113 protein-coding genes and 2 pseudogenes (1 of these 115 running past the window's edge) are annotated in these 109,841 nt (G+C 70.2%); 52 read left to right on the top strand and 63 right to left on the bottom strand.

The window, feature by feature from the left end; all coding sequences use genetic code 11:
* Positions 1-102, top strand: partial view of a TSUP family transporter gene (locus tag ACFQ7F_RS05965; protein ID WP_383266728.1) — the 3' portion only. Its footprint begins 732 nt before the window's first position; 102 of the gene's 834 nt are visible here — the last part of the coding sequence; the start codon falls outside the window, past its left edge; the stop codon is at positions 100-102.
* Positions 103-231: 129 nt separating this feature from the next.
* Here ACFQ7F_RS05965 and ACFQ7F_RS05960 read toward each other — a convergent pair whose 3' ends face one another.
* Positions 232-972: an SDR family oxidoreductase gene (locus ACFQ7F_RS05960; RefSeq protein ID WP_383266724.1), complete on the bottom strand. Its 741-nt coding sequence runs from the start codon at positions 970-972 to the stop codon at positions 232-234.
* A gap of 106 nt (positions 973-1,078) precedes the next feature.
* Between ACFQ7F_RS05960 and ACFQ7F_RS05955 the strand changes: the two genes are divergently transcribed.
* The 3 genes from ACFQ7F_RS05955 to ACFQ7F_RS05945 all read left to right on the top strand — a co-directional run bounded on the left by ACFQ7F_RS05955 (position 1,079) and on the right by ACFQ7F_RS05945 (position 2,878).
* Complete coding sequence (locus ACFQ7F_RS05955; protein ID WP_383266721.1) at positions 1,079-1,570, top strand: RrF2 family transcriptional regulator; 492 nt, start codon at positions 1,079-1,081, stop codon at positions 1,568-1,570.
* A gap of 120 nt (positions 1,571-1,690) precedes the next feature.
* Positions 1,691-2,308 carry a hypothetical protein gene (locus ACFQ7F_RS05950; RefSeq protein WP_383266718.1) on the top strand — a complete coding sequence of 206 codons (618 nt, stop codon included), beginning with the start codon at positions 1,691-1,693 and terminating at the stop codon, positions 2,306-2,308.
* 18 nt (positions 2,309-2,326) lie between these two features.
* Positions 2,327-2,878 (top strand): S1 RNA-binding domain-containing protein, encoded by a 552-nt coding sequence (locus tag ACFQ7F_RS05945; protein ID WP_383266715.1) that lies wholly within the window; start codon positions 2,327-2,329, stop codon positions 2,876-2,878.
* Positions 2,879-2,926: 48 nt separating this feature from the next.
* Here ACFQ7F_RS05945 and ACFQ7F_RS05940 read toward each other — a convergent pair whose 3' ends face one another.
* The gene (locus ACFQ7F_RS05940) at positions 2,927-3,754 is read right to left on the bottom strand and encodes a phosphotransferase family protein (protein ID WP_383266712.1); all 828 of its coding nucleotides are present in this window, start codon (positions 3,752-3,754) and stop codon (positions 2,927-2,929) included.
* A gap of 652 nt (positions 3,755-4,406) precedes the next feature.
* On the opposite strand from ACFQ7F_RS05940, the gene dctA reads away from it, so the two are divergent.
* From dctA to ACFQ7F_RS05925, 3 genes are all read left to right on the top strand, one after another.
* Complete coding sequence (gene dctA, locus ACFQ7F_RS05935) at positions 4,407-5,837, top strand: C4-dicarboxylate transporter DctA (RefSeq protein WP_383266710.1); 1,431 nt, start codon at positions 4,407-4,409, stop codon at positions 5,835-5,837.
* A gap of 44 nt (positions 5,838-5,881) precedes the next feature.
* A complete protein-coding gene (locus ACFQ7F_RS05930) occupies positions 5,882-6,784 on the top strand; it encodes a LysR family transcriptional regulator (protein ID WP_383266707.1) in 903 nt (300 codons plus the stop codon).
* 211 nt (positions 6,785-6,995) lie between these two features.
* Positions 6,996-8,078, top strand: a complete 1,083-nt coding sequence (locus tag ACFQ7F_RS05925) for a tartrate dehydrogenase (protein WP_383266704.1) — start codon at positions 6,996-6,998, stop codon at positions 8,076-8,078.
* A 122-nt stretch (positions 8,079-8,200) separates the two neighbouring features.
* On the opposite strand, the gene ACFQ7F_RS05920 is transcribed toward ACFQ7F_RS05925, so the two are convergent.
* From ACFQ7F_RS05920 to ACFQ7F_RS05860, 13 genes are all read right to left on the bottom strand, one after another.
* Positions 8,201-8,737, bottom strand: a complete 537-nt coding sequence (locus ACFQ7F_RS05920; RefSeq protein ID WP_383266701.1) for a flavin reductase family protein — start codon at positions 8,735-8,737, stop codon at positions 8,201-8,203.
* Between the two features lie 121 nt (positions 8,738-8,858).
* Entirely contained in the window at positions 8,859-9,626 is a 768-nt protein-coding gene (locus tag ACFQ7F_RS05915) for an alpha/beta hydrolase (RefSeq protein WP_383266698.1), read from the bottom strand.
* The gene (locus ACFQ7F_RS05910; protein ID WP_383266696.1) at positions 9,623-10,765 is read right to left on the bottom strand and encodes an LLM class flavin-dependent oxidoreductase; all 1,143 of its coding nucleotides are present in this window, start codon (positions 10,763-10,765) and stop codon (positions 9,623-9,625) included. The genes ACFQ7F_RS05915 and ACFQ7F_RS05910 overlap by 4 nt, the downstream gene beginning before the upstream one ends.
* 2 nt (positions 10,766-10,767) lie before the next feature.
* Positions 10,768-12,012 (bottom strand): acyl-CoA dehydrogenase family protein, encoded by a 1,245-nt coding sequence (locus ACFQ7F_RS05905; protein ID WP_383266692.1) that lies wholly within the window; start codon positions 12,010-12,012, stop codon positions 10,768-10,770.
* Positions 12,009-14,684 (bottom strand): molybdopterin-dependent oxidoreductase, encoded by a 2,676-nt coding sequence (locus tag ACFQ7F_RS05900; RefSeq protein ID WP_383266690.1) that lies wholly within the window; start codon positions 14,682-14,684, stop codon positions 12,009-12,011. Before ACFQ7F_RS05900 ends, ACFQ7F_RS05905 begins: the two co-directional genes overlap by 4 nt.
* Positions 14,681-15,829, bottom strand: coding sequence for an LLM class flavin-dependent oxidoreductase (locus ACFQ7F_RS05895; protein WP_383266688.1), 1,149 nt, complete (start codon positions 15,827-15,829; stop codon positions 14,681-14,683). The genes ACFQ7F_RS05900 and ACFQ7F_RS05895 overlap by 4 nt, the downstream gene beginning before the upstream one ends.
* 124 nt (positions 15,830-15,953) lie before the next feature.
* On the bottom strand, positions 15,954-17,066 hold the full coding sequence (locus tag ACFQ7F_RS05890) for an ABC transporter ATP-binding protein (RefSeq protein WP_383266685.1): 1,113 nt from the start codon (positions 17,064-17,066) through the stop codon (positions 15,954-15,956).
* Positions 17,063-18,163, bottom strand: a complete 1,101-nt coding sequence (locus ACFQ7F_RS05885; RefSeq protein ID WP_383266682.1) for an ABC transporter ATP-binding protein — start codon at positions 18,161-18,163, stop codon at positions 17,063-17,065. Before ACFQ7F_RS05885 ends, ACFQ7F_RS05890 begins: the two co-directional genes overlap by 4 nt.
* Positions 18,147-19,133: an ABC transporter permease gene (locus ACFQ7F_RS05880; RefSeq protein ID WP_383266679.1), complete on the bottom strand. Its 987-nt coding sequence runs from the start codon at positions 19,131-19,133 to the stop codon at positions 18,147-18,149. The genes ACFQ7F_RS05885 and ACFQ7F_RS05880 overlap by 17 nt, the downstream gene beginning before the upstream one ends.
* Positions 19,130-20,218 (bottom strand): ABC transporter permease, encoded by a 1,089-nt coding sequence (locus ACFQ7F_RS05875; protein ID WP_383266677.1) that lies wholly within the window; start codon positions 20,216-20,218, stop codon positions 19,130-19,132. The genes ACFQ7F_RS05880 and ACFQ7F_RS05875 overlap by 4 nt, the downstream gene beginning before the upstream one ends.
* Entirely contained in the window at positions 20,215-21,807 is a 1,593-nt protein-coding gene (locus tag ACFQ7F_RS05870) for an ABC transporter substrate-binding protein (protein ID WP_383266674.1), read from the bottom strand. The genes ACFQ7F_RS05875 and ACFQ7F_RS05870 overlap by 4 nt, the downstream gene beginning before the upstream one ends.
* 613 nt (positions 21,808-22,420) lie before the next feature.
* The gene (locus ACFQ7F_RS05865; protein WP_383266672.1) at positions 22,421-23,377 is read right to left on the bottom strand and encodes a DsbA family protein; all 957 of its coding nucleotides are present in this window, start codon (positions 23,375-23,377) and stop codon (positions 22,421-22,423) included.
* On the bottom strand, positions 23,374-23,838 hold the full coding sequence (locus ACFQ7F_RS05860) for an RrF2 family transcriptional regulator (protein WP_383266669.1): 465 nt from the start codon (positions 23,836-23,838) through the stop codon (positions 23,374-23,376). The genes ACFQ7F_RS05865 and ACFQ7F_RS05860 overlap by 4 nt, the downstream gene beginning before the upstream one ends.
* A 256-nt stretch (positions 23,839-24,094) precedes the next feature.
* Here ACFQ7F_RS05860 and ACFQ7F_RS05855 point away from each other — a divergent pair, with 256 nt between their 5' ends.
* Together ACFQ7F_RS05855 and ACFQ7F_RS05850 are read left to right on the top strand one after the other, a co-directional pair.
* Positions 24,095-24,655, top strand: coding sequence for a cupin domain-containing protein (locus ACFQ7F_RS05855; protein ID WP_383266665.1), 561 nt, complete (start codon positions 24,095-24,097; stop codon positions 24,653-24,655).
* 94 nt (positions 24,656-24,749) lie between these two features.
* Positions 24,750-25,397: a GntR family transcriptional regulator gene (locus tag ACFQ7F_RS05850; protein ID WP_383266662.1), complete on the top strand. Its 648-nt coding sequence runs from the start codon at positions 24,750-24,752 to the stop codon at positions 25,395-25,397.
* 285 nt (positions 25,398-25,682) lie between these two features.
* Here ACFQ7F_RS05850 and ACFQ7F_RS05845 read toward each other — a convergent pair whose 3' ends face one another.
* Together ACFQ7F_RS05845 and ACFQ7F_RS05840 are read right to left on the bottom strand one after the other, a co-directional pair.
* On the bottom strand, positions 25,683-26,486 hold the full coding sequence (locus ACFQ7F_RS05845; RefSeq protein WP_383266660.1) for a carbon-nitrogen hydrolase family protein: 804 nt from the start codon (positions 26,484-26,486) through the stop codon (positions 25,683-25,685).
* Between the two features lie 77 nt (positions 26,487-26,563).
* Positions 26,564-27,928 carry an MFS transporter gene (locus ACFQ7F_RS05840; protein ID WP_383266658.1) on the bottom strand — a complete coding sequence of 455 codons (1,365 nt, stop codon included), beginning with the start codon at positions 27,926-27,928 and terminating at the stop codon, positions 26,564-26,566.
* Between the two features lie 135 nt (positions 27,929-28,063).
* Here ACFQ7F_RS05840 and ACFQ7F_RS05835 point away from each other — a divergent pair, with 135 nt between their 5' ends.
* From ACFQ7F_RS05835 to ACFQ7F_RS05825, 3 genes are all read left to right on the top strand, one after another.
* Positions 28,064-28,753, top strand: a complete 690-nt coding sequence (locus ACFQ7F_RS05835) for a DUF2848 domain-containing protein (protein ID WP_383266655.1) — start codon at positions 28,064-28,066, stop codon at positions 28,751-28,753.
* Positions 28,754-28,992: 239 nt separating this feature from the next.
* Positions 28,993-30,201, top strand: coding sequence for an FAD-dependent monooxygenase (locus tag ACFQ7F_RS05830; protein WP_383266652.1), 1,209 nt, complete (start codon positions 28,993-28,995; stop codon positions 30,199-30,201).
* A 25-nt stretch (positions 30,202-30,226) separates the two neighbouring features.
* On the top strand, positions 30,227-31,768 hold the full coding sequence (locus ACFQ7F_RS05825; RefSeq protein WP_383266649.1) for a hypothetical protein: 1,542 nt from the start codon (positions 30,227-30,229) through the stop codon (positions 31,766-31,768).
* Between the two features lie 14 nt (positions 31,769-31,782).
* Here ACFQ7F_RS05825 and ACFQ7F_RS05820 read toward each other — a convergent pair whose 3' ends face one another.
* Positions 31,783-32,127, bottom strand: a complete 345-nt coding sequence (locus tag ACFQ7F_RS05820) for a VOC family protein (RefSeq protein ID WP_383266647.1) — start codon at positions 32,125-32,127, stop codon at positions 31,783-31,785.
* A 175-nt stretch (positions 32,128-32,302) separates the two neighbouring features.
* Here ACFQ7F_RS05820 and ACFQ7F_RS05815 point away from each other — a divergent pair, with 175 nt between their 5' ends.
* Complete coding sequence (locus ACFQ7F_RS05815) at positions 32,303-33,157, top strand: alpha/beta fold hydrolase (RefSeq protein WP_383266644.1); 855 nt, start codon at positions 32,303-32,305, stop codon at positions 33,155-33,157.
* 85 nt (positions 33,158-33,242) lie between these two features.
* Here ACFQ7F_RS05815 and ppk2 read toward each other — a convergent pair whose 3' ends face one another.
* From ppk2 to ACFQ7F_RS05795, 4 genes are all read right to left on the bottom strand, one after another.
* Complete coding sequence (gene ppk2 / locus ACFQ7F_RS05810; RefSeq protein ID WP_383266750.1) at positions 33,243-34,211, bottom strand: polyphosphate kinase 2; 969 nt, start codon at positions 34,209-34,211, stop codon at positions 33,243-33,245.
* Between the two features lie 102 nt (positions 34,212-34,313).
* Positions 34,314-34,781: a hypothetical protein gene (locus tag ACFQ7F_RS05805; protein WP_383266642.1), complete on the bottom strand. Its 468-nt coding sequence runs from the start codon at positions 34,779-34,781 to the stop codon at positions 34,314-34,316.
* Positions 34,778-35,218, bottom strand: a complete 441-nt coding sequence (locus ACFQ7F_RS05800) for an RNA polymerase sigma factor (RefSeq protein ID WP_383266747.1) — start codon at positions 35,216-35,218, stop codon at positions 34,778-34,780. The genes ACFQ7F_RS05805 and ACFQ7F_RS05800 overlap by 4 nt, the downstream gene beginning before the upstream one ends.
* A gap of 49 nt (positions 35,219-35,267) precedes the next feature.
* Complete coding sequence (locus tag ACFQ7F_RS05795) at positions 35,268-35,759, bottom strand: DUF3995 domain-containing protein (RefSeq protein WP_383266639.1); 492 nt, start codon at positions 35,757-35,759, stop codon at positions 35,268-35,270.
* A 249-nt stretch (positions 35,760-36,008) separates the two neighbouring features.
* Here ACFQ7F_RS05795 and ACFQ7F_RS05790 point away from each other — a divergent pair, with 249 nt between their 5' ends.
* The 4 genes from ACFQ7F_RS05790 (at position 36,009) to ACFQ7F_RS05775 (ending at position 40,783) form a co-directional block, all read left to right on the top strand.
* Positions 36,009-37,244 carry an AAA family ATPase gene (locus ACFQ7F_RS05790; RefSeq protein ID WP_383266637.1) on the top strand — a complete coding sequence of 412 codons (1,236 nt, stop codon included), beginning with the start codon at positions 36,009-36,011 and terminating at the stop codon, positions 37,242-37,244.
* 29 nt (positions 37,245-37,273) lie between these two features.
* Positions 37,274-38,893, top strand: a complete 1,620-nt coding sequence (locus ACFQ7F_RS05785; protein ID WP_383266635.1) for a VWA domain-containing protein — start codon at positions 37,274-37,276, stop codon at positions 38,891-38,893.
* A 91-nt stretch (positions 38,894-38,984) separates the two neighbouring features.
* Positions 38,985-39,995 carry an ATP-binding cassette domain-containing protein gene (locus tag ACFQ7F_RS05780; RefSeq protein ID WP_383266632.1) on the top strand — a complete coding sequence of 337 codons (1,011 nt, stop codon included), beginning with the start codon at positions 38,985-38,987 and terminating at the stop codon, positions 39,993-39,995.
* Complete coding sequence (locus ACFQ7F_RS05775) at positions 39,992-40,783, top strand: ABC transporter permease (RefSeq protein WP_383266629.1); 792 nt, start codon at positions 39,992-39,994, stop codon at positions 40,781-40,783. Before ACFQ7F_RS05780 ends, ACFQ7F_RS05775 begins: the two co-directional genes overlap by 4 nt.
* On the opposite strand, the gene ACFQ7F_RS05770 is transcribed toward ACFQ7F_RS05775, so the two are convergent.
* From ACFQ7F_RS05770 to ACFQ7F_RS05760, 3 genes are all read right to left on the bottom strand, one after another.
* A complete protein-coding gene (locus tag ACFQ7F_RS05770) occupies positions 40,764-43,892 on the bottom strand; it encodes an ATP-binding protein (protein ID WP_383266627.1) in 3,129 nt (1,042 codons plus the stop codon). The genes ACFQ7F_RS05775 and ACFQ7F_RS05770 overlap by 20 nt on opposite strands.
* Before the next feature lie 168 nt (positions 43,893-44,060).
* The gene (locus tag ACFQ7F_RS05765) at positions 44,061-44,378 is read right to left on the bottom strand and encodes a hypothetical protein (RefSeq protein ID WP_383266625.1); all 318 of its coding nucleotides are present in this window, start codon (positions 44,376-44,378) and stop codon (positions 44,061-44,063) included.
* Between the two features lie 62 nt (positions 44,379-44,440).
* Entirely contained in the window at positions 44,441-45,349 is a 909-nt protein-coding gene (locus tag ACFQ7F_RS05760) for a LysR family transcriptional regulator (RefSeq protein WP_383266622.1), read from the bottom strand.
* Positions 45,350-45,439: 90 nt separating this feature from the next.
* On the opposite strand from ACFQ7F_RS05760, the gene ACFQ7F_RS05755 reads away from it, so the two are divergent.
* Entirely contained in the window at positions 45,440-46,771 is a 1,332-nt protein-coding gene (locus tag ACFQ7F_RS05755; protein WP_383266620.1) for an aspartate aminotransferase family protein, read from the top strand.
* A gap of 18 nt (positions 46,772-46,789) precedes the next feature.
* On the opposite strand, the gene ACFQ7F_RS05750 is transcribed toward ACFQ7F_RS05755, so the two are convergent.
* Positions 46,790-47,371 (bottom strand): DUF6518 family protein, encoded by a 582-nt coding sequence (locus ACFQ7F_RS05750; protein WP_383266618.1) that lies wholly within the window; start codon positions 47,369-47,371, stop codon positions 46,790-46,792.
* Between the two features lie 97 nt (positions 47,372-47,468).
* Entirely contained in the window at positions 47,469-48,131 is a 663-nt protein-coding gene (locus tag ACFQ7F_RS05745) for an SGNH/GDSL hydrolase family protein (protein ID WP_383266615.1), read from the bottom strand.
* A gap of 249 nt (positions 48,132-48,380) precedes the next feature.
* On the opposite strand from ACFQ7F_RS05745, the gene ACFQ7F_RS05740 reads away from it, so the two are divergent.
* The 13 genes and pseudogenes from ACFQ7F_RS05740 (at position 48,381) to ACFQ7F_RS05680 (ending at position 59,054) form a co-directional block, all read left to right on the top strand.
* Complete coding sequence (locus tag ACFQ7F_RS05740; protein WP_383266613.1) at positions 48,381-48,620, top strand: hypothetical protein; 240 nt, start codon at positions 48,381-48,383, stop codon at positions 48,618-48,620.
* The gene (locus ACFQ7F_RS05735) at positions 48,620-48,997 is read left to right on the top strand and encodes a toxin Doc (RefSeq protein WP_383266611.1); all 378 of its coding nucleotides are present in this window, start codon (positions 48,620-48,622) and stop codon (positions 48,995-48,997) included. Before ACFQ7F_RS05740 ends, ACFQ7F_RS05735 begins: the two co-directional genes overlap by 1 nt.
* Positions 48,998-49,184: 187 nt before the next feature.
* Positions 49,185-49,607, top strand: a complete 423-nt coding sequence (locus ACFQ7F_RS05730; RefSeq protein WP_383266608.1) for a DUF2243 domain-containing protein — start codon at positions 49,185-49,187, stop codon at positions 49,605-49,607.
* The gene (locus tag ACFQ7F_RS05725) at positions 49,604-50,428 is read left to right on the top strand and encodes a cytochrome c oxidase assembly protein (RefSeq protein ID WP_383266605.1); all 825 of its coding nucleotides are present in this window, start codon (positions 49,604-49,606) and stop codon (positions 50,426-50,428) included. The genes ACFQ7F_RS05730 and ACFQ7F_RS05725 overlap by 4 nt, the downstream gene beginning before the upstream one ends.
* A 66-nt stretch (positions 50,429-50,494) precedes the next feature.
* Positions 50,495-51,145: a dienelactone hydrolase family protein gene (locus ACFQ7F_RS05720; RefSeq protein WP_383266602.1), complete on the top strand. Its 651-nt coding sequence runs from the start codon at positions 50,495-50,497 to the stop codon at positions 51,143-51,145.
* A 207-nt stretch (positions 51,146-51,352) separates the two neighbouring features.
* Positions 51,353-52,297, top strand: a complete 945-nt coding sequence (gene ltnD, locus ACFQ7F_RS05715; protein WP_383266599.1) for an L-threonate dehydrogenase — start codon at positions 51,353-51,355, stop codon at positions 52,295-52,297.
* 1 nt (position 52,298) lies between these two features.
* Positions 52,299-53,579, top strand: a complete 1,281-nt coding sequence (otnK, locus tag ACFQ7F_RS05710; protein WP_383266596.1) for a 3-oxo-tetronate kinase — start codon at positions 52,299-52,301, stop codon at positions 53,577-53,579.
* Positions 53,576-54,259 (top strand): aldolase, encoded by a 684-nt coding sequence (locus ACFQ7F_RS05705; RefSeq protein ID WP_383266593.1) that lies wholly within the window; start codon positions 53,576-53,578, stop codon positions 54,257-54,259. Before otnK ends, ACFQ7F_RS05705 begins: the two co-directional genes overlap by 4 nt.
* A gap of 59 nt (positions 54,260-54,318) precedes the next feature.
* Entirely contained in the window at positions 54,319-55,623 is a 1,305-nt protein-coding gene (locus tag ACFQ7F_RS05700) for an MFS transporter (protein ID WP_383266590.1), read from the top strand.
* Between the two features lie 35 nt (positions 55,624-55,658).
* Positions 55,659-56,480 carry a 2-oxo-tetronate isomerase gene (gene otnI, locus ACFQ7F_RS05695; RefSeq protein WP_383266588.1) on the top strand — a complete coding sequence of 274 codons (822 nt, stop codon included), beginning with the start codon at positions 55,659-55,661 and terminating at the stop codon, positions 56,478-56,480.
* Positions 56,477-57,517, top strand: coding sequence for a D-erythronate dehydrogenase (gene denD / locus ACFQ7F_RS05690; protein ID WP_383266585.1), 1,041 nt, complete (start codon positions 56,477-56,479; stop codon positions 57,515-57,517). The genes otnI and denD overlap by 4 nt, the downstream gene beginning before the upstream one ends.
* A gap of 17 nt (positions 57,518-57,534) precedes the next feature.
* Positions 57,535-58,287, top strand: a complete 753-nt coding sequence (locus ACFQ7F_RS05685; protein WP_383266582.1) for a FadR/GntR family transcriptional regulator — start codon at positions 57,535-57,537, stop codon at positions 58,285-58,287.
* 76 nt (positions 58,288-58,363) lie between these two features.
* Positions 58,364-59,054: pseudogene (locus tag ACFQ7F_RS05680) on the top strand (class I SAM-dependent methyltransferase).
* On the opposite strand, the gene ACFQ7F_RS05675 reads toward ACFQ7F_RS05680, so the two are convergent.
* The 3 genes from ACFQ7F_RS05675 to ACFQ7F_RS05665 form a co-directional block, all read right to left on the bottom strand.
* Positions 59,008-59,610 carry a hypothetical protein gene (locus ACFQ7F_RS05675; protein WP_383266579.1) on the bottom strand — a complete coding sequence of 201 codons (603 nt, stop codon included), beginning with the start codon at positions 59,608-59,610 and terminating at the stop codon, positions 59,008-59,010. The pseudogene ACFQ7F_RS05680 and the gene ACFQ7F_RS05675 overlap by 47 nt on opposite strands.
* 92 nt (positions 59,611-59,702) lie before the next feature.
* The gene (locus tag ACFQ7F_RS05670) at positions 59,703-60,110 is read right to left on the bottom strand and encodes a RidA family protein (protein ID WP_383266576.1); all 408 of its coding nucleotides are present in this window, start codon (positions 60,108-60,110) and stop codon (positions 59,703-59,705) included.
* A gap of 200 nt (positions 60,111-60,310) precedes the next feature.
* Positions 60,311-61,768, bottom strand: a complete 1,458-nt coding sequence (locus ACFQ7F_RS05665; protein WP_383266574.1) for an amidase — start codon at positions 61,766-61,768, stop codon at positions 60,311-60,313.
* A gap of 126 nt (positions 61,769-61,894) precedes the next feature.
* Between ACFQ7F_RS05665 and ACFQ7F_RS05660 the strand changes: the two genes are divergently transcribed.
* Complete coding sequence (locus ACFQ7F_RS05660) at positions 61,895-62,521, top strand: TetR/AcrR family transcriptional regulator (RefSeq protein WP_383266571.1); 627 nt, start codon at positions 61,895-61,897, stop codon at positions 62,519-62,521.
* On the opposite strand, the gene ACFQ7F_RS05655 is transcribed toward ACFQ7F_RS05660, so the two are convergent.
* Both ACFQ7F_RS05655 and ACFQ7F_RS05650 read right to left on the bottom strand, forming a co-directional pair.
* Positions 62,476-62,694, bottom strand: coding sequence for a hypothetical protein (locus tag ACFQ7F_RS05655; RefSeq protein WP_383266568.1), 219 nt, complete (start codon positions 62,692-62,694; stop codon positions 62,476-62,478). The two genes, ACFQ7F_RS05660 and ACFQ7F_RS05655, sit on opposite strands and share 46 nt — an antisense overlap.
* Before the next feature lie 122 nt (positions 62,695-62,816).
* Positions 62,817-63,968, bottom strand: coding sequence for a hypothetical protein (locus ACFQ7F_RS05650; protein ID WP_383266565.1), 1,152 nt, complete (start codon positions 63,966-63,968; stop codon positions 62,817-62,819).
* Between the two features lie 246 nt (positions 63,969-64,214).
* Here ACFQ7F_RS05650 and ACFQ7F_RS05645 point away from each other — a divergent pair, with 246 nt between their 5' ends.
* On the top strand, positions 64,215-64,826 hold the full coding sequence (locus ACFQ7F_RS05645) for a dihydrofolate reductase family protein (RefSeq protein ID WP_383266564.1): 612 nt from the start codon (positions 64,215-64,217) through the stop codon (positions 64,824-64,826).
* A 22-nt stretch (positions 64,827-64,848) separates the two neighbouring features.
* Here the strand turns inward: ACFQ7F_RS05645 and ACFQ7F_RS05640 are convergent, their stop codons facing one another.
* Together ACFQ7F_RS05640 and ACFQ7F_RS05635 are read right to left on the bottom strand one after the other, a co-directional pair.
* Positions 64,849-66,069, bottom strand: a complete 1,221-nt coding sequence (locus ACFQ7F_RS05640) for a hypothetical protein (protein WP_383266560.1) — start codon at positions 66,067-66,069, stop codon at positions 64,849-64,851.
* A gap of 245 nt (positions 66,070-66,314) precedes the next feature.
* Positions 66,315-66,890, bottom strand: coding sequence for a TetR/AcrR family transcriptional regulator (locus ACFQ7F_RS05635; RefSeq protein ID WP_383266557.1), 576 nt, complete (start codon positions 66,888-66,890; stop codon positions 66,315-66,317).
* An 87-nt stretch (positions 66,891-66,977) separates the two neighbouring features.
* On the opposite strand from ACFQ7F_RS05635, the gene ACFQ7F_RS05630 reads away from it, so the two are divergent.
* Both ACFQ7F_RS05630 and ACFQ7F_RS05625 read left to right on the top strand, forming a co-directional pair.
* On the top strand, positions 66,978-67,940 hold the full coding sequence (locus ACFQ7F_RS05630; RefSeq protein WP_383266555.1) for an alpha/beta hydrolase: 963 nt from the start codon (positions 66,978-66,980) through the stop codon (positions 67,938-67,940).
* A gap of 35 nt (positions 67,941-67,975) precedes the next feature.
* Complete coding sequence (locus ACFQ7F_RS05625) at positions 67,976-68,740, top strand: NAD(P)-binding domain-containing protein (RefSeq protein WP_383266552.1); 765 nt, start codon at positions 67,976-67,978, stop codon at positions 68,738-68,740.
* A gap of 10 nt (positions 68,741-68,750) precedes the next feature.
* Here the strand turns inward: ACFQ7F_RS05625 and ACFQ7F_RS05620 are convergent, their stop codons facing one another.
* Positions 68,751-69,167 (bottom strand): molybdopterin-binding protein, encoded by a 417-nt coding sequence (locus ACFQ7F_RS05620; protein WP_383266549.1) that lies wholly within the window; start codon positions 69,165-69,167, stop codon positions 68,751-68,753.
* A gap of 394 nt (positions 69,168-69,561) precedes the next feature.
* Here ACFQ7F_RS05620 and ACFQ7F_RS05615 point away from each other — a divergent pair, with 394 nt between their 5' ends.
* Positions 69,562-69,954, top strand: coding sequence for a molybdopterin-binding protein (locus ACFQ7F_RS05615; RefSeq protein WP_383266546.1), 393 nt, complete (start codon positions 69,562-69,564; stop codon positions 69,952-69,954).
* Between the two features lie 97 nt (positions 69,955-70,051).
* Here the strand turns inward: ACFQ7F_RS05615 and ACFQ7F_RS05610 are convergent, their stop codons facing one another.
* Both ACFQ7F_RS05610 and ACFQ7F_RS05605 read right to left on the bottom strand, forming a co-directional pair.
* Positions 70,052-70,216: a hypothetical protein gene (locus ACFQ7F_RS05610; RefSeq protein ID WP_383266543.1), complete on the bottom strand. Its 165-nt coding sequence runs from the start codon at positions 70,214-70,216 to the stop codon at positions 70,052-70,054.
* A gap of 121 nt (positions 70,217-70,337) precedes the next feature.
* Entirely contained in the window at positions 70,338-71,324 is a 987-nt protein-coding gene (locus ACFQ7F_RS05605; protein WP_383266540.1) for a GlxA family transcriptional regulator, read from the bottom strand.
* 69 nt (positions 71,325-71,393) lie between these two features.
* Here ACFQ7F_RS05605 and ACFQ7F_RS05600 point away from each other — a divergent pair, with 69 nt between their 5' ends.
* Positions 71,394-72,377: an NADP-dependent oxidoreductase gene (locus ACFQ7F_RS05600; RefSeq protein ID WP_383266538.1), complete on the top strand. Its 984-nt coding sequence runs from the start codon at positions 71,394-71,396 to the stop codon at positions 72,375-72,377.
* Positions 72,378-72,434: 57 nt separating this feature from the next.
* Here the strand turns inward: ACFQ7F_RS05600 and ACFQ7F_RS05595 are convergent, their stop codons facing one another.
* Together ACFQ7F_RS05595 and ACFQ7F_RS05590 are read right to left on the bottom strand one after the other, a co-directional pair.
* The gene (locus tag ACFQ7F_RS05595; RefSeq protein ID WP_383266535.1) at positions 72,435-73,454 is read right to left on the bottom strand and encodes a Gfo/Idh/MocA family protein; all 1,020 of its coding nucleotides are present in this window, start codon (positions 73,452-73,454) and stop codon (positions 72,435-72,437) included.
* 88 nt (positions 73,455-73,542) lie between these two features.
* The gene (locus ACFQ7F_RS05590) at positions 73,543-74,919 is read right to left on the bottom strand and encodes an FAD-binding oxidoreductase (RefSeq protein WP_383266533.1); all 1,377 of its coding nucleotides are present in this window, start codon (positions 74,917-74,919) and stop codon (positions 73,543-73,545) included.
* Between the two features lie 222 nt (positions 74,920-75,141).
* On the opposite strand from ACFQ7F_RS05590, the gene ACFQ7F_RS05585 reads away from it, so the two are divergent.
* Positions 75,142-76,968 (top strand): GAF domain-containing protein, encoded by a 1,827-nt coding sequence (locus ACFQ7F_RS05585; RefSeq protein ID WP_383266530.1) that lies wholly within the window; start codon positions 75,142-75,144, stop codon positions 76,966-76,968.
* A 30-nt stretch (positions 76,969-76,998) separates the two neighbouring features.
* Positions 76,999-77,415, top strand: a complete 417-nt coding sequence (locus ACFQ7F_RS05580; RefSeq protein ID WP_383266527.1) for a VOC family protein — start codon at positions 76,999-77,001, stop codon at positions 77,413-77,415.
* A 5-nt stretch (positions 77,416-77,420) separates the two neighbouring features.
* Here ACFQ7F_RS05580 and ACFQ7F_RS05575 read toward each other — a convergent pair whose 3' ends face one another.
* Positions 77,421-77,699: a hypothetical protein gene (locus tag ACFQ7F_RS05575; RefSeq protein ID WP_383266524.1), complete on the bottom strand. Its 279-nt coding sequence runs from the start codon at positions 77,697-77,699 to the stop codon at positions 77,421-77,423.
* Positions 77,700-77,809: 110 nt separating this feature from the next.
* Here ACFQ7F_RS05575 and ACFQ7F_RS05570 point away from each other — a divergent pair, with 110 nt between their 5' ends.
* A complete protein-coding gene (locus tag ACFQ7F_RS05570) occupies positions 77,810-78,388 on the top strand; it encodes a dihydrofolate reductase family protein (protein WP_383266522.1) in 579 nt (192 codons plus the stop codon).
* A 34-nt stretch (positions 78,389-78,422) separates the two neighbouring features.
* Positions 78,423-79,148, top strand: a complete 726-nt coding sequence (locus ACFQ7F_RS05565) for an alpha/beta hydrolase (protein ID WP_383266520.1) — start codon at positions 78,423-78,425, stop codon at positions 79,146-79,148.
* Here ACFQ7F_RS05565 and ACFQ7F_RS05560 read toward each other — a convergent pair.
* From ACFQ7F_RS05560 to ACFQ7F_RS05535, 6 genes are all read right to left on the bottom strand, one after another.
* A complete protein-coding gene (locus ACFQ7F_RS05560; RefSeq protein WP_383266518.1) occupies positions 79,129-80,172 on the bottom strand; it encodes an LLM class flavin-dependent oxidoreductase in 1,044 nt (347 codons plus the stop codon). The genes ACFQ7F_RS05565 and ACFQ7F_RS05560 overlap by 20 nt on opposite strands.
* A complete protein-coding gene (locus tag ACFQ7F_RS05555; RefSeq protein ID WP_383266516.1) occupies positions 80,169-80,396 on the bottom strand; it encodes a 4-oxalocrotonate tautomerase family protein in 228 nt (75 codons plus the stop codon). Before ACFQ7F_RS05555 ends, ACFQ7F_RS05560 begins: the two co-directional genes overlap by 4 nt.
* Before the next feature lie 61 nt (positions 80,397-80,457).
* Complete coding sequence (locus tag ACFQ7F_RS05550) at positions 80,458-81,945, bottom strand: aldehyde dehydrogenase (RefSeq protein WP_383266514.1); 1,488 nt, start codon at positions 81,943-81,945, stop codon at positions 80,458-80,460.
* Positions 81,938-82,669 carry an alpha/beta fold hydrolase gene (locus tag ACFQ7F_RS05545; RefSeq protein WP_383266512.1) on the bottom strand — a complete coding sequence of 244 codons (732 nt, stop codon included), beginning with the start codon at positions 82,667-82,669 and terminating at the stop codon, positions 81,938-81,940. The genes ACFQ7F_RS05550 and ACFQ7F_RS05545 overlap by 8 nt, the downstream gene beginning before the upstream one ends.
* Before the next feature lie 6 nt (positions 82,670-82,675).
* Entirely contained in the window at positions 82,676-83,227 is a 552-nt protein-coding gene (locus ACFQ7F_RS05540) for an amino acid synthesis family protein (RefSeq protein ID WP_383266509.1), read from the bottom strand.
* Positions 83,224-83,853 (bottom strand): amino acid synthesis family protein, encoded by a 630-nt coding sequence (locus ACFQ7F_RS05535; RefSeq protein ID WP_383266506.1) that lies wholly within the window; start codon positions 83,851-83,853, stop codon positions 83,224-83,226. Before ACFQ7F_RS05535 ends, ACFQ7F_RS05540 begins: the two co-directional genes overlap by 4 nt.
* Before the next feature lie 252 nt (positions 83,854-84,105).
* Here ACFQ7F_RS05535 and ACFQ7F_RS05530 point away from each other — a divergent pair, with 252 nt between their 5' ends.
* Genes ACFQ7F_RS05530 through ACFQ7F_RS05515 form a run of 4 tightly spaced genes read left to right on the top strand, consistent with a single transcriptional unit; the run spans position 84,106 to position 87,427 of the window.
* Entirely contained in the window at positions 84,106-85,722 is a 1,617-nt protein-coding gene (locus ACFQ7F_RS05530; RefSeq protein ID WP_383266503.1) for a BCCT family transporter, read from the top strand.
* Positions 85,709-86,134: an ester cyclase gene (locus tag ACFQ7F_RS05525; RefSeq protein WP_383266500.1), complete on the top strand. Its 426-nt coding sequence runs from the start codon at positions 85,709-85,711 to the stop codon at positions 86,132-86,134. Before ACFQ7F_RS05530 ends, ACFQ7F_RS05525 begins: the two co-directional genes overlap by 14 nt.
* A 50-nt stretch (positions 86,135-86,184) precedes the next feature.
* Positions 86,185-86,688, top strand: a complete 504-nt coding sequence (locus ACFQ7F_RS05520) for a flavin reductase family protein (protein WP_383266497.1) — start codon at positions 86,185-86,187, stop codon at positions 86,686-86,688.
* Between the two features lie 34 nt (positions 86,689-86,722).
* Positions 86,723-87,427, top strand: a complete 705-nt coding sequence (locus ACFQ7F_RS05515) for a GntR family transcriptional regulator (RefSeq protein ID WP_383266494.1) — start codon at positions 86,723-86,725, stop codon at positions 87,425-87,427.
* A 38-nt stretch (positions 87,428-87,465) separates the two neighbouring features.
* Here ACFQ7F_RS05515 and ACFQ7F_RS05510 read toward each other — a convergent pair whose 3' ends face one another.
* Complete coding sequence (locus ACFQ7F_RS05510; protein ID WP_383266491.1) at positions 87,466-87,903, bottom strand: BON domain-containing protein; 438 nt, start codon at positions 87,901-87,903, stop codon at positions 87,466-87,468.
* Between the two features lie 204 nt (positions 87,904-88,107).
* On the opposite strand from ACFQ7F_RS05510, the gene ACFQ7F_RS05505 reads away from it, so the two are divergent.
* Entirely contained in the window at positions 88,108-88,983 is an 876-nt protein-coding gene (locus ACFQ7F_RS05505; RefSeq protein ID WP_383266488.1) for an ANTAR domain-containing protein, read from the top strand.
* A gap of 10 nt (positions 88,984-88,993) precedes the next feature.
* Here the strand turns inward: ACFQ7F_RS05505 and ACFQ7F_RS05500 are convergent.
* Together ACFQ7F_RS05500 and ACFQ7F_RS05495 are read right to left on the bottom strand one after the other, a co-directional pair.
* Positions 88,994-89,286 (bottom strand): annotated as a pseudogene (locus tag ACFQ7F_RS05500) (lipase family protein); the annotation flags it as partial.
* A 147-nt stretch (positions 89,287-89,433) separates the two neighbouring features.
* Complete coding sequence (locus ACFQ7F_RS05495) at positions 89,434-90,396, bottom strand: alpha/beta hydrolase family protein (protein ID WP_383266485.1); 963 nt, start codon at positions 90,394-90,396, stop codon at positions 89,434-89,436.
* A 198-nt stretch (positions 90,397-90,594) separates the two neighbouring features.
* Here ACFQ7F_RS05495 and ACFQ7F_RS05490 point away from each other — a divergent pair, with 198 nt between their 5' ends.
* Both ACFQ7F_RS05490 and ACFQ7F_RS05485 read left to right on the top strand, forming a co-directional pair.
* Positions 90,595-91,191 carry a TetR/AcrR family transcriptional regulator gene (locus tag ACFQ7F_RS05490; RefSeq protein WP_383266483.1) on the top strand — a complete coding sequence of 199 codons (597 nt, stop codon included), beginning with the start codon at positions 90,595-90,597 and terminating at the stop codon, positions 91,189-91,191.
* Positions 91,192-91,335: 144 nt separating this feature from the next.
* Positions 91,336-92,004 carry an HD domain-containing protein gene (locus ACFQ7F_RS05485; protein ID WP_383266480.1) on the top strand — a complete coding sequence of 223 codons (669 nt, stop codon included), beginning with the start codon at positions 91,336-91,338 and terminating at the stop codon, positions 92,002-92,004.
* A 46-nt stretch (positions 92,005-92,050) separates the two neighbouring features.
* On the opposite strand, the gene ACFQ7F_RS05480 is transcribed toward ACFQ7F_RS05485, so the two are convergent.
* The 10 genes from ACFQ7F_RS05480 to ACFQ7F_RS05435 all read right to left on the bottom strand — a co-directional run bounded on the left by ACFQ7F_RS05480 (position 92,051) and on the right by ACFQ7F_RS05435 (position 101,740).
* Positions 92,051-92,392 (bottom strand): GNAT family N-acetyltransferase, encoded by a 342-nt coding sequence (locus ACFQ7F_RS05480; RefSeq protein WP_383266478.1) that lies wholly within the window; start codon positions 92,390-92,392, stop codon positions 92,051-92,053.
* A gap of 220 nt (positions 92,393-92,612) precedes the next feature.
* Positions 92,613-92,984 (bottom strand): monovalent cation/H(+) antiporter subunit G, encoded by a 372-nt coding sequence (gene mnhG / locus ACFQ7F_RS05475; protein WP_383266475.1) that lies wholly within the window; start codon positions 92,982-92,984, stop codon positions 92,613-92,615.
* Entirely contained in the window at positions 92,981-93,289 is a 309-nt protein-coding gene (locus ACFQ7F_RS05470; RefSeq protein ID WP_383266472.1) for a monovalent cation/H+ antiporter complex subunit F, read from the bottom strand. Before ACFQ7F_RS05470 ends, mnhG begins: the two co-directional genes overlap by 4 nt.
* Positions 93,286-93,903 (bottom strand): Na+/H+ antiporter subunit E, encoded by a 618-nt coding sequence (locus ACFQ7F_RS05465; protein WP_383266469.1) that lies wholly within the window; start codon positions 93,901-93,903, stop codon positions 93,286-93,288. Before ACFQ7F_RS05465 ends, ACFQ7F_RS05470 begins: the two co-directional genes overlap by 4 nt.
* Positions 93,900-95,516 (bottom strand): Na+/H+ antiporter subunit D, encoded by a 1,617-nt coding sequence (locus ACFQ7F_RS05460; protein ID WP_383266467.1) that lies wholly within the window; start codon positions 95,514-95,516, stop codon positions 93,900-93,902. The genes ACFQ7F_RS05465 and ACFQ7F_RS05460 overlap by 4 nt, the downstream gene beginning before the upstream one ends.
* Entirely contained in the window at positions 95,513-96,088 is a 576-nt protein-coding gene (locus ACFQ7F_RS05455) for a Na(+)/H(+) antiporter subunit C (RefSeq protein WP_383266464.1), read from the bottom strand. Before ACFQ7F_RS05455 ends, ACFQ7F_RS05460 begins: the two co-directional genes overlap by 4 nt.
* The gene (locus ACFQ7F_RS05450) at positions 96,085-98,979 is read right to left on the bottom strand and encodes a Na+/H+ antiporter subunit A (protein ID WP_383266461.1); all 2,895 of its coding nucleotides are present in this window, start codon (positions 98,977-98,979) and stop codon (positions 96,085-96,087) included. Before ACFQ7F_RS05450 ends, ACFQ7F_RS05455 begins: the two co-directional genes overlap by 4 nt.
* A gap of 87 nt (positions 98,980-99,066) precedes the next feature.
* A complete protein-coding gene (locus ACFQ7F_RS05445; RefSeq protein WP_383266458.1) occupies positions 99,067-99,762 on the bottom strand; it encodes a GNAT family N-acetyltransferase in 696 nt (231 codons plus the stop codon).
* The gene (locus ACFQ7F_RS05440) at positions 99,759-100,622 is read right to left on the bottom strand and encodes a class I SAM-dependent methyltransferase (RefSeq protein ID WP_383266455.1); all 864 of its coding nucleotides are present in this window, start codon (positions 100,620-100,622) and stop codon (positions 99,759-99,761) included. The genes ACFQ7F_RS05445 and ACFQ7F_RS05440 overlap by 4 nt, the downstream gene beginning before the upstream one ends.
* Positions 100,623-100,693: 71 nt before the next feature.
* Entirely contained in the window at positions 100,694-101,740 is a 1,047-nt protein-coding gene (locus ACFQ7F_RS05435) for an NAD(P)/FAD-dependent oxidoreductase (protein WP_383266452.1), read from the bottom strand.
* A 96-nt stretch (positions 101,741-101,836) separates the two neighbouring features.
* On the opposite strand from ACFQ7F_RS05435, the gene ACFQ7F_RS05430 reads away from it, so the two are divergent.
* Positions 101,837-102,427 (top strand): helix-turn-helix domain-containing protein, encoded by a 591-nt coding sequence (locus ACFQ7F_RS05430; protein WP_383266449.1) that lies wholly within the window; start codon positions 101,837-101,839, stop codon positions 102,425-102,427.
* Positions 102,428-102,529: 102 nt separating this feature from the next.
* Complete coding sequence (locus tag ACFQ7F_RS05425) at positions 102,530-103,399, top strand: class I SAM-dependent methyltransferase (RefSeq protein WP_383266446.1); 870 nt, start codon at positions 102,530-102,532, stop codon at positions 103,397-103,399.
* Positions 103,400-103,434: 35 nt separating this feature from the next.
* Here the strand turns inward: ACFQ7F_RS05425 and ACFQ7F_RS05420 are convergent, their stop codons facing one another.
* Positions 103,435-103,995, bottom strand: coding sequence for a TetR/AcrR family transcriptional regulator (locus ACFQ7F_RS05420; protein ID WP_383266443.1), 561 nt, complete (start codon positions 103,993-103,995; stop codon positions 103,435-103,437).
* A 111-nt stretch (positions 103,996-104,106) separates the two neighbouring features.
* On the opposite strand from ACFQ7F_RS05420, the gene ACFQ7F_RS05415 reads away from it, so the two are divergent.
* On the top strand, positions 104,107-105,363 hold the full coding sequence (locus ACFQ7F_RS05415) for an MFS transporter (protein ID WP_383266441.1): 1,257 nt from the start codon (positions 104,107-104,109) through the stop codon (positions 105,361-105,363).
* Here ACFQ7F_RS05415 and ACFQ7F_RS05410 read toward each other — a convergent pair.
* Together ACFQ7F_RS05410 and ACFQ7F_RS05405 are read right to left on the bottom strand one after the other, a co-directional pair.
* The gene (locus tag ACFQ7F_RS05410) at positions 105,357-106,517 is read right to left on the bottom strand and encodes an FAD-dependent oxidoreductase (protein ID WP_383266438.1); all 1,161 of its coding nucleotides are present in this window, start codon (positions 106,515-106,517) and stop codon (positions 105,357-105,359) included. The two genes, ACFQ7F_RS05415 and ACFQ7F_RS05410, sit on opposite strands and share 7 nt — an antisense overlap.
* A 118-nt stretch (positions 106,518-106,635) precedes the next feature.
* A complete protein-coding gene (locus ACFQ7F_RS05405; protein WP_383266434.1) occupies positions 106,636-108,189 on the bottom strand; it encodes an MDR family MFS transporter in 1,554 nt (517 codons plus the stop codon).
* A gap of 162 nt (positions 108,190-108,351) precedes the next feature.
* On the opposite strand from ACFQ7F_RS05405, the gene ACFQ7F_RS05400 reads away from it, so the two are divergent.
* Positions 108,352-108,954 (top strand): TetR/AcrR family transcriptional regulator, encoded by a 603-nt coding sequence (locus tag ACFQ7F_RS05400; protein WP_383266431.1) that lies wholly within the window; start codon positions 108,352-108,354, stop codon positions 108,952-108,954.
* An 11-nt stretch (positions 108,955-108,965) separates the two neighbouring features.
* On the opposite strand, the gene ACFQ7F_RS05395 is transcribed toward ACFQ7F_RS05400, so the two are convergent.
* Positions 108,966-109,631 carry a histidine phosphatase family protein gene (locus ACFQ7F_RS05395; protein ID WP_383266428.1) on the bottom strand — a complete coding sequence of 222 codons (666 nt, stop codon included), beginning with the start codon at positions 109,629-109,631 and terminating at the stop codon, positions 108,966-108,968.
* Between the last annotated feature and the right edge of the window lie 210 nt (positions 109,632-109,841).

Genomic DNA, 109,841 nt, shown 5'->3' with positions numbered 1-109,841 from the left:
GCACTGCGGCGGCGCCCGCCGCGCATCCCCGACCGCACCCATGCCTGGGCCTACGTCGGACTGCTCGGCGTCGTGACGGTCGCGATGCTGCTCCTGGCCTGACGGGGCGCTTCAGGCGTGCGACCGAGGCCCCGCACCGGCAGCGTCCGCCGACACAGGGTCTCGACAGCTGCCCGAACCCACCCCCGAACCACCCCGTGACCGGGGCCGGAGATCGCCGGGGCACCTCGTCTAGCGAGTGGTACCGAGCCAGTCCTCATAGTGGGTGGAGGCCAGGCGTGCGTCAGGTCCTGCGAGAAGAACATCGCCTTCGACGGCGCCGAACATGCCCGACTTCTCGTCGGTGACGACGGTGCGGGGGTCCTTACGGGCCGCCAGCGTGAGGCGGCCGAGCTCGTCGAGCCGGAAGACGTCGGGTCCGGCGACGTCGAGCGTGCCGTTGAGCGGCGCGGCGGTGGCGACGTCGGCGAGGGCCTGGACCACCTCGGCCGTCGCGATGGGCTGGATGCGCGTGGCGGGAAGGCGGACGCTCTGCTCGTCGGCTTCCCAGGACATGACCGCGTCCATGAACTCGAAGAACTGGGTGGCGCGCACGATCGAGTACGGGGTGGGCCCCTGCCGCAGCAGATCCTCCTGGAGGGTCTTCGCTCGGTAGTAGTCGAGCTGCGGCACCTGGTCGACTCCGACGATGGAGAGGATGACCTGATGGCGGACGCCCGCGCGCTCCCCCGCGGCGAGCAGCTGCCCCATGGTGGTGCGGAAGAAGTCCGGCGATGCTTCGTCGAACGTGGGCGAGTTCGACACGTTGACGACCGTGTCCGCGCCCTTGAGCGCCTGGTCGAGGCCCGCGCCGGTGAGCAGGTCGACTCCGGTGGACAGGGATGAGGCGACTACCTCGTGGCCTGCCTCGCGAAGCCGTGAGACGAGTTGGGAACCGATCAATCCCGTACCGCCGATGACCGTGATGTTCATGATCGTGCCCTTCTGTGAACCGAGTGCCACTCTCGTCGCAAACTCGGATATCCGTTGTCCGAGACAATACTCGGATAACCTGTGTCCGAGTCAACTGGGAGGGTGCATGAAAATATCCGGCGGCGTGGAGTGGGCACTGCACTGCTGTGTGGTGCTGACCGCTGCAACCGAGCCGGTCCCGGCTGCCCGCCTTGCGCAGCTGCACGACGTGTCACCCAGTTACCTGGCCAAACAGATGCAGGCCCTGTCCCGGGCCGACCTGGTGAAGTCCGTCCAGGGCAAGACGGGCGGATACGTACTGACCAGGGCGGCCGCCGACATCGCGGTCCTGGACGTGGTGCAGGCCGTCGACGGGGCGAGCTCGGCGTTCGTGTGCACCGAGATCCGCCAGCGGGGGCCGTTCGGGACGCCCCCTGAGGACTGCACCAAGCAGTGCCCCATCGCCCGCGCGATGGCCGCGGCCGATGCCGCCTGGCGGGCGTCGCTGCAGGCCGTCTCCATCGCCGATCTGGTCGGCACGGTGGAGCAGGACAGCGGGCCCGATGCTCTGCCGACCATCGGTACGTGGCTCAACGCGGTGAACGGCTCCGCCGGTTGAGGGACGCGGTGTGTTGATCCGGCGGATGTGGACTCCAGCTGCCCCCGAGTTACCTTGAGTTGCCCCGAGTTGCCTCCGGTAAATCGACTTTCCGTCGGCGACAGTGGGTAGGGTGATCGAATGACAAATCGGGGGCGCACACTCAAGATCACAGCGGCACTGGTGCTATCGGCGCTCGCCCTGACCGGCTTCACGACGGGGCGGGGTCACGGCGGTGGCAGTCGCCACAGCAGCGGAAGTGGCGGCGGAGGCGGCTGCAGCAGTTCGAAGCAGGATCACGACAGTTCATCGTCGAGCAGCTCCGGGTCATCCGGATCGACGACATCCGGTTCGGGCTACGACGACGATGAAGATTCGTACGGCAGCAGCGGCGACACCAGCAGCAGTACCAGCGGCGGCAGCTCCTACAACCGGCGGCCGACCCACCGTTCCACCTCCTCCAGCTCCCCCGGCGGTGAGCAAATGGAGGACGCGAAGGCCACGTTGGTGACTTGCGCGAGCAAGACGGCCCCGTACGCGACGGTCAAGGTCACGAACGGCAATGAGAAGAAGGGCCGCTTCTGGGTCTCGGTCACTTTCCTGGACGAGGACGGCCTCACCATCATCGAGGAGAGCGAGAAGGTCAAGGTGCCCGGGAAGGGCAAGACGACCGCCCGCGTGGAACTCAGTGGCGAGGGCCTGGCCGCTTCCGTCGATCACTGCGAAGTCGACCCGCAGGCCATTTCCGTGTCCGGCTGAGTCTGCCCGCCGACCAGCATGGGCCCGTCCGAGAACCCCGGCCTCCGGGTGTTCCTGGAATCGCTACGCCCCGGGGAGATCCTCAGCGGCAGGGTCGCGGCGATGGAGCGGTTCGGGGTCTTCGTCGCATTGGACGACGGCCCCGGCCACCCCGTCTTCCCGGGCGTCGGGTTCATCACGATTCCCGAGCTGTCCTGGCGGCGGATCGAAGCGGCCTCGGACGTGACGGCCGTGGGACAGCACGTCTCCTGTGAGTTTCTCGGGTTCGACACGTGGAACCTTGAGGCCAGGCTGTCCTTGCGGGCGATGCAGCCGGACCCGTTCCAGGAATTCGCCGACCGCACCGCGGTCGGCCGGCGTCTGCACGGACCGGTCACCAAGCTGGTCCCGTTCGGCGTCTTCGTGCGGGTCGCCGACGGCGTCGAAGGCCTTGTCCATCTTCGAGAACTCGCGTGGACGCCCGTGGAAAGCCCCGAGGACGTCGTCAAGGTCGGCGACGAGATCTCCGTCGTCGCCATCGAAATCGACCGGGAGCGACGAAGGGTGTCCCTGTCTCGACGACAGGCCTGAGGTGGGGGCCTGGAGTGCGGGATGCGCTGGGTGGCAGGGGGTCCCGTTTCAGTCCGGCGGTTCCAGCAGTTCCAGCAGGCGGTCGGCTTGCCGATCCGCGGTGCCTGGCGGGTTCCTGGGGTGGTCCGGATCATCGAAAGAGAGCAGGAACAACCAGACGAGGGCGAGGAGCCGTCGGCACTCCGTGAGCCGGGAAGCTTCGGCGGGAGTCAGGTCGAAGTGCCCCAGGAACGCCGGGACATCAAGAGGGTGGTCCACCCAGCTCGACACATGTTCGGTGATCTCCGCCAGCTCGAAGGCGCGATCGCTGCGGCCGGAGTCCTCGAAATCGACGACCCGAACTTTCGAGCCGTCCCAAAGGTAGTTGGCGAGGTTGCCGTCTCCAGGGCCGAAGACTGTGGGCACCGATGGCTCACGCAAAGGGTCGAGGCCCGACTCGGCGAGCCACACCAGCCCCGCGGCCGTGGCCCGGGACACAGAGCTGTCGGCGCGAGTATTGGTGCGCGCGGACCAGGCGTTGATGTGGGCGATGAGTTCGCCTTGATGTCCAGGTCTGAGGGGGACTTCGTCAAGCGCTGACGGCGGCACTGCGCCGTGCAGCGCGGTGACGGCTTCCGCCAGAGCCTTGGTCTGCCGCGCGTCGATGGCGTGCCCGCGCAGAGGTCTGCCGATCAGCCGGGACATCACCACGGTGGGCACTGCGGCTGCGGGATCGGCGGACCGGGGCCGTGGTGCGAGCCCGGGGGCGTATGTGTCGAGCAGCCTCAGGGCACGCCACTCGCGCTCGCACCGCTCGCGATCCGCGTCCCGGAAGCGCTTGGTCACGCTGTCGGGACCCATCTCGATCGAGTGGGTGCCCCATCGCTCAGAACTCATGGGAGGCGATCCTGCCAGGTGCAGGGCGGGCGGGTCCGGCCGAGATGAGGCTTCGCGATGGACTCGATGCTGTTGTCCGGGTTGGGGTTCATTGGGGTTCATGTCGGGGCGGGCGCGGTGAAGACGTAGAAGATCAGACGCCCGCCGGGAGAGATGGCGCTGGACACTCTGCGCCAGGCTCGACCTGCCCGATCCGGAGGACCTGCGCCCGCGCCTGGCCCAGGACCTCGTCGTCGCCGCGTTCCACTCCGCCATGGAGCGGTGGGCGAAGCAGCCGGGACCGAAAACCCTTCCCGGTTTGCGCTCCCGGCTGCAGGACACGCTCGCTGCGGCATCACAGGCCACTACCTACACCGGAGCCCCCGTCCTCGATGACGGGCAGGAGTGAGCAACGGCCGCCCTCTCGTGGCAAGGCCGTGACCGAGCACGCATAGGCGCGACCTATACGGGGGATCGGTTTTTGGTCGTGGACCTTCTCCTCTGTGACCGGCTTCACTGACCCGGTAGTTGGTGCGGCGACCGGTCGGGACCCGGTGTCGCACGGGGCCCGGCAGTCGGCTCTCGGCATGCGACGGCACTCCTGCCGCAAGGGGTGCCGCCTCTGTGTGGAGCGCGCCGGCGGGCCCCTGCCCGTGCCTGGATGGAGGTTGCAATGACGCATGCCCCGAACCGTGCCGCGAGCGGCGCCGCAGGAAGCGCCGTGGTGAAGAGCAAGCCGTGGTACCGGCAGTTGTACGTACAGGTGCTCGCGGCGATCGTCATCGGGATCGTGCTCGGCTGGCGGTGGCCGGATCTCGCCACGTCGATGGAGCCGATCGGCACCACGTTCATCACCGCGATGAAGATGCTGATCGGGCCGATCGTGTTCCTGACGGTCATCGGCGGCATCTCCGGGGTCTCCGACCTGAAGAAGGTGGGCCGGACAGGGTTGAAAGCCCTGACCTACTTCCAGGTCGGCACGATCATCGCCATGGTGACCGGCCTGGTCGCGATCAACGTCTTCCGGCTCGGTGAGGGCGTACACGCCGACCCTTCCGCCCTTGAGGTCTCCGGGGACGCCGGACAGTACATCAAGGCAGGTGAGCACCAGCACTGGTGGGAGTTCCTGACGGGCATCGTGCCGGACAGCTTCTTCGGCCCGTTCGTCGAGGGTGACATCCTCCAGGTCATCTTCCTCGCGGTGATCTTCGGGATCGCGCTGAAGTCGGTGGGCGCGGTGGGCGAGCCGGTCATCGCCGGGGTCAACCGGCTGACACAGGTGGTGTTCAAGGTCCTTGCGTTCGTGATGAAGGCGGCACCGCTCGGCGCGTTCGGCGCGATGTCGTACGCCATCGGGAAGTTCGGTCTCTCCACGCTGACCAGCCTCGGCTCGCTGATCCTGCTCTTCTACGTCACCTCGATCCTGTTCGTCGTGGTGGTGCTCGGTGGGGTGCTCGCGGCGTATGTGCGACTGAACATCTTCCAGCTCTTCCGCTACTTCAAGGAGGAGTTCTTCCTGGTCCTCGGCACCTCCACGGCGGAGCCCGCCCTGCCGGGTCTGATGCGCAAGCTCCAGTTCATGGGCGCCGAGCGGTCCACCGTGGGTCTGGTCGTCCCCACCGGCTACAGCTTCAATCTCGACGGGGCCGCTATCTATCTCTCGCTGGCCACGCTCTACATCGCCCAGGCCACCGACACCGCATTGTCCCTCGGGGCACAACTCGGCCTGCTTGCCGTGATGTTGCTGACGTCGAAGGGTGCGGCCGGGGTCGCGGGAGGCGGCTTCATCGCCCTGACCGCGACGTTGTCGACCGTCGGCCATGTGCCCGCGGCCGGGATCATGCTGATCTTCGGCATCGACAAGTTCATGTCGGAGTGCCGAGCCCTGGTCAACTTCTACGGCAACGCGGTCGCCACGCTCGTCATCGCCCGCTGGGAAGGGGGACTCGATCTGGAGCGGGCCCGGCTGGTCCTCGCCGGACAGATCAGGGAGGACACCTTGCCGCTCGGTGAGACCGCCTCCGTACCACGACAGGACACCGGCGGGGCGGAGCCGGCCCCACGACCGGCCGAAGGTGACGGGGCGGTGCCCGTCCACCGATAGGGTCCGCCTATTGCCACAGGTCGTGGCGGCGGGTGGGAGGCACAGTGGACGCGCGGCAACTCGAATACTTCCTCGCCATCGTGGAGCACGGCGGTTTCAGCAAGGCGGCCGCCGCGCTCCACGTGGCGCAGCCGTCGTTGTCGCAGGCGATGGCCAACCTGGAGGCGGACCTAGGTGTCTCGCTGTTCCACCGCATGGGCCGCGGAGTGGTCCTCAGCGAAGCCGGCGCCGAACTTCTCGAACCAAGCCGCCGCGTCCTGCGCGACCTGACCGCCGTACGCGACAAGGCGGAGTCCCTGTCCGGCCTGCACGGCGGCACCGTCGAGATCGCCGCCATGCCCTCGCCCGGCATCGAGCCGCTGACCACGCTGACCCACCGCTTCACCGAACTGCACCCCTCCGTCACGATCAGCAGCCGTGCCGCCTTCACCCCCGAGGATGTCGTCGGTCTCGTCCGCAGCGGCGCCTGCGAGCTCGGCCTGCTCGGCGCCGCCAAGCCGGTGGCGCTGTCGGGCGTCGACGTACTGCCCCTGGAGGAGCAGCCGTTCGTCGTGGTGGCCGGTCCCGACGGGGATGTACCGGACGGGGCCACCCTGCGCCCCGAGGACCTCGGCGGGCGGAAGCTGATCGCCGCCCGGGGCGGCAGCCTGATGCGCTCCATCGTCGACGACATCACCGCGCAGACGGACGGTACCGACATCGTCGCGGTCGTCGACCACCGCACCTCCGTCCTGCCCCTGGTCCTGACCGGGGTGGGCATCGCGGTCCTGCCCGCCTCCTGGACGCGGCTCGCCCGCCGCTGCGGCGCGTCCGTCGCCGCCATCGAGCCGACCGCGCACCTGCACGTCGCGATGATCAGCCTGCCCGCCCATCTCACCCCGGGCGCCCGCGCCTTCCTGGAGCTGACCCGCGCCTACGCCCGGCGCAAGCAGGCCCCGAAGCCCTAGCCTCCGCGCACGCGACCAGCCACCGGCCACCGGCCACCGGCCACCGGCCACCGGCGAACTGATCGGCGGGGCCTATGGGTTGTATCGGATGCTTGTCTTGGACGGAGCACGGCCCCACTGGGTTCACTCGGGGACATCGATCGAAGACGTCGATCCACTCGCCGGTCCCCTGCTCCGTCCGAGCCGGGGACCCGCATGACCGGAGGCTCCCGTGACCGCACCCCGCACCTTCCGCATCGCCGCCATCCCCGCCGACGGTGTCGGCTCCGAGGTCGTCGCCGCGGGCCGCGCCGTCCTGGACGCCCTGGCGGCCGACTCGCAGGGCGCCTTCGCCTTCGAGTGGCAAGAATTCCCCTGGGGCTGCGGCTACTACGAGCGCACCGGAAAGATGATGGACGACGACGGTCTCGAACAGCTCAAGGAGTTCGACGCGATCTACTTCGGTGCCGTCGGCTGGCCCACCGTCCCCGACCACATCAGCCTGTGGGGGCTGCGCCTGAAGATCTGCCAGAGTTTCGACCAGTGGGCCAACGTCCGCCCCGTGCACTTCCTGCCCGGCATCACCAGCCCGCTGCGCAAGGCGGACGACACCGACCTGGACTGGGTCGTCGTCCGTGAGAACAGCGAGGGTGAGTACGCGGGCCTGGGCGGCCGCAATCTCTCCGGCCGCGGACCCGGCGGTGAAGTCGCTCTCCAGTCGGCCCTGTTCACCGAGGTGGGTTGCGAGCGCATCATGCGCTACGCCTTCGACCTGGCCCGCACTCGCACGCACCGCAAGGTCTCGTCCGTCACCAAGAGCAACGCCCAGCAGTACGGCATGGTGCTGTGGGACGACGTCTTCAAGCGGGTCGCCGTCGACTACCCCGACGTGGAGACCGAGAGCGTCCTCGTCGACGCCATGGCCGCGAAGTTCGTGCTTCGCCCCGAAGATCTCTCCGTGGTCGTCGCCTCCAACCTCAACGCCGACATCCTCTCCGACCTCGGCAGCGCCCTGGCCGGCAGTCTGGGCCTTGCGGCCAGCGCCAATCTCAACCCGGAGCGCCGCTTCCCCAGCATGTTCGAGCCCGTGCACGGCTCCGCCCCCGACATCGCAGGACAGGGGCTTGCCAACCCGATCGGCGCGGTCGGCAGCGCCGCGCTGATGCTGGAGCACTTCGGTCTGACGGACCAGGCAGCCCGCCTGCACAAGGCGATAGAAGCCACCACCGCGGCCGGCGTACTCACCCGTGACATCGCGGGCACCGCATCCACCGAGGATGTCACCAAGGCCCTGATCGACGCACTCGGCGCCTGAGCTCCTCCCCGCGCCGCCACGGCGTACCCCGGACGTCCGGTCCGTTCCCATGTCGCGCCGACGGACCGGACCAGGCGGCCGCCCTCCGACGAGCGGCCGTACCGTGCCGGGTCCACCAGCCATCAGCGCTGTGGGCCCGGCACGTCGTCGGTCAGTCGCTGTGCCACGGCGAACACCCCGTCGTGGTGCACCAACGCGGCGGCATCCCGGCGAACGGATCCCGATTCGACCTCGCCGACGACGAGGAGGTGGTCACCGACCCGCTGGCGCAGCGTCACCCTGGCCGTCAGCCAGGCAGGAACCTCGTCGAGTACGGGAAGGCCTTCGTCGTACGCGGTCCATGCCACGCCCTGGAAGCGGTCGACGCCACTGCGCGCGAACTGCCCCGCCAGCGCGGCGTTGTGCGTGCCGAGCACATGAACGGCGAACCGGTCGGCGTCGCTCACCGCCTGCGCGGTGGACGCGTTGAGCCCCAAGTAGAAGGAGACCAGCGGCGGGCGAAGGGATACGGAGGTGAAGGAGGTGGCGGTGAAGCCCGCGGGGCCGGGGACGGTGATCACCGTGACTCCCGCGGCGTGGCGCCGCAGCGTGCGGCGGAGCATCTCGTCGGCAGCGGGCGTCGCGGACGTCTCCGCCGGGTGGTCGGTGGAGGTGGTCATGGCGGTTCCCTCTCAACTGATGGGGTGCCCCGGGCCCCGCTGCCTCGGCAGCGGGGCAGTAGCTCGGCAGCGGGGCGGTGGCTCGCGGTAGGTGGGTCGTACGGGCCCGGCGCGGGCCGCGTCAGGCCTTGGGCTCCCGATCCAGCGTCAGGATCGGGCGCAGATCCGCATCCGTGCGCAGCCGCTCGAGCCACAGGATGATGTGGGCGGCGGTCGTGCGGTGCGAGGCGTCGTTGAGGACGTCGTGCAGGCCCTCGTGCAGGACACCGAAGGCGGCCCGCGGCAGGCGTTCGGCGAGGGCGCGGGCCCGGTCGAGCGGTGTCAGTGGGTCGGCCGCACCGTGCAGGATCAGAGCGGGCAGGTCGGGGCGGGCGTCGGGCAGGAGGTGTTCCGGCACGGGTGCGGAGAGCTGCCCGCGCTCGAAGTCCGCGTCATCGGTCAGCTTTTGACGGTGCGTCGGGCAGGCGGTGCGCGCGCCGAGTTCGGTGTCCCAGTCGGCGGGGCCGGAAGGCGTGGGCGACGTGGTGGCGGTGCCGGCCGCGATGATTCCCGCCAGTGGCAGTCGCGGATCGGCCCCGGCTGCGAGGTGAAGCGCCTGCAGTGCGCCCGTGTCGCTGCCCACAAGGACGACGGGCGTGGTCGCGTCGGGCCCCACGGCTGTCACCGCGGCTGCCAGTACATCCTCCAGGGCGTCGCCGACGGTGGTGTCCAGGGCATGTACGACGTACCCGTCGACGGCCAGGCGACGGCCCAACCGCTCGTAGACGAGGCCGTGTTCGCCTCGTCCGGGCAGGACGACGAGCGTGCCGCGCGGTGCGATTCCGTTGGGCGGCTGCCAGGTGTGGGCGGAGGTGGTGCGCGCGGCGGCAGTGGTGGCGAGGTCGGTCATCGGGTGCTTCCTGCGGGGGTGAGGGGCGTGGCCGTGGCCGCGCGGTGGGCGAGTTCCTGGCGGACGAGGGGCAGCAGATGGCGGCCGTAGTCGATCGCGTCGTCGAGCGGGTCGAAGCCGCGGATGAGGATCGTCGTCACGCCGATGTCGATGTAGTCGAGGAGAGCCTGGGCGACCGTCTCCGGAGTGCCGACGAGGGCGGTGGTGTTGCCGCCCGCGCCGGTCGCCGTGGCGGTGGGGGTCCACAGGGCGCGGTCGTGGAGATCCTGCTTGGCGGCGGCCGCGAGGAGCCGCTGGGACCCGGCGTTCTGGGGTGAGGTGCTGCCCGTGTGATGGCGGGCCTGGTCGAAGAAGGGACGTCCGGCGCCGGACTTGATGGTGTCGAGGATGCGATGGGCGCGGTCCCAGGCGAGTTCCTCGGTCGGCGCGAGGATCGGGCGGAAGGAGACGCTGATGCCGGGCGGTTCGGCACGGCCCGCGGCCTGCGCGGCGCCGCGCACGGAGGCGATCTGCGCGGCGGTCTCGGCCAGCGGCTCTCCCCACAGTGCGAAGGTGTCGGCGTGTTTGCCGCCCACGCGGTAGGCCGCTTCGGAGGAGCCGCCGAAGTACAGCGGAATGCCTTCGGGGCGGTAGGGCAGCACCCCGGGGGCGTAGTCCTCGAAGCGGTAGTGGCGGCCCTCGTGGCTGAAGGAATCGGTGGCGGACCAGGAGCGGCGCAGGATGCCCAGGTACTCGTCGGTGCGGTCGTAGCGCTCATCCTTGTCCAAGTAGTCGCCGTCGCGGCGCTGTTCGGCGTCGTTGCCGCCGGTGATGGTGTGGACGGCGACGCGGCCCTGGGTGAAGTGGTCGAGGGTGGCGAAGCTGCGGGCGGCCAGGGTCGGGGCGATGAAGCCGGGCCGGTGGGCGATGAGCAGGCCGAGCCGGTCGGTGCGGGCCGCGACGTGGGCGGCGACCTGGAGTCCGTCGGGCCGCGATGAGCTGTAGCCGATGAGTACGCGGTCGAATCCGGCGTCCTCATGGGCGCGGGCGAAGCGGGTGGTGTAGGCGGCGTCGATCAACGGGCCCTCGGCGGGCCGCGTTTCGGAGGCGTGCTGGGTACCGATCATGCCGATGAACTCGACGGACGACGGGCTGGTCATGGTCACTTGCCTTTCGGTGCGGTGTGGCGGTCGAGCGCGGTGTGGCGGTCGAGTGCGGCGCGTCCTGCGGCGGTGAGGACGGAGTCGTCCTGCGGGGTGTGGACGCGGCTGCAGAGCACGTCGCGGTAGTGGCGTTGGAGCGGGTTGGCGCGGGTCAGCCCGTGGTTTCCGGTCAGCGCGATGGCCTGTTCGACGGCGTTGATGGCGGCGCGGGTGCCGAGCACCTTCGCCATGGCCGCCTGCTCGACGGCGTTCTCGTCGCCCGCGTCGACGCGGGCCGCGAGGGTGTCGACCAGCGTGGTGGCCCCGGAGAGCGCGGTGTCGATCTCGCCGACGGCCGTCTGGAAGCGGGACAGCGTGGCCAGGGGCGCACCCAGTGCGGTGGGCACGCGTTCGTGGAGGAAGCCGATGAGCCAGTCCCGGGCGGCCTCGGCGACACCGAGGTAGAGCGCGGTGAGACCGAGCGCGTTCCAGGCGCCGGTGGTGAGGTCCGGGCGGGCGCCCGGGATCGCGCCGGGTTCGGCCAGGCCGATGACGTCGTGCGCCTCGACGCGCACCGCGTCGAACAGGACGTCGTCGCTGCGGCTCGCGCGCAGTCCGACGTGGTCCCAGGTGGGCTCGATGCTCAGGCCGGGGCTCGGAGCGCGGACGATGAACGAGCCGACGCGTACGGGGTCCTCGTCGGTGCGGGCGAAGACGAGCATCCGGCTCAGTCCGACCGCGCCCGTCGAGTAGATCTTGCGCCCCGTGAGCACCCACTGGTCGCCGTCGCGCCGGGCGGTCGTGGCGGGCAGCCCGCCGCGTACGGGGCTGCCGAGCTCGGGTTCGACGCGCAGGGCGTTGACGAGGGCGGGGCGTGTGGCGCTGTCGGCGAGAAGGTCCGCGTACGCCGCGGCCGGCCAGGCAGAGGTACGGGCCTCCGCCGCGTGGACGAAGAGCGTCATCGCGGTGACCAGGGCGACGGCCGGGTCACCGGTGCCGAGAGCGCGCAGGATGCGGACGGCGTCCGCGAGCCCGGCTCCCGGGCCGCCGTGCCGTGGCGCGACGGTCGCGGTGAGCAGCCCGGCTCCGTGAACGAGAGCGAATCCCTCGTCGGGAAAGGAGGCGTCACGGTCGTGCTCTGCGGCGCGGGCGGCGAGGGCGCGGGTGAGTTCGGGCAGGCGGTCGAGGTCGAGGGGTGGCAGGGCGGGGGCCGGGCTGTCGGCGGCGGCCCGGGGCTGGGCGGGGGCCTTGCTGGTGCGGGTCACGGGTTCTCCGGCCGTTGGGGGTGATGCGGGGTGGTGCCGCGGTCGGGTTGTCGGGGGCGGGCGTTGAGGTGTGGCTGAGGCTGGGTGTCGGGGACGTCCCGGAGCGGGAGCGGCGTTGCTCCTCGGTCTGCCGGCCGAGCCGAGGCGTGGGGATCGACATCGGCTGGTGCGGCGGTGCCGTCCGGGAGTGGGAGCGGGGTCGGCACGGCGCTGTCACCTGTCGGCCCAGCGCGAGAATCGGGGTCGACAGAGCCCGGTACGACGGTGCCGCCCTGGAGCGGAGGCGGTATTGCGTCTCCCTCTGTTGGCCGGGAGCACAGGTCGGGGGCTGTGTGGCGTGGGATCCCCGCGCCGTCCTGGAGCGGGGGCGGCCGGCGGACCGTCACGGGCGGGGCGCAGTCCTCGTACTTCTCCGCCTGGACCAGGGCGTGCTGTCCGGTGCAGCCCTGGGTGAGCCGGGAGCTTGGGATGTCGGCGGTGAGGGTGTTGGGGTTGCCGTGCAGGCACAGGGGCGCGTCGCCGTCGTCGGGCGCCGGGTCGAACCACGCGCCGGTGGGCAGGCGCAGCACGCCGGGGCGCAGTCCCGTACTGATGCGGGCTCCGGCGAGCACGGCGCCGCGGTCATTGAAGAGGCGTACGACGTCGCCGTCACGGATGTCGCGGGTGGCCGCGTCGTCGGGGTGCAGTTCGACCGGCTCCCGGTCCGCGACCTTCGAGGCGAGGCTGTGCGCGCCGACGTCGTTCTGGCTGTGCAGCCGTGTGGCGGGCTGGTTGGCGATGAGCAGCAAGGGGTGCCGTGCGGCGGCGGGGGCTCCGGTCCATTCGTCGGGTTCGAGCCAGGCGGGGTGGCCGGGGCAGTCCGTGAGGCCGAAGCTCTCGATGGTGGCGGAGGCGATCTCGATACGGCCGCTCGGCGTGTCGAGGCGGTACGTGTCCGGGTCGCGGCGGAAGTCCTCGAAGAGGGTGAAGTCGCTTGGCCCTTCGGGGAGTTGCAGCTCACCTGCGGTCCAGAAGGTGGCGAAGTCGGGGGCATCGGCGCCCTGGGCGCGCTGGTCCTCGCGCCACTGGCCGTAGAGGTGCTCCAGCCACTTGCGCGGGGTGCGACCTTCGGTGAAGCGTTCGGCGAAGCCGAGGCGGGCGGCGAGGTCCGCGAGGATCGCGTGGTCGTCGCGGGCCTCCCCCACGGGGTCGATCGCCTGGTGCATGGCGATCAGGTGGGTGTCGCGCCGGCCTCCCCCGAAGTCCTCGCGCTCCAGGGTGGTGGTCGTGGGCAGGACGATGTCGGCGTGCCGGGCGGTGGCGGTCCAGTGCGGTTCGTGGACGACGACCGTGTCGGGGCGGGCGAAGGCCCGGCGTAGCCGTCCGAGGTCCTGGTGGTGGTGGAAGGGGTTGCCGCCGGCCCAGTGGACCAGGCGGATGTCGGGGAAGGTGCGGCGCTCGCCGTCGTAGTCGTAGCTTGCGCCGGGGTGCAGCAGCAGGTCGGCGATGCGGGCGCAGGGAATGAACTCGTCGACCGGGTTGGGCCCTTGGGGCAGATGCGGGAGACGGATCTGAGGGCCGTGGTCGCCGACGTCGCCCATGGAGCCGTAGCCGTGTCCGAAGCCCGCGCCGGGCAGGCCGATCTGGCCGAGCATCGCGGCGAGGGCCAGGCCCGCCCAGACGGGCTGTTCGCCGTGCTGGACGCGCTGCAGCGACCAGGTGACGGTGATCAGCGTGCGCGAGTCGGCCATGCGGCGGGCCAAGCTGCGGATGGCGTCGGCGTCCAGGCCGCAGATGCCGGCCGCCCAGTCGGCGCTCTTGACCGTGCCGTCCGCGCTGCCGTCGAGGTAGCGGGCGAAGGTGTCGAACCCGACGGTGCAACGGTCGAGGAAGGCACCGTCGTGCAGGTTCTCGGCGAGGAGAGTGTGGGCGAGGCCCAGCATGAGCGCGGTGTCGGTGGCGGGGGCCACCGGGTACCACGTGGCATCCAGGCCTTCGGGCAGGTCGGCCCGCAGCGGACTGACCAGGGCGACGCGGGTTCCGGAGCGGGCGAGGTCGGCGAGGTGGCCCGGGGTGCGGTGGCGGGTGACCCCGCCGGGGGTGACGTGCACGTTCTTGGCGGGGATGCCGCCGAACGCCACGATCAGCTCGGTGTGTGCGGCGAGCGTGGGCCAGCTGGATGCGGCCCGCAGGACGGCCTGGGTGCCCGCCCGGCCGACGAGGTGCGGCAGCAGGACGAGTGAGGTGCCCAGGCTGTAGGAGTTGCGGGATGCGGTGTAGCCGCCGAACTGGGCGAGGAATCGGTGCAGTTGGCTCTGTGCGTGGTGGAAGCGTCCGGCCGATGCCCAGCCGTACGATCCGCCGAACACCGCTTGCGGGCCGTGTTCGTCGCGGACGCGGGCGAGTTCTGCCGCCACGAGGTCGAGTGCTTCGTCCCACGCGACCTCGACGAACGGCTCACGTCCGCGGCCCCGCCCGGTGCCGGGCCCGTGTTCGAGCCAGCCGCGCCGTACGGCGGGCCGCCGTACGCGGGTGGGGTGACGCAGTGCCCCCTCCACATTGCCGAGCAGCGGGGACGGCGAAGGATCCTGGGGGTGGGGCCGCAGGTCGAGCGAGCCGTCCGCGGCGGGCCGCACGCCGTACGCGCCCCAGTGCGAGGTGGTCGGCAGGTGCCGGGAAGGGGCCGAGGTCATGCGGACACCACGGGGTCCTCGAGCGCGGCCGGTGCGACGCGTTCGGCCTGGTCGCGGACCAGTCGGACGAGCGTGCCGTAATCGCGTGCGTCGGCGAGCGGCGAGAATCCGCGGATGAGCAGCGTGCTGACACCCAGCGCGACGTAGTCGAGCAGCGATTCGGCGACCTGTTCATAACTGCCCACGAGAGCGGTGGAGTTGCCTGCCGCTCCAGTGGTCTTGGCGATCGCGGTCCACAGCCGCTTGTCGTGCACCTCGCCCTGCGCCGCGTACTCCAACAACCTTTGGGAGCCGCGCTGTTCACTGTGGTCGAGGTTGAACGCCTTGCGCGCCTCGCCCGCGCGCTCCTTGGTCAGGCGCAGGATCTCGCGGGCCCGCTCCCATGCCTCGGCCTCGGTCGCGGCGAGAATGGGGCGCAGGCTGACGCTGAAGCGCGGGTCGCGGCTGTGGGGGCGGGCGGCGGTGCGCACCTCGCGGATCCGTTCGGCGATGCCGTCGAGCGGCTCGCCCCAGAAGGCGTAGACGTCGGCGTGCCTGCCTCCCACCCGGATCGCGTCCGCGGAGGCGCCGCCGAAGTACACGGGGATGGGCACCTGGGGCCGCACCGCGGAAAGACCGCCCCTGACCTGGTAGAAGTCGCCGTCGTGGTCGAAGGGCCGGGTCGCCGTCCACTCTTTGCGGACGACGTCCAGGAAGTCGTCGGTGCGGCGGTAGCGGGTGGGCTTGTCGGTGAAGTCACCGTCGCGGGCCTGGTCCGCGTCGTCGCCGCCGGTGATGACGTGCAGCGCGACCCGTCCGGGGTGGAAGGCGTCGAGGGTGGCGAACTTACGGGCGGCCAGCGTGGGCGCGACGAAGCCTGGCCGGTGTGCGAGCAGGACGCCGAGCCGGTCGGTGTGGGTGAGGATCTGGTCGGCGACGGTGAAACCGTCGGGGCTCGATGAGGAGTGGGCGACCAGGACACGGTCGAAGCCCGACGACTCGTGGGCGCGGGCGAGGTCGCGCAGGTAACCCGGCTGGACCACAGGGCCGCGGGCGTGGCCCGATTCGGTCTGTGCGGAGATGCCGTCACGGCCGGCGGCGGGGGTACCCGAGCCGCTCTCGCTTGTCTCCTGGGTGGCGGCTATGCCGATGAACTCGATGGCCATGAGGGGCCTCCGGGGTGAGGAAGAGAAGGGGGCGCTGGGAAGGGGGCGCTGGGAAGGGGGCGCTGGGAAGGGGGCGCTGGGAAGGGGGCGCTGGGAAGGGGGCGCTGGGAAGGGAGCGGGGCACTCAGTCGAGGTGGTCACGCCAGGTGCCGGCGTGGTGGCAGGCGACGGTGAGTGACGTGTCGGCCGACGCGATTCCGTGAGCCGAGACGGCCGATGCACTGCCCTCAGTCGCCTCGGCGACACGCCCCCCGACCGTCGCCGGAACAGGCTCCTCGCGGCAGTCGGGTCCGGCGAACCGGCACCGTGGTGCGAAGACGCAGCCCTCGTCGTCGGGCCATGGCTCGCGGTCGGCGGGGGCGCGCAACTGGGCGGGGAGCAGCCGGTGTTCGCGGCGCACACTGGGCGCCGATGCGGTGAGCAGGGCCGTGTACGGGTGCCTGGGGTGTTCCAGGACCTCGCTGATGGGGCCCTGTTCGACGAGTCTGCCCCGGTAGAGGACCGCCACCCGGTCGGCGATGCCCGCCAGGGAACTGAGGTCGTGGGAGATGACCACGATGGCCAGGCCCAGTTCGCGGCGCAGCCGGTCGAGCAGGCTCAGGACGAGGTTGCGGTTGGAGGCGTCCAGGGCGCTGACCGGCTCGTCGGTCAGCAGCAGCCGGGGGCGGGTGACGATGGCGCGGGCCAGTGAGACCCGCTGGCGCTGGCCGCCGGAGATCTGGCCGGGGGTGCGCGAGCCGAAGACTTCCGGGTCGAGGCCGACGAGCGTCAGTGCCTCGTCGGCGCGCGCCGCGCGCTCCTGCCGGTCCAGGGCGCCGACGGCCGCGAGCGGTTCGGCGACGATCCGGCGGACGGTCAGCTCCGGGTCCTGGGAGCGCAACGGGTCCTGGAACATGTACTGGACGCTGCCCGAGCGGCGGAAGTCCCGCAGTTCGCCCCTGCGCAGCGAGGTGAGCTCGCGGCCGTCGAACGCGATGCTGCCCGCGTCGGGGCGGACCAGGCCGACGGTGGCGCGGGCCAGGGTGGTCTTGCCGGAGCCGGTCTCGCCGATGATGCCGACGATCTCCCCGGGGCGTACGGCGAGTTGGACGTCACTGAGCACGCGCGTGCGCCGCGCGGGTCCTCGTACGGCGCGGCGGCCGTAGGAGACCGCGAGCCCTCGGATTTCCAGGAGCGGCGCCCCAGGGGTGCCCGCAGCGGGCTGTTCGTCTTCCCGGAATGCCAGTGCGGTGCTCACAGGGCGGCTCCTTGCGCTGCTACGGTCCGGTCTGCCGCCGACAGGCCACCCACCCTGTCCAGCACGCCGGTTGGGCCGGTCGCACGCAGGCAGCGCGCTCGCCGCCCGTCGTCGAACGTGCGCAGCGCGACGGGCCCGGCCGTGCACTCCGGTTCGGCGTACGCGCAACGCTCGGCGAAGCGGCATCCGGGCAGTTCCGCTCCGGTCTCCGGTGGGCGGCCCGGAATGATGTCGAGCTCGCGCCGCCCCCAGTCGCCGATGGAGGCCACGCGAAGGAGTGCTTGTGTGTACGGGTGCGCGGGCGCGGCCAGGACCTGCGTGGTCGGGCCGTCCTCGACGATCTCGCCCGCGTACATCACGACGATGCGGTCGCAGCTCTCCGCGACCACCGCGAGGTCGTGCGTGACAAGAAGGAGCGCGAGTCCCTGCTCTTGGCGGAGAGTCTTGAGGAGTTCGAGGATCTCGGCCTGGATGACGACGTCGAGTGCCGTCGTCGCCTCGTCGGCGATGAGGAGTTCCGGCTCGCAGGAGACGGCGATCGCGATGAGGACTCGTTGCAGCATGCCGCCCGAGAGCTCGTGCGGGTACTGGTGGTAGAGCTCATCGGGGTGGTGCAGCCCCACGGCCGTGAAGAGCTCCACGGCACGTGCGTGCGCGGCGGAGCGGGACAGGCCCCGGCCCACGCGCAGTTGCTCGGCGAGTTGGCGACCCACGGTGAGTGAGGGGTTGAGATAGGAGGCGGGGTCCTGGAAGACCGCTCCGACGCGCCGGCCCCGTACGCCGTTCCAGCCCTTGCGGGACAAGGCGGTCAGTTCCGTCGGCGCGTCGCTGTCACCGTCCCTGGCGGTGAGGGTGATACGCCCTTGGCCCACCTCGCATCCCGCAGGCAGGACGCCGAGGACAGCGCGGCAGGTCAGACTCTTGCCGCTGCCGGACTCCCCCACCAGGCCCACGGATTCGCCGCGCGCGAGGCTCAACGACACATCGCGTACGGCGCGTGCGGTACCGCCGATGGTGACGTCGAGCCCTTCGACGGTGAGGACGGGAGTGCCGTCCGCACGGACGGTCTCGTCGGTGGCTTCAACCGGCCGTGACATGGCGATCGGCCTCCTTCCGATCCTGAGTGGTGTGCGAATTCCCGTACACATGGATCGCGTTGGGCGGTTCGGCGGGAACGGGAGCGGACGCGGACCCGGACGGCTTCGAGACGGTGGCCGGTGCGGCGGGTGCGGGCGCCCCGAGGTCCGCGGCGGCCGGTGCGCCGCTGTCGCGGATCGCGTCGGCGAGGAGGTTGAGCGACCCGACAGTGATCATGATCGCGGCGCCGGGGATGAGTGGCGCCCACGGTTGCTGGGCGAGGTAGCCCAGGTCGGAGGCGAGCATTCCGCCCCAGGTGGGTGCGGGCGGCTGGACGCCGAGCCCGAGGAAGGTCAGCGAGGAGACGACGAGCAGCGCCTGGCCGACCATCTGGGCCGTGGTCACCGCGACCGTCGGCAGGATCTTGCCCCAGACATGGGTGCGCAGGATCCACCACCGCGATGAGCCCATCAGTTCGGCCGCCTCCACGTACTGCGCCTGCTTGAGACCGAGCGCCGCGGCTCGGGTGACCCGGAAGTACAGGGGCGCGAACAGCACGCCGAGCGCGACCATCGCCTGGTGCATGCCGTTGCCGAGGGCGCCGACCACGGCGATCGCGAAGACCGTGAACGGCATGATCATCAATGTGTCGGCTGCTCGCTGCGCGGTCCATTCGAAGGTCCGGCCGAGCCATACGGACGCGACCCCGGGGACGATCCCGAGGAGCATCGCGGTGGCGACGGCCTCCAGCGCCCCGACCAGAGAGAGGCCGGTGCCGTCCAGAAGCCTGCTGAGCACGTCACGGCCGAGGTAGTCGGTGCCCAGGAGGTGGCCGCCGCTGGGTCCTTGCAGCATGTCCCCGGGGTTCTGGCCCAGCGGGTCGTGCGGGGCGAGCGTGCCTCCTGCCACGGCGAGCAGTGCGACCAGGGCGAGGACGGCGAGTGCGACGCGGGCCGAACGACGGCGCCACGTACGGCGAAGAACCCTCATGCCGTACCCCCTGCGGTACTGGCGCCGCGACGGCCGGTGGCACTCCTGCGGGCGGCCGGATTCAGGGCGGCGAGCGCCGCGTTGACCGCGACGTTCGCGACGAGCACCACGGCCACGGTGACCAGGAGGGTGCCCTGGATGACGGGGATGTCGTGGCGCTCCGCCGCCTGCAGGGACAGTTGGGCGATCCCGGGCAGGTTGAAGATCTTCTCGGTGACGACCGCGCCGCCGAGGATGACGGGCACACTCACGCCCAGGACGGTCAGCGCGGGCCCCGCCGCGTTGCGCAGCACGTGCCCGAACAGGACGCGCCGGGCGGAGAATCCGCGTATCTCGGCGCCGGTCACGTAGTTCTCCCGCAGCGCGCCGACGAGGGAGGTGCGCAGTTGCCGGGCGATGGAGGCGGCGGCGTCCAGGCTCAGTGCGAAGGCGGGCAGGATCGCGTACCGCAGCCAGGGTCCCAGGCCGGAGCCGAGCGGTTCGTAGCCGCCCGTGGGCAGCGCGCCGAACTGCACCGCGAAGACGACGATGAGCACGATGCCGATCAGGAACGGCGGCAGCGTGGCCAGGGCCGAGCAGACGAGCGTGACGGCGCGGTCGATGCGGCCGCCGTTGTTGAGCGCGGCGGCGATGCCCGCGCCGCCCCCGATCACCACGGCGAGCAGCAGTGCGAGCCCGGCGATGGACAGGTCCACGGGGAGGGCCTGGCCGATGCTGTCCGCCACGGGGACGCTGGTGAACCACGAGACGCCCAGGTCGCCGGTGAACGCGCTGCCCAGCCAGGTGAAGTACTGCACGTACAACGGGCGGTCGAGGCCGAACTCCGCCTCCATGCGGGCGATGTCCGCCGGGGTGGCCGTGTCGCCGAGGACAGCGGCCGCCGGGTTGGCGTCGGACAGGGCGCCGAGCGCGAACGTCAGGAGCGAGGCAAGGACGAACACCGTGGCCGTGGTGGCGAGCACCCGCCCCAGCGGGCGGGGCGCCGCGGCCAGTCGCCGGGAGAGCGGCGCCCACCTGCGGCGGCCCTCGAAGCGGCCGGGGGCGGCGGGAGGTGTCTTCGCGTCGGGGACTGCGGGGGCGCTCATTTGACGGTGACCCCCTCGAAACGCTGGACGACCGTGTAGGCGGGGATCTCGGACACCTTGGGGCTGCGGGCGAGGATGCGCGGCACGGTGTACAAGAACACGTTGGGCATGGTCCGTACGGCGATCCCGGTGGCCTTCTGCAGCACATCGGGGTACTTCGGATCGTCGAGCGGGGTGCGGCGCACCGCGTCGAGGGCCTTCTCCAGTTCGGGTGAGACGGTCCGGCCCGGGTTCATCAGGCCTTCCTTGCCGAAGAGGACCTGGAATCCCTGGACGGCGGAGTCCCGCCCTGCGAACTGGTCGACGTACAGGGCCTTGCCCCGCTGGATGTACACGATCTGTGTCGACTGATCGGCGGGGATCGTCTCGATCTTGGCGGTGATGCCGACCTTCTTCAGCTGCGCCTGGATCAACTCCGGTACGCCCTCGCCGTTCTGCGCGGAGAGCGTGATCTTGAGCCCGTCGGCGTGGCCCGCCTTGGCAAGGAGTTCCCTGGCCTTCTTGGGGTCGTAGGGGAAGAGCTTGTCGAGTGCTTCGTCGTGGCCCGCGTATCCGTGCGGGAAGGGCTGGCGGGTGGCCTGGCCGTAGCCGAACGACGCGGTCTTCAGGAGCTCGTCGCGGTCGATGGCGTACTTCAGCGCGAGCGCCACATCGGGGTCGGTGAAGGGCTCCCTGCCGATGTGCACGTCGAGTACGGCCACCACCATGGACGGGATGACCTGGACCTTGAGGCCCGCGGCCTTGGCCGCCTTGACCTGGCTGCCGGGTATCTGCGCGACGTTGTACTGCCCCGACTTGAGCGAGGCGACGACCGTCGAGGCCTCGGGGAGCGGATAGAGATCGAAGTTCTCCGTCTTGATGTGCCCGGCATCCCAGTAGGTGGGGTTGGCGCGCAGTACGGCCTTGGAGTTCTCCACGTAGGAGGCGAGTGTGTAGGGCCCCGCGCCCGCGGGCTTGGTGGCGAGGCTCGCCGCGTCCTTCTCGAAGGCCTTCGGGTTGACGACCATGCCGGTCTTGCCCGCGAGAAGGGCGGGGATCTGGAAATCCGGTTCGGTCAGGCGCAGTTCGACGGTGTGCTTGTCGACGGCGGTCACCGTCTTGACCCCGATGAGCTGGGCGGCGATCAGCGACTTCTTGTAGTCACGGCCCCGCTCGATGCTCTTCTTCACCGCGGTGGCGTCGACCGGGCTCCCGTCGCTGAACTTCAGCCCCTTGCGCAGGGCGAAGGAGACGACCGTGCCCTCGTCGTTGTACGTCCAGGAGCGGGCGAGGGCCGGGACGGCTTCGCCCTTCTCGTCGAGCTTGGTGAGCCCCGCGTACACGAGGGAGAGCGAGTGCACGTCCCATCCGGCCGACGAGGTGACCGGATCCCATGAAGTCGGCAGATCCCAGCCCCACTTGAGAACCCCTCCCCCACCGGCGCCGCCCGCCGTGGACTCGCCCCCGCAGGCGCTGAGGGCGAGGGCCGCACCGGCCCCGAGCGACATTCCCAGGAAGGCTCTGCGTCCAGGGGCGGGCAGCCGGGCGGGGGACGGATCGTCGGTGTCGGCCGATGCTCCGGAGAGGGAGGGTGTGCCGAACTTCGGCATGGGTGCGCACCTTTCTCGGCCGCGCCGATGCCGCTCGGGCGATCGGGCGAAACCGCGGGGACGCCCGGTGTGCGGGGCACGGGCGATGGAGGTGGGGAGGGCAGGAGAGAGGGGTCTTGCGCAGCGAGTCAGCGGCGCCGGCCGTATCGGGGAACAGGCCGTCGCGCCGGATCAGGCATGGGCCGTCGGCGGGCGAGGTGGTCGCAGCGAAGGAGCGAGAGCGTTCGACGCGGGCTCGTGTCGGCGGCGTACCAGCGGCGTGAGGCGTGCCGCATGTGCCGTATACGTGCCGACTCAGCGAGAAGTCGAGAGTCCCTGCACCTGCACCTCAGGAAGGCCGTGATGCGACACAGCCACCTGCCGGAGGGCGGGAACGCCGGGACCGGAGCTGTGCGAGGGGCGGCCGGTCGACCGGGTCAGCGACAGAGTGCGCTGGAGGTGCGCTGAAAGTCCACGTAACGGCAGAGCACGCCGGGGTGCATCGAAGGCATGCCCCGAATCTTCACGGTCGCAGCACCGTCATGTCAATGGACACCTTCAGGTGTCTCATTGTCCGAGACCCCGACGACCTGCATATTCCCTCAATCCACGAGCCGCGGAGGGGTGTTCGAAGTCAGCCGCGCGCCCGCGTCGCCGGGTGCGTGTCCGCCTCGTCGGGATGCAGCCACAGCGGACCGTTCCCCGTCTCGACGCGTACCGCATCGGGCGGGGCGACGGACGTGCCGGCGAGCAGTTCGAGGTCGCGCAGGGTGAGACTGCGCCAGTAAGCCAACGCCTCATCGGCCGGCACAGGTTCCGGTGCGGCAAACGGCACCGGCAACGGCACCGGCTCCCCGGCAGCAGCCGTCGCCGCGGCGAGGTAGCCGGCCAGGGGCCGCCATCCCGGCACGCAGACGCGTCCGCCGGGACCGTCGAACAGCAGAGTCGGCAGGGCGAAGCGATATTGCTCCTCCCCCACTTCCTTGGCCCGCCCCGGATGCGGTCCCGGCTCCCGCAGGTCGCGGACCTCGGGCAGCGGGTTGCGGGTCTCCGCCCAGTCCGCGCGGACCGCGGCGAGCGTGTCGGCGTGCGCCAGATCGGCGAGCAGCCTGTCCAGGTCGAGTCCGGGGACGCCACGCACGGCGCTTGCCACGGCCTCGGGAGTATCGGCCGGTGCCCCCAGCACAAAGGTCGTCTCCCGCAGCCTGCGAAGGACCCGTTCCGCTACCTGTTCGCCCTGCGCCTCTGCGGCCTTGGCGGCGAGGGACGCCGGCCAGCTCGTGCGGGTCAGCCACTGCAGCCGGGCGGCATAGGGGGCACGGGTGTGTGCGGTCACGTCCTTGATGAAGCCTTCGTACCAACGGGCCTCGGCGTCGAGGTCCGGCGCCGGGTCGTCGTCCTCGTCGAAGAGGATCCCGAACACCCGGCGCCATCGCACCTGCTGCCCCAGGCCGCGCCGCAGCAGCCGGAAGACGGGGTCGGAGCCCCAGGCCCACGGGCAGGCCGCATCGGTGAACTCGGTCACCTGGACGAGAGTTTGGGCCGCGGCGCCCGGCGCGGGGGCGCTCGCGTCCGGTGGCAGCATGCTCATGCCGGGACGACCGCGGAGATCTCGTGCGCGCTGTCGCCGCCCTCACCGCTTGCGGGCTCCGTGCCGCGCTCGGCGAGTGCACCGATGCTCGTACCGTCGAGGACCGCCCGCGCTGCCGCCTCGGCGGCGCGCCACAGGTCCGGCAGCGCACTGGCGGCGGCCGGGTAACCGAGCCCTTCGGGGCGCTCGCCCCGGACGGTGAAGAACTCGCCGTCGACGGCGGTCATCACCTCGCCGACCGTGATCAGGTGCGCGTCGCGCGCGATCCAGTAGCCGCCCTCACAGCCTCGCTGGCTGCGCACAAGACCGGCCGACCGCAGGTCTCTGAAAACCGACTTGAGGAAGCGGAACGGAATGTCCTGCGCCGAGGCGATGGCCTCACACGTCAGCGGCCGCGCGCTGTCGGCGGCCAGCTCGACCAGCGCCCGCACCGCGTAGTCCGCCTTGGCAGAAATCTGCATGTGCACCGTCTTTCCGAAGCATTCCTACGTGCCAACCGCCCTGCGCGGAGCGCTGGACAGCCACCCCGACGACAATGGACACATCTTGACATCCATTCGACCGGCTCTCTACGGTCGCCCAAGGATCTTGGGCACGCCGTCCGCCGGCCGAGCACCCGCCACGGCTCACCGCGGCCGTTGTCGGTGACCAACACCGACGTGCGCCCGCCCCATTCCGGCCCGGCCGTCACGGCCCGCCCCGACGAGCAGGATTCCCATGGCCCCGCACACCGCGCCCACCTCTCCGGCCTCTCCCGACGACGCGTCGGCCGCCGCCCATCACGACGCGTTCCACCCGGACCTTCCCGGCCACGACAGCAGCTCACTGCCCCTCAGTGCCCGCCTTCACCACATCCGCGCCGACGCCCTCGACGGTGACACCGCGCAGACGGGCGGCATGCGGCGGTTCGCCGCGATCAGTGGCGGGAGTGTCGGTTCGGAGCGGATCTGGATGGGCCAGACCCACGTCGCCCCGGACACCGCATCCTCCAACCACCACCACGGGGCGTCCGAGACAGCCATCCATGTCATCAAGGGACACCCGGAGTTCGTCTTCCTGGACGACTCCAGCGGGACTCCCGAGGAGATCCGGATCCGCACGGCTCCGGGCGACTACATCTTCGTCCCCCCGTACGTCCCGCACCGCGAGGAGAACCCGAGCCCCGACGACGAGGCCGTCGTGGTCATCGCCCGCAGCACGCAGGAGGCGATCGTGGTGAACCTGCCGGAGCTGTACGTCCTGGGCGGCGAGGCCGACGCCGGGAGCTCGGAGGGCTGACCCCGAGAGCATCGGGCGCCCGCCGTGTTCCGCACTTCACGTCCGGGCAAGACCGGGATCCGGAGCCACGTGGTAACTTCCGTATACAAGGTGTATGCGATCTCTGGGGGTAGTGGTGGCGTCCGGTCGGGAGAAGGCGTACGCGTACCTCAAGGACACGGTGCTGACGGACCCGGAGATGCAGGGCGAGTTCCTCTCGGAGCAGGAGATCGCCGACCGCATCGGTGTCTCGCGCACCCCGATCCGCGAGGCGCTGCTCCTTCTGGCCGCCGAGGATCTGGTCGAGTTGGTGCCCAAGCGCGGTGCGCGGGTGGCGCCGTTGACGGGGCGTGAGATCACCGAACTGATGCAGCTGCGCGGGATCGTCGAGCGGTACGCGGCGCAGCACGTCATCGGCACGGGACAGGCTCCGGTGCGAGAGTTGGGCGAGTTCCTCGATCGGCAGCGCATGCTGAGCGGCCCCGATCAGGCCAAGGAATTCATCGACGTGGACCACCTCTTCCACTCGTCGCTCGTGGCGGCCGTGGGCAACGCGCTCCTCGACCGGCATTACGAGGGGCTGCGCAGCCGTCAGGTACGGGCCGGTGTCGTGGCCCTCTACAACCAGCAGGGCCGTCAGGATGCGGTGCTCGACGAGCACCGGGCGATCGTGGACGCCCTCGCGGCCGGTGACGCGCAGGCCGCGTGCGCCGCGATCGACAGCCACCTGGAGTCGACGCTGAAGGTGCTCCTTGCCGGATAGGCGGGCGTAGTCGTGGGGGCTTGAGCTCGCGCCGGGACACTCCGGGGGCGAGGAGCCGACGGACTGGGCCGTGCTTTCGCGCTTGGCAGTCAGGCCGGCCCGTGCCCACATCTGTTCCTCGAAGGCACGGACGGCCTCGTCCAGATCTCCGGGGGCGCATGGCCGTACGGGACGGCCGAGGAGTTGGAACACGAGGGTGCGGTGGGCGGTGACGTTACTTGCACCCTGGTGTCCGAGCCAGGACCACCGGGCCGACAGGGAGAGGGAGTTGCGGCTCCGGTCCGCTCAGCGCGGCTCCCCCAGCCGACGGTTGGCAAGCACCGGGATCTTCTCGCGGACCGCCGCGACCTCGTCGGCGTCCACCTCCGTCACCATGAGCTCGGGACCGGCCTCCAGACGGTGGCGTACGGTCCCGTCGGGGCCGACGAGCATGCTGTGCCCCACTCCGGTGGGCGCCGTGCCCCGGGCCGCGACTCCCCCGGTGGCCGGGTCGGCCTGGCCGACGGCCGCGACCCACAGCGTGGCGTCCAGGGCGCGGGCGCGCACAAGCAGCTCCCACTGATCGACCTTGCCGGGCCCTGCGCCCCAGGAGGCCGCCAGCAGGGTCGCGGTGGCCCCGGCGTCGGCATGGGCCCGGAACAGCTCCGGGAAGCGCACGTCGTAGCACGTGGCCAGGCCGAGCCGTACGCCGTCCACGTCGATGGTGACGACCCGCGATCCGGCGGCGACGGTGTCGGACTCGGCGTAGCCGAACGCGTCGTAGAGATGGATCTTGTCGTACGTCGCTTCGACGCCGCGTCCCGTGGCCAGCAGGGTGTTCGTCACCCGGCCGCCGGAAGCCGGGGTGAACATGCCCGCCACGACGGTGATGCCCGCCGCATCGGCGGCGGCGCGGATTCCGGTGGCCCAGGGGCCGTCCAGGGGTTCGGCGAGCGGCGTCAGGGGCGTGCCGAAGCAGGCCATCGACGCTTCGGGGAACACGACGACGTCCGCGCCCGCGTCGGCCGCGCGTGCGGTCCATTGCTCGATGAGGGCGAGGTTCTTGCTGGGCTCGGGTCCGGTGGTGAGCTGGCTCAGTGCGATGCGCACGGTGGGCCGCCTTTCGGCGTCGAGAGGGGTGGGTGGGAGTGGGTGAGGCGGAGGTCAGGGGGCGTCGGTGCGGCCGGTCACGGGACACGGGTGGCGGGCGCGGTCCCCGGCGCGCCGGCACCGGCGAGCAGCTCGTCCTCCTTCTCGGCATGGGCGGAATCCCTGCCGAGGCAGAGCCCGATGAGGGTCACGGCAGCCGCGGCGGCGAGGTAGAGCGCCAGCGGGACCCAGCTGTCGTAGGAACTGAGCAGGGCGGTGAAGAGCAGCGGGGCGATGGCTCCGCCGATGAGGCCCGCGAGAGTGTAGGCGAGCGAGGAGCCGGTGTAGCGCAGGCGGGGCGAGAACTGCTCGGCGACGAAGGCCGCTTGCGGGCCGTACATGAAGGAGTGGATGGCCAGGGCCACCACGACGCCGCACACAAGCAGGATCCAGCTGTCGCCGTCGACCACGAGGAAGAACACGAACGGCCAGGCCCCCGCGGCGAGGGCGGAACAGCCGTACAGCAGGCGCCGGTTGACCCGGTCGGACAGGGCGCCGGCCAGGGGGATGAGGAAGATCTGCAGGGAGGAGCCGAGCAGGACGGCCGTCAGGGCGGAGCCGCGGCTCATGCCGAGTTCGTCGGTGGCGTAGGTGAGGACGAACACGGTGAACATCGCGTAGAGCACGTCGGGGGCGACCCGGCTGAGGATCGCGGCGCACAGGGCACGGGGCTGGGTGGTGAAGACCTCGCGGATCGGCGCCTCGGGCCGGGATTCCTCGGCCTCCATGGCCTTGAAGACAGGGGTCTCCTCCAGCTTCGCCCTGATCCACAGGCCGAAGGCGACCAGGACACCGGACAGCAGGAAGGCGACGCGCCAGCCCCAGGAGAGGAACTGCTCCTCGGTCAGGAGCACGCCCAGAGCCGCAAGGACGCCGTTGGCCAGGAGGTTTCCGGCGGGCGGTCCGATCTGTGCGGCGGAGGCGTAGAAGCCGCGGCGGCGCGGGTCGCCGAACTCGCTGGACAGCAGGACCGCGCCGCCCCATTCACCGCCGACCCCGACGCCCTGTGCGAACCGCAGCAGGACGAGGGCGATGGGTGCGGTGACACCCGCGGTGCCGTACGTCGGCAGCACTCCGATGAGGAACGTGGCCACGCCGATCAGGACCAGGGTGGCGATGAGGACCTTCTTGCGGCCGATCACGTCGCCGAGCCGGCCGAAGACGAAGCCGCCCAGCGGGCGTGAGACGTAGCCGACGGCATAGGTGGAGAACGCCAGGAGGGTGCCGGTGAGGGGATCCTCCGAGGGGAAGAAGAGATCACCGAAGACGAGTGCCGCGGCGGCGGAGTAGACCGCGAAGTCGTACCACTCCAGAGCGGTCCCGGTGAGGCTGGCGAAGAAGGCCCGGCGGATGCCGGAGCGGCCCGGCGAAACCGCCGGCGGGCCCTTGGGGGTGTGCTGCATGCTTCCCGATCCTTGCGTCGAGGGGACATCGACCTGGACATCGACCTTCCGGCATACTTCTTGTATACAGGTCGTATGCGCAACCCCCGCGCCGGAAGTTAACCGTGTCGAAACCCCGCCCCCTTTGGAGTGCCCATGACCGTGCTGACCTTCGAACTCCCCGACGGCTCCACCCGTGACGTCGACGTCGTTCAGCTGCTCAACGCCGGATACGCCGGGCGCCAGCAGGCCGACGTCGCCGCGCACGTCGCGGAGCTCGCCCTGCTCGGGGTGCCCGCACCGTCGGTGACCCCGGCGCTCTACCCCGTCTCCCCCTACCTGGCCCAGCAGACCGACCGGGTCGCCGCCCCGCACGCCCGCACTTCGGGTGAGGCGGAATGGGCCCTGGTCGTCGCGGACGACGGCGAGCTGCTCCTTACGGCCGCCTGCGACCACACCGACCGCGACCTCGAGGTCCACGGCGTGGCCTGGAGCAAGAACGCGGCACCCGATGTCCTGGCCCGACAGGCCTGGCTCCTGGCCGACGTCGAGGCGCGCATCGACGAACTGACCCTGCGCGCCTGGGTCACCTACGACGACGGCGGGGAGACCGAGATCCAGCACGGCACGCTCGCCGAGCTCCTCACCCCCGGCTACTGGACGGACGTACTGCGCGAGCGCGGTGGCCTGACACCCGGCACGGTCCTGATCTCGGGCACGATTCCCATGGCCGACGGCGTGGATCAGTTCGCCGACGGCTGGCGCGTGGAGCTGGGCGACCCCGCCACCGGCAACACGATCCGCCTCGCCTACGAGGTGGTACCTCTGCCCCAGCCCATCGGCTGACCGCTCGTAAGGTGTCCAGGTCAGGGTCTTTCTGAATCCAGTAGCCCCTGATCGCTGCGGTGTCGTGCGGCGCCGCCACATCAAGCGCCGACCGGCGCCTCATCACGTTGACATGTTTCTGTCGACATGTTGCTATAAGGCGCAGCTCAGCCGGACTTGTGCACGTCGCATGCCGCTCGGGCACCGGATCGACGGCCACTTGACCGGGGGTGGCGCCCCCGAACCCAGAGCGAGGAATCATGCCGGAGCGCGCCGCGACCGTCGTCGGCGGCGGGATCGGCGGCCTCGCGGCGGCCATCGCCCTGCACCGCAGGGGCTGGCGCGTCGAAGTCCTTGAGCGTGCCCCCGAGTTCACCGAGATCGGCGCCGGTATCTCCCTGTGGCCGAACGCGCTGCGCGCGCTGGATGTGCTCGGTCTGGCCGATGCCGTCCGGGCACTCGGCGCCGTCGAGGCCACGGGCGGCGTTCGCGATCGCCGGGGTCGCTGGCTTTCCCGTACGGACAATGACGAATTGGCCCGCCGGTTCGGTCATCCGCTGGTGGTCCTGCACCGGGCGGACTTGTTGCGGGTGCTCACCGAGGCGCTGCCCGCCGACATTCTGCGCTCGGGCAGTGAGGTGTCCACGGTCCGCGACGACGGCCACGCGCTGGTCGTCGAGCACGCCGGTGGCGAGTCCCGGCCCGATCTGGTGGTCGGCGCGGACGGGCTGCGCAGTGCGGTACGCGGGGTGCTGTGGCCCGATGCGGACGGCCCCCGATACGCCGGGTACTCCGCCTGGCGCATGGTCACCGAGCCCCTTTCCGAGCCGCCGTCCGAAGGTGCGGCGACCTGGGGGCGCGGGGAGCGATTCGGCTACACGGCCTTGCCCGGCGGGCGGATGTACTGCTTCGCGACCGCCTCCCTGCCGGAGGGAACAGCCGCCGACCCTACGGCCACCGGCCCGACGGCCTTTGACCCGAAGGCCACCAGCTCGTCCGAACACGCCGAACTGCTGCGCCGGTTCGGGTCCTGGCCGGATCCCGTCCCCGCCCTGCTGGCCTCCGTCCCCGAGGACGCGGTGCTCCGGCACGATCTGTACGACCTGCCCCCGCTGCCCTCCTTCGTCCACGGCCGGGTCGCGCTCCTGGGCGACGCCGCCCATGCCATGACCCCGAACCTCGGCCAGGGCGCGTGCCAGGCACTGGAGGACGCGGTCACCCTGGCCCACTGCCTCGACGGCACCACGGACGTGTCCGCCGCGCTCCGCTCGTACGACCTGCTGCGCCGCCCCCGGACCCAGCTGATCACCCGCCGCTCCGCCCGACTCGGCGCAGTCGGCCAGCTGGCGTGGCCGCCCGCTGTACTGCTGCGTGACACGGCCGCCCGGCTGATGCCCGCGCGGGCGACGCTGCGTTCCATGACGCCGGTGCTCGGCTGGACCCCACCGGCTGACCGGGTGACCGGGTGACCGTGACGGAGAACGAGAGCCGCTGATGCCGGACTGGACGTATCACCCGCTGCGCGGCGCGGCCGCTGCCGTATTCGGCCTGCGCCGTTCGCAACGAACTGCCTTGCGGTTGCTGGCTTCGGTCGGTTCCCGTCCCGCAGGCGCACGGTTGATCGCCCGGGGGTTCGGCCACCGGCATCCCCCGGAACGGCTCGCCGGCGAGATCGCCGGGGTGCCCGTGACCGTCCGCATCGGCATATCCGTCCCGCCCTCGCTCGCCCGGGAAACGGTCCGCGCCATGCCCCCGCTGGGTGCCGGCGTCGTCGAGGTGGCGCCCGTCTCGGCGGCTGACGCCCAGATCGTGCGCGAGGCGGCCGTCGGCCGCTCGATCCCGATGGTCGTCCGCGCCTGCGATCCGGAGGCCGAAGCCGCACTCAAGCTCCATGTCGACGGGTTCACAAGGAGCGACGACCCGCACGTCGTCCATGTGTCGGATCCGTCGGTCAGCGGCGCGGCGGCCGCGCTCGATGAGCCGGGTGCCGTCGTGCTCGCCAGGACCGAGGTGCTCGTGGCGGCCGGACCCGGCTGGTTCGCGCGAGTCACCGAGGCCGCCACGCCCACCGCACCGGCTCCGGTCCTACGGGACGTCGGCCGCGATCCCCGCCGCTGGCCCGCCTGGTGGTGGGCGCTGATCGTCGGGCTCGGCATGACGGGCGCCGGGCTCGGCGCCGCAGCGATCACTCTGGGCCCCGTGCTGCTCTGGTACGACCGCGACTACCTCGGCATGACGCTGGACGACCTGCACGCCGCCAACCACCACCTCGTGCACTTCCTCCAGCACGACCGGATCACCATGGCCGGCACGATGGTGGCGATCGGCGCCCTCTACACCGGCCTTGCCATGGGCGGGATCCGACGCGGCTGGCCCTGGGCCCGCGAGGTGTATCTGCTCTCGGGGGCGCTCGGCTTCCCCGCCTTGTTCTACTTCCTGGCCACCGGCTTCGTGGAACCCCTGCACACGGCGACCGCCCTCGTACTGTTCCCGATGTTCCTGTTGGGGGTACGCCGCTCCCCGCACGGCCCGCGGTGGCGCCTGGCGCCCGAGGGGCCGGAGCCCGAGCGCCGACGGGCGCTGGTCGGCCAGCTGCTGATGATTCTCACGGGAGCGGGTCTTTTCATCGGCGGAGCGGTGATCTCGGTGGTCGGTCTGACCGATGTCTTCGTCCCGACCGACCTGACCTTCCTGGGCGTCGACGCGCACACGCTGGACACCTTGAATCCCCGGCTTGCGCCGTTCCTCGCCCACGACCGCGCGGGGTTCGGCGGCGCCCTGATGTCCGCGGCGGTGGCGATCGTGCTGCTCAGCGCGTGGGGCTGGCGGCGGGGCGAGGCCTGGGTGTTCTGGACCCTGGCCGCGGCGGGTGCGGCCGGTTTCCTGCCGGCCGTCGTGGTGCACGGCTCGATCCACTACACCGACCTCATCCACCTCGCGCCGGTCTATTTCGGCATCGCCCTGACCGCCACCGGCCTGCTCCTCGCGCGTCCGTACCTTTGCGCCAAAGTGTCGGCAGCGAGTCCGAAGACCTGACGCTGACCACGCGGTCAGTCCGCCGGGCCGCCGCCGAGTCCGATCTCGTTGCCGTCCGGGTCGCGGAAGGTGGCCTTACGGACACCGTTGGCGTAGGTCTCGCGCACGTCCGGTTTCAGACCCCGCTCGGCGATCCGCGAGACGCGCGCGTCGAAGTCCTCGACGAAGACGGTGTGCAGGGCGTGCCCGGCATGCTCGGGCCGCACCTCGATGAACACGTACCGGTGCTCGGCGAGCTCCCACACCGCCTCGGTGTCGTTGGGCAGGAAGGACGGCGGCGAGCCGAGCAGTCGCTCGTACCAGGCCACCGCCACGGTGTAGTCGCGGACGGGAATGCCCGCGAACAGGTCTACGGTCATGACGCCATGCTAAGCACGCCGACGTCTGCGCGCGGGTCGGCACAGCCAACCGCCTCACGTGGTCCGTGACGTACGCGAACGCCTGTGAACCAAGGGCACGCCGTGGGCGCGGCGTTGGCACGGAAGTATTCAATTTTCGCTTGTTCCGGAGATCGTTTCATTGGAGGCTGCGGGCATGCCACATCAGCCGACATTCGTATTTGTTCATGGCGCCTTCGCGAACTCGTTCTCGTTCGCGCCGCTGCAGGCCGAGCTCGCCTTGCTCGGACACCGTTCGGTCGCGCTCGACCTTCCGGGGCACGGGTTCGGGGCGACCTTCGCCACGGCCTACCAGACGCCGCAGGATCTCGACGCGCTCGCCGTCGAACCCGGCAGCATCAAGGGGGTCACTCTTGCCGACAACGCCGCCCACGTGATCGAGGTCGTCGAGCGGGCGAAGCAGAACGGGCCGGTCATCCTCGTCGGCCACAGCAGGGGTGGCGCCACGATCACGGCGGTCGGAAACGCCCGGCCCGACCTGATCGACCGCATCGTCTACGTCTCCGCCTGGTGTCCCGTCGACCTCACCGTCGGCGACTACTACGCCGAGCCGGAGATGGCAGACGTCGATCCGGGTGCCTTCGCTGCGGCACTGGTCGGGAACCCGGCCGAGCTCGGCGTGCTCCGGGTCAACTTCCGTACCGCCGAGCCCAAGACGCTCGCCGCCATGAAGCAAGCCTTCTCCGCCGACCTCACCGATGATGAGTTCCGTACGTTCCTGAACACCTTCCAGCCCGATGAGAACCTCGACGTAGGCACATCGGCCGACCGGGCCCAGGCGGCGACGTGGGGCCGCATTCCCAGGACCTATGTGCGCCTGACCGATGACACCAGCGTTCCGCCCGCCATGCAGGACCGCATGATCCGCGAGGCCGACGCGCTCACACCCGACAACCCCTTCGATGTCGGCACCCTCGAGTCGAGCCACCTGAGCTGGCTCGTCCACCCGAAGCCCGCGGCCGAGTTGCTCGGGGCACTCGCGGCGCGCTGACGGTCCAGTTCTCGTCGCTGCCGTACGTGACGGGGTTCGGCGAGGTGTATGCGCCGAACCCCATCACTCCCTTTCATCAATCTCTTCACGGATGCCGACCGGGTCCTCGATCGTTCCGGGCGAGTCTGCTGGGTGACAGGTCCGTCGGATCCTCATCCGCTTCAAGGAGCGTGTCGGCCGGGCCGATGATGAGCGGGTCCGCCTCACCCACCGCGTCTTTGTCCATCGCCGCGTAGTCGACGCGCAACAGCAGATGCCGGATGGCTTCGACGCGCCCACGGCGCTTGTCGTTGAACTTGATCACCGACCACGGTGCGTGGACGGTGTCGGTGGCCCTGAACATCTCCACCTTGGCGTGGGTGTAGGCGTCCCACAGATCGAGCGAGGCCAGGTCCGTGGGCGAGAGCTTCCACTGGCGTACGGGATCCACCTGGCGGATCGCGAAGCGCGTGCGTTGTTCGGCACGGGAGACGGAGAACCAGAACTTGACGAGCACGATGCCGTCATCGGTGATCATCTTCTCGAACAGCGGGACCTGCTCGAGGAAGTCCTCGTACTGCCGTGGGGTGCAGAAGCCCATGACGGGCTCGACGCCGGCTCGGTTGTACCAGGAACGGTCGAAGAAGACGATCTCGCCCGCGGCCGGCAGTTGTGCGACATAGCGCTGGAAGTACCACTGGCCCGCTTCCCGTTCAGTGGGCTTGTCAAGCGCCACGATGCGGGCCCCTCGGGGGTTGAGGCGCTCGGTGAAGCGTTTGATCGTGCCGCCCTTCCCCGCGGCGTCGCGCCCCTCGCACACGATCACGATGCGCCGGCCCTGCTCGCGCACCGATCTCTGCAGCTTCAGGAGCTCGATCTGCAGGATCCGCTTCTGGCGCTCGTAGACCTTCCGCCTCAGCTTCTCCGCGTAGGGATAGTTCTCCTGCCAGGTCCGCAGCGGCTCTCCCTGCCCGTCGCGCAGCACCGGACGCTCCGGCCGGGCCTCATCCACCGACAGCCCGTCCAGCAAGTCCTCCCCGTCCTTGTCTTCCGATGCCACGCCGTCTCCTCTCATCGACACGTGCCACCATCCTTCTACTTCCCGCCATTGAGCACTACTCCGTGGAGATCGGGACTGTGTGCCCGTGCGTCTGCGCCCCGTCCGTCGCCGCCCCGTTCACAACAGCTCTTCGAGCCGCCGCAGGCTCCGCTCTCCCTCCCGTCGTACGCCGAGCGGCACCAACGCGGCACGCCCCGGCACTCGCACCCCACCGGTGAACGCCACCCGGGTGCCGTCGCCGTCCGGGGACGCGGCGACGCCGATCAGCAGGAACCGGCTCTGCAGCCAGCACCAGCCGGGCCGCTGTTCCCCGTGCAGCCGGGCCCGCATCCCGTACTTGCTGCGGGCCAGCGCCTCCACCCTCGCGCCATCCCTCCGTACGACCCTGAGACCGCGCATGTCGGGCACGATCTGTCCGAAGGCGCCCTCCAGATCGAACAGCAGAGCCCTTACGTGATCGCACGGAGCTGCCACGTGTCCCTTGGTGACATGGGCGCCGGGGATGGCGGCGGCGAGCACGTGCAGTCGCCGCACGGGGTCCAGGTCAGCTGTGGGCCACCCACCGGTCGTGTCATGTCCGTTCATGAGGTCCACGCCTTCCTGAAGGTGTCGCGTGCCCGGTGCAGCCGGGACTTGACGGTGCCGACGCGGATGTCGAGCAGCTCGGCCGCGGTCCGCTCGTCCAGGCCCTCCACGTCACGCAGGACGAGTACCGCCCGGTGCTCCGGGGACAGCCGCTCCAGTACGTCACTGATGTCGGCGGCGAGTTGGGGGTCACCGCGTGAGGGCAGAGTGCTCAGGTCGGCGGGCACCGCGCGGGCGGAGCGCCGGGCGAGCCGGACGGCCTCGCGCACCGCTATGGCACGGACCCAGCCGTGCAACGCCGCCGGTTCCTTGAGGGAACGCAGCGAACGGAACACCGCCACGAGGGCCTCCTGCGCGGCGTCCGGTCCCTGGTCCAAAGCGATGGGCCCGCAGATGCGGCCTACGTAGGGGGCGAGTTCGTCCAGCAGCACGGCCATGGCGAGCGTGTCGCCGCCCTGCGCCGCCCGCACCCTTCGCGCCGTTTCCTCATCGGACACGTACGGCATCTTCCTCACGCATGGTGTCCTCCGGCAGGGCCACGCCCTGCCGGAGGGCGGGTACCTCGCGCCGGGCGACCCGGAGCGCGGCACCGCACAGCAGCGCGCACAGCGGGGTGTAGAGCCCGAGGTTGAGCCGGTAGAAGGCGGACCCGGTGTCCTGCGCGAAGAGCCAGTAGATACCCGCCAGCGTGCGCAGGCACAACCCGCCCGCCACGGCGAGTGTTCCGAGCCGGAGCAGGCGGTGCGGGCGCCGGGCCTGGGCGACGACGAAGCCCGCGGCCGTCGAGAGGAGCGCGGCGAGCGGCAGGACGACCGGCGGGCTGAACGGCACCTCGCTGCCCAGGACCGCGTACGACAGACTCTGCTCGTCGTCGGCCGGCCAGGTGGAGCCGGTCGCCCAGTAGAGGTGGAACAAGGCGTCCACGGTGAGCACCGAGGCAAGCACTGCGGCGGCTCGCTGTGCCGTGCGGTCGGACATGAGACCTCCTGCGTCGAGAATCGATACCCACCAGAGGAGGCATCCGCGGCAGACGTTCCCTCGGATGTGACGGATTCTGTCGGCGGGAAGCGGGGCGGCGCCGCGGGCAATACCCCAGCCGGTGAGAGCCTCCAGCGCCCGAGCGGCCACGCCTCGCCCCGTGCGCCACGGCCGATCAGGCATACGCAGCAGTGAACGCGGGCCCCGGTCTCCAAGATATCTTGCTCGGGCGAAGGCAAGGAGTCGAAGATGGACGCGCAGAACGCCCAGAACGCGGTGGACGCACAGAATCCTCAGGACGCGCAGGGGACGGCCGAGCGACTGCGGGCGATCAGTGGTGAGTTGTCGGACCGTTTCTATGAGCGGGCCGACGTGGTGCGGACGCTGGTGGTGACGCTGCTGGCCGGACAGCATTCGCTGGTGCTCGGGCCGCCCGGAACGGCGAAGTCCGAGATGGCCCGAGAGCTCACGGGCAGGGTCGAGGGGGCGTCCTACTGGGAGATCCTCCTGTCGAAGTTCACCGCGCCGACGAGGATGTTCGGCCCCATCGACGTCGCCGCACTGGCCCGGGGTGAGTACCGCCAGGTCTACGACGGCCGCGCGACGACCGCGCATGTCGCGTTCATCGACGAGATATTCAAGTGCTCCACGGCGGCGTTGAACGAGACGCTGGGCTACCTCAACGAGCGGATCTACCACCCCGAGAGCGGCGGCGAGCCGATCCGCTGCCCCCTGATCGGGGCCATCACGGCGAGCAACGAACTGCCCGGCGGAGAGGATTCGGCCGCGATCTACGACCGGCTCCTCGTACGGATCGAGGTCGGCTACCTGGAAGATCCCTCGAACTTCGCCGCGCTGGTCCGTTCCGCCGTCGGCCGCCCCAAGGCACCGAAACGGACCACCATCGAACTGGCCGCGTTGCAGCACGCCGTGAGCGCTTCCGTCCCGGCGGTGGACGTCCCCGACGTGATCGTGGACGCGGTGTGCACGCTGCGGGCCGCCCTGCGCCGCAAGGAACTCGTCGCCTCCGACCGCCGCTGGCGGCAGGCGGTGAACCTGCTCCAGGCCTCCGCGTACCTCGACGGCCGCCCGGCGGTCGCCGAGACCGACCTGTCGGTGCTGACTCACGTGCTGTGGGACTCCCCCGCCGAGCGTCCGACCGTCGAGCGTGAGGTGCTGCAACTCGTCAACCCTGACGCCAAGGAGGCTCTCGACCTGGCCGACACCATCGAGGAGCTGGAGGCCCAACTCGATGCCATGGCAGGGCAGTCCCGCGAGGCGCTGAGCGATTGGGTCATCAAGCAGGCCCACAACAAGCTCGCCACGGCGGGCAAGCGGCTGGAGAAGCTGCGCGACGAGGCCGCGGGCGCCGGACGCTCCACCGCCGCCATCGACCGGGTCACCGGCCGCCAGCGCGCCGTCCGCGCCCGCGTTCTCACCGAAGCCCTCGGTCTTGACGCGAGCATGATGCAGGCCCAGCTCTGACTGAACACCGGGGGATCAGGAACAAGACCGTGGCCGAGACACCGGGCACACTCGACGAGCTGGCGAACCGGGGCGGAAAGTGGCTGGGCCTGTCCACCTCCACTGCCGTGCGGCACACCGCGGCCGTGGTCGCGGACCGGTTCGAACAGATCACATGGCACGACACCTACGACCAGTCGGCCGGACTGCGCGAGCTTGCCGAGGAGTTGAACGCGCACTTCGACCACGCCACCGACCTGCTGACCGACGCTTTCCTGGCCGCCTACAAAGTCAGCCCGCGGTTGCGCGAGCGCGAGGAGATGGTCCCCTCCCGGTTGCTCAACCACCAGGTCATCACGGCGCTGTTGGAGACACCGGAGTTCGCCGGGCTTCGCCGCGAGACGGGCGGCGACCCCTACGCCGCCGCCATGGCCGTTCTCGCCCAGGCCACCACCCTGCGCCGGATCCTTGAGCGCTCCCGGGACGCCCAGGAACAGGCCGAGCAGGCGGACAGGGCTCAGCAGGACGCCGACGGCGCGGCGACCGCCGTGAGCGAGGCTCTCCAGCAGGCCGCCGACGGGGCGGACGAGGAAGGCACCGTGCCGGACCCGGCCGCCCACGCCGTCCAGCAGGCGATCGAGGCCGCCGAGGCCACCGCTGCCGATGCACGCCAGGCCGCGCGGAACGCCGCACGGGTTCTCGCGGCGGCGGCACCCGGCATCCGTGCCGGAGCGGGGAGCGCGGCGGCGAAGGCCGCCGAAGCCGTACGGGATGAGGCAGCGCTGATGCGGGCGTGGGGCGTCGGCCCCGGCGATCTTGAGCGGATGTCGTTCGACGAGCGTGCCCGACTCGCCGAGCGGCTGCGCACCGGCCGTCTCGCCCAGTGGGCCGAACTGATCGGCCGCTTCCGGCAGATGGCCGGTGGTGAGCGCGCCCGCAAGGTGGAGAACGCCACCGGGGAGCTGGTCGGCGTCACACTCGGCGACGACCTCTCCCGCGTCATCCCCTCCGAGCTGGCCAACCTCGGCCTGCCCGAGCTGCGTGCTGTGTTCGCCGCGCGTTACGCCGCCGGAGAGCTGATGCTCTACGACATCCAGGGAGAGCAGACCACCGGCAAGGGCGCCGTCATCGCGTGCGTGGACACGTCGCACTCCATGTACGTGGCAGGGCCCGGCGGAGTCACCCGGGAGGCGTGGGCCAAGGCGTGCGCACTGGCACTGCTCGATCAGGCCCGCCACGCCAAGCGTGACTTCGTCGGCATCCTGTTCTCCGCCGCCGACAAGCTCCAGGTCTTCCGCTTCCCGGCCGACAAGGCCGCCGACATCGGCCAGGTGCTCGACTTCGCGGAGACGTTCCTCGGCGGGGGCACCAGCTACCAGAGGCCGCTGACCGCGGCCGCCGAGCTGCTGGAGGAGGAGTTCAACGACGCCGCCCGCACCCGTGGCGACATCGTGATGCTCACCGACGACGAATGCGACGTCACCGAGGAATGGACGCGCGGCTGGAACGACGCCAAGCACCTGCTGGGCTTCCGTGTCTTCGGCGTGGCCATCGGCGCTCCGCGCGCCGCCGACGCCGGTTCGGTCCTGGAGGCCCTGTGCGACAACCTCCGCTCCATCGAGGACTTCACCGACGTCCACGCCGCCGCCGACCTCTTCCGCGTGATCTGACCCGGCCGGCTTCCCCTCCCGCCCCCCGGTTCCAGCGCGCTGAAACCATCGTGAAACCCCGCTGAATGCGCCCTGCCGCAACCTCTGCGGCATGACCACTTCGACACCGTCCTCGCTCGCCATCGCGGCCACGGGGCTGCGCAAGGCCTACGGGGACAAGACGGTCCTCGACGGCATCGACCTGGCAGTACCCCAAGGCACGATCTTCTCGCTGCTCGGCCCGAACGGGGCCGGCAAGACCACCGTCGTCAAGATCCTCTCCACTCTCATCACGGCCGATACGGGCGACCTGCGCGTAGGCGGCCACGACCTGGCCGTCGACCCGCAAGCCGTGCGGGCCGGAATCGGCGTCACCGGGCAGTTCTCCGCCGTCGACGGCCTGATCACCGGTACGGAGAACATGCTCCTCATGGCCGACCTGCACCATGTCCCCCGCGGTGAAGGCCGCCGGGTCGCCGCCGAGTTGCTTGAGCGCTTCGACCTCACCGAGGCCGCGAACAAGCCCGCATCCACCTACTCCGGCGGCATGAAACGCCGCCTCGACCTCGCCATGACGCTGGTCGGCGGCCCGCGCATCATCTTTCTCGACGAACCGACCACGGGTCTCGACCCGCGCAGCCGCCACAACATGTGGGCCATCATCCGCGAGCTCGTCTCCGGTGGCGTGACCGTCTTCCTCACCACCCAGTACCTGGAGGAAGCCGACCAACTCTCCGATCGCATCGCGGTGTTGAGCGACGGCAGGATCGCTGCCGAAGGCAGCGCCGAGGAACTCAAACGGCTCATCCCCGGCGGGCACGTCCGGCTGCGCTTCTCCGACCCGGCCGCCTACCGGTCCGCCGCCCTCGCGCTCCGTGAGGTCACCCTCCCCCAAGCTCTCGGCTTCGCTCGAGCAGGGACCCCCATCGACGAGGCGCTGTCGTTGCAGATCCCCAGCGACGGCAGCCAGCGCGAGCTGCGCTCCATCCTCGACTGGCTCGACTCCGCCGACATCGAGGCCGACGAGCTGACCGTGCACACCCCCGACCTCGACGACGTCTTCTTCGCCCTGACCAGCGGCACCAACCGGCCCACCGACCAGCGCGAGGAGGCCGTCCGATGAGTTCCCTGCCGCTCGCCGTACGCGACTCGTCCACGATGCTGCGCCGCAACCTCCTGCACACGCGGCGCTACCCGTCCCTCACCCTGAACATCCTGCTCACGCCGATCGTCCTACTGCTGCTCTTCGTCTACGTCTTCGGCGACGTGATGAGCGCGGGCATCGGCGGTGGCGGCGCGGACCGCTCCGACTACGTCGCCTATCTCGTCCCCGGCATCCTGCTGATGACCATCGGCGCCACCCCGGCCGGGACCGCGGTGTCCGTCTCCATGGACATGACCGAGGGCATCATCGCCCGCTTCCGTACGATGGCCATCCACCGCGGCTCCGTGCTCATCGGGCATGTCGTCGGAAGCGTGCTGCAGGCGGTCATGAGCGTGACCCTCGTCGGCGCCGTCGCCGTGGCCGTCGGGTTCAGGTCCACCGACGCCACGGCTCTGGAATGGCTTGCGGCGTTCGGGCTGCTGATCCTTGTCGCCCTGGCGTTCACCTGGATCGCGGTCGGGGCGGGGATGGCCAGCCCGAATCCAGAGGCGGCCAGCAACAACGCGATGCCGCTGATGATCCTCCCCCTCATCTCCAGCGCCTTCGTCCCGGTCGACGCCATGCCGGGCTGGTTCCAGCCGATCGCAGAGCACCAGCCGTTCACCCCGGCCATCGAGACCCTGCGCGGCCTGCTCCTCGGCAGCGAGATCGGCAACAACGGCTGGATCACCATCGCCTGGTGCCTGGGGTTGGCCGCGGTCGGCTACCGCTGGTCGACGTCGTTGTTCAACCGCGCCCCGAAGTAAGCACGCGGGTCGCCTCCCACAGCTCGTCCCGCTCCAGGGCGGCGTACCGCGACACCGCGTCGGCGTACGCCGCCCGGTCGGCGTCCTCGGCGGCCTGCCGGGCACGGGCCGCCGACATCGTCGGCTGGAACTCGCGCAGCACCCGCAGCCGTTCGGCCAGCGCGATCATCCGTACGGCGGCGGCCTCGCCGGACACGAGATCCGCCATGCCGAGCGCGTGCAGCACCGTACCGAACACGGGGAGCTCCACGGGCGAGCGTGACGGGCCACCGAGCAGCGTTCCCAGCCGCCTGCGCAGCCGGTCGACCGGCTGCACGACGAGTTCGAGACGGCCGGCGTGCGCGTGCGCCGTCACCGCCGCCGACTGGATCTGAAGCGCCCATGGGTCGAGCCAGGGGTCGCCGCCGTGCAACGAGCCGGCCTCGGGCATCCGCTCCAGGGCGCTGCGCCACAGGCCGAGCCCGACATCCGTAAGGCCGCGGGCGAGCGCTATCTCGGCACGGGTGCCGAGATCGGGGCTGTAGAAGGTGTCCTCCTGCGGGGTGTTGTCACCCTCCGCCTGCCGCAGCCAGTACTCGGCCTCCTCGGGGTCGCCGCGCTGCAGGCAGGCGAGGACGAGGGCCGAGCGGATGCCGATGTAGTCGTGCTCGTCGCCGAGCCGCGGCAGCACGTCGAGCGCCGCCGTGAGGTGCTCGTACGCGGCCGTGCCCTGTCCCGCCCGCAAGCTCAGCTCGCTCAGCCGGGAATGCCCCATGAGCTGCAACAACGGGTTGTCGACCGGGGTCAGCGCGGCGATCATCCGGCGAGCCGCTGCGAGCGCGCGGTCGATGTCGTGCTCGTACTCCCACGCATAGGTGGCCACGCACTCGGCGATACCGGCGACCAGCGGCCGCGTGCTCGCGCAGAGCGTGTGCAGCACGTCGTAGTCGGGGGGCCGTATCTCGGGGACCGCGCTCAGCACCACCGCGACCGCACGCGGCAGTGTGTCCGGCGGGGCCGCGGGAAGTCGCCGGAGAGTGACGAGCTGGCGTACGGCACGCGGGCCGTAGTTCATGAACAGGCCCCCCGTGCACAACACCGCGGCGGCGCGGGCGACTTCGACGTACTCGGGCCCGGGATAGTAGTGCGACAGCGGCGGGCCGGTGTCCGCGGCGAGGGTCGCGAGGCGGGGGTAGTTGGAGTCGGTGGACCACAGCGCGGCGAGGACGGCGGTGAGGGCTGCGGTGGCGGGGCCGTCCGCACGGGCCAGGGCGTGCCGCAGGGCCGGTACGAGGTTGTCCTGTTCGGCCCTGATCCGTTCCCGGGCGGCCAGCGGTCGTGAGCCGAAGAGCGCGTCGTGGTACGCGACTCCGAAGTCCCGCGCCCAGGTGAGGAACCGGCCGACGGCCTCTTCGTCCTCGCCGGCCTCGGTGCGCCGGGCCGCGCTGAACTCCCGTACGGACTCAAGCATCCGGAACCGCACGCCGACCGGGGTGTCCGTGACGGTGAGCAGCGACTGACCGGCCAGCTGCTCGAGCAGGAACAGCGCATCCTCGCCGAGGACCTGCTCCGCCGCTTCGCCGCAGAACCCTCCGGGGAAGACGGACAGCGTGCGCAGCGCCGCTCCGGCGTCCTGCCCGAGCAGGTTCCAGCTCCACTCCACGACCGCGTGCAGCGTGCGGTGGCGCTCCGGCACGTCCCGCGCCCCGCCGCGCAGGAGTGCGAACCGGTCACCGATGCGGCGGGCGATGTCCGGTACCGAAAGGACCCGTACCCGTGCCGCGGCCAACTCCACGGCGAGCGGCAGTCCGTCGAGGTGACGGCACAGCTCGGCCACCGCGTCCGGCGGCAGCCGCACGCCGCTCCTGGCGGCCCGGGCCCGCTGTGTGAACAGCTCCACCGAGGTGTCGGGGCCGAGCTCCGGCAGCGCGTACACCGCCTCCGACGTGAGGTCCAGCGGGGCGCGGCTCGTGGCGAGCACCCGCAGCTCCTTCGAGGACGAGACCAGGGCGTGTACGAGGTCGGCGGCGCCCCGGATGATCTGCTCGCAGTTGTCGAGGACCAGCAGGGCGGGCCCGGAGCCGAGCACGCCGAGGATGCCGGACACCGGGTCGGCCGCGGTGTGGCCGCTCACGACGCCGTGCCGCCCCTCGCCCGCGCCGAGCGCGGCGGCCACCTCCGTGGCCACATCCTCGTCCGCGATGACTCCGGCGAGCGGCACGAAGTGCACCACGCGCTGCTCGGCCCGGCGGCTGACGGCGTGCGCGAGCCGGGTCTTGCCGAGGCCGCCGGGGCCGACGACGGTGACGACGCGGGAGGCCTGCAACAGCCGCTCCACCGCCGCGATGTCCTCGTCACGCCCGATGAGCGGGTTCGGCTCGTGCGGCACGCCGTGCCGGACCACGGGGGCCTCGCCGTGCAGCAACTCCTGCTGTACGGCCTTGAGTCGGGCGCCGGGTTCCGTGCCGAGCGCATCGCGCAGTTCACGGCGGTAGGCCTCGTACCGCGTCAGGGCGGAGGAAGGGCCCGCCGTCGCCGCCTCGCCGCGCAGCGACTCGGCGAGGACTTCCTCGTCGCGCGGATGCTGCGAAGCGGTCTCGGCCAGTGGCCCGGCCGCCTCCGCGTGCCGTCCGAGGCGGGCGAGCGCGAGCGCCCGCGCGCGCACGAGCGCGCCCCGGACGGGAGCACGTTCGGTGCGCAACGCGGCTACGGGGTCGTCGGTGTCGGCTGCCCCGACAGGGGTGCCTTCCCACAGCGCGAGCCCGGATTCGGCCGCGGCCAGCGCTCCCGCGTGGTCCCCGGCCCTGGCCCGCTCCGCGCTCACGGCGGCGTGCCGCAGCAGGGCGGAGCTGTCGATCCGGTCCTCGGCGAGGGCGAGCCGGTATCCGGTCGGCGTGCTCGCGATGACGTCGGCGCCCAGCTGCGTCCGCGCCCTGGACACGAGGACCTGCAACGCCTTGCCAGGACGCTCCGGCAACGCGTCCGGCCACAACCCCGCCACCAGCTTTTCGGTGCTGCAGCCCGTGCCCACGTCCCCCGCGAGGAGCGCGAGGAGGCCGCGGAGACGGGGCGCTGTGACCTCCTGCCCGCGGTAGGCGACACGCGGCAGCAGGGTCAGGTCGGTGGTCACCCGTGCAGATTAACCAAGGCGCCGACGGCCGCCCCAACTGCCGCCACGGCCGGACGGGATCTCAGCCGGGCATCTCCTCGATACGTTCGTGGTTGAGCAGAAGCCAGGGGCAGCAGCAAGCCGCCGCCCGCCATGCGGACGCCACCCCGCCGCTCCGGAGCCCGGCTGTCAGGGAGTGTCACCGGACCAGTCCAGGCGCCGCCGGTCGCCGGGGCGGACGGCTCGCCTCTGAGCGCCCTCACGAAGGTGTTCGGGGCGCGGGTCGTACATCGCCCGCCCGCCGGCGCCGAAATGCCCGAGCTCCGTGGGCAGGGCGACACCCGTATCGATCTCGCCCTTCGTCCAGCCGGTGACATCCAGCAACAGCCCGTCCAGCGGCCCGCCGACCAGCTCGGCATAATCCCGTCCCGGCTGCGGGCCCCGCCGGGGGTCGTCATGGTCCTGGCCGTAGATCCGGCCGCGCAGCAACTCCTCATCCCTGTCCATGCGTCCCACCCTCGCAGCCGCCACTGACAATCCGGGCCTGCTCAGGATCGCGCGGAAGGATGTCACTGTCCCGGCAGCGGCAACGGCAGCTCCGGATGGTGACGCAGTGCCTCCAGAACGGCGCGGATCGCCGCTCGAGGCGGTGAGCCGCGGCGGATCGCTGCCGTGATCGTGCGTGTCACCGGAGTGGCGAGTTCCCTGGTGGCGACGTGGTAGCGCCGGTCGACCGCAAGGCCGGGCAGCAGGGCGATCGACAGTCCGGCCTCGACGTGCTGCAGGGTCATCATGTAGTTGCTGAACCGGCACACCACCCGCGGCTCGAAGCTCGATTGACGGCACAGTCGTAGCGCCAGATTGGCCATGTACGACTGCGGTATGTCGAACGCCCACGGCTCGTCCGCGTAGGCCGCGAGGTCCACGGCACCGCGCCCGACCGCGGGATGCCCGGGCGGGACCACCAGCAGGACCGGGTCGGTGGCCAGCGGCACGATGTCGATGTCCGGTCCGAGCGGCAGCTCGTCGAAGTCCGTGGTCGTGACGATGATGTCCGCGTCGCCGCCCCGCAGCGCGGGCATGCTCGCGTGCGGTTCCAGCTCGAGGAGTTCGACGTCGAGGTGCGGATGCTCGCGTGCGAGGCGGCTCACCGCCGGGACGGCCATCGTGTGGATCGCGCTCTGGAACGCCCCGAGCCGCACAAGCCCGGCCGGTTCCTCGCCGAACCCGCGCAGCTCCGCCTCCACGCTGTTCATGTGGTCGAGAATCGCCCGCGCACGGCGAGCGAGGATCAGCCCGGCCGGGGTAAGCCGCACCCGGCATCCTGTTCGTTCGAGCAGTTGCGTGCGCGTCTCCGTCTCGAGGACGGCGAGCTGCTGGGACACGCTCGACGGGCTCAGGTTCGCGGCCTGGGCGACCGCACGAACCGTGCCCAGCGTGTCGAGCTGGCTCAGGAGTCGCAGCCGCAAGGGGTTCATCACGCCCTCATTGTTGTGCGGTTTTCCCGTACAGGAAAGCCGGAATCGTGAGATGGACGTGTCGCTCAGCCGCCGCCTACCGTCGACGGCATGACCACCTCGACCACCGCCCCGCTGCCGTCCACCGAGACCTTCTGGACCGATGCCGAGAAGCATCTCGTGCGCTACGGCGGCGAGTTCACCCGCGAGATCATCGACCGTGCCGCCGGGAGTTTCCTGTTCACCGCGGACGGCCGCAAGATCCTCGACTTCACCTCCGGCCAGATGAGCGCGATCCTCGGCCACTCGCACCCGGAGATCGTCGCGACCGTCCAGCGGCAGGTGGCGACCCTCGACCATCTCTTCAGCGGCATGCTCAGCCGCCCGGTGGTGGACCTCGCCCGGCGACTCGCCGACACGATGCCCGCACCACTGGAGAAGGCGCTGCTCCTGACGACCGGCGCCGAGTCCAACGAAGCCGCCATCCGGATGGCCAAGCTCGTCACCGGCAAGCACGAGATCGTCTCGTTCGCACGGTCCTGGCACGGCATGACGCAGGGCGCCGCGTCCGCCACCTACAGCGCCGGACGCAAGGGCTACGGGCCTGGCGCGCCGGGCAACTTCGCCATCCCCGTGCCGAACACGTACCGGCCCGACTTCACGACGGACGACGGCTCGCTGGACTGGCGCCGCCAGCTGGACTTCGCCTTCGACCTGATCGACGCCCAGTCGACCGGCAGCCTGGCCGCGTGCCTCGTCGAACCCATTCTCAGCTCCGGCGGAATCATCGAGCCGCCCGTCGGGTATTTCGCGGCGCTGCAGGCCAAGTGCCGGGAGCGCGGCATGCTGTTGATCCTCGACGAGGCCCAGACCGGCCTGTGCCGCACCGGGACCTGGTACGCGTTCGAGCGCGACGGCGTCGTTCCCGACATCCTCACGCTGTCCAAGACACTGGGCGCGGGTCTGCCCCTGGCAGCTGTGGTGACCAGCGCCGAGATCGAGCAGGAGGCGTACGAGCGCGGGTTCCTGTTCTTCACCACGCACGTCGCCGACCCGCTGGTGGCCGCGGTCGGCAACACCGTCCTCGACGTCCTGATCGGCGACAAGCTCGACGAGCGCGCGCGATCGCTCGGCGCGTTCCTCCACCACGGCCTGACGGACATCGCCACGCGGCACGCGGTCGTCGGCGACATCCGTGGCCGGGGCCTGCTGGCCGGGCTCGAACTCGTCGTCGACCGCGAGACGAAGCAGAACTCGAACGAGCTGGGGGCGCAGGTCACCCGGCGCTGCCTCGAACTCGGCCTGCACATGAACATCGTCCAACTCCCCGGCATGGGCGGGGTCCTGCGGATGGCGCCGCCACTGACCGCCACCGAGGACGAGCTCTCGCTCGGCCTGACGATTCTGGACGAGGCGATAGGCGAGGCCTGCACCGCACTCTGATGATGCCTCGCCCCGGGACTACACCGTCGCGGCCGTGTTCCGCTGGGTCCAGAATCGGCGGACCGCCCACGCGGTGCCGAGCACGGCGCATGTCCAGACGATGACCTCGGCGACCACAATGGACGGGGTGATCGTGAGGTGCGGCCTGGGCGGCATCACGATCATCTGCGCCGCGGCCCCCGCCGGAACCACCAACGCGGCAAGCAGACCGATCGCCCCGGGGCGCCTGATGGCCGAGCCGAGCGCACCGAGGACCAGCCCGAACGGCACCCCCACCGCCACCCAGACACCCGTGTCCGTACCGGCGTCCGCGACGGTGGCGTCCGTGACGTAGTACGCCACCGTCGCGCCCACCAGCGAAAGTGCTCCCACAACTGCGCCCCGCGTAAGGCTTCTGGCCAGCCAGCCCGTAAGCACTGCCAGCGCGGCCCAGGACCAGCCTGCATCGAACAGCAGACTGAGCACCTTGGCCGTCATGCCCACGACCGTGCCCGTCAACGGCATCCCGAGCTCTGAGTACGGGGACGAGAGCGCGTTGACGAGCGCCGTCGCCGCCCCGAACGCCACCCCGATCGCGAAGCCCCCCGATATGATCTTCATGTCTGCACGATATCGGCTGAACAGGATTCTCCCGCGTCACAGGGGAAGTTGACCCCGGCCGGGCCCCGGCGGCCCCGCCACTGACCGGGTGGTCCGGTCACGCGACCAGGCGCAGCCAGGCCTCCGCGAGTGCGGCGTGACCAGCCGGAGTGGGGTGGACGCCGTCCGTGGCCCAGTACTCCGGCCCGGCCTTCGCGGCGAGCTCGGCGAACATGTCGTCTGCGGCGAGCAGTTGCGCGCCGTACTCGCGGGCGAGCTTGCGCACGGCCTGGATCTTCGGGTCCAGGTCGGTGCGCCATTCCTTTCGCTCCTCCTCTCCGATGAGTGCGGCACCGGCCTCGACGACGCCGTGGATCGGCAGGAGGAACGGCTCCATGAGGATCAGTTCCGTGCCCGCCTCGGCGAGGGGAGCGAGCAGGCGGTCATAGCCCGCTTCGAACTCCTCCACGGGGATCACGTATCCCTCTGGGTCCAGCGTGTGCCAGCCCATGTCGTTGACCCCGACGAGGATCGTCACCACGTCCGGGCGCGCGTCGAGCACGTCTGTCTGCCAGCGGGCTTCGAGGTCCATCACCTTGTTGCCGCCGATCCCGGTGTTCAGCCAGGTCACGGGGCGGTCCGGGTGTCGCAGTCCCCACTCGCCCGCGACGCGCAGCGGGAAGCCGAAACCGAGACCGTCCTCGCTCGCGAGCCGTTGGCAGTCGGTGATCGAATCACCGGTGAACATCACGGTGCTTCCAGGCCGGACAGTGATCGTCATGTGCGCTCCTTGAACTCGGGTGAGGAGAGGAAGGCGGAAACCCGCAGCCACAGCCGGTCGGGTACCCGCCGGACCTCTCGAAAGCTGCCAGACCTCACCGACACCGGATCGACAGCCCCCGATATGCCGCCGACACCACGGCTCCGCCACCCGGTCACCCCACCGGTCCCCCCTGGTCCCCGCAGCACGATTCCGTTGCGACCGTGGAAGGCACTCCCTCATCAGGTACCTAGTTGGTACCTTTGCGTTATGCCGTCTCTGAACGTGACTTTCACCGACGAGGAGCTCAAGGGTGTCCGCGCGGCCGCGGCAGCCGAGGGCAAGAGCCTCAAGCAGTACCTGCACGACCTCGGGGTCCGTGAAATGGAGCGCCAGAAGTTCGTCGCCGGCGCCTCCGCATGGGCCGACCGGCTGCGGGCCGAGTTCGACACGGCCATCCCCGAGGAGATCCCGCCCTCCGCGCGTCACGAGGGGTCCGCGGCCGCCTGATGGTTCTGTACGTAGACGTCTCCTGGCTCCTGGACGTCCAGGAGTTCGCTGTCACCCCCGAGGACATGACCGTGTCGGACTACTCCGCGCTGGTCGCCGCGGTCGCACGCCACAAGACGAAGCTGCCGACCCTGGAATCCGCCGACCCGGACGCCGCCTGGCGCGCGGCCGCCCTGCTGCACACCATCGTGCGCCTGGAGCCACTGCCCTACCGCAACAGCCTGTACGCGGCATTCGTGGCCGCCCAGTACATGGACCAGTCCGGCGAGGGCATCGACCCGCCCTACGGAGCGCTCTCCGATCTCATCCGGAAGATCCGCGACAGCCGCATCAGCGTCTACGCCGTCGCCGACCAGATCAGGTCCTGGAAAGTCTGACCCGGCTTTCACCGTTCGCCGTGCGGCTTGCCGTCCGGCGCAATGGCGCGATGCGGCGGACTGACGTTCCGCTTCTCGGGTAGTAGGCACCTCGCTCTCCCGCTTTCCCGCTGGTTGCCGAGGAGGCTCGGATGATGTTCCACCCCCGTGAGCTGCGACGTTTCCCTCTGGAGCGGGGACCGGGCCGGTGAGGGGGCCGTCCCTGCTCTCCGGTGCGCTGGTCGGTATCGGACTTGCGGCGTTCGTCGACGAGATGGTCTTCCACCAGCTGCTGCACTGGCACCACTTCTACGACAAGGCATCGAGCGAGGCCGGCCTGGTCTCCGACGGGATCTTCCACGCCTTCGGCTGGCTGGCGATGGTGGCGGGCCTGTTCCTGTACGCGGATCTGTGGCGCCGGGGTGCCCGGCAACTCACCGCCTGGTGGTCGGGCCTGTGTCTGGGGCTCGGCGGCTTCCAGCTGTACGACGGCACGTTCCAGCACAAGGCGCTCGAGCTGCACCAGATCCGCTACGGCGTGGATCTTGCCCCGTACGACTGGACCTGGAACGTGATCGCCGTGGTGTTCCTGCTCGCCGGCGTGCTGCTTCTGGTGCGGGCCCGCCGATGACGGCTGTGGTCCTGATCCTGGCCACAGGCTGCAGCCTGGGCTATGTGATGGCAGCCGGGCAGCTGCGCCGACGCGGCGATCGCTGGCCGCACCGGCGTGACGCGGCGTTCTGCCTGGGCGGCGCGGTGCTCATCGCTTCGCTCACCGCCCCGTGGGACGGGTGGCCGCCCTTCACCGGGCACATGGCCGCCCATCTGGGTACCGGGATGATCGCCCCGCTGCTTTTCGTGCTCGGCCGACCGGTGACGCTGGCGCTGCGCGCGCTGCCGGTGGGTCCACGGCGGCGACTTCTCTCCTGCGTACGTTCCCGACCTGCGGCCCTGCTCGTGTGGCCGCCGCTTGCCGCGCTCGTGCACATCGCGGGCCTCTGGGCGGTGTACCGCACGCCGCTCCTGGCTGCCGGGCACCACCGGCCGTGGCTGCACACGCTGATCAGCGTGCATCTTCTGGCCTCCGGCGTCCTGTTCGCCTTCGCCGTCCTTGCCCTGGACCCGCTGCGCCATCGTGCCGGGTACGCACTGCGGGGCGGCGCCCTGTTGGCCGCATCGGCCGCGCACGGCATTCTGGCCAAGTCGCTGTACGCCACCGGGCCGCCCGGCACCTCCTACGCCGCGGCCGACCTGCACCTTGCTTCGTACGTCATGTACTACGGCGGCGACGTGGTCGGCATCGCCCTGGCCGTGCTGCTCGGGCACCAGTGGTACGCGGCCGGCGGCCGGGCTCTCGTACGGGCCCGGCGCACCCTCGATGCGGCCACGGAGACGCCAGGTCGGCCGTGGGGCAGGCAGGCTCCCCGGCCTCCCCATCCGCACACTCCATGACACACCGCGTAGCGCGGGCAGCGCGGGGTACCCGGCGCGCACCCGTCCCCGGAATCCGGAGGTCCCATGCTGTTCGAAACCGTCACCGTGCCCGATGGCGAGGGGTCACTCACCGGTGAACTGACCGTGCCGGACACGGCGTTCGGCGTCGCGGTCCTCGCCCACGGCAGCGACAGTTCTCGGCACAGTCCCCGCAGCCATGCCGTGGCCGATGTCCTGCACGACGCCGCACTCGGGACACTGCTCATCGATCTGCTCACCGCCGACGAAGCCGCGGCGGACAGGGAAACCGGTCGACACCGCTGGGACATCGAACTGCTGACGCACCGGCTGATCGCGTCCGTGGACTGGCTGGCCGTCCGCACCCCCGATCTGCCGCTCGGCCTGTTCGGCTCGAGCACAGGAGCGGCGGCCGCGCTCGGCGCAGCGGCCGCCAGGCCCGGCCTCGTGCACACGGTGGTCTGTCCCGACGGCCGCCCCGGCCTGGCCGGGGACGAGGTGCTCGGCCAGGTGTGCGCGCCCGTCCTGCTGCTCGCGGGAGGGCGCGACACCGAGGCACTTCGGCTCAACCGGCAGGCGGCCAACCGGCTGCGCGCCCTGAGCCGACTGCGGGTGATTCCCGATGCCACGCACCTGTTCGAGGATCCGGAAGCGCTGGACGAGGTCGCCGCGGTGTCGGCCCGGTGGTTCAACGGCATGGGGCTCGCGCAGCACTGAGCAGCCCCGGCGACGCACCCACGCAGCGGGGTGGTGCGTCGGGCGGCGCGCCCACACCGGCCGCCGCCCGCCCCCTCCTAACATGTGACCGGCATCACAGTGCGCTATCCCACATCCTCAGGTCATCATATGACCCGATCGCCGCATGGATTCAGAGCCGGACGGGCCGCACCCCGGACGGCACAGCACAGCGAGACGAGGATGGGCATGAACGACCAGGACAGGTCGGCACAGCCGCGCGCAGGCGTGGTGGGGCTCGGGGCCATGGGGCTCGGCATGGCGCGAAGTCTGCGGAACGCGGGCTTCGATGTGGGTGTTCATGATCTGCGCCCCGATGTGGCCGCCGCCTTCGCCGATGACGGTGGCACCGCCTTCGCCTCCGCCGGTGAGCTGGCCGCCTCCGTCGACGTCCTGGTCGGCGTCGTGGTCAACGCGGCGCAGGTCGAGTCGGTCCTGTTCGGCGCCGACGGCGCGGCCGAGCGGCTGCACCCCGGCTCCGTCTACGTCATGTGCTCCACGGCCGACCCCACCTGGTCCGCCGAGCTCGAACGGCGCCTGGCCGAGCGCGGTGTGCTCTATCTGGACGCTCCCATCTCCGGGGGTTCCGCACGGGCCGCCAGCGGCGAGCTCACCATGATGACCTCGGGCGCCCCCACCGCGTACGCGATCGCCGATCCGGTGCTCGATGCCATGAGCAGCACCGTCTACCGCCTGGGCGACGAGGCCGGGATCGGCTCCAAGGTCAAGGTCGTCAATCAACTCCTCGCGGGCGTGCACATCGCCGCGGCGGCCGAGGCGATGGCGCTCGGCATCAAGGCGGGTGTGCCCGCCGAGGCGCTCTACGAGGTCATCACGCACAGCGCGGGCAACTCGTGGATGTTCGAGAACCGCATGGCGCACGTGCTCTCCGGGGACTACACACCGCTGTCCGCGGTCGACATCTTCGTCAAGGACCTGGGTCTTGTGCTCGACGCCGCCCGGCCGGAAAAGTTCCCGCTCCCCCTGGCGGCCACCGCCCATCAGATGTTCCTGCAGGCGTCGGCCTCCGGTCTGGGCGGCGAGGACGACAGCGCGGTGATCAAGATCTTCCCGGGGATCGAGCTGCCCGGACTGGCCGAGCAGACCGAGCAGGCCGAGAAGTCGGAGGCCTGACATGGGAATCCGACTCGGCTGCATCGCCGACGACTTCACCGGCGCCACGGACCTGGCCAACAACCTGGTGCGCGCGGGCATGCGCGTGGTCCAGTTGATCGACGTACCGCAGACCGGCGCCGAGGGGCCGCCGGACGCGGACGCCGTCGTCATCGCGCTCAAGTCGCGGACCACACCGGCGTCCGACGCCGTCGAAGCCTCGCTGCGGGCGCTGGAGTGGCTGCGCTCCGCGGGCGCGGAGCAGATCTACTTCAAGTACTGCTCGACCTTCGACTCGACGCGGGCCGGCAACATCGGCCCCGTCACCGAGGCCCTGATGGACGCGCTCGGCACCGATTTCACGGTCGCCACCCCGGCGTTCCCCGACAACGGCCGCACCGTCTTCAAGGGGCATCTCTTCGTCGGCGACGTCCTGCTCAGCGAGAGCGGCATGCGCCATCACCCGCTGACCCCGATGACCGACTCCAACCTGGTGTCCGTGCTCGGCGCGCAGACCGCGCGCCCGGTCGGCCTCATCGACCACACCGTGGTGGCCGCCGGTGCCGAGGCGATCGTGCGGCGCGTCGACGCGCTGCGCGAGGAAGGTGTCGGTGCCGCGATCGTCGACGCCGTGTCGAACGACGATCTCGTACGGCTCGGCGCGGCGGTCAAGGATCTTCTGCTGGTGACCGCCGGGTCGGGTCTGGCGATCGGTCTGCCCGCGAACTGGGGCTTCGAGCCGTCCCCTGCGGCAGCCCAACTGCCCCCGCCCACGGGGCATCAGGCCGTCGTCTCCGGGTCGGTGTCCAGCGCCACCAACGGTCAGGTCCGGGAGTTCCTGCGCGGCGGCCGCCCCGCGTTCAGCGTGGATCCGCTGCGGATCGCGGCGGGTGAGGACGTGGCCGGACAGGCCCTGGACTTCGCCGCCGCGCACTTGGCCGACGGCCCGGTGCTCGTCTACTCCACCGAGGCGCCCGACGCGGTGAAGGACGTTCAGGGCCGTCTGGGCGTCGCCGAGGCCGGTGAGCTCGTCGAGCGGACCCTGGCCCGCGTCGCCCAGGGGCTCGTGGAGGCGGGTGTCCGTCAGCTCGTCGTCGCCGGTGGCGAGACGTCCGGCGCTGTCGTCCAGGCGCTCGGCCTCACGGGCCTGCGCATCGGACCGCAGATCGACCCCGGTGTGCCCTGGTGCGCGGCGGCCCTGCCCGGCGGGGACACGCTCCACATCACGCTGAAGTCCGGCAACTTCGGCGGCCCCGACTTCTTCACCACGTCCTTCGCCCACCTCGACGGGGAGACCGTATGAGCAAGCTCCCCAGGCCTACTGAAGGCAACGTGGACGCGGCACGCGCCGAGATCGTCCGGGTGGGCACCAGCCTGTTCGCCCGCGGCTACGTCCACGCGAGCGCGGGCAACATCAGCGCTCGGGTCGGCGACTCCCACCTGATCACACCCACCGACGCCGCCCTGGGCTTCCTGACCCCCGCGCGCCTCGCCCTGGTCGACGCCGGGGGCGAGCAGATCGCGGGCGACCGCGCCAGCAAGACCCTCACCCTGCACCGCCGCATCTATGCCGCCGACCCCACGGCACGGTTCATCATCCACACCCACTCCACGCATCTCGTCGCGCTCACCCTGGCCGGCGTGTGGAGTCAGGACGACGTGCTTCCGCCCCTCACGCCGTACTACGTCATGAAGGTCGGGCACGTACCGCTCATCCCCTACCACCGGCCCGGCGATCCCCTCGTGGCCGACCTGGTGACCGGCCACATCGCTGATCGTGCGGCAGGACGCACGCCGATCAGGGCCGTACTGCTCGACCGTCTGGGCCCGGTGGTCTGGGGTCCGGACGCCGCATCCGCTCTCGCCGTCCTCGAAGAACTCGAGGAAACGGCACGCCTCTGGCTCCTGACCGACCGTCGCCCCGAGCCGCTCCCCTCCCCCGCTCTCGACGAACTGAAGGCCGTGTTCGGCGCCTCTTGGTGACAGCACACCGCCGCGCACCGCCCGTCGGAGAATCCCCTGAGCCGCAGTAAGGATTCCGCATGTCCACGTCCACCACGTCGGCCGAGGCCCCCGACCTCGCCCGTGAGAACGCCGTGTTCCGCAAGGTCGTTCTCCGTATCGTCCCCTTCCTGATCCTCTGTTACGTCTTCTCCTACCTGGACCGCGTCAACGTCGGCTTCGCGAAACTGCAGATGTCCGACGACCTGGGCCTGAGCGAGGCGGCGTACGGCCTCGGCGCCGGCCTTTTCTTCATCGGCTACTTCATCTTCGAGGTCCCGTCGAACCTGATGCTGCAGCGCGTCGGAGCGCGCACCTGGATCGCCCGGATCATGATCACGTGGGGTCTGGTCTCGGGGGCGTTCGCGCTCGTCACCAACGAGACGATGTTCTACGTGCTCCGCTTCCTCCTCGGCGCCGCGGAAGCCGGGTTCTACCCGGGTGTCATCCTCTACTGCACCTACTGGTTCCCCTCGCACCGACGGGCCCGCGTGATCGCGATGTTCATGTCGGCGATCCCCGTGGCCGGGATCTTCGGCAACCCGCTCTCCGGCTGGATCATGGACCGCTTCCAGGGGGTCAACGGTTGGCAGGGCTGGCAGTGGATGTTCCTGCTCGAGGCGATTCCGGCGCTGCTCATCGGTGTCGCCACGGTGTTCTACCTCGACAATGGTGTGCGCAGCGCCAAGTGGCTCTCCGACGAGGAGAAGGACATCGTCGAGGCGGCGATCGCCAAGGACACCGCACACCAGAAGCACAGCCGCGTGTGGGACGGCTTCCGCGACCCCAAGGTGTGGCTGATGTGCCTCATCTACTTCTGCTTCGTGATGGGCCAGTACGCCCTGACCTTCTGGATGCCCACCTTCGTCAAGTCGACCGGCATCGACGACAACTTCACTATCGGCGTGCTCAGCGCCGTGCCGTTCGTGGCCGCGCTGATAGCGATGAACCTGTTCGGACGCTCCGCGGACAAGCGCCGCGAGCGCCGCTGGCACCTGGTCGTCCCCAGCCTCATGGGCGCCGTCGGCTTCTCCCTGGCCGCGAGTTGGAGCGGATCGACCGTCCTGTCCCTGATCGCCCTGTCCTTCGCCGCGGCCGGTGTCCTGACCTGCGCCCCGCTGTTCTGGTCGCTGCCCACCGCATTCCTCGGCGGCACCGCCGCGGCGGCCGGGCTCGCCCTGATCAACTCGGTGGGCAACCTGGCAGGCTTCGTCAGCCCCTACATGATCGGCGGGCTCAAGGACGCCACAGGCTCGACCGCCATCCCCATGTACGTCCTGGCCCTCAGCCTCGTCGTCGGCGCGGCGGCCGTGCTGACCACCAAGAAGGACGTCGTCAACCGATGACCGGGTCCGGTCCCGGCCCCACCGCAGGAGCAAGCATGCCGAGGTTCGCCGCGAACCTGTCCATGATGTACACCGAGCACGGCTTCCTCGACCGCTTCGCCGCGGCGTCCGCGGACGGCTTCGAGGCCGTCGAGTACCTCTTTCCCTACCCCTACGAAGCCGACGAGCTGCGCCGCCGGCTCGACGACCACGGTCTGCGGCAGGTGCTGTTCAACGCGCCTCCCGGAGCCTGGGATTCCGGGGAGCGTGGCATCGCCTCGCTCCCCGGCCGCGAGGCCGAGGTCCGCTCCGGGACCGAGCGCGCGCTGGAGTACGCAGCGGTGCTCGGCTGCGACCAGGTGCACGTGATGGCCGGTCTCCTGCCGCCGGAGGCGACGCCCGCCCAGCGGGCCGCGCACCGCGACACCTACCTGGCCAACCTGGCCCGGGCCGCCGAACAGGCCGCCGCCGTGGACGTCGACCTCCTGATCGAGCCGATCAACGGCCGTGACATGCCGGGCTACTTCCTGCACCGGCAGGCCGATGCGCATGCGATCGTGCAGGAGGTGGGCGCATCGAATCTCAAGGTGCAGCTCGACCTGTACCACTGCCAGATCGTGGAGGGCGACCTCACCACGACTCTGCGCCGCGACCTGCCCACCGGCCGCGTCGGCCATCTGCAGATCGCGGGCGTGCCCGACCGCCACGAGCCCGACCGGGGCGAACTCGACGTCCGCCATCTGTTCGACGTCGTGGACGAGTTGGGCTTCGACGGGTGGATCGGCTGCGAGTACATCCCCCGGGCCGGTACGAGCGAGGGGCTCGGCTGGCTCAAGAACTACCCCGGGCTCAAGAACTACCGAGGAGAACGCGCATGAGGATCGTCATCACCGGCGGCTTCGGCTTCCTGGGACGGCAGGTCGCCGACGCCTTGCTGAAGCGGCGAACCCTGTGCGGGGCGCCCATCGACCGTCTTGTGCTCGCCGACCGGTTCGTGCCCGCCGAGGCGGCGGTGGCCTCCGACCCCATGGTTGACGTCGTCCAGGGTGACCTGAGCGAGCGCCTCGACGAGATCTTCGCGCAGCCGGTGGACGTCCTGATCCACCTGGCGTCCGCGGTCTCGTCCGAGTGCGAGGCCGACTTCGACCTCGGCATGAGCGCCAACCTGGACACCACCCGCGCGCTGCTCGACGCGGCCCGCGCGCAGGCGGCCGACGGCGGGCCGACAGCCCGGGTGGTGTTCTCCAGCAGCGTCGCGGTCTACGGCTCCGACCCCGCGCTGCCGCTGCCGCCCGTGGTCAGCGAGTCGACGCTGCCCACACCGCAGTCCAGCTACGGGACGCAGAAGCGCATCTGCGAGCAGCTGGTCGCCGAGTACACGCGCCGGGGCTTCATCGACGGACGCGTGGCGCGCCTCATGACCGTCGCGGTGCGGCCGGGCAAGCCCAACGCGGCCGCCTCGGGCTTCCTCTCCGGCATCGTCCGCGAACCTCTCTCCGGCCTGCCTGCCACCTGCCCGGTCAGCCCCGGTCTACGGGTCGCCCTGGCCTCGCCGCGGCGCACCGTCGAGGGCATCCTGCGCATCACCGAGGCCGAGCGCGGCAGCGGCCCCGGCGATCTCCAGGGCGGGCTTCCGGTCAATCTGCCGGCGCTGACGACCACGGTCGCCGAGATGCTCGACACGCTGCGCCGGGTGGCCGGAGACGCCGTCGCCGACCTGGTGACGGTCGTGCCCGACCCCGCCGTCGAGGCCATCGTCGGCTCGTGGCCCGCCGCGTTCGACAACGCGCGCGCCACGGCACTCGGCCTCAAAGCCGACGAGAGCTTCGAGTCGGTCGTCCGGGCGTACGTCGAGGACCACCCCGAGGCCGTCACGGCCGGAGCCCTGCCCGCGGCCGGGCCGATCGGACCCTGACGGATAGACTGACGAGCATGTTCTCCAAGGTGAGTGGCCCCATTCGGCTCGCGGACCGGGTCGCCGCGATCCTCTCGGAGGAGATCGAGTCCGGACGTCTCGGCGAGGGCGACAAGCTGCCGACCGAGGTCGAGTTGGTCAAGCAACTGGGCGTCAGCCGCACCGTGATCCGCGAGGCCGTGTCCCGGCTGCGCAACGCGGGCCTGGTCGAACCGCGCCAGGGCCGGGGCGTGTTCGTCATGCCCCGGCGGACCCGGCCGCTCGACCTGGAGGCCGAGTCCTCCGGCACCAAGTCCAAGGTGCTGCAGATCGTGGAGGTCCGTCGCGCCATGGAGGGCGAGGCGGCCTCCCTTGCGGCCACCCGGGCCACACCGGACGACGTCGCCCGGATGCGGCAGTCCCTGGCCGCGATCGACGAGGCGGTCGCGGCCGGGGGTGACGGCGTCGATGAGGATCTGGCGTTCCATCAGTCGATCGCCGAGTCGACGGGGAACGCGGTGATGGTCTCGACCGTGCGGTATCTGGGCGAGGTCATGCGCAGTGGCATCCGCGTCACGCGGGCCAACGAGGCACGGCGCAACGACTTCATCGAGGCGGTGCGGGTGGAGCATCACGCGATCCTGACGGCCATCGAGTCGGGCGACGGGGAGGCGGCCCGCAGCGCCGTACGCCGCCACATGAAGCACGCCGCGTCCCGCCTTCAGGACGCGGACGAGGGCTTCTGGACGGAGACGGACGATCTCAAGGTGGACTTGGATGCGGCACCCTGAGGTGACATGCCGCGGTTGCATAACCTGCGCGCGCACCGACGAGGTCCTTGTCAGTGCCCTCGTCTAGATTCGGCGCGTGACTGAACCCTTGCACCTTTCCGCCGTCCGGGAGTCGTACGACACCGTCGCCGCCGAATACGCCCAACTCGTCGGGAAACCGGCTCAGTTGGATCCGTTGTCACGCGGGATGCTCGGCGTGTTCGCCGACCTCGTGCGGGCGTCCGGCCACGGTCCGGTGGCCGACCCGGAGGTGCGGGCCGGGTCATGTCACCGCGCATCTGGCGCATCTGGGGCTCGGTGTGTCCGGCATCGATCTCTCCGAGAAGATGATCGAGCTGGCACGGCAGGCCTATCCGTGCCTGGACTTCGCAGTGGGCTCGATGACCGCGCTGCCGCTCGGGGACGACGGGCTCGGCGGCATCCTGGCCTACTACTCCACCCACCACACGCCGCCGGAGCTGCTGCCGGTCGTGTTCGCCGAGTTCCATCGCGTACTCGCCCCCGGCGGCCACCTGATGCTGGCAGGGCACGTGGGAGACGACCAGTGTCTGCGTCCCACGCAGGCGTACGGCCGTCCGGTGTCCTTCGAGTCCCATCTGCTTCCGGCGGGCCGGATCGCCGGGCTGCTCGACCGGGCCGGGCTCGCCGTCACCTCACACCTGGTGGAGACGCCCGAGCACGGAGCGACGAGGACGACCGCCACCTTCCTGGCCCGCAAAATCAGTCCTGCCGCTGCCCTTCCGGGTCCTCGCTCAGGAACTCCGTGACCAGTTCGGGTGGGTTGGCGGCGCGGGTCAGGGCGAACATCTCGTCGGGGTCGAACATGTCGTAGAGGATCACCGGCAGAGGCCGCCCGATGGCACTGACGAGCCCGCCGTCCGTGTGGAGTCGGCGAGCCAGGTCGACGCAGAGCTCGTGGAACTGTTCTGCCAACTGCTCGCCGCGCTCGTCCTGCTCCTGCTCGGAGAGGCCGTCCTCGTCCTCGTACCAGAGGCCTTGGGCCACCGCTTCTCGCCGGTGCAGATCGGCGCCGACCGGATCGTGTACGGGGTCGTGGCCGATGATGCGGACGCCTTCCAGCCCTGACGGCGGGAAGTAGGCGTAGTTCCAGCGGGCCTCCCACGGCTCCGATCCGCTCTCCTCCGCGAGCACGCGGGCCACTTCGGTTTCGGTGTTGTAGCCGATCGCCAGGTACGGGAACCTCGGGTCCTGGTCGACGCTGTCGATCCGGAACGTGACCGCGTAGATCTCGGAGGTCAGCTCTTCGGGGAACTCGGCCAGGGTGCGCAGCGCCGCCTTCCCCATGTGCGGGCGGAATGTCATGAACAGCACTTCTCCTCGGCCGTCGGGCAAGGCTCGACTCTTCAGGTCTGCGGCGTCGAAGGATGTCACGTTGCTTCCCGCACCGCGCCTGTTCAGTCGATGACCGCGGTGGCCTCGACCTCCACCAGATGGTCGGGCACGTCCAGTGCCGCCACACCCACCAATGTGCCCGGTGGTACCGGAGTGCTCCCCAGCTTCGCGGCCGCCCGGGCGACTCCCTCTCCGAAGAGGGCCATCTTGTCGGGGGTCCAGTCGACGACGTACACGGTCAGCTTCGCGACGTCGTCGAAGGAACCCCCGGCCCCCGCAAGGGCGGTGGCGACGTTGAGGTAGCACTGCTCGACCTGAGCGGCGAGGTCTCCTTCGCCGACCGTGACCCCATCGGCATCCCAGGCGACCTGCCCGGCGATGAACACCAGCTTCGACCCCGTCGCGATGGACACCTGCCGGTAGGCATCGATTTTCGGCAACCCGTCGGGATTCACCAGGGTGATGGCCATGCTGTCTGTCTCCTTGTCATGAGAGCCCGCGTTGTCATGAGAGCCCGCGGGCTCGCGTCCACCCGACCAAGACACTCGTGGTCTCCGGGAGTTACTGGGAAACCCTAGGAGAGCGGCCGCTGACGTGGAAGAACGCACTTTGCGGTGACTGGGGAACCGTATGGTGACCAAGGAGCTCAGGGGCTCAGAGGCTCAGGAGCTCACTCCGAGTGGCCCGTGTGATTCCCTGCCCACACGGCGGGGGTCCGGCCCGACCATGGGCTTGCCTGTTCGAGTTGTCCGGCGAGGCGGAAGAGGCGGTCTTCGAGCCCGTAACCGGCGGCGAACTGCATACCGATCGGGAGCCCTGTCTCGGCGTCGGCCGTGACGGGAACGGACATGGCGGGCGTGCCCGCCACGTTGAACGGCATGCTGAACGGCGACAGGTCATGGATGCGCTCGATCCAGCCGAGACCGTCCAGTGTCTCCGCACCCTCGGTATGGGTGCCCAGAAGCACGGGAGGCTCCGGCAGGGTCGGCGTGAGGAGGATGTCGTACTCGTCGAAGTACCGCGCCAGGCTTCGGGCCACCCGGTTTCGCATCGCGAGAGCGGTGAGGAACTGCGCGCCGCCGACCCGCTGCCCGTAGTGGTAGCCGGCGAGGGTCGTCGGCTCAAGGGTCGAGGAGTCGACGGGACGGTCGAAAGCGGCGGCAAGACCGTCGACCAGGGCGGTGAGGTTCACCGTCATGAGCCGGGCGTTGGCCAGGACGAATTCCTCCCAGTCGGCGCCGAGGTCGACCTTGACCTCCGCCACCTGGTGACCGAGGGATTCAAGCAACCGCACGGTGCGGGAGAGGGCGTCGGTCACCGGTGCGGTAGTACGGTGTCCGCCCCACGCCTGGGTGAGGACACCGATCCGCAACGAGCCCGGGTGGCGGGTGACTTCCTCCGCGTACGGCCGTGTCGGCTGCTGGGCGAAGTAGGGGTCCCCCGGTTCCGGGCCGCGTATCTGGTCGAGCAGTACCGCACTGTCGCGTACGGTGCGGCTGACGCTGCCGTGCACGGCCAGGCCGTTGAAGACCTCGTCGACGTCGGGCCCCATGGAGACCCGGCCACGGGTGGGCTTGATCCCGAAGAGGCCGTTGTAGGCGGCGGGGATACGGAGCGATCCGGCGGCGTCGGTGCCATGGGCGACCGGGACCACCCCGGCGGCGACAGCCGCGCCCGCGCCTCCGCTGGATCCGCCCGCGCTCCGTGTCAGGTCCCACGGGTTGCGGGTCGCGCCGTACAGCACCGGTTCCGTCGTGGTGCTGTAGGCCATCTCCGGTGTCGTCGTGCGCCCGAACGTCACGAGGCCCGCTCGACGGAAGCGCACCATCAGGGACGAGTCGGCCCCGGAGACGTTGCCTGCCGCGAGACGGCTGCCCAGCTCCATCCGCTTCCCGGCCATGGCGACCGCGATGTCCTTGATCAGGAAAGGGACCCCTGCCAGCGGTGCGCTGCCCGGGCGGGGCTCGTCATCGGCCTGCCATGTCTCCACGATGGCGTTGATCTGCGGGTTGACCGCCTGCGCGGCCTCGTGTGCGGCGGCTTCCAGTTCGGCGGAGGTCACTTCGCCATCGGCCACAAGACCCGCGAGCCCGACCGCGTCGAAGCTCACGTACTCGGCAATTCTCACTGTCACTCCCTGCGGGAAGAAAGATACCGTTGAGTTCCGCACGATACCCAGCGGTATCGTGCGGAACGGACTGGTACCGTAGCAGGCCGTGAGAGACCCGCAACCGACCGGACGTCCGGAGTAGTCATGGCATCGACCGCAAGCAGGCCGAGCAGGGTGGCGAAACTGCCGCCTCGTGAGCGCATCCTCGACGCGGCGGAAGAGCTCTTCCAGAGCGAGGGGATCCGGCGGGTGGGCGTCCAGGCGATCGCCGAGAAGGCCGAGACCACCAAAATGGCGATCTACCGGCACTTCGAGACCAAGGACGCACTGGTCGCGGAGTGGCTGCGGATCGTCGCCGCCGATTACCAGGCGGCCTTCGACCGGGTGGAGGCCGAGCACCCCGACCGGCCCAGGGAGCAGATCCTGGGGCTGGCCCGTTTCATCGCCGAGGGATTGCCCGCGATCTCGCACCGGGGCTGCCCGTTCATCAACTCCATCGCCGAGCTGCCGGACCGCTCCCACCCCGCACGGCAGGTGATCGAGGCGCACAAGGCGCTCCAGACCCGCAGGCTGATCGGCATGTGCGCCGAGGCCGGTCTTGCGGACCCTGAACAGTCCGCGGCCGAGATCACCTTCGTACTGGAAGGCGCGCAGGTCAGCACGCACAACGGAAGCATCGACCGGGCAGGGGATCGGCTGCTGAGGATCGTGGAGGGGATCGTGGATCAGCGCCGCTCCGAACTCGGTCCGTCCCGGGCGACGACGGACTGACCGCGCTCCAGGCGCTCCGGGCGCCCCGCGAACGGCAGTCGCGTGATCGCGGCCGCCACCGCGAGCCCGAGGACGAGCATCACCGCCATCAGGTAGGAGCCGCCGAATTCATCGTCCCGACCGGCCGCGGTGAACCCGGCCCCGACGCCAAGCACCGCCAGCCAGATCCCCACCAGCCGCCAGCAGGGCGTGGGCTGCTTCCGCCTCGCATCACGCGGTAGCCGGAAGAACCGCGTGACGCGCTGGTCGACCGGAGTCCGGCGTCTCGCCGGGAGAGGAGTGACGTCGGCGCGCCCTACTTGTTCGGGTCCCGGAAGCGGCCGAACGCCTTCGTGAAGGCGCTCAGCGGTGAGCCGTCCGCCTTGGTCGCCCCCGCCGCGCCCGTCCTGGGCACACCGTCACCACCGGTCACCTCGGCCAGCGCGGCCTGTGCCGCATCGGCCGCCTGCTGGTACAGATCACGGGAGTTCGTCATGGCCTCGAGAGCCTCGGCGTACCTGGTGACCATGGACTGGGCGTGGGCCAGCTCCTCGTCCGGGGTGAGCAGGTGCCAGCCCTGGCGCAGCTGTGTCAGGGCCCGCTCGGCCTCCGCCGGCAGCGGCCGTGGCAGTGCGGCGAACTCCTTGATCCTGTCGAGGAGTTCGGTCGGTTCCGAGCCGTCCAGGAAGACGCTGCGTACCGTAAAACGCTCCGCGTCGTAGTCCGGACTCTGCGGCGCCGTGGGCAGGATGACGCCACCGCCGCGCGGCATCCGCACGCTCAGCTCCCGCTTCATCGCGAAGTCGGCGATCTGCGCCTGCTCCGGCGTGCCCCGGTGCTCGACCACCCGGTGTCGCAGGCTCGGCGGCAGGAAGCTCGAGATCGGCTTCTCCCCTATCGCCTCCGGCGTCATCGCCTCGTGCACCACGATATGGATGGACCAGCTCTGCCGGGTGCAGTCCCGCAGCCGGTGGCGCAGCTCGTCGTCGGCCTTCGGCAGATGGTTCGTCGTCCGCAGGCGCACGCCCGGCACCGTGTCGTGGTCCCAGGCGACCCGGTCGCTGTCGGGCCAGAACATGAGGGCTGGAGAAGGCCACTGCGCGTCCCACGCCCGTTCCGCCTCGGCGGCGAGGACCCAGGTGACGCCTTCGCTTTCCTTGCGGCGGGCCTCGGGGTCGTACAGCGTCAGCTGTGCGCGCACCGTGACGTCGTCGGCCACGCGCCAGCGGGCCTCGAAGAGACGGCGGGCCGACGGTCCGGGGTCGGCGGACTCGTCCCGCGGGTGCAGGACGGTGGAGCGGGCCGCCTCGACGGGGTCGAGGTCCAGGAAGTCGTCGAGCACCCCGGCCGCCTTGAGGGCGATCAGGTTGCGCCGGACATCCTGCTCGGGCTCGGGCCCCAGGTGGCGCCCGCGCCCCAGCCACGCGCTGTCGGGGACGATGGTCGATGAAGTGCTTTTCTTGGCCATAAAGTCGTTCTGTGAGTGGTCAGGGCCCGACCAGTATGGCCCGTGGACCCGGCAATGGAAGCGGTACCCCGCCCACAGCTTCAGCATTGTTGGACGGAAAGCATGCAGAACATGCAGAAGCAGCAAGCCACTCCTACCCAGCCATCACAGGCCAAACGGGGCGCACGGGCCGATGAGTTTTCGTGCGAGGCGATGTCCGAAGAGAGAGTGGGGCGAACACGTCCCCGGCCAGGAGAGTGGTGCACGATGAGGTTGGTACTTCAGGAGTTCCTGTCGCTGGACGGCGTCTACCAGGGCCCGGGGGCGCCGGACGAGGACACCAGTGACGGATTCACCCGGGGCGGCTGGTTCGTGCCGCACCTGGACGAGGAGTTCGAACGGCTGGCCGGTACCTGGCTCGGCCGGGCCGACGCGTTCCTGTTCGGACGTCGTACGTATCTGAACTTCGCGCGGGACTGGCCCAAGATGACCGAGCACCCGTCCGCCGACATCTTGAACGGCCTGCCCAAGTACGTGGCATCGCACAGCCTGACCACGGCCGAATGGGACCCGACGACGATCCTGTCCGGCGACATCCCCGCCCAGGTCGCCGAGCTGAAGCGGCAGCCCGGCCGTGAGCTGCAGATCCACGGCAGCGGTCGGCTGGGCCAGTCCCTGCTGGCCGCCGGCCTGGTCGACGAACTGCGCCTCGCGATCGCCCCCGTGGTCGTCGGCGAGGGCCGCCGGCTGCTCCCGGACGGCGGAGCACCCGTCGGCCTGCGGCTCCTGAGCAACGAGACGACACCGGGCGGCCTGGCGATTCACGTCTACGAATCGACGGGACGTCCGGAGTGCGGAACGTACGGGGGCGGCGCGTAGGCGAGGCCGATCGGCCCAGTAATCAGCCGCCGCGCTTCAGGCGTACGACGACGGGGGCGCTGAAGGGGTCACCGGACTGGTTGACCTGGACATGTCCGGCGCCAAGCCACTCGTCGGTGCCGGGCACCCGGTGGATCTCCTTGAGCCACAGCGACTGGTTCGACGCCTTGCGGGCACCGGTGGACACGGGAAGCCGGTGGCGCTTGATCTTCACGCACCGGCCGTCGTCGGTCAGGTACCAGTTACCGTCGAGGAACAGGCCCTTGTCGTCCTGACCCACCGGGGTCCGCGTGGCGCATCCGCCGGGCGCGCCCTGCTGCTCGACCCACTTCGAGCCGTCCCAGCGCAGCCGGATGAACTCGTCCGCGGGTTCGTCCTCGACCTCGCCGTGGTTGAAGGAGTTGGTGCCGTACGCGCGCACCTCACCGTTGTCGAGCGCGAAGACCTGGCCGAGTCCGGCACTGGCCTCCGGCGGGATCGGCTCCTTGAACCGCGCCTGCGGAGTGTCCACCGCCTTCCAGGACGTGCCGTCCCAGTGCATGGAGGCGGGCTGGTCGTACTCCTTGCCCTGGCCCTCCATCTCTGTGCCAGGACCGGTCGAGCGACTGCCGACCGCCCAGACGTCGTCCGGGCCCACCACGGCGAGGTCGGAGGCGCCGTACGGCAGCCGGGTCGCGGTCCAGCGGGTGCCGTCCCAGTGCTGGGCGGTCTGCTCGCCGTCGAGGGCCCAGACGTCGTCAGGGCCCGCGGCCTCGAAGTCCCCGACCTTGCCCGGCGGGGGGCTCGGCATCGCGGACCAGCGGGTGCCGTCCCACTGCGCCCAGCGGTTCGCGGCGGCGCCGTCCCCAGAGTTCTGCGGCCGGAGCCACAGGGCTTTATCACCGACCTCTTCGAGCAATGGCGGGTAGACGGTGTCGCCGAGAGCTTCAGGAAGGGGCTCGCGCTTCCACTGCGTACCGTCGTAGTGCAGCAGGCGGGCGTGGGAATCGCCGTTGTTCTCGGTGCCGACGGCCCAGATGTCGTCCTTGGCCAGGACTGCGACATCGGCGAGCTCTCCGTCGAAGTCCGCGATGTGCTCGAACTCCCAGGTGAGGGAGGCCGCGGAGCCTTTCGGCCGCCCCTCCTCACCGGCGGAGCCCGTGCTCCGGGAGCCGGTCGCCCCGGAGTCCGTGCCGCACCCCGCGGCCCCCAACACAGTGGCCAGCACTGCGACGGCCGCCACTCCCCTGTGCCTGATTTCCATGACCCTGCGAATGATCGTTCCCCTTTGACGCTCCTTCAGCGAGCGGGCAGCCTACATGGCCGGCGCTACGTTCTTGATCGTTATCCCGACCGACATCGGCTGGGCGGACCTTGCCGTGAGCGTTGCTCTCCTGGGTGGCTGCATCGCCGCCATGAGACTGCCCCTGCAGGGGGCGTTCGCCGACGGCCGGCACTGAGGGGAGCCAAGGTGCCGTCTCAGCACCGCAGTTGCGGGCGGCGGAGCCGTTACGCCTGGCCGGGATCGTCGGCGAAGTGCGGCAGGACCATCTCGACCAGTGCGTCGACGTCGGCGTCGACCATCGGCTCGCCTGTCATGCCCATCCGGTGGAGCAGGACTCCGACCACGACGTCGATGAAGAACAGGACCCGGTGCTCCGGCTCTCCGAGCGCGTCCTGGAGCGCGAGCCGGTAGGGGTCCTGCAACCGCGCGGACAAGATCTCGCGCAGGGCCGGGTCGCTGACGGCGTCACTGAACACGCCGGCGAACGCGTCGCCCACCCCGGGCTCGGCGATTCTCGCCGCGACCCAGCGGATGGTCGAGGACATGAGCTCGGCTCGCCCGGCGCCCGTCAGCGGCGCCGGGCCGAACGAGTCCAGGAGGCAGTCCACGATCAGCGCGCCCTTCGAGGGCCAGCGCCGGTAGACCGTCGACTTCGCGACACCGGCCGCGGCAGCGATGCGCTCGACGGTGGCGCGCGCATAGCCGAGCTCGTGAACCGTGCTCAACGTGGCGGCGAAGACCTCGGTGTTGACGCCGGCTCGGGGCCGACCGGGCGGTCTGGCGGATGTGGTCGAAGCCATATCCACACGATACCTCTTTCCGCTACCTTGGGTATCGATACTTGAGGTCGCGAAACTCTCTGGACAAGGATCGGACAAGGAGAAGCCATGAGTGAGGTCACCGCTATGGAGCGGCCGCCGGAGCCGAACTGGTCGGCGATAACGCCCGAGGAACTGCGCACCTACCGCGACGCGGAGAACCGCTTCCGGGCGTCCACTGCGGCGCGGGCGATACTCGGGGACCCGGACCCCGGCGCCGCGATTCAATGGCGGAAGGTGGCGCTGCCCGGCCGTGAGCTCCCGGTCCGGGTGTACCGGCCGTTACCCGGGCTCGACGGCCGAGGTGCCGACCGCGCCGACCTGCCCCTCGTGCTGCACATTCACGGAGGGGGGTTCGCGGGCACGGCGGTGCAGAGCGACTGGGTGAACAGCCACCTGGCCGCTCAACTGCCCGCGGTCGTCGTCTCGGTAGAGCACCGCCTCCTCGACCAGGTAACTCCGCTGTCGGCGGCCGTCGACGACGGCTGGGACGTACTCCAGCACGTGGTGCGGCACGCCGCGCAGTGGGGCATCGACCCGGCGCGGACCGCCGTTTTCGGCGAGAGCTGCGGCGGGTTGATCAACGCCCTGGCGGCGATCCGCGCCAGGGAGACCGGCCTGCACCTCCGGGCGCAGGTACTGGTCAACCCCGCTGTGGACGTGACCGAGACGATGCTCGACCACGCCTCTGTCACCGAGTACGCCCGCACCCCGACCCTCGCCGTGCCGCAGCTGCAACTGTTCCAACGGCTCGCGGTTCCCCCGGAGACCGACCCTCGCACGCTCTCGCCGCTGTACGCCGACAACCTGAACGGGCTTGCACCGGCGCTCGTAGTGGTGCCGACACACGACCCGATAGCCGACCACGGCCGCCGCTACGCCGGACAACTGCAAGCAGCCGGTACACCGGCGCGGCTCTCCGAATACCCGGGAGCGGGGCACGCGTTCCTCAGCGTGCCGGGCATGGAACAGCAGTCCGAGCCCGCGCGGTCGGAGATCCTGGAGTTCCTCCGAGCCTCCCTCAACATCTGACGACCACGACCGCCACGGACCATGGAGGAAACGCAGTGAAGCGCATCGGCATCATCGGAGTGGGCGAGATCGGCCGGGCCGTCGTGACGGGCCTGTGCGACGGGGGCGGCAGCGAGGCGCCGGAGGTGTTCCTCTCCCCCCGGGGAGCCCGCACGGCCGCCGAACTGTCCTCGCGCTACGAGGGCGTACAGGTGTGCGCCGACAATCAGGAGGTGGTGGACCGCTCCGAGGTGGTGATCATCGCCGTACGCGCGGCGGACCGGCACGACGCACTCGCCGCCCTGAGGGTGGACGACGACAAGACAGTGGTCAACGTGATGGCCGGGGTCGCCAACGACGACCTGCGCCACCTGCTTGCCACCGACGCCGCGTTGGTACGGGCCATCCCGCTCCCCTCCGTACGCGAACGCCGCTCCGTCACGGTGACGTTCCCCTCCCACCCGGTGGTGGACGCACTCTTCGAGCGGCTCGGCGGGGCCCGACCAGTCGCGGACGAGGCGGCCTTCAACGTCTTTTCCGCACTGACGGGGACGCTGACCACCCACTACGCGTACCTCGCCACGCTCACGTCGTGGGCCGTCGGCCACGGTGTAGCCCCCGACGACGCGGACAGCTACGTCCGCAGCCTCTTTCAGGGCGTCGGCCGCGCCTTGAGCGACGAGACCCGTTCGCTGCACCAACTCGCCGCCGACCACGAGACCCCGAACGGAAACAACGAACGCATCCGCACCACGTGGTTCGCCCCGGCCAACTCTGAAGCCCTCAACAAGGCCCTCGACGGCCTCCTCGCCGATCTGTGAACGGCCGGAATCAGACGGCGAGGGAGATCTCGGTCGACTTGATCAGGGCGACGACGGAGGATCCGGAGGCCAGCTTCAGGTCGGCGACGGCGTCTTTGGTGATGGCAGCGGTCAGTTCGCCGCCCTGAACGGAGACCTTCACGGCAGCCATGGCTCCACCGGTGGCGACGTCGGTGATGGTGCCGGGGATCTGGTTACGGATGGACAGGCCCGCGACCGGGCCCGTCGCCAGGGAGACCTCGGTGGACTTCACAAGGGCCTTGACCGCGGAGCCCTCAGCGAGACCGAGCTCCTTGACGGCCTCCAGGGTGATCGCGGCGGTGACGTCCTGGCCGCCGTCGAGACGGACCTTGACGGTCGCCATGACCTCGCCAGGGGTGACGGAGGTGACGATTCCAGCGATCTGGTTGCGGATGCTCAGGCTCATGAAGAAATGCCTCACAGGGAAAGTTGGTGATGATTTGTCAGGCTGCGTGCGCCTGTGGTGGTTCACACGTTAATGCCCCGAAACGGCCCCATGGCGAAGGGCGTCGCATCCGCAAGGCCGCCGGCCCGGAACACCTGGCAGATCGGACCGACCTGAAAGTCACGAGCCACTCGGGATCTTCGCCTCGGCGGCACCCAGATCCCCACCGCTCGACGACCGCACCGACCGCGCGTCATAGCCGCCGGTGCCGTCGTCGAGCAGCCGTTCGCTAGGCTTCAACAGCGATGACGCGCACCGTCGCGAGATCCCAATCTCCAGCCAGGCATGGCATTCGCAAAGCAAAGTGGCCCGATAGCCTTGCATATGCAAGGACTACGCCTCTACCCTTGCGCGCATGCAGCGTTACACAATCGGGCAGGCGGCCCGCCTCCTGGGCGTGAGTCCGGACACCGCGCGTCGATGGGCCGACGCCGGGCGCGTGACCACCCACCGCGACGAGGGCGGACGTCGGCTCATCGACGGGCGGGATCTGGCCGCCTTCTCGGTCGAGCTCGCCAAGAACGACGGCGAGGACGACAGTTCCTACACCTCGGTCCGCAACGCCTTCCCGGGCATCGTGACCGCCGTGAAGCTCGGCGACGTCGCGGCCCAGGTCGAGATCCAGGCCGGGCCGCACCGACTCGTCTCGCTCCTCACCCGGGAGGCCGTGGAGGAGCTGGGCCTCGAGGTCGGCATGGAGGCCACCGCCCGCGTGAAGTCGACCAACGTCCATATCGACAGGGCCTGACTCCTCCGGTACTCCGTCCCGTACGTTGCCGTGGACGACTGCGGCGCCCCACCACCCCGTCAGAGGTGGTGAGGCGCCGCTGTCAGGCCCGTCAGGCCTAGAAGTCCAGGTCGCTGCCCGGCTTGGCGCCCGGCTCGGGGCGCTGGTTCCGCTCGGACCTCTCGACGTCGGCCTGCTCGTCCGGCCGCTGGGGCTTCTGCTTGGTGCGCTCCTGCTCGCGGCGGGCGCGGCTCTTGTCCTGGGGGGACTGACGGTTACCCATGATCGATCCTTACTCTTTGTGCACGCACCTTTGCGTGCAGTAACAGATCCAGTGCACCCCCACTCGGGAAAGCTGGCTGATACATGTACCGCGGGACCCCTCCGTCCCCCGCCGCCGACGCCTAGGCGCCACTGGCCGCAACCCCCGCCTGGAACGTCTTCCGATACACCTGCGGCGACACCCCGATCGCCGCCTGCAGGTGCTGCCGCAGCGACGTCCCGGTGGCGAAACCGACCTCCGCCGCGACCCGGTCGACCGGCAGATCGCTGGACTCCAGCAGATGCCGGGCCCGGTGCACCCGCTGCTGGATCAGCCACCGGCCGGGACTCACGCCCGTCTCCTCCTGGAAGCGGCGCGCGAAGGTGCGTGGGCTCATCCGGGCGTGCGCGGCCAGCTCCCGCAGGGCGAGCGGCCGGTCGAGGTGCTCCAGGGCCCAGGCGCGGGTGGCGGCGGTGCCGGTGGTGCCCTCGTCCGGGATCGGCTGCTCGATGTACTGGGCCTGGCCGCCCTCCCGCCACGGCGGCACGACACAGTGCCGGGCGACCCGGTTGGCGACCGCGCTGCCGTGGTCGGAGCGCACCACGTGCAGGCACACGTCGACCCCGGAGGCGGCGCCCGCGGAGGTCAGCACGTCACCGTCGTCGACGAACAGCACCTCGGGGTCCAGGGCGACGTGGGGGAACATCCGCCGGAAGTGATCCGCGAGCGCCCAGTGTGTCGTCGCGCGCCGCCCGTCGAGCAGACCGATCGCGGCGAGGGTGAAGGCCCCCGTACAGATGGACACGAGCCGTGTGCCGGGCCTGATCCGGGCGAGCGCGGCGCGCACCGGCTCCGAGAGATCGGCGGTGACGCGACGCAGGTCGTAGGGCGGCAGGACCACCGTGTCCGCGCTCTCCAGTGCCTCGGGGCCGTGCCCGACGGTGATGGTGAAGTCGGCGTCGGTGGCCACCGTGCGGTCGTCGGTCGCCGCGCAGGTCACCACCTCGTACGCCCCTGGGACCAACGGGAAGACCCGGTTCGCGATGCCGAGCTCGAAGGGGTAGACGCCGTCGAGCGCGAGAACGACCACGCGGTGCGGGCGGTCGGGCAGGAATTCCATCGAGGCCATGGCACGATCCTATCGCTTAATGGCAATCTTGCCATTGCCGAGGTCAGGCCCTTGCCGCACGCTGGGTCCATGACCACCAACACCGCTTCTCAGCCCGCAGAGCCGACCGAGCCGACCATGAAGGCGATCAGCCAGGACACCCTGGGCGACCCCGACGTACTGAAGGAGGTCGAGGTCCCGCGTCCGAAGCCAGGTGTCGGCCAGATCCTCGTCGCCGTGCACGCGGCGGGCGTGAACCCGACCGACTGGAAGCACCGCAGGTTCGGCGCCTTCCTGGGCGAGCCGCCGTTCACGCTCGGGTGGGACGTGTCGGGCGTCGTCGAGGCGGTCGGCATCGGCGTCTCGCTGTTCAAGGCGGGCGACGAGGTGTTCGGGATGCTGCCCTACCCCTACGGGGCCGGTTCGCACGCCGAGTACGTGACCGGGCCCACCCGCGCCTTCGTGCCGAGGCCCGCCGGTCTTGACCACGTCGAGGCGGGTGCGCTGCCGCTGGTCGCGCTGACCGCCTGGCAGGCCCTCGTCGACAACGCCCGGGTCGAGGCGGGGCAGCGAGTACTGGTCCACGCGGCGGCCGGTGGCGTGGGCCATGTCGCGGTGCAGATCGCCAAGGCGCGCGGCGCGTACGTCATCGGCACGGCCTCCGCCGCCAAGCACGACTTCGTACGCGGCCTGGGCGCCGACGAGGTCGTCGACTACCGCACCGCCGACTTCGTCAAGGAAGCCCGGGACATCGACGTGGTCCTCGACCCGCTGGGCGGCGAGGACCGGCTGCGCTCCCTGGAGGTGCTGCGTCCCGGCGGCATCCTGGTGTCGATCCTGCCGGGCAACTTCGGTGAAGTGGCCGCGCGCGCCGCCGAGTTGAATGTGCGGGCGACCGACATGCTGGTGGAGCACGACCAGGCGGGCATGGCCGCGATCGCGGAGCTCGTGGAGTCCGGACAACTCCGGGCCCATGTCTCGGGGACGTATGCGCTCACCGAGGCCGCCAAGGCGCACGCGGAGGGCGAGACGGGCCGCGTCACGGGAAAGCTGGTGCTCACGGTCCGCCCGTAGGGACGGCAGAGCGGGTGGCACCGGTCCGGCGCCACCCGCTTCCTTTTGCCGCGCGCTCTACGCGTAGAACGCGGGTCGCTCCACCAGTTCGACCTCGGCGCGCCCGCCCTCCCGCTGGGACACCAGGCCCGCCTCGCACACGGCCGCGGCCGCATAGCCGTCCCAGGCGCTCGGTCCTGTGCTCTCGCCCCTGCGGGTGGCGTCCACCCAGGCCTGCACCTCGCGGTCGTAGGCGTCCTCGAAGCGCTCGACGTAGTCCGGAGGCACGTGGCCTCCCCAGCGGCCTTCGGTGCTGACCCGGGGCCCCTGTTCGTCTCCGATGCGCACGGTGCCCCGCTCGCAGACCGCCTCGGCCTGTACCTGGTAGCCGTAACCGCAGTGCCCGAAGATCTCGACGTCGACGAGCGCGCCCGACGTGGTCTCGAAGAGGACGAACTGCGGGTCGTTCATGCCGGTCGGGGCAAGCGACGACGCCGTCGGCTTGTGCACGGTGACAGCCGTGATTTCCTGATCGAGCAGCCAGCGCGTCGCATCCACCTCATGTGAGACCGAGCTGGTGATGAGCATCTCGTCGGTGAAACCGGGCGGCATGGCCAGGTTGCGGTGCCGTTGGTGCAGCATCAGGGCCGTGCCCAGCTCACCGCTCTCGATGAGCCTTTTGAGCTTGACGTACTCGGCGTCGTAACGCCGCATGAAGCCCACCTGGATGCGCCGATGCCCGAGGCGCTGCTCCGCCTCCAGGATCCGCAGGGCGGACGCCGTGTCCGGAGTCATCGGCTTCTCGCACAGCACCGGCAGATCGCGATCGAGGACTTCGATCAGCGCCGACTCGTGCGCGGGACCGGGAGAGGCGATGAGTACGGCATCCACTTCTGCCGACGCGAGGGCGGGCGACGTCTCGGTGTAGGCCGTGCACCCCTCGATCGTGGCGGCGAGGGACTTCGCCCGGTCCGCCTCGATGTCGACGACGGCTGTCACCCGCGCTCCGCTGATGACGTCATGGAGTCGGCGTACATGGTCGGCGCCCATTTTCCCGGTGCCGATGACGGCCACACCGAGTCCTCGCTCACATGCCATGAGTGTGATGTCTCCCCTCCTGGTGAAGGACTTTCCCGCACCTCATCTGCAGCAAGAGAGAACCCTCATTCCACCGCACCGTCAACGCTCAGGACAGCACCTTGCCGGGGTTCAGCACACCGTGCGGGTCCAGGGCCTGCTTCACGGCCCGTTGCATGGCCATGGCCTCCGGCGTGATCTCCGCGGCGAGGCCCGGGCGTTTGAGCAGGCCCACCCCGTGCTCGCCGGAGACCGTGCCGCCCAGGGCGATGGCGTCGGCGATGATCTCGGCGAAGGCCGCCTGGGCCCGGGTGCGTGCGGCGTCGTCGCCGGGCTTGGTGATCAGCAGCGGGTGGAGGTTGCCGTCGCCCGCGTGCGCGATGTTGGCGATGAGGATGTCGTGCCGGGCGGCAGTCTGCTCGATACGGCCGAGCATCTCCGGAATGTGCTCCTTGGGCACGCAGATGTCCTCGGTCAGGACCGGGCCCAGACGTTCGAGCGCGGGATAGGCGAGCCGTCGGGCCGCGAACAGGGCGTCGGCCTCGTGCTCGTCCGTGGACCGCTCGGCCCAGGAGGCCCCGGCCCCGCGGAAGCACTCGACCATGCGCTCTGCCTGGGCGGCACCGGTCTCGCCCGGCTCGTCGATCCGGCCGAGGAGCACCACATCGGCGTCGAGCGAGAGGCCCATGTTCTTCCACGCGTCGACGGCACGCAGGCAGTGCCGGTCGATCAGCTCCAGCGCCGACGGGGCCAGCCCCGCGTCGGCCACGGCGCGTACGGCCGCTCCGGCGTCGACGACGGAGCCGAAGTGCCCTGCGACCGTGACCGAGGCCGGCGGCAGGGGCCGCAGGCGGACGGTCACCTCCGTGACGATGCCCAGCGTTCCTTCCGAGCCGACGACGAGCCCCGTCAGGTCGTAGCCCGCGACGCCTTTCGCGGTGCGCCGGCCGAGCCGCACGATCTCACCGAGTCCGTTGACCATCTCCAGAGCGAGGACGTAGTCACCGGTGACGCCGTACTTGACGCAGCAGACTCCGCCGGCGTTGGTGGCCACGTTGCCGCCGATGGTCGACCAGGGGGAGCTCGCCGGGTCGGGCGGATACCAGAGCCCGTGCTCGGCCACCGCCGCCCGCAGGTGGTCGTTGATCACGCCGGGCTTGACGACCGCGAGACGCTCCAGGGGGTTCACCTCGACGATCTCGTCCATGCCGTCGAGCGCCACGACCACGTGTCCTTCGCCCGAGTTCGCGCCCCCGGAAAGTCCGGTGCCCGCTCCGCGGGCGACGACCGGGGTGCGGTGACGGATACAGGCGCGGACCGTGTCGGCGACGTCTTGGGTGGACGTCGCGCGGACGACGGCCACGGGGCGACCGCTGGGCGCCCATGCCGCTTGGTCACTGCGGAAGGCCTCGACGCTGTCCGGATCGGTGAGTACCCGGTCGGCCGGGATGTGCTCGAGGATCGCTCGAACGACCGTGGCGCTCATCGTGTGTCCTCTCGGTGGGTCCGCCCCGAGGCGGGCATTCCGGTGGCATGCATACCTGTATCCGTCCCCTCGGCGCAGTACCGCCAGGTCGGCGCGGTGCTGCTGATGTCGATCGAAACACGGTGGCGTGGCGATCCGTACGGAGAGAATCTCCACGCTCCGGCTCCTGTCACGGAGAGACCGTCCACAGTGAGCTTCTTGAACCAATTGCATCATGAGGGGGTGCACACGACCGAGAACCGCTGGCTGCGGCTGCTGTCCGAGGCCCCCTCGCCCGACGAGATCGACTCACTGCGCCTCGCGCTCATCGCCCAGGGCAGGACCGCCGAGGAGGTCGAGGGCTCCGCCGCGCACGCCCGCGAGATCCTGCGGCGCATGACCCGGCAGCAGCGGGAGTCGGCAGAACTGTCGGCGCTCAACGACCTGGCCCGGCGCCTGGGGGCGCTGACCGCGTCCAGCGGGGTGCTCCGGGAGGTGGCGGCGCACGCGCGGCGGCTGCTCTCCGTCGACCTCGCGTACATCATGGTGCTCCACGACGACCGGCGGCTGCGGATCGAGACCGTCGACGGCTCGATGGGCTCGACCCTGCGGGGCATCGAACTCGAACCGGGCGCGGGACTCGGGGGGCTCGTTCTGCTCAGCGGTGCGCCGATGTCCACCGTCTCCTACCGCGAGGACCCGGCCATCACCCGCGATCACGCCGTCGACAGTGCCGCGGCGGCCGAGCAGCTCGGCGGGATTCTGGGCGTGCCGATGATTGTCGACGACGAGCCGGTCGGAGTACTGCTCGCCGCCGACCGCAGCCCGCGCAGGTTCACCGGCCGCGAGGTGGAACTGCTCGCCGCGCTGGCGGCCCACGCGGCGGTGGCCCTGCGCAACGCCGCGCTCATCGCGGATCTGCGCGAGGCAAATCTGACGCTGCGGCGCAGCGATTCCCTGCGCCGGGCGGAGGCGGAACTGCGCGACCGGCTCACGGACGTGGTGGTCGGCGGGGGCGGCTACCGCGAGGTCGCGCAGGCCATCGCCGGCGCGACCGGCCTGACGGTGTCGGTCCTCGACGCGCACGGCGATCTGGTGGCCGGTCCTGAGTGCGAGCCTCCGCTGCCCTGGACGGGCGACGAGCCGCAGTCCCCGCGCCGGTTCGAGCACGACGGCAGGCACGGTGTGGCGCTGCCCGTAGTGGTACGCGGAGGCCCTACCGGTTCGCTGGTCGCGACAGGAGAGCGCGCGTTCCACGACGAGGACGTACGGCTGCTCTCGATCGGCGCGGTCACCGTGGCGCTCGTGGCCGCACTGGAACGCTCGGTCCTGGAGACCCAGTTGCGCACCCGGGGCGAGGTCCTGACCGCACTGCTCTCCGCCGAGGCCGACGAGGCCGGTGTGCGGCACCGTGCACTGGGCGCGGGCATGGACGTCGACTCCGTCGCGGCCGTCGCCGTCGTGGACGCGCGCGACGGCGACAACACCGCCGAGCAGATCGCCGGACTTGCCCAGGAGTCATCGGGCTGGAGCGCCCAGATCGGCGACCAGATCACGTTCCTGGTGCCGGGCCTCGACCTGGCCGCGCTCAGAGCGCTGGTGGAACCACGCGGTCTCTCCGGGCCCGTGGGCCTTGCCGCCTGCGGGCGCGGTGTCGCGGAGATCCGCCGAGCACACCGGGAGGCGAGGCAGACGGCGACGATGCTGCGCGCGCTCGGCCGGCCCGGCGTGGTGGCCGAACCGGCCGAACTGGGCGCGTACCGTTCCCTGTTCACCCAGGCGGGCGCCGACGAAGCCCAGGTGTTCGTCCGCAAGACCGTCGGCCGGCTGCTCGACCATGACCGCGAACGGGGGCGTGGCGGCGACCTGACGGCCACGGTCTCGACGTACCTGGCCAACGCGCAGCACCACGCCCGCACCTGCTCGGAGCTGCACATCCACGCCAACACGCTCTACCAGCGCCTCAACCGGGCGGACGACCTGCTCGGCGAGGGCTGGCGCGGTGCGGACCGGGCCCTGGACATTCAACTCGCGCTGCGGTTGCACGGCTTGGCGCGCCGACTGGCCTGACTGGTCTGAAGGGGGCCTAGGCTCTCGCACATGCTCAGACTCGGATTTCCCGTCATCGGCGTGAGCGACATTCCCCGCGCAGTCACCTTCTGGACGCAGGCGCTGGAACTGGTAGCCACCGAGGAGTGGAGGAACGAGGCCTGGCGAACGCTCGACCACGCCGACGGCTCCGGTCGGGCCCTCGCCCTGCAGCACAGCACGTCGCCGGTGGAGCCACGTCCGCGGCTCCACCTGGACCTGTTCACCGACACCACGGAGGAACAACAGACCGAGGTTCGACGGCTGGTCTCGCTGGGTGCGCGAGCCGTCGAATGGGGCCTGTATCCCCCGGACCCGGACTTCGTCGTTCTCGCCGACCCGGACGGCAACCTCTTCTGCGTGGTCGACCTGAGCCATGCGCCCAGCGGCGGCAACCGGCCGCCTACCGGGCAGGCACCCCTCCCCTAGCCGCCCTAGGCGGTCGAACCCGCAAGCGGCGCCGTCGCACCGCTTTCGCCTCCCTTGGCCCTCGGCCGCTCGCGCAGCACGGCCGCCCCCACCCCGGCAGCGACCATCACGATGCCGACGATCCACAGTCCGGTGTCGATGTCGCCGGTCGCGTCGCGGGCCCACCCCGTCACGTACGGCGCAAGGAAGCCCGAGGCATTGCCCAGGGTGTTGATCAGCGCGATCCCCGCCGCCGCTCCGGCGCTCGTCAGGACCGTGGGCGGGAAGTGGATCGACGGTTCCACCGGCCGCTGACCAGCGCGGCCGGAGTTCGGGTGTCGAAGGGCGATGAGTCTCGCCGTGGCTGCCGGTCTGTATCTCCGACACACCGTGAACCGCACTCGAGGAGAACGCCATGACCGCTACCTACACCTTCGACGTCTTCTCCAGCCTCGACGGCTTCGGCGCCGCCAGTGGCAACTGGACCGGCTACTGGGGCAAGCAGGGCCCCGAGCTCCTCGACCACCGCCTCGCCCTGTACGGCGAGGAGCAGCGGATGGTCTTCGGGGCCAACACGTATCGGGCGTTCGCGCGGATGCTGGCCTCGAGCACCGAGGAGTCCGAGGTGCGTGACCCGTGGGTCAGCCGGATGAGGAGCCTGCCGGCAACGGTGGTCTCGTCCACGCTGGAAGGATCCCTCGACTGGCCGGACGCGACAGTCGAGAGCGGTGACGCTGTCGACGTCGTCGCTCGGCTCAAGAAGGAGTCCGGGGTACCGCTGCGCTCGCACGGCAGCCTGTCGATGAACCGGGCGCTGATGGCCGCGGGGCTGGTCGACCGCGTCCAGGTGACGCTCTTCCCCGTGATCACCGGTCGGACCGGCCTTGACCCGATCTTCAAGGGTGCGGCCGATTTCGATCTCGAACTGCTCGAGCACCGGACGCTCGACGGCCACACCCAAGAACTCGTCTACCGGCCTACCCTGCATGTCTGAACGGACTCACCCCGCCTGAACTGAGGGAACAGCCTTGAGCATCACGACCCGGACCGTGCGGTACGCCACCGACAGCGACAGCAAACTCCTCGACATCTATGACTCGGGGCAGCAAGACAGTCGGTGTGTGCTGCTGTGGCACGGAACGGGACCCGACGAGCGGGACGTGATGGCGCCGCTTGCACAGGAGATCGCCGGGTTGGGCCTCACCGTCCTTGTCCCCGACTGGCGTTCGGACCAGGCCGACGAGGGCCGGGCACATCTCACCGACTCCTTGCGGTTCGCGCGGGACTTTGTACGCGAACTCGGTAGCGGGGAGGGGCAGTTGGCCCTCGCCGGGTGGTCGGCGGGGGCAGGCGCCGCGATGGGCGTGGCCCTCCAGCCGGAGCTCTTCGACGGCTGGAGGCCGACCGCGGTGGTCGGCATCGCGGGCGGCTACCGCTTCCCGGCACGCACCACGGGCACCGTGCCCCTCCGCGCGATCGGACCGGCGGTGGCACCGATACCCGTACGGCTCGTGCACGGCACCGCGGACACGATCGTGCCCGGCGATTCCTCGCGTGAACTGCACGAAGTCCTGCTCTCCCACGGCTGGGACTCCGAGCTGTCCGAGCCCGCCACTGACCACGCCGGGGTGCTTGGCTGCGTCTACGATCCCGGCGCGGGGCGGTGTGTGCCGTCAACCGAGTCTTCCGTATCGGAGCTCGGGCGAGAGACGGCCCGCGTGGTGGCGAGCGCCCTCACTGGAAAGCCGGCATGACTTCCTTGATGAAAAGCTCCAGGGACCTGCGCTTCTCCTCGTGCGACAGGCCGGTGTCGATCCAGAAGCTGTACTCGTCGACGCCGAGCTCCTCGTAGGCGCGCAGCCGCTCGACCACTTCTTCCGGGGTGCCGATCATGGCGGTCTTGTGCAGCGACTCCGGTTCGAACTCGGGCCGCTCATCGAACTTCGACTCCGGGCTGGGGGCGAGGAATCCGTTGTCCGGGGTGGTCTTGTTGCCGAACCAGGCGTCGAAGGTCCGGTAGAAGCGGTTGATCGCCTTCGCGGCCGGGCGCCATCCGTCGGGCTCGTCGGGCGAGTGGAGGTGCGTGTGCCGCAGCACCATCAGGTCGGGCCGCGTCACCTCCGGGTGGTTGGCCACCGCGGTGTCGAACTTCCGCTTGAGGTACGCGACTTCCTCGTCGCCCTTCATCAGCGGGGTGACCATGACGTTGCATCCCTGGCTCACCGCGAAGTCGTGGGAGTCGGGGTCGCGGGCGGCGATCCACATGGGCGGGGTGGGCTGCTGCACCGGCTTGGGCACACTGGTCGACGTGGGGAACTGCCAGATGTCGCCGTCGTGGGCGTAGTCGCCCTGCCAGAGCGCTCGGACGGCGGGCACGAGCTCGCGCAGGTGTTTTCCGCCGTCGCGGGCCGAGACGCCGTCCGTCATCCGGTCGAACTCGAACTGGTAGGCACCCCGGGCAAGGCCGACCTCCATACGACCGTTGCTGATGACGTCGAGCAGGGCACATTCACCGGCGGCCCTGATCGGGTGCCAGAACGGGGCGATGATGGTCCCCGCGCCCAAGCGGATGGTCGAGGTCTTCGCGGCGAGGTGGGCCAGCAGCGGCATGGGGCTGGGGGAAATGGTGTATTCCATCGCGTGGTGCTCCCCGATCCACACGGTGGAGAACCCGCCCGCCTCGGCCATGAGGGCCAGTTCGGAGAGGTTCTCGAACAGCTGCCGGTGGCTGCTCTCCTCGTCCCAGCGCTCCATGTGAACGAACAACGAAAACCTCATGGCTGCTCCTCTTCTTTGGGGACCAGGACGCGCGCGGCGTCCATCTCGGTGAGGGTGACGTCCCCGGTGGCCCAGTGCGTGCGGGGGACTTCGTGGACGACGACCCGGATGTGTTCGGGCCGGGTGTTCGTGGTGCGCAGGACCGCGGTGTGCACCTCGTGGATCAGGTCCCGGATCTGCGCCGGAGTGCGACCCTCGGCGAGCGTGATGGCGATCTGTGGCATGTCAGCTCCGTATGGTTCGTCTCCGCGTGGTTCAACTCCGCGTGGTTCAACTCCGCACGGTTCAGCTCCGCATGGTGAACGGGTCGGCCACGGGCTCCTCGCTCGTGTTGATCCAGACGCTCTTGAGCCGGGTGTACTCCTTGATGGACTCGGTGCCGTGTTCGACGCCGGAGCCGCTGGTCTTGAAGCCCTGCCGCGGCGACATCGGGGACATGGCCCGGTAGGTGTTGACCCAGACCGTTCCGGCGTCCAGGCGTGCCGCCATCCGGTGCGCCCGTGCGAGGTTCGTCGTCCAGACACCGGCCGCGAGTCCGTAGTCGGTGTCGTTGGCCAGGCGTAGGACTTCGTCCTCGGTGTCGAACGGCATGATCGCCAGGACGGGGCCGAAGATCTCCTCGCGGACCACGCGCATGGTGTTGTCGACGTCCACGAGAATGGTGGGCTCGTAGAAGTAGCCGCCGAGCCCGCCGTCTGTGGGTTGTCCGCCGGTCAGCACCCGGGCGCCTTCGCTGCGTCCCAGGTCGACGTATCCGGCCACCTTGTCGCGCTGGTCCTCGAAGGCCAGCGGGCCGAGTTCGGTCGCCTCGTCCATGGGATCGCCGATACGGATGGTCCTGGCCCGCTCACAGACGCGTTCGAGCAGCTCGTCGTAGACGGACCTGTGCGCGAACACCCGGCTCCCGGCGATGCACGTCTGCCCTGCGGCGGCGAAGATCCCGGCGACGACGCCCATCGCGGCGTTGGGGATCTGCGCGTCCTCGAAGACGATGTTGGGCGACTTGCCGCCGAGTTCGAGCGTCGAGCCGATGAAACGGCTCGCGGTCGCCGCGGCGATACGGGACCCGGTGGCGGTACTGCCGGTGAAGGAGATCTTCGCGAGGTCGTGGTGGTCGACAAGGGCCTGCCCGGCCTCGGCGCCGAACCCGGTCACGACGTTGACCGCGCCCGGCGGGAACCCCGCTTCGAGCGCCAGCTCGGCGAGCTTGAGGATGGTGGAGGAGGTGTACTCCGACGGCTTGATCACCACGGTGTTGCCCGCGCAGAGAGCAGGGGCCAGCTTGCTGCTTGTCAGAGTCAGCGGCGAGTTCCAGGGAGTGATCGCGCCGACGACGCCGAGCGGCTCCCGTGCCGTGTAGTTGAGGACCTGGCGGTCGGAGGTGGGGATGAAGTCGCCGTGGATCTTGTCGGCGAGCCCGGCGTAGTAGTAGAAGTACTCCGGCAGTGTGGCCAGTTGCCCGCGCATCTCGCGCAGCAGTTTGCCGTTGTCCCGCGACTCCATGCGCGCGAGGTCCTCGGCGTTCTCGGCGATCAGGTCGCCGAGGCGGCGCAGCAGGTGCCCGCGTCGCGTCTGGCTGAGGTCGCGCCACCGCGGATCCTCGAAGGCCCCCCGTGCGGCGGCCACGGCCCTGTCGACGTCGGCCGCGTTCCCGCGTGCCGCACGGTAGAGGACCTGGCGCGTGGCCGGGTTGGTGCTCTCGAAGTACTCCCCCGACGCGGGCTCCACCCATGTACCGCCGATGAAGTGCTGCAACGTGGTGAGTTCAGACATGTGCGCGCTCTCCGATGAAGGTGGTGAGACAGTCGACGAACGCATCGGGGCGCTCGACGGGCAGCATGTGACGCGCTGTGGGGATGACGGCGGCGCGGCAGTGCGCGAGTGCCGAGGCGAGCCTGTGGGTCATCTCGGGGGTGGAGCCGGGATCGTTCTCACCCGTCACAGCCAGTGCGCGTACGGCGATGGAGCCCAGGTCAGGCGCGAGTTCGGCGTCCGCGGCAGCGAACACGCGATAGCAGGCGATGAAGGACCGGACATCGTTGGCCAGGAGCGTGGCCCTGGTGCGGGCGACGCATGCGGGGTCGACGTCGGTGCCGGTGTACCAGCGCTTCAGGGAAGCGGCGGCACTCGCCTCGAAGTCGGCCTCCGCGGTGTGCAGCCGCTCCAGGACGGACGCCCGCTCCTGGGGCGTACGGTCGCACACCGAGCTGACCGAGGTCAGCGTGGCCGCCAACTCCGGGCGGTGCAGCGCCACGTGCTGGGCGACGAGCGCCCCGAGCGAGAATCCGACCAGGTGGGAGCCTGCCGGAATCTCGGCGACGGCCCCGTCGGCCAGGTCGGTGAGCGTCACCCCGTCGTGCACGGGCCGGCGCGTGCCGTGGCCCGGCAGGTCGGGGGTGATCACGGTGAAACGGTCGGCCAGGAGCGCGGCTGCGGGCTCCCACATGGTGTGGTCGAGCCCGACGCCGTGCAGCAGCACCACGGTCGGCTTGCTCATACGTGCCTACTGCTCGGTCGAGAGAGGTGCGAGGCGCTGCTGCGGACGCCCCTGGGCGGCGGCGGCGAGCGCGATGACGATCTCGTTCGGGTGGGGAGCGTCGGTGAGCCGGATCTCGATGGTCTGGTGGTGCGAACGGATCGTGGCGTCGGTGATGTGCTTCAGCGGAATGTCGAAGACCACGCCGGCGGGTCCGCGCTTCTCGACAGCGGGCAGCAGGGTGGTGGCGCCTGCGGCCTTGCGGAAGTGGTCGCCGAACTTGAGTGTGTGGATCAGCGCCGAGCCGTGCTCGACCTCGCCGTCCAGGCCGACGACGGCAGCCTTGCCGTACGCCTCGGCGGGAGCCTGAAGGGCTTCAAGTACCGCGGGGGCGAGGAGCGCGCCGATGTCGGATGCGTGCGCGTCGATGCCGGGATTGAGGTCTTCGACGAAGCCCTGACCGGCCCACGGGTTCTCGATCACCGCCGCGACGACGGCGATCCGGGCGGGGCCGCTGACTGCGCGGCCGCCTTCGGTGTGGATCTCCTCGACGACGGTCACGATCTTGCGGACGTTCATGAGGGCACTTCCTCCAGTGTTTCGGTGGTGACGACGGGGTCGGTCATGCGGTCCCCGATGCGGGGGTGGGGGCGCGGGCCCGTCGACGCTGCCGCGATGACGACGATCTCGTCGGCATGCGGGGCGTCGGGAACACGGGCGCTGATGGTCTGGTAGTGGCTGCGGGTCGCGGCAAGTGTCTTGTGCCAGAGGGGGACGATCAGCGTTTCGCCTGCCTCGGCGCGCGTGTCGGCGAAGCAGATGATCGACTCGCCCTGGAGGAACTCCCGGACCAGATTGCCGAAGTACGGGGTGTGGATGAGGGCACCGGCGTGCTCGATCTCGCCCGCCGTGCCGACGATGGCGGCCTTGCCGAAGGCTTCGATCTCGTCCACGCCACCGAGCGCGCCGATGAGCCGGTCGGTCAGCACCTTCGCCAGTACCGGGGCGACGTGCCCCTGCACCGGGGACAGATCCGTCGAAGGGCCGGTGCCCAGCCACGGATTCCGGATGACGGCGGCGACGCTGGCTCGCCTGGCCGGTTGCGCGGGCACATCGCCCGCCTCGGTGAGGACGACGTCGCGGTAGAGCACGAGCTTACGGAGACCGATGCTCGCGTCCGGACGATCCAGGTTGCTCTCTTGCATGCCACAGGACGTTAGACATGCTCTCCGGTGCCGGTCAAGAGGGAAGGCCGGGCGACTTCTCCAAAGCCACCGGAAGGTGACCATGAGGCCACTTGGCGCTCCTGACCTGGTTAATCATCGAATCCACGCCCAGCGATGCACCTCAGGGCGATTCGAAGCGACCGATCCCTTGACGCTCAATCTGCGGCATGCCTTACTGCTTCTTGTATACCAATGACGGTAGCGGCGAGCCCCGCGGACTCAAGGAGTTTCATGTCCAGTCCCCTTCGAGCGGGTGCGGAAATGACGCCCGACGAGCCGTCCGCGAGCGGGGGCGAAAGCCCCGCCGACGGCCCTTCCGATGGCACCGGCCCAGGGGAAGGAACCGTTGGCAGGCTCGGTTCCGTTTTCTGGGCCTCACTCGGTATCTCCGCCGTTTTCGTCGCCTGGGCGGTGCTCTTCACGGAGAACCTGAACACGGTCACCACCGCGTCCCTGAACTGGGTCACGGGCACCTTCGGCTGGTCCTATCTGGTGGTCACACTCGCCATCCTGGTCTTCCTGGTGTTCCTGGCCTTCAGCCCCGCCGGCGACATCCGGCTCGGCAAGGACACCGATCGCCCCGAGTTCTCGACGCTGACGTGGTTCTCCATGATCCTCAGCGCGGTCATGGGCATCGGCCTCGTCTCGTACGGCGTCGCCGAACCCATCTCCCACCTCGCGGCGCCGGCCCACGGCGTCGCCGAGCCGAACACCCCGGCGGCAGCGGTACGGGCCCTGCAGTACTCCTACTTCGACTGGGGCCTGCACGCCTGGGCGATCTTCGCCATCTTCGGACTCGCCATCGCGTACTCGACCCACCGAAAGGGTCGCCGCGCCCTGGTCAGCCAGTTGTTCGTGCCCTTGCTCGGCGACCGCGTCAACGGGCCGATCGGCAAGGCGATCGACGTACTCGCCGTGTTCGCGACGCTCTTCGGCACCACGACCTCACTCGGCCTCGGGGCGCTCCAAGTCAACAACGGCCTGGGCACGTTGTTCGGAATCCCGGTCAACTCGGTGACCCAGGTGCTCATCATCGCCGCCGTCACCGCGGTCTTCACGCTCTCGGCGGTGACCGGTGTCAGCAAGGGCATCAAGTTCCTGAGTCAGGGCAGCTCGCTGCTCGCGGTCGCACTCTTCGTCTTCATGCTGGTCGTCGGCCCTGCCGTCTTCATCGCCAACCTGTACATCGAGTCCGTGGGCCAGTGGGCCACCGACTTCTTCCGGATGAGCCTGCAGGGCACCGCGTTCGGCGGGCTCGAATGGATGCAGGTGTGGACCTACTTCATGATGGCCTGGTGGGTCTCCTGGGGCGCCTTCGTCGGTGTCTTCCTCGCCCGCATCTCGCGGGGCCGCACCATCCGGGGCTTCATCGTCGGAGTCCTTGTCGTGCCCAGCGTGGTGTTCTTCACCTGGTTCACGGTCTTCGGCGGTACGGCGATCCACCTCGATCTGTTCGAGGGCGGTGACATCGCCGAGCAGACCTCGGCCGACATCAACAGCGCGTTCTTCGCGACCCTCGACCACTTCCCGCTCGCCGGGATCACATCGGCCGTCGCGATCCTGCTTGTCGTGATGTTCTTCGTCTCCGGAGCGGACGCCAACACCTATGTACTCAGCATGATGACCTCGGAGGGGTCGCTCACCCCGCGCCGTTCGGTGCTCATCCTCTGGGGAATCCTCACCGGCGTCACCGCCGTCGCCCTCATGCTCGCCGGCGGCCTCGACGCCCTTCAGAACACCGTCATCGTGACGTCCTTGCCGTTCCTCGTGATCATCGCCGGCCTGGCGGTGTCCTTCTGGAAGGAACTGGGCGCCGACCGAAAGGAGAAAATTGATGTCGCACGCTGAAACCCGTCGCGCACGCACGGAGAAGGCATGGGCCGCGGCCTGGGGCCAAGGGGACGTCGATGCCCTCGACGACCTGCTGAGCCCGGCCTACCTCCGCCACGGCAATGACCCGCACCCACAGGACCTGACCGCGTTCAAGGCCGCCGTCGTCTCCACGCGCGCGGCATTTCCTGACCTGGTCACGACCATCGACGACATCGTGGTCGAAGGCGACAAGGCGGCGATCCGCTGGCGCAGCAGCGGAACCCACACGAACTCGTTCCTCGGCGTCCCGGCCACCACGCGGCGCGTCGACGTCAGCGGTGCCACCTTCGCCCGATTCGAAGGGGACCAGATCGTCGAGGAGTACGTGACATGGGATCCGCGGGCCCTGCTCTCGGCCCTTGGCATCATCCGCGTGGGACAGGACTGACGATCAAGATGTCGATGACAAGCAGCACAAGCACGACAAGGAGCACTTACATGGCGCCGCTCGCCTCCAAGCCCGACCTCGACGTGATGAAGCAGGTCAACCGGCAGTTCATCACCGGTGTCACGGTCGTGACCGCGATGGACGGAGAAACCCCCCGCGGGCTCGCCGTCAACGCCTTCTCGAGCATCTCGCTCGACCCCGCCACCGTGGCGGTGTGCGTCCAGCGCACCTCGTCCACCCACGACTGCCTGTTCCGGGCGGACCACCTCGCGATCAACATCCTGTCCACGGACCAACTCGACGTCGTCGGCACGTTCGCGACGAAGTCCGACGACAAGTTCAAGGACCTGGACTGGCACAGCGGTCCGTTCGGCAGCCCGCTGATCGCCCGGAGCAGTGCGCAGATGGAAGTCGAGATCCGCGAACGGCTCCAGGCCAGCACCCACACCGTCTTCATCTGCCGTGTGGTGCACGCCGCGGTCGAAGAGCGGGCCCCGATGGTCTACGGCGCGGGTAAGTTCTTCGACGGTGGCGCGCTCGCGCCCCTGGGATGACCGGCGGACGGCTCGGGAGACGAAGGAGGGTTCGGTGAATCGCGCGAAGAGCGAACCGAAGAACGGGTCGATGCAGGGCAGGGTGATCGCCGAGATGCGCCGGCGGATCATCAAGGGCGACATCGCGCCCGGTGCTCCGCTCTCGGAGCTCGCCCTCGCGGACGAGTTCGGTGTCAGCCGTACGCCGGTACGCGAGGCTCTCAAGCAGTTGCAGACCGAAGGGCTCGTCGAGATCCGGCCTCGCGTGGGGACGTTCGTCACCACTCCGTCCCGCCGCGAGATCACCGAACTCTTCGAGATGAAGGAGCTCCTGGAGGGCGCCGCCGTCCGCCTCCTGGCGCAGCGGGGCCGGGTCGCGGAGATCGACATGCTCGAACGGAACCTGCGCGAGGCCGATCAAGCGGTGGCGCGTGACGATCGGGAGCGGTACGCGGAGTTGGTCCAGGAGTTTCACGATCTGCTCATCGCCGGTGCCGACAACAACAAATTGGCGGCCCACTACCGGATGTTGATGAACCAGCTGGCCTACTCCCGCCTGGTGAACACCTCGCTGAGCCAGCCGGGCCGCGCGCTGCAGTCGGACCGCGAACACCACCTCGTACTGGAGCTGATCCTCGAGAAGGACGGCGACAGCGCCGAGCAGGTGATGCGCGAGCACGTCAGGGCCAGTCGACGCGCGCTGCTTGCCCGGCTGCCCATCGGCGGCTCGGGTGAGGGCTTCGGCACGGCAGGGTCCTGACGCCGGGCAATCTGAGGCAGCAGCATCCCGGTCCGGTCCTACTCCGGGGCGCGTAGGACCAGGCCGGGATAGATCGCGTTCTCGTCGGTCAGGGTGGGGCGGTTCGCGGTCAGGAGCCGCTTCCCCGCGGTGGGGTCGTTGTAGGCCCGCAGGGCCACGTCGCTGAGTGTTTCGCCTTCCTGGACGGTGACGAAGCGTGGCAGGAGCCCCTCCTGCCCGGCCGCCACCCGGTCCTCCACCTCCGCGACACCTGCGACGTTCCCCAGAGCGAGCAGGATCTTCTCCTTCTGCTCCTGCAGGGCGGCATCTCCGGCGACGACGACCCTGAATCCCTCGACGCTGACCCGGAAATGATCGTGCGTGAGGCCCAGGTCCTCGAGACGCCCCTTGAGCTGAGCCGCCGCCTTGTCCGGCTCGCTCACCAGCGGAACCTCGAGCTGATGGCCCGCTTCCCGCGTGAACTCGTACCTCGCCATGTGCCCTCCACGTGTCGCGTCACGAGGCGACCGGGAGCCGCCTTCGTCGTTCGCCTTCTCCCCCACCTACCCGCTCAAGAGCCACCACTCGCTCAAGCGCCACATGAGCTGACGAACAGGCTCTCACCGGGCGCGAGTTTCATGACGGTCATCACACCGTGAACACACCGGGTTAAGGTCGCCCCTGGGGGCAACATGGCGAATATGCCATCAGCGCCATCATTCGATGATCAGTCCGCGTCCCAGCGGTTCCCCTCCCCCAGTGACGAGCCGGAACAGCTGAGGGCCACCGCCGCGGAGCTGCGTGAGCAGGTTTCCGAGCTGGAGGTCCAGGCGCGTACGCGCCCCAGGATCGCCCTCGCCGAGGGTGTCCTGATCGAGCGGTATCGACTGCCGAACGCGGAGGCGGCGTTCACGTTGCTGCGCCAGGCGTCCCAGCGGGCCAACATCAAGCTGCACCAGCTGGCGGCCGCGGTGGCCCGGACGCCAGGACCCGCACCGGGCGCCCGGGTGTGGTTCAGCGGGCGGGCACAGCATCCGGTACCCGACCTGGCCGCGCTCGAGGCCGGCACGCTGAACGTGACCAACCAGGGCGAGGTACTCGGCGCCGCCTTGCATCGCGTCCTGTCCGTCACCGGCACGGACATGGGAAACGTGCAGCTGGTCGAGGACGGCGTCCTGCGCATGACGAAACATGCCGGTCTCTCCCGGCAGTTCACCGACTACTTCGCGTTCGTCGACGGGAACACCTCATGCTCCCGAGCGGCCTCCGCCAGTCACCAGGTCACCGTCAAAGAGGTGGCCTCGTCGGCCGGCTTCGACGACGACACGCGCCGGGTGATCCTCGCGGCCGGTAGCCGCGCCTGCCACAGCGTCCCGCTGGTCGACGACCAGGACACCGTCCACGGCGTCATCTCCTCCCATCACGCCAGCCCGCTGACCGGCTTCACCCAGACTCAGCTCCAGACCCTGCACACCGCCGGTCGCACGCTCGGCACCTGGATCAAGTGGCACCAGCACACCGTCCTGCGCGCCGCGCTGGAAGACCTCCACCAGCTCGCCCGAGCCTCCCGCCAGTAGCACTGGGGGGTCACGGCTGGAGCGGCATCTTCCAGCAGTTGGAGGTGGCCTGCTTGCGGAGAGCCGGTCGGTCAGCCAGGAGATGGCGTCGCCCTGGTCGGTGATGAGCGGCACCAGGTGGTTGGTGAGAATTTTGTCGCCGAGGTTCGGCAGCGCGAGGGCCTCGTAGGTGACGTTGCCGCCCTTGCCGCACCAGTCCACGGCCAGTTGCCGGGCTTGCTCGTGCGGAACGATGTCGTCCTGGACGCCGACCGCCAGACGCACCGGGCCAGTGGGCTTGAGCCTGCCGATGCGCTGCTTGTCGGTACCCGGCATCGGGCGGCCGTCGAGGCCGGGGATGCTCAGTCCGATTGGCAGAGCCTCGGTCCGGATCAACGCACCGTTGGTGGCGGGCAGTTCGGCCGGGCCTGCCCCACTGAGGCCCGCAGAGGAAACGGCGCCCGTCCGGGCCTACTTGGACTCGACTCGTCCGAACGCGCCGGGGCCGGTGGTCAACGCGTCCCGCGCCTCCTGCCACGCGTTGCCGTCCAGGCCGAACTGGGTGCGGAGGTAGGTCGCTGCGAGCCGTCCGAGCGCGGCGACCCGCTCGGGATTCTCGTCCGTGGTCTCGGCGACGTCGTACCCGCTGATCCCGCCGAGTCCGTGCCCGGCGTCGAACAGGGTGAGCAGCGTCTTGGCGCCGGGAGCGAGGCTGTACGGGTCGGCGTGCCAGTCCGGGCCCATCTCCGTGAAGTGCCGGGAGTCGTCCTTGTCCCCGGCGACGACCAGCGCGGGCGTGGTCATGGCGGAGAAGTCGATGGTCCGGAAGACCGGGAACTGCTCGCCCATGACCCCGGTCAGGATGTCGCCTCCCCTGCCGGGGGCGGCCAGCAGCACACCCTGCTTGATCCGGGGCTCGGTGAGATCCGCCTCCCGCCCGTCGTCGGGGTCGGTGACCCGGGCCCCCAGCAGGAGGGCGGCGGTGAAGCCGCCCAACGAGTGTCCGGCCACGGCGATGCTGTCACGGTCCACGCGTCCGGCGAGTTGCGGCACAGCGGCCTCGATCAGGTCGAGCCGGTCGATGATGTGGGTCATGTCCTCGGCGCGCGAGCGCCAGAACAGAGGCGCTCCGGGAGTGCCCGCGTGCAGATGACTGAGCGTCATGGAGCTGAGGTGAGTGGGCTGGATGACGACGAAGCCGTGTTGGGCCCACAGGTCGGCGAGCGGGGCATAGCCGTTGAGTGAGGAGAGGTGGTTGGAGTGGCCGTGCCCGTGGGAGAGGAGGATGACCGGGAGGTCGGTTCCCGTCGCGGGTGCGGTGACACGCACCTGCAGGTCGACGGGGCGTCCGGGCACGGACAGCACCACCGGGCTGAACGAAAGCACGGGGGTGGGCGAGCCGACGGTGCGGTTCATGGAAGTCGATGCACTCACGATGCGTCTTTCCCTTCGGTTTTCCCTTTGGGGCCTCTGCCGCTGATCTCATGGGGCTGAGCGCGTGAGGCAGGGAGGAAGTGCCGGCTTCAGCTAGACTGAAGCGGAACGTTGCTCCACTTACAATACGGAACACTGTTCCGCTTGACAAGCGGAACAGTGTTCCGACTTGTCGGCGGCTACAGGAAGGAGAGTGCGGTGCCCACTGCAGGCCGGTCCGGAGAGGTGGCGGCCCCGAGCAAACGGGCCGACGCGGTGCGCAACCAGCAGAAGCTGCTCGCCGCCGCCGCCGAGGTGTTCGTCACCTCGGGCGTCGATGCGCCGATCCGCGAGATCGCGGCCAAGGCGGGCGTGGGGATGGGCACGATCTACCGCCACTTCCCGACGCGGGCTGATCTTGTCGTCGCCGTCTTCCGCCACCAGGTCGAGGCGTGCGCCGAAGCCGGTCCGAGCCTGCTGGCCAGTGCCGAATCGCCGCTCGACGCGCTGCGCCAGTGGATCGATGTCTTCGTGGACTTCCTGGTCACCAAGCACGGGCTCGCCAACACGGTGCAACCGGACAGCAGCGGCTTCACCGCGCTCCACACCTACTTCCTCGACCGCCTGCTGCCCGTCGCCGAGCAGTTGCTCGACGCCGCAGTCGGCGCGGGCGAGATCAGGCCCGGTACGCAGCCCTATGAACTCATGCGCGGCATCGGCAACCTCTGCATCAGCCCCGACAGCGACCCGCGCTACGACCCCCGCCGCCTGGTCGCGCTCCTTCTTCAGGGACTCCAGCAACCGCAGTCATCCTGATATCGGCGGCGAGGAGGACAGGCGGCAAGGCGGCGAAATCCTTCCTGGCGAGAATCCGGGGCTTATCGGCATTTTCGCCGCTGTTGGCTCGACGGTGCCATCCATAGGCTCTTGGCATCAGCCGCCGACGAGAAGGCTATTCACATGTTCGACGAGACCAATGGGGCCGGTGCCCTGCCCGCATCAGTGGCCGGAGTTCGCATCCCCACCAGCGAACTGGCCCACGAAACCACCGCGTTCGTACGACGCGTGTCCTCCGGGACGCTCTTCAACCATGTCATGCGGACATACGTTTTCAGCGCGCTGCTGTTCGATCGACGCGGCGTTCACTACGACCGTGAACTTGCGTTCGTCGCCGCGGCCCTGCATGACCTCGGTCTGGTCGAGGCGTACCAGACACCGACTGAACGCTTCGAGGTCGACGGCGCCGACGCCGCACAGCGGTTCCTGCGGAAACAGGACATGTCTGACGATCGGGTGGAGGTCGTCTGGGATGCGATCGCCCTGCACACCAACTTCGGCATCGCGACTCGGAAGAGGCCGGAGATCGCCATGATCTCCGTCGGGTCCGGACTCGATTTCGCCGGGAACGATCTTCAGGAAATCCCGTCCGACATTCTCGAAGAAATACTCACCACCTTCCCCAGGGAAGGCTTTAAGCGGGACGCGCTCGACAACGTGGTGTCGCTGTGCCGCACAAAGCCCATGTCGGTACTCATGCATCCCTTCGCCGAGGTCGGCCGCCGCCATATCCCCGACTTCTCGGTGCCCACCGTGGAGGATCTGCTGCTCGCCGCGCCTTTCGAGGAGTGACGGCGGGCGACGCACCCGCCGGAGCGTCGCTCCGGCGGGCCGCGGCTCAGCGCGACAGCACGGTCTCCAGCCACTGCTGGACCTCGGGAGTGACCGGGTCGGTGATGTCGGCGAACTCCTCATGCTTCTTCAGGAACTTGGCCACGTACGGGCAGACCGGCACGATCCGCAGGCCCGACGCACGGACGTCGGCCAGTGCCTGCTGTACGAGGATCGAGGCCAGACCCTGCCCGGCGAAGGCGTCGTCGACCTCGGTGTGGAAGAAGACCCGTTGGCCGTCCCGATCGCGGTACGCCGCGAGGCCCGCGGTCGTGCCGTCGACCAGGATCTCGTAGCGGTGCCGAGTGTCTACTCGCTGGACGGTCGGAGCGGGAGCCGGCTGGGTCATCGTGTGCCTCTCGGACGGGTCGGGTCGGAGCGCGGGGTGATGGTGGCACTCGAAGGGCGGGGCGCGGGGATGCGCTCTCCGTCGTAGCCGTCGACCCGACCGAAACGGTCGGCGGCGCTCCGCCCAACAGGACCACCCTGGCCCGGGAGTTCGTCTCGTTCGTCAGCGTCAGCGTGATGCCGCGGCTTCGCCGAACCCGCTGAGCATGATCACTGAAATTCTACGACCCGTCGTCCCGGTTCGCCGCGACCGACTGTGACCCGGCGAGCTCGTCGAAGAGCAGGGCGCAGTCGCCGGTCTGCCCCGTGCGGTAGGCGACGCGCGCCACCAGGTGCGCGGCGACCGGGCTGGTGAGGAGCTGGAAGAACACGACGAGGGCGAGCGTCCCCAGGTCGACCCACGAGCGCAGCCGCAGCGCGACGCCTGCGGTGAGCAGGAGGATGCCGAGCGTCTGCGGGTTGGTGGCAGCGCTGCTCCGGGCGAGGACGTCGGGCAGGCGCAGCAGGCCGATGACGCCGGTCAGGCAGACCAGGGCGCCGATGAGCAGCAGGGCCGCCCCTGCGACATCGGCCACGTGGTTCCAGTTGCTCACGGGCCCTCCTTGGGCTGGGCGGACGGCAGGGTGGGGCGGTCGCGTACGGCGATGAAGCGGGCGATGCCCACGGAACTGGTGAACCCGAGGAAGGCGATCACCAGCATGATCGACAGGTAGTAGCGGGTACGGGTGGAGGCCGCCTGCACCCCGATCCCGGCCACGATCAGCGCTGCCGCGACATCGAAGCCCACCGCCCGGTCGAGCATGGACGGGCCGCGCCAGATACGGATCAACAGGAGTGCGCCCGCGAGCAGGATCACCGCCAGGGCGGCGTCGAGCAGGATGTCGTCCACAGAGGTCACGGCCGGGGGTCCTTTCGTGCGGAAGGCGCGGGAGGTGCGGGAGGTGCGGGAGGCACGGGTGGTACGGGCCCCGGGTCCACGGCGACGCGCGCGATCTCGGCGCGGGTGCCGAAGGCCCGTACGACCAGTGACTCCAGGCGCCACGCGTCGCGGCGGGTACGGCGCACCGCGTCGCGGTCGTCGGCGTCGGACATGTGCAGGTACAAGGTGGCGGTGGCGCCGTTCACCTCGACCAGGGCACCGCCCGGGACACAGGAGACGGCGACAGCGGTCGCCGCGATCATCAGGTCGGTGCGGCACCGCAGTTGGACGGCGATCACCGCGGCGGGACGCCTGCGGCCGCCCAGGGCCTGGCGGGTCACCGTGGCGCTGGAGGCCACCATGTCGTACGCCAGGTAGCCGGCGAGCCGCAGGATGCCGAGCGGACGCAGGCGCAGGGCGAGTTCGACGGCGGGCAGCGGGAAGACGAGGCACAGCACGACGGATACGAGGACGCCGCTGATCAGATTGCCCCAGGTCGGCCCCGACCACAGCAGCATCCAGATCACCGTGAGCCAGGCGATCAGCGACAGGTCCAGGCGGCGCGGGCGGCTCTTGGATTCAGGGGAGCTCACGGGCCGAGCACCGCCGTGATGTACGGGGTCCGAGCGAGGATTTCAGCGGCCGAGCGGTCGGCAAGGCCCGTCAGGGGGGCGGCGAGCACGGTGTAGGAGAGGCTGAGCAGCACCGCGGCGATGGTCGCACCGACCATCACGCGCGGCACCCGAGCCGTGGTGCGGACACAGGCGGCCGCGGGGGCGACGGCCACCGCGCCGGTGCTCCCGGCTCTCTCCGAAGCGGCACTGTCGTCGCTGTCATCGCTGTCGTCGACATCCTCCAACACGGTTCCCTCCTGTGGGAGTTGGGAGGGTGCGGCCCGCCAGAACGCCAGGTTCCACACCTTCACCATCACGTACAGCGTCAGGAGACTGGCGACGGCGCAGGCGCCGAGCAGAACGTACGCGTCACTGCCGCCGTCCGCCGCACCCGCCCGCATCAGCCCCAGCTTTCCGATGAAGCCGGACAGCGGCGGGATCCCGGCGAGGTTCATGGCGGGCACGAACCACAGCGCCGCCAGCAGGGGCGCGGTGCGTGCCGCACCTCCCAAGCGCGTCAACTCCGTTGTGCCGTAGCGCCTTTCGAGCAGTCCGGCAGCCAGAAACAGCGTCGTCTGTACGGTGATGTGGTGCGCCGTGTAGACGATGGCGCCGCCGATGCCGTCCCGGCTGCCGAGCGCGATTCCGTACAGCATGAAGCCGATGTGGCTGACGAGCGTGAAGGAAAGCAGCCGTTTGAGGTCGGTCTGGGCGACCGCGCCGAGGATGCCGATCAGCAGGGACGCGAACGCGACCGCCATGAACAGGAGCGAGAGCCGGTTGCCGGGGAACAGCAGGGTCTCGGCGCGCAGTATCGAGTACACGCCGACCTTGGTGAGCAGCCCGGCGAAAACGGCCGTCACCGGGGCGGGCGCGGTCGGATAGGAGTCGGGCAGCCAGGCGGCCACCGGGAAGACGGCGGCCTTGACGCCGAACACGGTCAGGAGTAGCGCCTCGATCAACCCCCGTACCCCCGGCGGAAGTTCGGACAGGCGGACGGCGAGCTGCGCGAAGTTGAGGGTGCCGCAGGCCGCGTAGGCGACCGCGATGCCCGCGAGGAACACCAGGGACGAGACGAGGGAGACGACGACGTACGTCGAACCGGCCCGCAGGCGCGGCTCGGTGCCGCCCACCGTGAGCAGCACGAAGCTGGCCATCAGCATGATCTCGAAGCCGACGTAGAGGTTCACGAGGTCGCCCGCGAGGAACGTGAGCGAGACCCCTGAGACAAGGACCAGGTAGGCAGGGTGGAAGACGGCGATCGGAGCGCGCTCCTCGCGGTCGACCATGTCCTGGCCAAGGGCGTAGATCAGGACGATGAGGGTGACGGCACCGGACACGGTCAGCATCAGCGCGGCGAGCCGGTCGACGACCAGGGTCACCCCGAGCGGCGGGGCGAAGTCGCCGAGATGCACGACGAGCGGGCCGCTGCGGTCGGCCTCGACGAGCAGGATGATGTCGACGGCGAGGACGGCGGCGAGCACGCCGATGCCGATGAGGCGGTGCAGCAGGCGCAGCCGGGGCCCGATGAACATGCTCAGGCCGCACGCGGTCAGCGGCAGCACGACGGGCAGCGGGACGAGGGCGTTCACCGGGGGTCTTTCTCCTGCCTTTCGGGGCCGGGCGGCCGGGGCGGGTCCGCGCCGAGGATGTCGTCCCACAGGTCGCCCGTGGCGTCCCGGGCGCGGGCCTGGAAGGCGCGGTCGTCGCGCAGCCGGTGACGCTGCTCACGGCGTTCGTCGCGCCAGGCGCGCGGCCCCTCGTCGCGGTGCAGCTCGCGCAGCTCGGCACGCTCCTCGCGGATCTGCGCCCGCAGGACGACGCGCCGGTCCTCCACGTCGTCCGGCACGAAGTCGGAGCCGGTCAACTGGCTGCTGCGATACACCATCGCGAGCAGGAACGCCGTGGTGGCGAGGGTGATGACGACGGCGGTCAGCGCGATGGCCTGGGGCAGCGGATCGGTGACCCGCGCGTACGCGACGCCCGGGTAGAGGAGCGGCGGAGCTCCGGCCCGCCCGGTGGTGGCGAGGACAAGGAGGTTGACGCCGTTCCCGCACACGATGACGCCGATGAGCACCCGGGTCAGGCTGCGGGTGTGGATGAGTACCGCGCCGACGGAGGTCAGGACGACGGCGCAGACCAGCAAGGTCAGACTGACGGTCACCGCTCCCCCTCTCCGGCGGCGAGCGCGAGCCCGGCTCTGGCTTCCGTCTGCTGGTCGATCTTCGATCCGAGTGCGCGTACGACGTCGAGGACCGCACCGAGGACCAGCAGATACACCCCCAGGTCGAAGAGGACGGCGGTGCCCATGTGCCAGTCCCCGATCAGCGGCAGATGCCCGTGCCACGTCCAGGCGTGCAGCACCGTCCCGTCGGCGAGACCAAGGAGCGCGACGCCCGTCGACAGGGCAAGACCGAGCCCGGTGAAGAAGCCGGGGTGGGCCGGGGCCGCGGCCGCCAACTCGTGGCGCCCACCCGCGAGGTAGCGGATCATCAGGGCCACGCCCGCGACGAGTCCGCCGACGAATCCGCCGCCCGGCAGGTTCTCCGCGCACAGCAGCAGGTACACCGAGAGCACCAGGATCGGGTGGAAGACGAGACGGGCGATCACCTCGAAGACGACGGATCGGTGTTCGGGCGCGAGCGTGTCACCCGCCATCAGCCAGCTGCGCTCCGGCGCGGCCTGCCGGTACTCGGGCGGCACCTGGATGGCGGGGGTCGCCAGGGACCAGGCCGTCACCCCGCCGGGCAGCGCGGGCGGCGGGCCGGCCGCCGGGCCCTGCCTGCGGTGTACGTACAGCAGGCTCGTCACGCCCAGGACGGCGACCGCGAGGACGGCCGACTCGCCCATGGTGTCCCAGGCGCGGAAATCCACGAGAATTGTCGCCACCACGTCCTTGAGGCCATGGTGCGCCGTCTCCTCCGTCATGGCGGCCCCGGCCGGATGCGCCGTCCGCGCGGCCGCCGCGATCCATACCGCGCAGGCGACCACGACGCTGCTGCCGAGCGCGAGCAGCAGGCCGGCCACGCGGCGCCACGACGGCAGCGACTCTCCGAAGTGCACGGGCAGCCTTCGCAGGACGAGGATCAGGACCACGGTCGAGACGGTCTCCACGCCGAACTGCGTGAGCGCCAGATCGGGTGCGCCCTGGACGACGTAGAGGAGCGCCGTACCGTACCCGGTCAGGCCCGCGAGCACGGCCGCCTTCATACGGCGTTGTACGACCAGGCACATCAGGGCGCACGCGCTGGTCAGCGCGGCGACCGCGGCCTGCCACGGGGTGTCCCAGACCCGGGGCGCGGGGGCGCCGTGCCAGGGGCGGTCCGTGACGAGGACGGCGATGAGCCCGGCGAGCACGACGCCCAGGATCGTGGCCACGTACGCGGGCAGCGACCCCTTCTGCACCGCACCCGTCACCTGCAGCGCGGTCCGCTCAAGACCGAGCACGATCCGCCCGAACCCCTCGTCCGCCTTCGGCCACGCGAGCCGCCGCCCCAGCCTCGCCATTCCGCCCCGCCCCGCGAACAGCGCCGCGCCACCCGCCCAGGCGAGCGCGGACAGACCGAGCGCGGGCCCGAACCCGTGCCACAGCGCGAGGTGATAGGGGTGCGCCGGGAGGGGGTACTGCGCCGCGTACGCCTCGAAGAGAGGCGCCACCCACCCGATCCCGGGGCCGAGGAGCAGCGATCCCGCGGCGAGCAACGCGGGCGGCGCGAGGAAGGCGGGGCCGACGCGGTGTACGGCAGTGTCCGCGAGCCCCGGCTTACGGGCGAACGCACCCCACAGGAATCGCAGCGTGTACGCGGTGGTGAGCGCGGAGCCGACCACGATCAGGGCGAGCACCCACCGCTCGGCGACGCTGCCGTGCAGCAGCGCCTCGAACGCGGCCTCCTTCGCCACGAATCCGAGCAGCGGCACCATCGCGATCATCGACGCGCCCGCGACGACGGCGACCACGGCCACCCATGGCAGCGCCCGTCCCACACCGGACAGGCGTCGCAGATCGCGCGTTCCCGCCGCGTGATCGACGATCCCGGTGACCAGGAACAGCGGCGCCTTGAACAGCGCGTGCCCGAGGATCATCGCACCGGCCGCGAGCGCGGTGTTGTACGAGCCTGCCCCCGCGAGCACGATCAGGAAGCCGAGTTGACTGACGGTCCCGTAGGCGAGCAGGAGTTTGAGGTCGTTGAGCCGCAGCGCACGCCAGCCGCCGAGCAGCATCGTCGCCGTGCCCAGGACAAGCAGCACCGGCCGCCACGGCGTGACGTCCGCGAACGCGGGAGCGAGCCGCGCCACCAGGTACACGCCCGCCTTCACCATCGCCGCCGCGTGCAGATAGGCACTGACGGGGGTGGGAGCGGCCATCGCGTTCGGCAGCCACATGCTCAGCGGCCACACCGCCGACTTGGCGAGCGCTCCGGCCAGGATCAGTACAAGGGCGACCGAGAGCGTCGTATCGGCCGGGGGCGGCGACTCCAGGATCCGGGAGATCCGGTACGTGCCCGCCGCGTGACCCAGCATCAGGAATCCCACGAACATGGCGAGTCCGCCCACCGTGGTCACCGTCAGCGCCTGCAGCGCGGAACGGCGGCTCGCCCGCTTCTCGCTGTCGTACCCGATCAGGAGGAAGGACAGGACGGTCGTCAGTTCCCAGAACAGATACAGGATCATCAGGTCGTCGGCGAGGACGAGCCCCAGCATCGCTCCGGCGAAGGCGAGGAGGTTCCCGCCGAAGGCGCCCAACTGCCGCGTCCCCGGATCGAAGTAGCTCGCGCAGTACAGCAGCACGAGCGCCCCGATCCCGGCGGCGAGCAGCACCATCACCAGGGACAGCGCGTCGAGCCGGAACGCCACATCGACGTCGTACGCCTCGATCCACGACCACGCCTCGCTGCGCGCTCCCCCGCCCGTCACCGTGCCCCACTGGCAGAGCGCCCAGGCGAGCGCGGCCGCGGGCGGCAGCGCGAGGACGACGAAGGCGCGTGGGCCGGCGCGGCGGACGAGCGGTGCCGCGCAGAGCGCGACGACGAAGTGGGCCAGGACCAAAACGGTCATGGGTCATGCATATCGGCAAGTAAGCGACATATAGGGTGGGCGCGCCGGGAAGTCGTCCCTCGTCCCTGTCGCGCGGCTCGCGAATCCTCAGCGGCCGCGCAGTGCCTTCCAGTCGTCCTCGAGAATGGAGTACTGGACGATGTCGTGCCACACGCCGTCGACATGGCCGTAGTGCCGCAATCGCCCCTCACGGACCATGCCGGCCTTCTCGATGGCCCGCTGTGCGGCGACGTTGGACGGCATGAATCCCGACCAGACCCGGTGCAGCCCGAGCCGGTCGAAGCCCAGAATGCCAAGCAGGAAGCCGATCTCGACGCTGTGGCCCACGCTCACCCGGTCGGCGCGCAGAGCCAGACCCACCTCGGCGCTGCGGTAGCCGACACGGACCATCCCGCCCTCGCCCGACTGGTCCTCGACGATCAACTTCGCCGAGCCGATCAACTCACCCGTGGCAATCTCGCTGACGCCGAGGCGGTAGTGCGAACGCGGGGTCCGGCGGGCACCGGCCCTCGCCTGCTCGACAAGCGCCGCGGCGTCGGGGCGCCGGAAGGGCGGCATGCCGAACTCGCGGGTCGTGCGGGGGTCGCCGAAGATGTCGAGTACGCCTTCGACATCGCTTGGCACGAACTCCCGCAGTCGCAGCGTGGTGCCTTCGATGAGTACCGAACGCTGCTCCGACACTTCCGACACTCGCGGTGGCCACTCATCGACCCGCGCCCGGCGCGGCTCTCGCGGAGCCCACAGGTGGGCCTGCTCCCGCTCGGCTTCCAGGCGATCCGTCATCTTTTGACTCCTTGGTGATGTTCCGTCAGGCCGAACGACACGCGCGTGACCCAGAGCGGCTTGCGCGTGCGGATCGCAGGAAGGAAGTTGGCCAGCGGCAGGACCCACCCGCAGAGGAACCCTCGGCCCCGCGGTTCGCGAACTGCCCGCACGGCCGCGACGTTGGGGTGCACCGTGCGCAGCTTCCGCCGCTCGGTCGGTGTCATCCCCCAGAGCATCGGCGGCGGACGGTATCCGGCGGGGTAACTCCACCGGCCCCGTACGGTGCGGGCGGCCATCCAGGCCGGCGGGGTATCGAAGACCAGGTCCGCTCCGGGGAAGCGGGCGGCGCACCCTTCGATGAGCCGGTGCACCACATCCCGTGGGAGATACATCAGCATCCCCTGGGCGAGGATCAGCAACCCTCGCGAGTCGTCGACCTCGTCCATCCACCGTGAATCGGTGGCCGAGCAGGGCAGCGTCCGGTGGCGTGGCGCGTCCGGCAGCAACCGCTGCCGCAGCGCCGCGACTTCGGGCAGGTCGACCGCGAGCCAGCGCACCCTGCCGTTGTCCACCCGCCAGAACTGCGTCTCCAGGCCCTCCCCGAGCGAGACGACCATGCCGTCCGGGTGGTCGCTGAGGAAGCGGCGCACCTCTCGGTCGTAACAGCGCGCCCGTACCGCCATCCCTTGTGCCAGGCCCCAGTTGCCGGTGCCGAACCGCTGCTCAAAGGGGTAGTCGACGGAGTCGATGACCTCGATCGCCTTCGGGTCGAGCAGTGCCGAGCCAGGGTCCTTCGCGGCCAGAGCGCGGTGGTGCAACGTCCATAGCGTCGTCTCGGCGACGCCGTCCAGCTGGGCCTGCCGCTTCTGTCCGTCCATCCGGCGATGGTCACAACACCGGCGGCGCCCCAGCAAGGAGCGTCACTCCTCCGAGCGTATAGATCACTCCTTCAGTTGGGATTTCCTGTCGCCCCGTTCCCGGTCTCGGACCGTCCGCCGCGCTGTGCGGCGGCGAGGGCCGCCTCGGTGTCGGCGGCGACCAGGTCGGCATTGATGCGGGCACCGGCCAGGGCACCTGCCGCGGCGGAGGCACCGACCTGGGCGCTCAGGTCGGTGGCGTTGCCGGCCACCCACACGCCCGGTACGTCGGTGGCACCGGCCGTGCCGGTGGCGAAGTGGCGGCCCATGCCGCCGGGCAGGTCCTGCATCGGCAGCTTCAGTTCGTCCAGGCCCTCGGTGCGGGCCTGCATGGTGGTGGCGACGGCGAGGACGCGCCGGGGCACCAGCTGTCCGTCACTCAGGCGTACGCCCGCGATGTCGCCGTCCTCTGCGGCCACGACCTCGGTGACCGGGGTGTCGACCACCCGGATGTTGCGGGCGGCGAAGCGCGCACGGGTGTCCTCGTCGAGTTCGGAGCCGCGGGTGAAGTAGACGAGGTCGTCGGTCAACTGGCGGAACAGCAGCGCGTGGTGGACGGAGGCCGGGCCTACGGCGAGGATTCCGATGGTCTCGTCGCGCACCTCCCAGCCGTGGCAGTACGGGCAGTGCACCAGGCCGTGCCCCCAGTGCTCGGCAAGCCCGTGGACGTCGGGCAGGACGTCGCGCAGTCCGGTGGCGACGAGCAGGCGGCGTGCCGACAGAGTGCTGCCGTCGACGAGGGTGACCGTGAAGCGCGGCTCGCCCTCATCGGCCGAGGGGGCGGTGGGGGCAGCGGAGGTCACTTCCCCGGTCACGACCTTGCCGCCGTAGCGGCGTACTTCTTCGCGCCCCCTGCGCAGCAGTTCGGCGGGCGGGGTGCCCTCCAGGCCGAGCAGGCCGTGGATGCCGTCGGCGGGTGCGTTGCGCGGGGTGCCGCTGTCGATCACTACGACCGAACGGCGGGAGCGGGCGAGCATCAGCGCGCCGTTCAAGCCCGCGGCGCCGCCGCCGATCACCACGGCATCGACGGTCTCGCCCGGCAGCTCGTCGGTCGCATACGCGGCAGTGGTCACAGACATGGGTCGCACCCCTTTTCTTTATGCGAGCACCCCGTGTTCGGGGGCTACGGTCACGACGATAGGCACGTTTTGCTGTTAGGGCATATGATATTGCCCATGACGCAAGACAATGGCGAGATGGACAGCCTGGTACGCAAACGAATCCGGGCCCTGAGGGTGGCGCAGGGCTGGTCCCTGGAAGAACTGGCCGCCCGTGCCAAGGTCAGCCAGTCCACGCTCAGCCGCATCGAGAACGGGCAGCGCCGCCTTGCCCTGGATCAGCTCGTCACGCTCGCCCGGGCCCTGGACACCTCCCTCGACCAGCTCGTGGAGACCGCCACCGACGACGTCATCACGAGCCCGGCGATCGACGCGGCCCATGGGCTCATGCGCTGGCCGATCAAGGCTGAGCCCGGCATGAGCGTCGTACGCCAGCGCATGACGGACCCGCCGCCCGACAGCCCCTCACGCATGCGTGCCCATCCGGGCCGCGAATGGCTCGTCGTCCTGTCCGGCACCGCGGTCCTGCTCCTCGGCAACCGGCGCCTGCGCGTCGAGACCAACCAGGCCGCGGAGTTCCCCACGATGCTCCCCCACGCCATCGGCGCCGAGGGCGGACCGTGCGAGATCCTGGGCATCTTCGACCGCGACGCGCGCCGCGGCCACCAACGCGAGGACAAGAGCGAGAGCGGCCGGTCCGGCTCATGAACGCACCGGTCAGTTGCGCGTACGGCACCACCGCCGACCATCTTCTTGCGCACTCCGGGATCCATGGGGCCACTACGGCACGACCGATTTAGCGTCGCTGTCATGACCCATCCTTCCTCGCACACGGCCCACGACGGCGCCCACCACTGTTCCTCGCACGAGCCGGACGCCGACGGGCAGGCGGAGATCCTCGATCTGGACGCGGAAGTGCTCGGCGAGCACATCGCGTCCATCACCGCATGGCTGCCCCTGGAGAAGGAACCGCGCCACATCGTGGATCTGGGGTGCGGGACGGGGGCCGGCACCTTCGCGCTGCTGACGCGCTTCCCCGACGCGGAGGTGACCGCCGTCGACACGTCGGCCGGCCATCTCCAGCGCCTGCGGGCAAAGGCCGAGGCGCTCGGGGTGGCCGAGCGGGTGCGCACGGTGCAGGCCGATCTCGACGCGGCCTGGCCCGATCTCGGCCGGCCTGAGCTGGTGTGGGCTTCGGCGTCGATGCACCACATGGCGGACCCCGACCGCACCCTGGGCAAGGTCCACGATCTGCTCGCGCCCGGCGGCCTGTTCGCCGTCGTCGAGCTGGCCGACTTCCCTCGCTTCCTGCCCGCCGACGCTCCACAGGAGCGGCCCGGCCTGGAGGAACGCTGCCACGCCGCCCTCGCGCACGACGCCGCCGAGCACGTGCCGCACCGCGGTGCGGACTGGGGGCCCAAGCTTGCGGCCGCCGAGTTCACCGTCGAGGGCGAGCGCACGATCACCGTGAACGTCGACGGCTCACGCAGCGAGGCGGTCGGCCGGTACGCAGTCAGCAGCCTGCGGCGCCTGCGCGGCAGCGCCGCCCACGCCCTCACCCCTGAGGACCTCGGCGCCCTGGATCAACTGCTCGACGCCGACAGCCCCTTCAGCCTCTTGCGCCGCACCGATGTCGCGGTGCGCACCGAACGCACCGTGTGGGCCGCGCGGCGCGTCTGACCCGAGCATGTCGACGCGTCACCGGCCCGTACCGCCTAGTGGGCGCTGCCGACCGCGACGGCGCGGACGACGGCTGCCACGCCCGCTCGGTCGGTGGGCTGAGGGTCGACGGAGTTGTGGATGGAGAAGCCCTCCACCAGCGCGTCGAGCGCTCGCGCCGTCAGGGGGTCGAAGTGCCGGGCCAGGGACTGACGGCTGGCCCGCATCCAGGAGCGCACCACCTCGAGCAGTTCCGGGTGGCGGGCGGCGAACGCGTACAGCTCGTAGCTGAGCAGCAGGTTGCGGTCGGTGCCCCAGACCTTGCCGCAGATGATCTCGACGACGGCTTCCTGCGCCTCTTCGGGTGTGCGCGCCGCGGTCAGCAGCGCCCCGTAGCGCATGGACACGGACTCGGCGAGGCGGGTGAACGCCTCGGTGAGCAGGTGCTGCATGTCGTCGAAGTAGTAGGTGAGCGAGCCGAGCGGCACCCCGGCCGCCGTAGCGATCTTACGGAAGGTCACTTTGATGGCGCCGTGCTCGGCGATGACGTCGAGCGCCGCATCGAGGATGCGTTCACGCCGCCGGGGGTCGTTGGGGCCGCGGGTGCTGCCTGTCATCTCTGTCGTCTGCCTTCTTCTTCCCGTATCCGAGTGTGTACATTTGTACATACCCCGATGTCGGTCCTGTCGCCGACCCGAGCATTCTTCCGGATTCCGTGGAGCTTCCCCTTGATAGACCGCGCCGTGCGCCGACGCCGTCAGGCTCTGTATCTCTTCTTCTTCCTGCCGGGCATCTCCATGTCCTCCTGGGTCACGCGCACCCCTGACGTCCGCGATCAACTGGATGTGTCCACCGGACAGATGGGCCTTGTCCTGTTCGGCCTGTCCGTCGGCTCCATGGGCGGCATCCTGTGTTCCGGCCGCTTGGTCTCGAAGTTCGGCACCCGCCCCGTGATCGCGCTCGGCACCCTCCTGATCATCGCAAGCATGGCCGTGATCGGAGGCGGCAGTTCCGTACCGTCCGCGCCGATGGTCGCCGCCGGCCTGTGCCTGTTCGGGGCGGGAATGGGGGCCGGCGAGGTGGCCGTGAACGTGGACGGCGCCGACGTGGAACGCCTCACCGGCACGACCGTCCTGCCCACCCTGCACGGCTGCTTCAGCCTCGGCACCGTCATCGGCGGCCTTGCCGGCATGGTCGCCACCGCCGTCGGCTTCCCCGTCATGTGGCACCTGGTTGCCGTCGCCGCGGTCTCTGCGGGGATCTTGGTCTACGCCCTGCGTGCCGTCCCGGCCGGTATCGGGACCAGTGACACACTCCGCGCCGCGGGCACGGCCCAGCACACCGGACCCGCGGTGTGGAAGGACCGCAAGCTTCTGCTGATCGGCGGCATCGTCCTGGCCATGGCCCTGGCCGAGGGCGCCGCCAACGACTGGCTCCCCCTCCTCATGGTGGACGGCCACGGTCTGGACGCCGCACTCGGCTCGCTCGTCTTCGTGGGGTTCGCGGCCGCGATGACCGTGGGCCGTTTCAGCGGCACGTTCTTCCTCAACCGCTTCGGAAGGGCAGCCGTCGTCCGCGCCAGTGCCGTCTCCGGTGCCATCGGGCTCGTGCTGGTCATCTTCTCCGACAGCGCCGTGGTCGCCGCAGCAGCCGTACTGTTCTGGGGACTTGGGGCGTCACTGGGATTCCCCGTCGCTCTGTCCGCGGCAGGCGACTCGGGTCCGGATCAGACCGCGCGCGTGAGCCTGGTGGCGACGATCGGCTATGTCGCCTTCCTGGTGGGCCCGCCGGCCCTCGGATTCCTGGGCGACCACTACGGGCTGCGGTCCGCGATGGTGGTGGTCCTGGTGTTCGTCGCCGCGGCCATCGGCATCGCTCCCGCCGCCGGCACCCGCGCCCCCGCCGTGGCACACGGCGGCTCTCCCAAGGACACGCCGACCAGCAGCCCCGACGCCTCCACCTCGGCCGACCGTGGGCTTCAGTGACGCTGCGTCATGTGGGCGAGGGTCTGCTCGGCGCTGTCGGGGGCGAAGGCGCCGTCGATGCCCTCCGCCGCTCCTTCGGCGGCTTCGATGGAGCGCGGCATGAGGGCCTTCTCGTACGCGGTGACGGCCTGATCGATGCTGGGGCTGTCGATGATGGCCTGAGCGAGATCCGCGCCGTCGAGCATGGCGAGGTTGGCGCCCATTCCTGAGAAGGGGGACATCAGATGGGCGGCGTCTCCGAGGAGGGTGACGCCGGGCGTGTGGGGCCAGGTGTGCGGGACAGGAAGGGCGTACAGGGGGCGGTTCGTGAAGCCGGTGTCCGTGCCGGTGATGAAGCCGAGCAGGGCGGGGCTCCAGCCTGTGAACTCCTTGAGGAGCGCTTCGCGTACGGCGGCGGTGTCGGTGTCGGTGAGGTCGAGACCTGCCTGGCGGTGCCAGTTCTCGTCGGTGCGCATGCCGACGTAGATACGGATGTGTCCGCCGCTGTTGCGCTGGGCGACGAAGCCCAGGTTGTTGTCGAGGGCCATCATGGTGCCCGCGCCGGTGAGTTCGGCGAGGTGGGGGTGGCGGCGGTCGGCATCGCTGAGGCCGGTCTCGACGAAGGTGACGCCGGTGTAGACCGGCGTCGCGCCGGACAGCAGGCGGCGGACCTGCGACCAAGCGCCGTCGGCCCCGATGACGAGGTCGGCATCGGCGAACGTGTCGTCGTCGGCGAAATGGAGGCGGTGGGTGCCGTCGCCCAGGGGCTCGACGCGGGTGAGCTTGTGACCCCAGCGCACGGTGCCGGGCTTGAGGGAGTCGAGGAGGAGGTCGCGCAGTTGGCCGCGGTCGATCTCGGGGTTGCCCTCGGTGGTGTCGGCCTCTGGCGGGACCGCGTCGAACAGTATCCGGCCGTCCCGGCCGACCAGCCGCATCTGCTGCCCCTCAGGGCGGGCCGCAGCCAGGAATTCGTCCAGCAGTCCGGCTGCGCGCAGGGCGTGTTGACCGGATTCGGGATGCATGTCGAGGGTGCCGCCCTGGTCGCGAGCGGTGCGGGAGGCGTCGGCGTCGTGGACGGTGGCGGTGACGCCGTGCTCCTGCAGGATGCGGGCACAGGTCAGACCGCCGGGACCGGCCCCGATGATCGCGATGCGGGGTGCGGGAGTGGTGTTCATGGTGGTCCTCCGTTCGGGCGGCACCGTTCGTGCCGCACCGTTCGTGCGGCACAGCAGCGCCGCGCTGTGGTGTGGTGCCGTGTCGTGTCGTTCGGCGAGGTGTGCGCAGTGGCAGGGGTCAGCCGGCCGTGGCGGCGGGGGCGCTGTGGGGCTGTTCGGTGGCGGGCGGCGGGCCGGCCTTCTTCAGCGGGACCTCGATGACGCGGAGCGCGGCGACGAAGGCGAGAGCACACAGGACCGCCGCGATGAGGAAGATCTGGTGGGTGCCGTCGGTGACCGCGGTCAGGTAGGCGTCCTTGGCACCGGCGGGCAGCTTGGACAAGGCAGTTGAGTCGGTCGGAGTGCCGACGCCTGGCAGGTGGGACTGGACGGCGCTGGTGAACAGCGAGCCGAAGACCGCGATGCCGAGCGAGCCGCCCAGGGTGCGGAAGAGGTTCACCGAGCTCATCGCCGCGCCCATGTCACGCATGGCGACGCTGTTCTGCGCGACGGTGCTCGCCATCTGCAGGGTGAAGCCCAGACCGATGCCGACCAGGACCATGTAGAGCGCGGTCAGCAGCCGTGAGGTGTCGGTGTCCATGGTGGCAAGGAGTGCCAGGCCCGCGGTCAGGAACGCCGTACCGAGAACGGGGAAGATCTTGTACTTGCCGGTGGCGGACATGACCTTCCCCGCGAGGGTGGACACGATCACCACCGGGATCATCATGGGCAGCATCAGCAGCCCGGAGTTGGTGGCCGACGCGCCCTGGACGGTCTGCTGGAACAGCGGCAGGTAGAGCCCCGTGCCGAACATGACCACGCCCGCGGCCAGGATCATGGCCACCGCGAGCGGATAGTTGCGGTGACTTGTGAACACCGACGGGGGCAACATGGGCTCGTCGGCCCGCTTCTCCGTGCGGACGAACAGGGCGAGCCCGATCACGGCGACGGCCCCGAGGGCGAGTATCTGCCAGGAGCCCCATGTGTAGGTGGTGCCCGCCCAGGTGGCGGCAAGGACGATGGCGCCGATGGAGACCGTCAGCAGGGTGATCCCCGCCCAGTCGATCTTTGCCTTGATACGCCGGGCGGGCACGTGCAGCACCAGCCACAGCCACACCAGGGCGAGCAGGCCGAGCGGCAAGTTGATGTAGAAGGCCCAACGCCAGTCCCAGTGCCCGGTGATGAACCCGCCGAGGAGCGGGCCGCCGATGGTGCCGATGGCCATGACCGAGGCGGTCATGCCCTGATACTTGCCCCGCTCCCGGGGTGGTACTAGGGCGGCGATCAAGGTGAAGGCGCCCGCGCCGATGCCGCCGGCACCGATGCCCTGCAGGGCGCGGAAGGCGATGAGGCCGGTCATGGACTGTGCGGCGCCGCACAGCGCGGAGCCGACGATGAACACGGCGATCGAGGCCAGGTAGAGGGGCTTGCGGCCGAAGAGGTCGCCGAACTTGCCCCAGATCGGGGTGGTCACTGCGGTGACGAGCGTGTAGGCGGTCACGACCCAGGACATGTGCTCGAGCCCGCCCAGGTCACCGACGATCGTGGGCATCGCGGTGCCCACGACCATGTTGTCGAGCATGGCCAGGAGCATCGCGAGCATGACGCCGAGCAACACCCAGCGCACGTTCTTCGGCACGGCCACAGGGTCGGCTGCGGGGCCGGTGGCGGGGAGAGAGGCAGACGTGGACATGGCTGATCACCCCTTTCGGAGATGAAGAAGAGGAAAGGAACAGGAAGAGAGCGGGGCCGGGCGGTGCCTCACGGCCGACTGCTGCTCCAGAAGAGCACACCAACTCAATAAGTGCAACGACTCAACTTTTGAAGTTGAGCAACCGAGGAGTAGGGTGCTGGTATGACCGACACCGAGACCGGAGCCGCGCCGGCTCCGATGGGGCGCCGCGAGCGCAAAAAGGCCGCCACCCGCCAGGCCATCGCGGATGCGGCTTTGCGCCTGTTCCTGGAGCGTGGATACGACGATGTCGGTATCCGGGAGATCGCGGACGCCGCGGACGTGTCCACCACGACGCTGTTCAAGCACTTTCCGGTCAAGGAGGCCCTCGTCTTCGACGAGGACGCCGCACAGGAAGCCCGCCTGCTCGCCGCCGTACGCGAGCGGCCCCGAGGCCGGTCCATCCCGGCGGCGCTGTGCGAGCACGCCCTGCTCTATCGCATGGCGGCCGCTGACGGCGACGCCCGCTTCACCGCCTTCTTCGACCTGGTCAACAGCACGCCGGCCCTGCGTGACTACGTCCAGAACATGTGGTTGCGCCACTCCGCGGCCTTGGCGGGGGTCATCGCCGAGGAGAGCGGTCTGCCCGTGGACGATCCCGCCTGCACCGCCCTGGCCCACTTCGCTCTTGAAGCCCCCCGCGCCGCTCGCGGCCACGACGACCCCCGCGAGGCCGTCGCCCGCGCCTTCGACCTACTGGAGAACGGCTGGCGCGCCCTTGCCTGACGCCGAGGGTTTCAGGCCGCCGGAACGGTGGCCTCCCCTGCCGGGCCACTGTCCTCGGGCGAGTTTCCTTCCGGGCCCAGCGGGCGGCCCTCCCACACCAGTGCCTGCCAGCCCTCGTCGGGCGAACCCTCGAGGATGACCACGCCCGTGTTGGCCAGCGGGCGACCGGCCGAGTACGCCACGTCGACGTTGGCGGCCCGGGCGGCCACCCACATCCGGATCGCGGCACCGTGGCTGACCATGGCCACCGTCTCCACTCCCGTCGCGGCCGCATCGGCGACGACGGCATCGAAGCGCCCCAGCGCCTCCACGCCGGTCTCGCCACCGGGCATCCGGCGCTCGGTGTCGCCCCCGGACCAGGCGAAGGCGGTGGCGAGGTAAAGGGCGGCGGCCTCGTCGTCGCCGCGCATCTCCAGGTCTCCGGCGATCAGCTCCCGGATCCCGTCCCGTATCTGGACCTCCAGCCCTGTCGCGGCGGCCAGAGGCGCGGCGGTCAGCTGGGTGCGCTGCAACGTGGAGGCGTACAGCGCATCGATCTTCTCCGCCGCCAGGGCGTCCGGCAGCGCGGCCGCCTGGTCCTGCCCCAGCGGCGTCAGACCCGGGCCCGGCGCCCCGGTGTCCAGGAGGTGCTTGAGGTTGGACGGGGTCTGGCCGTGACGTATGAGCAGCAGGCGCATTGCGGGGACTACCTCCACTGGACGGAACAAGCCCTTCCACTCTGCCATCAATGCCCCCCGGCCCTGCGCTCGGCCACGGCCGTAGCCGATTCCCACAGCGGTGGGCCGGGGCCGGGAGGCCCACAGCCACCCCGCCCCACCCCCCGCAACCACCCCCGGGGCCGCGCCCCGCCCCGCGGCCCCACGACACGGTCTAAACCGATCCCCCGC

Source organism: Streptomyces sp. NPDC056486, from assembly GCF_042795295.1.
Lineage (GTDB): Bacteria > Actinomycetota > Actinomycetes > Streptomycetales > Streptomycetaceae > Streptomyces.
This window is presented reverse-complemented; position numbering and strand designations above follow the sequence as displayed.

Coding starts and splice junctions, on each gene's coding strand:
- ACFQ7F_RS05960 (WP_383266724.1), bottom strand. CDS start 972: ATGAACATCACGGTCATCGGCGGTACGGGATTGATCGGTTCCCAACTC.
- ACFQ7F_RS05570 (WP_383266522.1), top strand. CDS start 77,810: ATGACCGCTACCTACACCTTCGACGTCTTCTCCAGCCTCGACGGCTTC.
- ACFQ7F_RS05875 (WP_383266677.1), bottom strand. CDS start 20,218: ATGAGCGCCCCCGCAGTCCCCGACGCGAAGACACCTCCCGCCGCCCCC.
- ACFQ7F_RS05550 (WP_383266514.1), bottom strand. CDS start 81,945: ATGTCTGAACTCACCACGTTGCAGCACTTCATCGGCGGTACATGGGTG.
- ACFQ7F_RS05920 (WP_383266701.1), bottom strand. CDS start 8,737: ATGACCACCTCCACCGACCACCCGGCGGAGACGTCCGCGACGCCCGCT.
- ACFQ7F_RS05745 (WP_383266615.1), bottom strand. CDS start 48,131: ATGACGATCACTGTCCGGCCTGGAAGCACCGTGATGTTCACCGGTGAT.
- ACFQ7F_RS05580 (WP_383266527.1), top strand. CDS start 76,999: ATGCTCAGACTCGGATTTCCCGTCATCGGCGTGAGCGACATTCCCCGC.
- ACFQ7F_RS05750 (WP_383266618.1), bottom strand. CDS start 47,371: ATGAAGATCATATCGGGGGGCTTCGCGATCGGGGTGGCGTTCGGGGCG.
- ACFQ7F_RS05755 (WP_383266620.1), top strand. CDS start 45,440: ATGACCACCTCGACCACCGCCCCGCTGCCGTCCACCGAGACCTTCTGG.
- ACFQ7F_RS05450 (WP_383266461.1), bottom strand. CDS start 98,979: ATGACCGTTTTGGTCCTGGCCCACTTCGTCGTCGCGCTCTGCGCGGCA.
- ACFQ7F_RS05630 (WP_383266555.1), top strand. CDS start 66,978: ATGAGTGAGGTCACCGCTATGGAGCGGCCGCCGGAGCCGAACTGGTCG.
- ACFQ7F_RS05855 (WP_383266665.1), top strand. CDS start 24,095: ATGGCCCCGCACACCGCGCCCACCTCTCCGGCCTCTCCCGACGACGCG.
- ACFQ7F_RS05430 (WP_383266449.1), top strand. CDS start 101,837: ATGACGCAAGACAATGGCGAGATGGACAGCCTGGTACGCAAACGAATC.
- ACFQ7F_RS05685 (WP_383266582.1), top strand. CDS start 57,535: ATGTTCTCCAAGGTGAGTGGCCCCATTCGGCTCGCGGACCGGGTCGCC.
- ACFQ7F_RS05915 (WP_383266698.1), bottom strand. CDS start 9,626: ATGACCGACCTCGCCACCACTGCCGCCGCGCGCACCACCTCCGCCCAC.
- otnI (WP_383266588.1), top strand. CDS start 55,659: ATGCCGAGGTTCGCCGCGAACCTGTCCATGATGTACACCGAGCACGGC.
- ACFQ7F_RS05505 (WP_383266488.1), top strand. CDS start 88,108: ATGCCATCAGCGCCATCATTCGATGATCAGTCCGCGTCCCAGCGGTTC.
- ACFQ7F_RS05510 (WP_383266491.1), bottom strand. CDS start 87,903: ATGGCGAGGTACGAGTTCACGCGGGAAGCGGGCCATCAGCTCGAGGTT.
- ACFQ7F_RS05535 (WP_383266506.1), bottom strand. CDS start 83,853: ATGCAAGAGAGCAACCTGGATCGTCCGGACGCGAGCATCGGTCTCCGT.
- ACFQ7F_RS05595 (WP_383266535.1), bottom strand. CDS start 73,454: ATGGCATGTGAGCGAGGACTCGGTGTGGCCGTCATCGGCACCGGGAAA.
- ppk2 (WP_383266750.1), bottom strand. CDS start 34,211: ATGAGAGGAGACGGCGTGGCATCGGAAGACAAGGACGGGGAGGACTTG.
- ACFQ7F_RS05880 (WP_383266679.1), bottom strand. CDS start 19,133: ATGAGGGTTCTTCGCCGTACGTGGCGCCGTCGTTCGGCCCGCGTCGCA.
- ACFQ7F_RS05410 (WP_383266438.1), bottom strand. CDS start 106,517: ATGAACACCACTCCCGCACCCCGCATCGCGATCATCGGGGCCGGTCCC.
- ACFQ7F_RS05645 (WP_383266564.1), top strand. CDS start 64,215: ATGAGGTTGGTACTTCAGGAGTTCCTGTCGCTGGACGGCGTCTACCAG.
- ACFQ7F_RS05480 (WP_383266478.1), bottom strand. CDS start 92,392: ATGACCCAGCCGGCTCCCGCTCCGACCGTCCAGCGAGTAGACACTCGG.
- ACFQ7F_RS05820 (WP_383266647.1), bottom strand. CDS start 32,127: ATGACCGTAGACCTGTTCGCGGGCATTCCCGTCCGCGACTACACCGTG.
- ACFQ7F_RS05910 (WP_383266696.1), bottom strand. CDS start 10,765: ATGACCAGCCCGTCGTCCGTCGAGTTCATCGGCATGATCGGTACCCAG.
- ACFQ7F_RS05900 (WP_383266690.1), bottom strand. CDS start 14,684: ATGACCTCGGCCCCTTCCCGGCACCTGCCGACCACCTCGCACTGGGGC.
- ACFQ7F_RS05400 (WP_383266431.1), top strand. CDS start 108,352: ATGACCGACACCGAGACCGGAGCCGCGCCGGCTCCGATGGGGCGCCGC.
- ACFQ7F_RS05675 (WP_383266579.1), bottom strand. CDS start 59,610: ATGACATTCCGCCCGCACATGGGGAAGGCGGCGCTGCGCACCCTGGCC.
- ACFQ7F_RS05540 (WP_383266509.1), bottom strand. CDS start 83,227: ATGAACGTCCGCAAGATCGTGACCGTCGTCGAGGAGATCCACACCGAA.
- ACFQ7F_RS05720 (WP_383266602.1), top strand. CDS start 50,495: ATGCTGTTCGAAACCGTCACCGTGCCCGATGGCGAGGGGTCACTCACC.
- ACFQ7F_RS05740 (WP_383266613.1), top strand. CDS start 48,381: ATGCCGTCTCTGAACGTGACTTTCACCGACGAGGAGCTCAAGGGTGTC.
- ACFQ7F_RS05790 (WP_383266637.1), top strand. CDS start 36,009: ATGGACGCGCAGAACGCCCAGAACGCGGTGGACGCACAGAATCCTCAG.
- ltnD (WP_383266599.1), top strand. CDS start 51,353: ATGAACGACCAGGACAGGTCGGCACAGCCGCGCGCAGGCGTGGTGGGG.
- ACFQ7F_RS05950 (WP_383266718.1), top strand. CDS start 1,691: ATGACAAATCGGGGGCGCACACTCAAGATCACAGCGGCACTGGTGCTA.
- ACFQ7F_RS05850 (WP_383266662.1), top strand. CDS start 24,750: ATGCGATCTCTGGGGGTAGTGGTGGCGTCCGGTCGGGAGAAGGCGTAC.
- ACFQ7F_RS05590 (WP_383266533.1), bottom strand. CDS start 74,919: ATGAGCGCCACGGTCGTTCGAGCGATCCTCGAGCACATCCCGGCCGAC.
- ACFQ7F_RS05735 (WP_383266611.1), top strand. CDS start 48,620: ATGGTTCTGTACGTAGACGTCTCCTGGCTCCTGGACGTCCAGGAGTTC.
- ACFQ7F_RS05725 (WP_383266605.1), top strand. CDS start 49,604: ATGACGGCTGTGGTCCTGATCCTGGCCACAGGCTGCAGCCTGGGCTAT.
- ACFQ7F_RS05955 (WP_383266721.1), top strand. CDS start 1,079: ATGAAAATATCCGGCGGCGTGGAGTGGGCACTGCACTGCTGTGTGGTG.
- ACFQ7F_RS05780 (WP_383266632.1), top strand. CDS start 38,985: ATGACCACTTCGACACCGTCCTCGCTCGCCATCGCGGCCACGGGGCTG.
- ACFQ7F_RS05615 (WP_383266546.1), top strand. CDS start 69,562: ATGCAGCGTTACACAATCGGGCAGGCGGCCCGCCTCCTGGGCGTGAGT.
- ACFQ7F_RS05525 (WP_383266500.1), top strand. CDS start 85,709: ATGTCGCACGCTGAAACCCGTCGCGCACGCACGGAGAAGGCATGGGCC.
- ACFQ7F_RS05395 (WP_383266428.1), bottom strand. CDS start 109,631: ATGCGCCTGCTGCTCATACGTCACGGCCAGACCCCGTCCAACCTCAAG.
- ACFQ7F_RS05700 (WP_383266590.1), top strand. CDS start 54,319: ATGTCCACGTCCACCACGTCGGCCGAGGCCCCCGACCTCGCCCGTGAG.
- ACFQ7F_RS05600 (WP_383266538.1), top strand. CDS start 71,394: ATGACCACCAACACCGCTTCTCAGCCCGCAGAGCCGACCGAGCCGACC.
- ACFQ7F_RS05860 (WP_383266669.1), bottom strand. CDS start 23,838: ATGCAGATTTCTGCCAAGGCGGACTACGCGGTGCGGGCGCTGGTCGAG.
- ACFQ7F_RS05795 (WP_383266639.1), bottom strand. CDS start 35,759: ATGTCCGACCGCACGGCACAGCGAGCCGCCGCAGTGCTTGCCTCGGTG.
- ACFQ7F_RS05895 (WP_383266688.1), bottom strand. CDS start 15,829: ATGGCCATCGAGTTCATCGGCATAGCCGCCACCCAGGAGACAAGCGAG.
- ACFQ7F_RS05870 (WP_383266674.1), bottom strand. CDS start 21,807: ATGCCGAAGTTCGGCACACCCTCCCTCTCCGGAGCATCGGCCGACACC.
- ACFQ7F_RS05705 (WP_383266593.1), top strand. CDS start 53,576: ATGAGCAAGCTCCCCAGGCCTACTGAAGGCAACGTGGACGCGGCACGC.
- ACFQ7F_RS05840 (WP_383266658.1), bottom strand. CDS start 27,928: ATGCAGCACACCCCCAAGGGCCCGCCGGCGGTTTCGCCGGGCCGCTCC.
- ACFQ7F_RS05440 (WP_383266455.1), bottom strand. CDS start 100,622: ATGGACGGACAGAAGCGGCAGGCCCAGCTGGACGGCGTCGCCGAGACG.
- ACFQ7F_RS05420 (WP_383266443.1), bottom strand. CDS start 103,995: ATGACAGGCAGCACCCGCGGCCCCAACGACCCCCGGCGGCGTGAACGC.
- dctA (WP_383266710.1), top strand. CDS start 4,407: ATGACGCATGCCCCGAACCGTGCCGCGAGCGGCGCCGCAGGAAGCGCC.
- ACFQ7F_RS05670 (WP_383266576.1), bottom strand. CDS start 60,110: ATGGCCATCACCCTGGTGAATCCCGACGGGTTGCCGAAAATCGATGCC.
- ACFQ7F_RS05620 (WP_383266549.1), bottom strand. CDS start 69,167: ATGAGCCTGAGCATCCGCAACCAGATCGCTGGAATCGTCACCTCCGTC.
- ACFQ7F_RS05445 (WP_383266458.1), bottom strand. CDS start 99,762: ATGACGGATCGCCTGGAAGCCGAGCGGGAGCAGGCCCACCTGTGGGCT.
- ACFQ7F_RS05405 (WP_383266434.1), bottom strand. CDS start 108,189: ATGTCCACGTCTGCCTCTCTCCCCGCCACCGGCCCCGCAGCCGACCCT.
- ACFQ7F_RS05830 (WP_383266652.1), top strand. CDS start 28,993: ATGCCGGAGCGCGCCGCGACCGTCGTCGGCGGCGGGATCGGCGGCCTC.
- ACFQ7F_RS05765 (WP_383266625.1), bottom strand. CDS start 44,378: ATGGACAGGGATGAGGAGTTGCTGCGCGGCCGGATCTACGGCCAGGAC.
- ACFQ7F_RS05545 (WP_383266512.1), bottom strand. CDS start 82,669: ATGAGCAAGCCGACCGTGGTGCTGCTGCACGGCGTCGGGCTCGACCAC.
- ACFQ7F_RS05605 (WP_383266540.1), bottom strand. CDS start 71,324: ATGGCCTCGATGGAATTCCTGCCCGACCGCCCGCACCGCGTGGTCGTT.
- ACFQ7F_RS05555 (WP_383266516.1), bottom strand. CDS start 80,396: ATGCCACAGATCGCCATCACGCTCGCCGAGGGTCGCACTCCGGCGCAG.
- ACFQ7F_RS05635 (WP_383266557.1), bottom strand. CDS start 66,890: ATGGCTTCGACCACATCCGCCAGACCGCCCGGTCGGCCCCGAGCCGGC.
- ACFQ7F_RS05945 (WP_383266715.1), top strand. CDS start 2,327: ATGGGCCCGTCCGAGAACCCCGGCCTCCGGGTGTTCCTGGAATCGCTA.
- ACFQ7F_RS05530 (WP_383266503.1), top strand. CDS start 84,106: ATGTCCAGTCCCCTTCGAGCGGGTGCGGAAATGACGCCCGACGAGCCG.
- ACFQ7F_RS05885 (WP_383266682.1), bottom strand. CDS start 18,163: ATGTCACGGCCGGTTGAAGCCACCGACGAGACCGTCCGTGCGGACGGC.
- ACFQ7F_RS05435 (WP_383266452.1), bottom strand. CDS start 101,740: ATGTCTGTGACCACTGCCGCGTATGCGACCGACGAGCTGCCGGGCGAG.
- ACFQ7F_RS05815 (WP_383266644.1), top strand. CDS start 32,303: ATGCCACATCAGCCGACATTCGTATTTGTTCATGGCGCCTTCGCGAAC.
- ACFQ7F_RS05660 (WP_383266571.1), top strand. CDS start 61,895: ATGGCATCGACCGCAAGCAGGCCGAGCAGGGTGGCGAAACTGCCGCCT.
- ACFQ7F_RS05650 (WP_383266565.1), bottom strand. CDS start 63,968: ATGGCCAAGAAAAGCACTTCATCGACCATCGTCCCCGACAGCGCGTGG.
- ACFQ7F_RS05425 (WP_383266446.1), top strand. CDS start 102,530: ATGACCCATCCTTCCTCGCACACGGCCCACGACGGCGCCCACCACTGT.
- ACFQ7F_RS05640 (WP_383266560.1), bottom strand. CDS start 66,069: ATGGAAATCAGGCACAGGGGAGTGGCGGCCGTCGCAGTGCTGGCCACT.
- ACFQ7F_RS05865 (WP_383266672.1), bottom strand. CDS start 23,377: ATGAGCATGCTGCCACCGGACGCGAGCGCCCCCGCGCCGGGCGCCGCG.
- ACFQ7F_RS05760 (WP_383266622.1), bottom strand. CDS start 45,349: ATGAACCCCTTGCGGCTGCGACTCCTGAGCCAGCTCGACACGCTGGGC.
- ACFQ7F_RS05775 (WP_383266629.1), top strand. CDS start 39,992: ATGAGTTCCCTGCCGCTCGCCGTACGCGACTCGTCCACGATGCTGCGC.
- otnK (WP_383266596.1), top strand. CDS start 52,299: ATGGGAATCCGACTCGGCTGCATCGCCGACGACTTCACCGGCGCCACG.
- ACFQ7F_RS05560 (WP_383266518.1), bottom strand. CDS start 80,172: ATGAGGTTTTCGTTGTTCGTTCACATGGAGCGCTGGGACGAGGAGAGC.
- ACFQ7F_RS05800 (WP_383266747.1), bottom strand. CDS start 35,218: ATGGCCGTGCTGCTGGACGAACTCGCCCCCTACGTAGGCCGCATCTGC.
- ACFQ7F_RS05485 (WP_383266480.1), top strand. CDS start 91,336: ATGTTCGACGAGACCAATGGGGCCGGTGCCCTGCCCGCATCAGTGGCC.
- ACFQ7F_RS05610 (WP_383266543.1), bottom strand. CDS start 70,216: ATGGGTAACCGTCAGTCCCCCCAGGACAAGAGCCGCGCCCGCCGCGAG.
- ACFQ7F_RS05835 (WP_383266655.1), top strand. CDS start 28,064: ATGACCGTGCTGACCTTCGAACTCCCCGACGGCTCCACCCGTGACGTC.
- ACFQ7F_RS05805 (WP_383266642.1), bottom strand. CDS start 34,781: ATGAACGGACATGACACGACCGGTGGGTGGCCCACAGCTGACCTGGAC.
- ACFQ7F_RS05940 (WP_383266712.1), bottom strand. CDS start 3,754: ATGAGTTCTGAGCGATGGGGCACCCACTCGATCGAGATGGGTCCCGAC.
- ACFQ7F_RS05825 (WP_383266649.1), top strand. CDS start 30,227: ATGCCGGACTGGACGTATCACCCGCTGCGCGGCGCGGCCGCTGCCGTA.
- denD (WP_383266585.1), top strand. CDS start 56,477: ATGAGGATCGTCATCACCGGCGGCTTCGGCTTCCTGGGACGGCAGGTC.
- ACFQ7F_RS05520 (WP_383266497.1), top strand. CDS start 86,185: ATGGCGCCGCTCGCCTCCAAGCCCGACCTCGACGTGATGAAGCAGGTC.